Below are 95,718 nucleotides of genomic sequence, written 5' to 3'. Positions count from 1 at the left end.
CACATTGACGAGGACACACACCAATTCCAGCGCATAAACGCCAGAATAAAGAGTGTACCTCAATAGAAAAACGTGCACCGTATCAGTCGTGTCCGCAAATAACCCCTGAACCTAAATCCAAAGGCAACAACACAAACCGCAGCCCACGTTTCCCTTCCAAATAAACAACAATGTCAAAAAGCAAACGCCCCGGCGTTTCCTGCAGGCCCCCGGGAAAACGATGATGACCAACCGGAGCGATCCGGCAGAGCATCCCGCCTTGTCCCTGAGAACCACAACGTTAGGCGCTGAGGGCGCCACCGCGTCTGCAGTTCCGGCGTTATAGGTGCCGCCCCTTGCCCTGTCAACAAGGGTTTTGCCTAAAATGACTCTTTTTTGACAGTGCCCCGCAAACCTTGGGAAAAGCGCGGTCCGGTTTCCAAGTTTGGCCTCATTTACGCTCCATCACCGATACTCGGCAGCCGGCCCTTTCGCGGGACCCCGCTGATTGCTTGACACGACATGTTTGTGCGTCCATCCCTTTTTCAAACGCACGGACCGGAAAGACCGGACGGTCGGGGGATATGAGTTGAACGCAGCCCAGCGCAACCGTCATGCCGCCCTTTTGAGGGCGACGGGCTTTGAGGATTCGCCGGCCCTGACGGTGAAATCCTCCGAGGGTGCGTTGCCCCAGGGGCGCGAACTCAACTTCGCATGGCTGGCCGGTACGGTGCTGACCGGGGTGACCTCTTTTCTTCTCATGGCCGCCGCGCTGCAGGTCTCGTTCAAGGGTCAGGACACCTTTTCCACCCCCTTCGAAGCGCTCGCCATCGCCGCGCCAGAGCATATCTCGACCGCTTCGGCCGATTCGCTGCTTGCCAAGACCCGGCGCGCCAAACCGGTGACCCAGACCCTTTCGGACCGGCAGGTCATCGAAGCCTCGATCCGCGAGGAGGTCGATGGCGCCTCCCGCATCCGCAACCAGCCTTTCACCCGTATCGAGGCGACGCTGGCCACCGCGGCGACAGCCCTTTCCGACGACATCCCCGAATACGACCCGGTGGCCCTTCTCGCCCGCAACGAACCCTTGCGCGCCAGCGACACCGCCGATCTGGTCAGCACCGACATTTACGGCGCCGATGTCGAGGGTGAAGTGACGGTGCGCACCGCCTCGCTCGCGCTCGATCTCGCGCCGCCGCGCGCCGTCTCGGACATCAGCGCCGCCCAGTTCGTGCGCCTCTCGGTCGAGGGCGCCTACACCGAGGAAGACACCTCGCTCATGGCCTATGCCGGGTTCGGCGCGGGCAGCCTGCGCGAGTTGGCCGCCGGCCCCGCCGCCACGGCGCCGATCGTGGGCTTTGCCGAGAACGTCACCGTGCTGCCCAAGACGCGCGCCGCCGAGGACGCAAGCCAGTCGCGCACCGAGCGCGTGCTCATGATCCGCGAGGAAACCCCGCTGACCGATGCGCTGATTCGCAATGGTTTTACGCCCCAGATGGTGACGGCTGTCACCCGCGCCATGGGCAATGTCTATCCTGCCACGGTCCTGCCCGAAGGGGCGCGGCTGCGCATCCTGCTCGGGCCCGTCCGCGGCAGTACATCGCTCGTTCCCTATCGCATCAGCATCTATTCGGGCACCAGCCATCGGGTGACCGTGGCGCTGACCGACCGCGGCCAGTATGTGCTGGCGCTTGAACCGCCCACCATCGCCTTTACCGACGAGGACACCGAGGAGGTCAACCTCGCCAATCTGCCCTCGATCTACCGTTCTCTCTGGGAGACGGGCCGCAAACATGACCTGTCCGATACGGTCATCGATCGCATCGCGGCGATGTATGCCTACGATCTCGACCTCACACGCCGTATCGCGCCGGGCGATTCAATCGACATGCTGCTCTCGGGCTCGCCGGAGAGCGGAGATCAGGAATTGCTCTATGTCAGCCTCAAGCTGGGCAATACCGTGCGCGAACTGTTCCGCTTTCGCACCGACGACGGGGTGATCGACTTCTACAACCCCGACGGCGAGACCGGAAAGCAGTTCCTCCTGCGCCGGCCGCTCGAAGGCGGCGGCACGCTGCGCTCGCGCTACGGCTATCGCAAGCACCCGGTTTTCGGCGACTATCGTCTCCATACCGGGGCAGATCTCGCCGCCCGCACCGGCACGCCGATCTATGCCGGCGGGGACGGCGTCATCGAACGCGCGCAATGGTTCTCGGGCTATGGGCGCTACGTCGAGATCCGCCACGCCAATGGCTACAACACCGCCTATGGCCACATGTCGGCCATTGCCGACGGCATCACGCCGGGCACGCGGGTGAGTCAGGGACAGGTGATCGGCTATGTCGGCTCGACCGGCGTTTCCACCGGGCCGCACCTGCATTACGAAATCAAGATCAACGGCCACACGGTCGACCCCCTCGCGGTCAAGCTGCCCCGGGCCAACTCCCTGCCCCCCCAGTACCGCCCCACCTTCGACAACACCGTGGCCCAGATCCGCGCGCTCATGATCCATGACGCCGATCCCAACGTTACCGTGGCGTCGAACTGATGGCCTCACGGGCCGCACCGTGAAATCCATGACGGGCTAAGAGTGCCTAACAGAACCAGAGACGGCCACGACGCGCGCAATTTGTTCAGCCCGCAAGGCGCCGCGTGCAGCCGATACCGAGGTATCGGCAAGCGCGGGAACGCAGCGGATGGACAAATTCCGCGCGCCGCAGGTGGGGTTTGGACGGCCGGCTGCCGTGTCCAGCCGCTTGGCGATACCCCCGGTATCGCCCGCGCGCCTGTCCTTGCATCCGACTCGTCCAAACCCCATCGTGACCATCTCTGGTTTTGTTAGGCACTCTAAAGCCGCCCTATGGATTTCACTGGCCCTCCCGGCGGGCGCGCGCGAAACGTCACGCGGGGTCCTCGGCTTCGTCTCGTCCAATTTGTCTGCCTCTCAAACGATACATGCTGCGTCAGGCTTTCGCCTCGCTCCAGACCGCCAGTTCATTGCCGCCCGGTTCGCGGAAATGGAACCGCCGTCCGCCGGGGAAATCGAACTGCGCCCTGACGATCTCACCCCCCGCCGACCGCACCGCCGCCTCGGCGGCATCGAGATCGGGGGCGTAAAGCACCGCGAGCGGCGGCGTGCGCCCGTCCCCGGCCTGTTCGATCCCGCCATCGAGGCCCGCGTCCTCAAAACCGGCATAGCCCGGACCGTAATCGGTGAATCCCCAGCCGAAAGCCGAAGAGAAAAAAGCCTTGCTCGCGGCAATATCGTCGCTCGAAAGCTCGAGATAATTGATGGTGACCTGCATTCGCTTCCCTTTCATCTGTTCCGTATATGTTCTCATAAAAAACGAGATCCCGCAATCCTTCTTCGACGCCGGGCAAAGACGGGAAACGGGCGGAAGGGCCGGCTTTCGGCCCTTCCGCGGTCAAGCCCCCCGAACAAAAAAGGCCCCGTCTCCGGGGCCTTTTTCATTTAGGCATTGCAGGCAGCACTCACTGTGCCGCTGCGTCCACGGCCTCGCCTTCGAGCACCGGCGTGATGAGGAGCGAGCCATCGCCCGCGTCGACCTTGACGGTCGAACCATCGATGATCTCGCCCGCCAGCATTTTTTCGGCCATCTCGTCCTGGACCGAACGCTGGATGACGCGCTTGAGCGGCCGCGCCCCATAGACCGGATCGTAACCTTCATCGGCGAGCCAGTCGCGCGCCGCAGGGGTGACTTCGAGCGCGATCTCGCGGGTATCGAGCAGCTTTTGCAGGCGCTGGAGCTGGATGCCGACGATGGCGCCCATCTGGCCGCGTTCGAGCCGGTGGAACAGGAGTATCTCGTCCACGCGGTTCAAAAATTCGGGCCGGAACGCGGCCTTTACGGTATCGAGCACTTTGCCGCGCACCAGTTCCACCGATTCCCCGTCCGGCTGGGCCGCGAGATATTCGGACCCAAGGTTCGAGGTCATGATGATCAGCGTGTTGCGGAAGTCGACCGTATGGCCCTGCCCGTCCGTCAGCCGCCCGTCATCGAGCACCTGGAGCAGCACGTTGAAGACGTCCGGATGCGCCTTTTCGATCTCGTCGAACAACACCACCTGATAGGGCCTGCGGCGTACGGCTTCCGTGAGCACCCCGCCCTCCTCATAGCCGACATAGCCCGGAGGCGCCCCGATGAGGCGGGCGACCGCGTGCTTTTCCATGAATTCGGACATGTCGAGCCGGACCATCGCGGTTTCGTCGTCGAAAAGGAATTGCGCGAGCGCCTTGGTCAATTCGGTCTTGCCGACGCCCGTGGGGCCAAGGAACATGAACGAACCGATGGGCCGGTTGGGGTCCTGCAGCCCTGCGCGCGCGCGCCGCACGGCACGGGAAACCGCTTCGACGGCCTCGGCCTGCCCGATGACGCGCTTGCCCAGTTCGTCTTCCATGCGCAGCAGCTTGTCGCGCTCGCCCTCGAGCATCTTGTCGACCGGCACCCCGGTCCAGCGCGAGACGACCTGCGCGATATGATTGGGGGTGACGACCTCCTCGACCATATCGGAATCGGGCTGCGCCTCATGGGCTTCGGCATCCTTCAATCGCCGTTCCAGATCGGGGATGACGCCATAGGCAAGCTCGCCCGCCCGCGCCAGATCGCCCTTGCGCTGGGCCAGTTCGAGTTCGGTCCGTGCCTGGTCGAGTTGCTCCTTGAGCTTGGTGCCACCCGCCAGCCTTTCTTTCTCAGCCAGCCAGCGCTGGGTCATGGCGTCGGATTCTTCTTCCAGCCCGGCAAGTTCAGTTTCGAGCCGGAGAAGGCGGGTTTTGGAGGCTTCGTCCTCTTCCTTTTTGAGCGCCTCGCGCTCGATCTTGAGCTGAATGATGCGCCGGTCGAGTTCATCGAGCGCCTCGGGCTTGGAATCCACCGCCATGCGCAGCCGCGCCGATGCCTCATCCATCAAGTCGATGGCCTTGTCGGGCAGGAACCGGTCGGTGATGTAGCGGTTCGAGAGCGTCGCCGCCGACACCAGCGCCGAATCCGAGATGCGGACGCCATGGTGCAGTTCGTATTTCTCCTTCAACCCGCGCAGGATCGAGATAGTGTCCTCGACCGTGGGTTCGGACACGAATACCGGCTGGAAGCGCCGGGCGAGCGCGGCATCCTTTTCGACGTGCTTTTTATATTCATCGAGGGTGGTTGCGCCCACGCAGTGCAACTCGCCGCGCGCCAGGGCGGGCTTTAAAAGGTTGGACGCATCCATCGCACCATCGGCCTTGCCCGCGCCCACCAGCGTGTGCATCTCGTCGATGAACAGGATGATCTGGCCTTCGGCAGCCGTCACCTCGTTGAGGACCGCTTTCAGCCTCTCCTCGAACTCGCCGCGATATTTGGCGCCCGCGATCAGCGCGCCCATGTCGAGCGCGAGCAGGCTCTTGTTCTTCAATGATTCGGGCACGTCGCCATTGACGATCCTGAGCGCCAGGCCCTCCGCGATCGCGGTCTTGCCCACGCCCGGCTCGCCGATGAGGACGGGATTGTTCTTGGTGCGGCGCGAGAGCACCTGGATGGTGCGGCGGATTTCCTCGTCGCGCCCGATGACGGGGTCGAGCTTGCCTTCGCGCGCGTCTTCGGTGAGATCGCGGGCGTATTTCTTCAAGGCGTCATAGGTGTTTTCCGCAGAGGCGCTGTCGGCGGTGCGCCCCTTGCGGATCGCTTCGATGGCGGCGTTGAGCCCGTTGGGGGTAACGCCAGCGGACGCAAGCACCTTGCCCGCATCGGTGTCCTTTTCGATCACCAGTGCCAAAAGCAGGCGCTCGACGGTGACGAAACTGTCGCCCGCCTTTTTTGCCGCCTCTTCAGCCGTCGCGAAAACCCGCGCCAGCTCGCGGCTGAGATAGATCTGGCCGCCATCGCCCGAAACGGACGGGATCTTGTTCAACCCCTCCTCGACGCCGGCGCGCACCGCCTGCCCGTTGCCTCCAGCGCGCTCGATCAGCCCCGAGGCCATGCCTTCGGTGTCATCGACGAGCACCTTGAGGATGTGGAGCGGCACGAACTGCTGGTGGCCGCGCGATAGTGCGAGCTGCTGGGCGCTCTGGATGAACCCGCGTGCCCGCTCGGTATATTTTTCGATATTCATCGCTTCAACTCTCCTTTTGCTGGCACGTTGCGCTTCACCCGGCACCGGCATGAAAACGAACGCCCGAAGCGTTGGTCTGGATTACAAGACCAGCCCGCATCGCGGCACTGACCTCGTGTCAAAGGTTGATATAGGCGCGCTTGCAAAAAGAAAAAGGGCCGGACGCAACCGCCCGGCCCGAATTGATCTTGCTTGCAACCAGAACCATCCATTCCCCACGATCGCTGTCCCGGCGGAAGCCGGGATCCATTTCCATGCAACAGCCACAAGGCGTGTGGCATGGACTCCGGCTTTCGCCGGAGAAGCGAGGGGTCGGCAGGTAAACGCGCGGCTCTATTCCGCCGCCGCTTCCCGGCCCGCCGTCAGAAAGGCGGGCAATTCGGGCTGGGGCGCTTCGGCCGGGTCGGCGCCTTCGGCGGCGCGCGTCGTGCGGCGCGGACGCCGGGTGCGGCGCGGCTTTTCCTCGGCTTCGCCCGCGGCCTGCTCGGCCTCGGGCGCCGCCTCGCCGGTTTCGGCTTGGGCCTCGGTTTCGGCAGGCTCCTCACGGCGGACGCGGCGCTGGCGCGGCTGGCGGCGGGTTTCGCGCCCGCTTTCCGCCTCGTCATTTTCTGGTGCTGCCTGCTGGGGCGCCTCGCTGGCCTCCCCATTGGCGGCCTGGACCTCGCTCTCGTCCTCGTCACTCTCGTTGCCGGTTTCGGCGAACTGGTCCTGGCGCGGCTGATACTGGGCCTGCGCGGCAAGGATGATGCGGAAATAATGTTCGGCGTGCTGGAGATAGTTCTCCGCCATCACCGAATCGCCCGATGCGGTCGCGTCGCGCGCGAGCTGGACGTATTTTTCGGCGACATGGGCGGCATTGCCGCGGATTTTCACATCCGGACCGTTGCTCTCGTAATTGCGCGACAAGGGATTGCCGCCACCGCCGCGCCGCTGATTGCTGTTCCGGCCGCGCGAACGCTGCTTGTTGTTCTGCTGGTTTGGTCTCATCTGCTCGCTTCAACACACTTCGTGAAGGAATGCACTAACTTCAAAGGGTCCCCGATTGCATCCGGCCACCGGGCCGGACCATCGAGATCACGCGACAACGGGCCTTTTCGAAAGGCCGCACGCGCCGACATTCTGGAGTCCCCAAAAAGGCTGAAGCCCGGCCACTCCCGTCATCGTCCAGAACCCGCGTTGCATAACAATCCGCTCATGCGGCAGTTTGAACGACATAGATGTTCGGGTGGGGGCCATCGAGGCGTACGAAACACCTCATCAGCGGGAGCAACCTAACCTCATCGCCCCGATATTCCAAGAAGAATATTCCCAATCCCCCAAAATGCCGCACATCACGGTAAACCCGGCAACGCGGCCACCACCATTCTATCGTGTCCCGCAAGGTCCTTTTCAACCCCCACGCCGGATAAACCTGCATCTTCAAGCAAGCGTGAAACCCTCGCGCCCTGATCGAAACCGATCTCGACCGCCAGCACGCCGCCGGGATCGAGATGATCTGCCGCCCCCGCCGCGATCGCCCGATAGGGCTCCAATCCGTCCTGCCCGCCATCGAGCGCCAGCCCCGGATCATATAGCGCAACTTCGGGCGCAAGCTCCTTGACCGTATCGCTCGCGATATAGGGGGGATTGGCCACGATAAGATCGAAGCGCCCCTCGACCGGAGCAAACCAGCTTCCCTCCAGCGCCGCGAACCGGTTGTCCAGCCCCAACACCACGGCATTTTCCCGCGCCTGCGCCAGCGCCCGCACCGAAAGATCGACCCCCACCCCTTTTGCGTCAGGAAGATTTGCAAGCAGCGACAGCACGATGCACCCGGTGCCCGTACCCAGATCGAGGATGGTCGCTCCCTGGCGCCCCTTGAGCCGGGCGATACCGAAATCGACCAGCATTTCGGTCTCCGGGCGCGGGATGAGGGTGGCTTCGTTGAGAGAGAAATCGAGCCCGTAAAACTCCTGCCGCCCTACGATGCGGGCCACGGGCTCGCGAGCGAGTCGGCGGGCAACGAGCGCTTCATAGGCGGCGATATCCGCATCGCCCACCGGCTCGGCCTCCGATGCGATCAGTTGCGTACGGTCGAGCCCGAGGCCATGCGCCAGCAACACGCGCGCATCGAGCGCAGCGGTTTCGATTCCCACACTCGCGAGTTGGTCCCGCGCGGATCGCCAGAGCTGGCCGCGGGTCAGAGACATCGCTTGCCCTCACCCCTCGAAAGGCAGGCCATTTCGGCCTTCGCCGAATCCCCCCTCCCAGCCTCCCCCACAAGGGAGGAGGCGCTGGCCCTGCGCGTTTGGAAGCTACCAAGCAAAGGAAACACCCTCCCCTTGATGGGGAGGGCTGGGGAGGGGTGAAGCCACACGCCCCGATGCCTCACCCATTGCCCTCCATCGCCGCCAGCTGCGCCGCCTGGTTCTCGGTGATCAGCGCATCGATGATCTCGCCCAGCCCGTCCCCGGCCATCACCTGCGGAAGCTTGTAGAGAGTGAGGTTGATCCGGTGGTCGGTCACCCGCCCTTGCGGGAAATTATAGGTCCTGATGCGTTCGGAGCGGTCGCCGGAGCCCACCTGGCTCTTGCGGCTCTCGGCGCGTTCGGACGACGCTTTCTGGAGTTGTTCGTCATAGAGCCGGGCGCGCAGCACCTTCATGGCGTTGGCCCGGTTCTGGTGCTGGGATTTTTCCGCCGAGGTGACGACGATCCCCGAGGGGATATGGGTGATGCGCACCGCCGAATCGGTGGTGTTGACATGCTGCCCGCCCGCGCCCGAGGCGCGCATGGTGTCGATCCGGATGTCTTCGGGGCGGATATCGATATCGATGTCCTCGACTTCGGGAAGCACCGCGACCGTTGCCGCCGAGGTATGGATGCGGCCCGAACCTTCGGTATCGGGCACGCGCTGCACGCGGTGCACCCCGGATTCGTATTTGAGCTTGGCGAACACCCCCGCTCCCGAGATCGAAGCGACGATTTCCTTGTAGCCCCCCGCATCCCCGTCCGAGGTTTCCATGACGGTCACCCGCCAGCCCTCGTTTTCCGCGTAGCGCTGGTACATGCGGAAAAGATCGCCCGCGAAAAGCGCCGCCTCGTCGCCCCCCGTGCCGGCGCGCACCTCAAGGATTGCGCTTTTCTCGTCCGCCGCGTCCTTGGGCAAAAGCAGGATGCGGATATCCTGGGCCAGCGTTTCGAGGGTTTCTTCCAGCTCCCCGATCTCCGCCTCGGCAAGCTCGGCCATTTCGGCATCGCCCGATCCTGCCAACTCCCGCGCGCCCTCGAGGTCCGATAGGGCACCCTTATAGGCCCTGATCTTTTCGACCATCGGCGAAAGCTCGGAATATTCCTTGGAGAGCCTGACATAATTGTCCGGGTCGGGATTGGCCGACATGGCATGCTCGATCGAATCGAAGCGGCGTTCCAGGGCATCCAGCTTGTCGTGGGGCAATTGCGCCATCGGAAATTCCAGCAAAAATAAAAACTAAAGCGAAAGCCCCTGGCGCTCCGCCAGTTCGGCCAGAAGGTCGCGCGGCGTATCCTCGCACGCGCCATCATCGAGCAATTCGGCCATCGCCGCGCGCACCGGCGCGAGGTCCAGCCCCAGGATCATTTCCTTGATCGGACCCACCGAGGAGGCGCCCATCGAAAGCCGGTCCATGCCGATGGCCAATAGCGCCAGCGCCTCTACCGGCCGCCCGGCAAGCTCTCCGCACATGGTCAGGGGCTTGCCATGGTCCCGCGCTGCATCGACGATCATCTTGAGCGCCCTGAGGCGCGGGCGCGCAATGGGGTCGTAATTGGCCGCAACGCGCGGATTGGCGCGGTCGGTGGCCGTCAGGAACATGATGAGGTCGTTCGACCCGATGGAGACGAAATCGGTCTCGGGCAGCAGCCGATCGAGCTCGAAAAGCAGCGAAGGCACCTCGATCATCGCGCCGATCTCCAGCCTTTCGAGGGTGGGGAACCCCAGCCTGGGCAGCTTGTCGTGCTCTTTGAGGATGAACCGCTTGACCTTCAGGAATTCGACCGTCTCGGTGACCATGGGCACGAGAATCTTGAGCGTCCCACCCCGCGCCGCCTGCAAGAGCGCGCGCACCTGTGTCCTCAAAAGCGCCGGGCGGTCGAGCGCCAGCCTCAAACTCCGCCAGCCCATGGCCGGGTTTTCCTCGGCCATCGAGCGCATATAAGGCACCACCTTGTCCCCGCCGATATCGAGCAGGCGGAAGACGATGGACTTGTCGCCCACCTGCCGCATGGCTTCGGTATAGAGCTCGACCTGATCGGAAACGCGCGGCATTTTCGATGCGATCATGAACTGGAGTTCGGTGCGGAACAGCCCGATTCCCTCGGCACCGGACTCTTCGAGGGTGCCCATGTCGGCCAAAAGCCCCGAATTCTGCAACAGCGTGATCTCGATGCCGTCGCGGGTGACCGGGCGCTTGTCCTTGAGCGCGGCGTAATGGGCCCGGCGCTTGGCCGAAAGCCGTACCTTTTCGACATAGGCCGCCTCGACATCGGGCGAGGGCCGCAGATGCACCGCGCCCGTGAAGCCGTCGACGATGATGTCGTCGCCGTCCTCGCTCATCGAGACGACGCTTTCAGCCTGCCCCACCGCCACCAGCCCCACCGAGCGCGCGACGATCGCCACATGCGCGGTCGCCGCCCCGTCCTCGAGCACCACGGCGCGCAGTTTCGTGCGGTCGTATTCGAGCAGTTCGGCCGGGCCCATATTGCGCGCGACCAGCACCGCGTTTTCGGGGAGTTTCTTGCCCGCGCCCGCGCCATTGCCGGTCAGGATGCGCAGCAGCCTGTTGGCCAGATCGTCGAGATCGTGCAGACGGTCGCGGATATAGGGGTCCGTCTGGCGCAGCATGCGCGCCCGGGTGTCGTTCTGTACCCGCTCGACCGCCGCTTCCGCCGTCAGCCCGGAATCGATGGCTTCCTCGAGCCGGCGCACCCAGCCCCGGTCATGGGCGAAAAGCCGGTAGCTCTCGAGGATCTCGCGATGATCGGAGGGGATCTGCATGTCCCCCGAATTGAGCATGTCGTCGATCGAGACGCGCATGGTCCTTAACGCATCCTCGAGCCGGACCTTTTCGGCATCGGTGTCGTCGGCGACGAAATTGGTCACTTCGACGCGCGGATCGTGCAGGACAACCTCACCCAGCGCGATGCCTTCGGAAAAGCCCACCCCCCTGAACATACGCGTGCGCCTGACGTCGATGTCCGAGCCGGGCTTGACCAGCGAATCGAAATCCGAAGTGGAGATCATCTCGGCGAGCAGCGTTGCCGTGGTCAGGAGCGCTTCGGTTTCGTCCTCGCCATAGGCGCGCCGCTCCTGATTCTGGACGACCAGCACCCCCAGCGTCTGCCCGGCCCGCAGGACCGGCACGCCGAGAAACGAGAAATAGGGATCTTCCCCGGTTTCGGGGCGATAGGCAAAGGAAGGGTGCTCGGGCGCGTTCTGGAGTGAGAGCGGCTCGGCTTCCGCCGCGATCAGCCCCACGAGCCCCTCGCCCAGCCTGAGGGTCGTGACGTGCACCGCCTCGCGCTTGAGGCCGTGGGTCGCAAACAGTTCGAGCGCGCCATCGTCGCGCAGGACATAGAACGAGCACACATCGGCGCGCATGTTGGCGGCGATGAGATCGACGATCTTGTCGAGCCGTTCCTGGCTGGCCAGCGGCTCGGCCATGGTCTCGCGCAACTGACGTAACAGAACGCGCGGACCGCCAATTGCTGTAACCATTGCTCTTCCCCGCGGGACGGCCGCCCGCTTTCTTACGCCTTGTCCAGACCGTAATAGGTATGGAGGGCGCGGACTGCAAGCTCGGCATACTCCTCGTCGATCAGGACCGACGTCTTGATTTCCGAGGTGGTGATCAACTGGATGTTGATCCCTTTTTCCGCCAGCGCCTTGAACATGGAGGCCGCAACGCCGGCATGGGAACGCATGCCGACCCCGACCACCGAAATCTTGGCGCCGCCCTTGGACCCTGAAATCGATTCATATTCGATCTCGGGGGTATTTTTAAGGACGCCCATCGCCTTGTCGAATTCGCTGTCGGGAACCGTAAACGTGATGTCGGTGATCTGCCCGTCATCGGAAATGTTCTGGACGATCATGTCGACGACGATCCGCGCATCGGCCAGGGGCCCGAAGACCGAGGCGGCGATGCCCGGCTTGTCCTTGACCTTGCGCAGGGTGATCTTGGCTTCGGCCCGCGCCAGGGTGACGCCCGAAACGATCTGCTTTTCCATGATCTCATCCTCATCGCACACAAGCGTGCCCGCCTGACCCCATTCGCTGCCCGGCGCGTTGCCGGCCTCGGGGTCCTCGAAACTCGAACGCACGACCAGCCGCACGCCCTGCGCCATGGCCAGTTCCACCGAGCGGGTCTGCAAAACCTTGGCGCCCAGCGAGGCCATTTCGAGCATTTCCTCGAACGCCACCCGCTCGAGCCGCCCCGCCCGGGGGGCGATGCGCGGATCGGTGGTATAGACCCCGTCCACATCGGTATAGATATCGCACCGGTCGGCCTTGACGGCGGCCGCGATCGCCACCGCGCTCGTATCGGACCCCCCGCGCCCCAGCGTCGTGATCCGGTCGCGCTCGGAAATCCCCTGAAAGCCGGTGATGACCGGTACCCAGCCCGAGGACAGCCGTTCGTTGAGATTTGCCGGATCGATGTCCATGATCCGTGCCGATCCGTGGCTGTCGTCGGTCCTGACCGGCACCTGCCAGCCCGCATAGGAGCGCGACTGGACGCCCATCGACGAGAGCACGATGGCCATCAGCCCCGCCGTCACCTGCTCGCCCGAGGCGACCACCGCATCATATTCGCGCGCATCATGGATCTTGGAGGCTTCCGTGCACCAGCCCACGAGTTCATTGGTCTTGCCCGACATGGCCGAAACGACCACCGCCACCTCGTGGCCGGCATCCACCTCGCGCTTGACGTGCCGTGCCGCCTGCCGGATGCGCTCGACATCGGCAACCGAGGTGCCGCCAAACTTCATCACAATACGCGCCATGCTCAAGAAGTCCCGTTGAACCGGATTTGCCGGTGAGGTCGGCCCGGTCGCGTTCAATCGTTTCGCGGCGGTGAGTGCCACAAAGCCGGTGGCCTTGCAATATGCTTGAGGGTGCTGCGACCCTGCCGCGCTTGACTCGAGGCAGGCGAGCGGCCACCTGTTGACGCGGCGACACACATCAGGGCGGGACCCCGAACCATGGCGGACACCACGATCAATCCCGACGAGATCGGCAAATTCCACAAGATGGCCGAGGAGTGGTGGGACCCCAGCGGCAAGTTCAGGCCGCTGCACAAATTCAATCCCGTCCGCCTTGCCTATATCCGCGAAAAAGCCATCGCCCATTTTGCCCGCGACGAGAAATCATTGAGGCCCTTCGAGGGTCTGTCCATCCTCGACATCGGCTGCGGGGGCGGGCTTTTGTGCGAGCCCATGGCGCGGCTGGGGGCTGACGTCGTCGGCGCCGATGCGGGCGAAAAGAACATCGCGGTCGCCAAAATCCACGCCGGGCAGTCCGGGCTCGAGATCGACTACCGCGCCACCACAGCCGAAGCGCTGGCCGCAGCGGGCGAGCAGTTCGATATCGTGCTCAACATGGAAGTTGTCGAACACGTGGCCGATGTCCCGCTTTATCTTCAAAGCTGCGCCGCCCTCGTCAAGCCGGGCGGGCTGATGTTCCTTGCCACCATAAACCGCACCGCGCGCGCCTTTGCGTTGGCGATCGTTGGCGCCGAATACGTGCTGGGCTGGCTGCCCAAAGGCACCCACCAATACGAAAAATTTCTGACCCCCGACGAGATCATCTCGATCACGCGGCGGCACGGGCTGGAAAAGATCGACGAAACCGGCGTTACGTTCAATCCGCTGAAAAACGAGTGGGGCCCGAGCCAGGACATGGCGGTAAACTATATGCTGCTGTTTGCCAAGGCTGAAGCAACGACAGTGTAAGGCGTGGCAAGGCGGAGAGGGGGCAATGAGCCTTGCTTGTAATGAACGCACCGGATGGCCGGCCTGCCTTGCCGCGACACCGGCGGTTGCCTGTGTATGAATCAAACGGGAATGGGGCGGGTATCAGCCCTTTTCGGCCAGTTCGTCGGCAACGAACAGGTCGTCCCACAGGCCCGTTTCAAAGAGCGGCGTCTGGTTGAGCGCTTCAAGGGCTCTTTCGCGCTCAAGCGCGATGCGGATCTGCGCCTCTTTTACGGCCTCTTTTTCTGCGACCGACGCGGCCTGCCGGTCCTTTGCTTTTTTTGGTTCGCCCTCAACGAGCCCGAAGCGCGGATCGGAGCGTGATGGGGCCGCGCCGGGCTGGCCGGGCGCCTCCGATTTTTGTTCCGATGCGATGACCGTGGCGAGGAACTTTGCCGTGCCGCGCAAGGCATCGGTCGGCACAGCCCGCCCGGTGGCGGGCCTTGCATCCTCTGGGGGCGGCAGGGGGTTGGCCAGCCGGGCCTTGATGCGCTGGGCGACGCGCTTGTAGCTTTCCTGCGCGGCAAGCGCGGCCCGCTCGCGCTCGCGGCGGTCGAGCTGGGCGCCGGTGTTCTCATCGGATGGCTGGATGGCGGCGGAACCGGTCTGCTGGGCAAGACTGGCGCGCTGGCCGGCCGCAACGAGCGCCATGCGATCGCTGACGCGCGAGGCGATCCAGTCCGCAGCACTGATGGTAACCTGACCAATCGTCATATTGTGCCTCCTTTAAAGCACAATAATCACATCCCTCTGCCCGGCGCGGGGGCATGCCCTGCCACTGCCGAACCGCAGGGGTATAGCGCCTGCCTTAGTCAAACGGGAGAATATCACACACCAGCTTGAACCGGCGATTAGCGGGATGGGGGCAATTTAAGAAAAATTGTATTGGGGGTTAACGGGGGGTTAAGCCTGCCGGTCGGTCCGGCGAGGGAGGTGGCTGGCATCGCTGCCCCCCTCACCCCCAACCCCTCTCCCACGAGGGGAGAGGGGGGCTCAAAAACCGAAACATCCGCAGGATTACCCTTCTCCCCTCGTGGGAGAAGGTGGGCTTTCGCGCTAGCGAAAGGTCGGATGAGGGAGCCAGCGATGCTGCAGACCGGATCAGAATGCGCTCAATACGCCCCGTGGCAGTGCTTGAACTTTTTCCCCGAGCCGCAGGGACAGGGATCGTTGCGGCGGGTGCGGGCCATTTGCTCGGCGGAGAGCTGGCCCTGCGGCGCGGCGGATTCGGCGACTTCGTTCTCACCGGTCCGAGGGTCGATATGGGTGGCCTGCAACTGGGAGGAATCGGGCGCCTGGGGCTCGGGCGGGCGCGTCTGGATCTCGAAATGGCTCATCTGCGTCGTCACCAGTTCGCGCAGATTGGTGAGCAACTGGGCAAAGAGCTCGAAGGCTTCCTGCTTGTATTCGTTGAGCGGATCGCGCTGGGCAAGCCCGCGCCAGCCCACAACCTTGGAGAGATGATCGAGGGTGATGAGGTGCTCGCGCCACAGCCCGTCGATCGACTGCAACAGGATCGAACGCTCGATCTGGCGCATGGTCTCGACCCCGATGCGGGCGGTCTTGGCGGCGGCAAATTCGTCGGCCAGCCGGGTCAGCCGTTCGCGCAGGACCTCGACGTCCATGCCTTCTTCCTCGACCCATTCGGCGAGCGTGGGAGTGAGCCCCAGATAGGTCTTGAGCGCGGCACCAAGCTGCTCGATTTCCCATTGCTCGGGATAGGACCGGTCGGGACAGGATTTGGCGATCACCGAATCCACCACGTCGTGGCGCATGTCGGCGATGGTGTCGGTGACGGTTTCGGCATCCATCAGTTCAAGACGCTGCTCGAAGATCACCTTGCGCTGATCGTTCATCACGTCGTCATATTTGAGGATGTTCTTGCGGATATCGAAGTTGTGCGCCTCGACGCGGGTCTGGGCGCGCTCGATGGCCTTGGTGACGAGGCCGTCCTGGATGGATTCGCCGTCCTTCAAGCCCAGCGAGGTCAGGATCTTTTCCATGCGCTCGGGGAAAAAGCGGCGCATCAGATCGTCCTGAAGCGAGACGAAGAACTGCGAGTGCCCGGGGTCGCCCTGGCGGCCCGAGCGGCCGCGAAGCTGGTTATCGATGCGGCGGCTTTCGTGGCGCTCGGTGCCGATGACCATCAGCCCGCCCGCTTCGAGCGCTTCGGCCTTGAGTTCGGCGATCTCGGCCTTGATCTTTTCGATCTTCTTTTCCCGCGCCTCGCCTTCGAGCCCTTCGGTCTCGGCGGCGACGCGCATATCGAGATTGCCGCCGAGCTGGATATCGGTGCCGCGGCCCGCCATGTTGGTGGCGATGGTCACGGCGCCCGGCACGCCGGCAAGCCCGATGATCTGGGCTTCCTGCTCGTGGTGGCGGGCGTTGAGGATCTGGATGTTCTTGACCCCCTTTTTCTTCAGGTGCTCGGCGAGCATTTCGGAGCGCTCGATCGAGGTCGTACCCACAAGCACCGGCTGGCGGCGATTACGGCAATCGGCCACGAGATCGGTGATGGCGTCGAACTTTTCATCGATGGTGCGGTAGATCGCATCGTTCTCATCGACGCGGGCGATGGGGAGGTTGGTGGGGATGGTCACGACATCGAGGCCGTAGATGTCGGCAAATTCGGCCGCTTCGGTATCGGCGGTGCCGGTCATGCCCGCCAGCTTGCCGTAGAGACGGAAATAGTTCTGGAAGGTGATCGAGGCCAGCGTCTGGTTCTCGGGCTGGATCTTGGCGTTCTCCTTGGCTTCGAGTGCCTGGTGCAAGCCTTCCGAATAGCGCCTGCCGGGCATCATGCGCCCGGTGAACTCGTCGATGATCACCACCTCGTCATTGCGCACGATATAGTCCTTGTCGCGGGTGAAGATCTTGTGCGCCTTCAACGCCGAATTGAGATGGTGGACGACCGAGACGTTGTCGATGTCGTAAAGCGAGCCGGACTTGATAAGCCCATCGCGCGACAACAGTTCCTCGAGCTTTTCGATGCCCTCGTCGGTAAAGCTCGCGGCGCGGTGCTTTTCGTCGATGGTATAATCCTGCTCGTCGAGCAGGGGTATGTATTTGTCGATTGCCGTATAAAGCTCGGACCGGTCCTGGGAGGGGCCGGAAATGATGAGCGGGGTGCGCGCCTCGTCGATCAGGATGGAGTCCACCTCGTCGACGATGGCGTAGTTGTGCCCGCGCTGGACCATCTGGCTTCGCGAATATTTCATGTTGTCGCGCAGATAGTCGAAGCCGAACTCGTTGTTGGTGCCATAGGTGATGTCGGCGTCGTAAGCCGTCTTGCGCTCGACGTCGCTGAGCCCGTGGACGATATTGCCCACCTCGAGCCCCAGAAAGCGGTATATGGTGCCCATCCAGTCAGCGTCGCGGCGGGCCAGATAGTCGTTGACGGTGACCACATGAACGCCCTTGCCCGATAGGGCGTTGAGATAGGCGGCGAGCGTTGCCACCAGCGTCTTGCCCTCGCCGGTGCGCATCTCGGTGATGGCGCGCTCGTTGAGCACCATGCCGCCGATGAGCTGGACGTCGAAATGGCGCATACCCAGCGTGCGCTTGGACGCTTCGCGCACGGTGGCGAAAGCGGGAACGATCAGGTCTTCGAGCTTTTTACCGTTGGCCACTTCGGCCTTGAACTGGACGGTACGGGCGGCGAGTTCCTCGTCGGTGAGCTTTTCAAGCTCGGGTTCCAGAGCGTTTATCGCATCGACGAGGGGCTGGTATTTCCGGATGCGCCGGTCATTGGCCGAACCGAAAAACTTTCGCGCAAGCGCAGCAAGAGCCATGGCCTGATTGTCCTTTGGACCTGTTCTGGTTTCACGCCCCTTGAAGGAAGCACTTCCCGGCACGCAAAAGGAGAAAATGCGGCAGTCGTCGGGCGCGGGCCACAAGAGGCGCGGGAATTCGCGTCCGGGACATGTAAGAGTGCCGGATAGGGTTGTCAACGCTGGCAAAATCAGCCAAACCAGCCCGCGTTGGGGGACCGGAAGGTCTAAGGAGAAGGTTTTCATCATGTCATTTTCATTGGCCGCACGGCTCAGTGCGGCGGTTCGCGGATTTGCGGTCCCGCTGGTCCTAGTTGCCGGCCTTGGCGTCGCGCCCGCGATTGCGCAGGACGAAACCTCGCCCGACACGGTCGTTGCGACGGTCGGCGGCGAGCCCATCACCGAAGCCGATCTCATGTTCGCCGCCGAGGATCTGGCCGCCGAATTGCAGTCGATCCCGCCGACCGAGCACCGCGCCTTTTTGTTGACGGTAATGATCGACATGAAGGTGATGGCCAATGCCGCCCGCGAGGCGGAACTGGACCAGAGCGATATTTTCGCGCGCCGGCTCGACTATCTCGAGGAACGCTCGCTGCGCCGCGCCTTTTTCGCAGAGGTGGTCGAGGCGGGGGTGACCGACGAGGCGGTCGAGGCGGCCTATGAGGAGATGGTGGCCGGGTTCGAGGCGCAGCCCGAGGTGCGCGCGCGCCACATCCTCGTGCCGACCCTCGAGGAAGCCCAGTTGATCCGCGCCGAGATCGAGGGCGGAAAGTCCTTCGAGGACGCCGCTACCGAATACGGCACGGACGGCACCCGCGCCACCGGCGGGGATCTGGGTTATTTTTCCAGCGGCATGATGGTCGCGCCTTTCGAGGAAGCCGCCTTTGCGCTCGAAACGGGCCAATTGTCCGAGCCGGTCGAAAGCCAGTTCGGCTGGCACCTCATCAAGCTCGAAGACCGGCGCGTGACCACGGCTCCGACGCTCGACCAGGTGCGCCAGCAGGTGGCCCAGCAGGTGCTCTACGACAATTTCTCGCGCATCGTAGGCGATCTCAAGGCGGAAACCGAGATCGACATTCCCGACGCCGATCTGGCCGAAGCGGTCGAGGCGCAGGGCGGACTTTAAGCCCCTGCCTTGAGCAATTTGGCGCAAGGGGCGGTCCCCCTTGCGCCGGTTCCCGGTTTGAGGCACATCGGACGCCAGTTGAAGGCTTTCCGAAAGCAACAAAAATGGCCCATCCGGTCTCCCCCCTCGCGCCCAGATCCTTTCCCGACCTTGCCCCCGTCCCAGGTGTTCGCTTTGCGACCGCCGAGGCGGGGATACGCTACAAGGGGCGCACAGACGTGCTGCTGGCCGTGTTCGATGCCGGTACGGCGGTAGCGGGCGTCCTGACGCGTTCGCTTTGCCCTTCGGCGGCGGTCGACTGGTGCCGCGCCAATCTTCCAGGCGGCGAGGCGCGGGCGCTGGTGGTCAATTCGGGCAATGCCAACGCCTTTACGGGAACCAGAGGCCGAGAAGCCGTGCGCCTGACCGCCGAAATCGCGGCGCGGGCCGTGGGCTGCGCGGAAAACGAGGTGTTCCTTGCCTCGACCGGGGTGATCGGGGAGCCGCTGGATGCGGGAAAGTTCGAGGGCGTGCTCGATAAGCTCGCGGGGGAGTTGGCCGATGCACCGTGGATGGAGCCTGCAAAGGCGATCATGACCACCGATACGTTTCCCAAGCTCGCGGGGAAAACGGTGGCGATCGACGGCGTGGATATAACCATCGCGGGGATCGCCAAGGGCTCGGGGATGATCGCGCCCGACATGGCGACGATGCTCAGTTTCGTCTTTACCGACCTGCCCATCGCCGCCCCGGTCCTGCAGGCGCTCCTGGCGCGCCATACCCAAACGAGCTTTAACGCCATCACGGTCGATAGCGACACCTCGACCTCCGATACGCTGCTCGCTTTTGCCACGGGCAAGGCAGACATCGCGCCCATAACCTCGCTCGATGACCCGCGCGCCGAAATCTTCGGGGACGTGCTTCAGGCGGTGCTTTTCGATCTTGCCATGCAGGTGGTGCGGGACGGGGAAGGGGCGACCAAGTTCGTCACCGTCAACGTCACCGGCGCGGTGAGCGACGAGAGCGCCGGACGCATCGCCCGGGCGGTCGCCGATTCCCCCCTGGTCAAGACCGCGATCGCGGGGGAGGACGCGAACTGGGGGCGGATCGTGATGGCGGTGGGCAAGGCGGGCGAGCCCGCCGACCGCGACCTGTTGCAGATCGCCTTCGGCGACATCGTCGTGGCGCGGCAGGGCGAGCGGGCACCCGACTATTCCGAGAACGCCGCCAGCGCCTACATGAAGGGCGAGGAACTTGAGATCACCGCCGATATCGGGCTGGGGGGCGGCAAGGCCACGGTCTATACCTGCGATCTCACCCATGGCTATATCGACATCAACGGAAGCTATCGCTCGTGAAGATCGTCCTCGTCGTCGCCTGTGCGCTGGTCGACACCGACCGGCGCGTCCTGATCGCCCAGCGCCCCGAGGGCAAGCAGCTTGCCGGGCTGTGGGAATTTCCCGGCGGCAAGGTCGATCCGGGCGAGACGCCGGAAGCCGCGCTGATCCGCGAACTGTCCGAGGAGCTTGGCGTCGAAACGAAAGAGGCGTGTCTTGCGCCGCTGACCTTTGCCAGCCATGCCTACGAGGATTTCCACCTCCTGATGCCGCTTTATGTGTGCCGGAAATGGCAGGGCACGCCCGTGAGCCATGAGCACACCGCGCTCAAATGGGTGCGGCCGCAGAAATTGCGCGAGTACCCGATGCCGCCCGCCGACGAGCCGCTGATCGCGCCATTGTGCGATCTGCTTTGAGGAAAGTTTATCCGTTGAAAAGATTGATCTGGAGCTTGCGGTGGAGACCGCTCTGGACCCCGGTAATGAATACCGGGGTGACATTGTGTTTGGGATGGATTTAGGGCGCCTAACAGAACCAGAGATGGCCACGATGGGGCCACAAACGATTACCCATAAGGAGTGCCGGAGACTATCCCCTGCCCCCCAGCACATCCTTCAGACTCGCCTTGGCCGAACCGGGTTGCAGCGGCTTTTGCTGGCTTTCGTGAGGCGCCCAGCCCGAGAGCCAGAGGATTTCGAGGGTGGCGCGGGCGCGGCCATCGGGAGCGGAGAATTTTTCGGCGTAAATCTCTGCTGCGCGCATCAGGCGGCGAGGCGAGGTAAGGCGCGGGTCGCGGGCGGCCAAGGGGTTGGTGGCGCCCAGCTTGTGGAGGTCGTTCATCAGGGCGAGCGGGTCGGCATAGAGCACGTCATGGGTATCGACATCGGTGACCGGCAGGCCGAACCCGGCGCGCTGGAGAAGGTTCCCCGCGTCGCGCACATCGATCATGGGGGCAACGCGCGGCACGACCCCGCCGCTCATTTCCACGTCCGCCGCAAGCCAGGCATCGCGCAATTCAGTCAGCGAGCGGCCCCCGATGGCGGCAGCCATCATCAGCCCGTCGGGTGCAAGATGGCGGCGGAGCGCTTCGAGATATGAGGGAACGTTGTTGACCGCCTGAAGGTCGAGGACCGAGGCGATGAGCTGGTAGTCGCTGGCGGGAAGCTCGAGGTTTTCGGCGTCGACCGTTTCGGGCCCGGCAAGGGTTGCGAATGTCTCGAATGTGAACCTCCCATTGGCCGTCGCGCCCCGATCCGGCAGCAGCGTGGCGTCGGGGCCGAGGATGGCGGCCTTTTCGACATCGCGAGTGATGAGACTCAGGCGCTCGTGGAATTCATCGAGCACATGACGGGTGACCCAGTCATCGGCGGATGCGCGCCGGGTGAGCCGGCGGGCGAGGAGGGGGCGGTCGAAAATGGTGGGTGCCATCGAGGCTGGTCCGGCAGCGGGTTGCGGGTTAGGCTGTGCCCTTATGGAGAGCGAAGCCGGGCTTGTCAAAACACCGATTGGCCGGAGGGCCCTCGAAGGCGCGCGCGGGTTGGGCCGCCTCGTGCTCGATGGGCTCTTCCCGCCCGTCTGTCTTGCCTGCGCCCGCGCGGTGGGGACGCCGGACGGGCTGTGCCCGACCTGCTGGGGAAAGCTCGTGCCGATCAGCGCACCGCTCTGCCCGATTCTGGGATTGCCGTTCGAGACCGATATGGGCGCGGGCGCGGTTTCGCCCAAGGCGATCGCCGTTCCGCCCGCCTTTGACCGGGCGCGCTCGGCGGTGACCTATAACGAGGTGGCGCGGGCCATCATTGCCAAGCTCAAATATGGCGACCGGCCCGAACTGGCGCTGTTCTGCGCGCGGATGATGGCGGGTGCGGGTCATCAGATACTGGGCGAGGGCGCGGTACTCGTGCCGGTGCCGCTGCACCGGCGGCGGCAGTTTTCGCGGCGCTACAACCAGGCGGGGGAACTGGCGCGGGCGCTGGGCAGGGTTGCAAACCTGCCACTCGACACCGACATGATCGAAAGGCATCGCCCCACACGCCAGCAGGTCGGGCTCACCGCCCGGCAACGGGCCGGCAATGTCGATGGCGCGTTCCGGCTCAGGCCCGGCGCCGAACGCCGGCTGGCCGGTCGGCGGGTCGTCCTCGTCGACGATGTGCTGACCACCGGCGCAACGGTCGAGGCCATTGCACGGATGCTCAGGCGCAAGGGCGCCGGCGCCATCGATGTGATGACCTTTGCCCGCGTTGTGTTCGATGCCGATATGACAGTATAGCTAGTTTGTAACCGGAGCCTTTTTTACCCCCATGCCAAAGGTCGAGATCTATACGACGCCCACCTGCCCCTACTGCCACGCGGCCAAGGCGCTGCTGGACGAAAAGGGCGTACCGTACGAAGAAATCAGCGTTCTGGAACCTGAATTGCGCGCCGCGATGGTGCAGCGCGCGCATGGCCGCCGCACGGTGCCGCAGATCTTTGTCGGCGCGACCCATATCGGGGGGTATGACGACATGGCGGCGCTCGACCGGCGGGGCAAGCTCGATCCCCTGCTGGGCCAAGAGGCATGAGCGTTTCCGTTCGGGTCGCCCTCGCGCAGATGCGCACGGGGATCGAGCCTGCGCATAGCCTCGATACGATCGAGAAAATGGCGCTCGATGCCCGGGCCGGTGGCGCAAGCTATGTGCTGACACCGGAGATGAGCGTCTGTTTCGCCGAGAGCCGCGATATGCTTCGTGAGCGTACCGGGGGCTGGGAGGGCAATGCCGATATTGCCCGGCTTTCCCGAATTGCACGGGCAGCGGGGCTGTGGTTGCATGTCGGCTCGCTCGCCATCGCGCTCGATGACCAAAAATTCGCCAACCGCTCGGTGCTGTTCGCGCCCGATGGCGCGATCAGGGCGACATACGACAAGATACATCTGTTCGATGCTGACATTCCCGGGCTTAACGCTTACCGCGAAAGCGCGACCTACCGGGACGGCGAACGGGCGGTCGTTGCCGATACGGGCGATTTCCGGCTGGGTTTTTCGATCTGCTACGACATGCGGTTTGCATCCCTTTACCGGACGCTGGCGCAGGGCGGGGCGCAGGTGATCGCTGTCCCTGCGGCCTTTACGGTTCCGACGGGCGCGGCCCATTGGAACGTGCTCCTGCGGGCACGAGCCATCGAAACGGGATGCTTCATCCTTGCCGCGGCGCAAGGGGGCGCCCACGAGAATGGGCGGGCGACCTATGGTCATTCGCTGGTGGTCGCGCCCTGGGGCGAGGTGATCGCCTCGGCGGAAGACGATGCCGAAAAGCTCATCTTCGCCGACCTTGACCTTGACGCGGTGGACGTGGCGCGGCAAAGGGTGCCCGCCCTGTCGAACGGGCGGGATTTCACGCTCGAGACTTTATAGGGATTGAAGACACGTGATCCAGTATACGCTCAATTGCGAGGCCGGGCACCGGTTCGACGCATGGTTCAGGAACGCCGAGGCGTTCGACGAACAGTCGGCGCGCGGGATTCTGACCTGCCCCGTGTGCAATTCGCAAAAAATTGAAAAGGCGCTGATGGCGCCTGCCGTTGCAACGAAAAAGGAAACCGTCTCGCTTTCGACCGGCCACCCCGAGCACGCCAAATTCATCGCCGCGATGCGCGAGATCAAGCACCAGATGACGGCGAATGCCGATTACGTGGGCGACAAATTCGCCGAGGAAGCGCGCAAGATCCATTACGAGGAAGCCGAAGCGCGCGGCATCTACGGTGAGGCGACCGGGGACGAGGTCGCCGGTCTCGCCGAAGAGGGCATTACCTTCATGCCGCTGCCCAACCTGCCCGACGAGCAGAATTAGAGCAGATCAGTGTTTGACGGAAACGTCGAAGTTCCCGCGATTGCGGCGGGTTCGGTCCGGACCCCGGCAATGAATCCAGGGGGGACAAGCGGGAACGGGGCAGGTATCGGCCAAAATCACCGATGTCATTTCCGGGACTCGTTCCTGGAATCCGGCGCGATTCAACCCCAACCGCCGTGGCAGGCCGTTTCCATCAAGACCTGAAATGATCTAGGTGCCCGGCTCGGCCTCTGCCGTTTGCGTGCCGCCGCCGAAGGGAGAAAAGAGGGCGTTGAAGAACCCGTCGACCGCCTCGTTGATCGCCCGGCCGCGTTCGGCAGCTTCAACGGCGGCGCGCTCGCGCTGCTCGGCGGCGGCCACCCGCGCCTGTTCGGCGTTTGCCAGCCGGGTGATCTCGGTGGAAAGCGCCGTTGCGTCCGCATCCTGCTTTGCAAGGAACGCCGAAACGATGGTGGGATCGGCGCTCACCGCCGGACACGCCCCCGCCATCGAGCCCGCCGCATTGGCGGCGGTGGGCTGGTTGAACACGTAACGCCCGTTGCACACGTCCCAGCTCGGGGGATGATTGGCCACCTCGAAATAGTCGTGGCCTTCCTTGATGTTCTTCCAGAACTCGAGATGGGGGCTCGACTGATGTTTGGCGAGGTTCTGCGGCGTCATGCGGAAGGGAAAGATCTGCACCTCGAAAGACCGGTTCCCGCCCTTGAAGCTTTCGCGCGCCAGCGCGTAGATTTCCGCGATCTGGTCGTCTTCCATGGCATAGCACCCCGCCGACGAACACGCCCCGTGCACCATCAGATGGCTGCCGGTGCGCCCATAGGTGCGGTCGTATTTGTTGGGGAAGCCCAGATTGAAGGCGAGGTAATAGCTCGAATTGGGATTCAGCAGCGCCGGGGTGATCGTATAAAAGCCTTCGGGAGCCTGCCGGTCGCCTTCGCGCATCTTGGGACCCAATTCGCCCGACCAGGTGCAGATGTCGTAGGATTGAAAGAGCGCATAGGACCCGTCGCGCCGCTGCTTCCAGACCTCGAGCGTATCTTCTTCCTTGAAGATCCGCACCATCATCGCCGCTTCCGGCGTCGAGCCCATCATGGCCAGCCGCGATTTGGCCGCGCCCGACAGCGGCACGAGATGGCGCCCATCGCCCTCGAGCGGAGAGCATGCCGCCAACGTCACGACCACCAATAGGCTGGCCACAAGGCCCCACAGCTTGCCGATCATCTATGCCCTAGCCCTATACGCTGGATACAAACACGCTTCGTATCCGCTTACCCCCAGGAGGGTTAACGCCCGGTAAGACTTTTACACCCCGCCGATCACATTTCGCGCAATTTGCGCAAAATCCCACTCACTTTCAGGTGAGGCTGGACCCGATGGCAAGGAATTTCTCGCGCCGGTGCTCGCGGATTTCCAGCGGGCCGCGGCCATCGTCGAAATCGGCAAGGAAGGTTTTGATCGCGGCCCGCGTGTCGGCGATGACCTTTTCGGGGTGCCGGTGCGCGCCGCCCACGGGCTCCTCGATGATCCCGTCGATCACCCCGAGCGCCAGAAGGTCCTGCGCGGTAATCTTTTGGGCCGCCGCCATGTCCTGGGCGCGGCCTGCGTCCCTGAACAGGATCGAGGCGCCCGCCTCTGGCGAGATCACCGAATAGACGGCGTGCTCGAGCATCAGAACCCGGTTGGCCGTCGCAATGGCGATCGCCCCGCCCGAGCCGCCTTCCCCGATGATGACGGCGAGGTTGGGCACTCCGATTTCGAGGCACTTTTCCGTCGAGCGCGCGATCGCCTCGGCCTGGCCCCGCTCCTCGGCCCCGATCCCCGGATAGGCCCCGGCGGTATCGACGAACGAGATCACCGGCAGTCCGAACCGGTCGGCCATCTCCATGATGCGCACCGCCTTGCGGTAGCCCTCGGGCCGCGCCATGCCGAAATTGTGTTTCAGCCGGCTTTCGGTATCGTTGCCCTTTTCCTGGCCCATAATGGCGACGGGCACCCCGTCGATACGCCCGAACCCGGCCTGGATCGCGGGGTCCTCGGCAAATTTGCGGTCGCCCGCCAGCGGTGTCCACTCGCTGACCAGCGCGCGGATATAGTTGGAAAAATGCGGGCGCTGCGGGTGGCGCGCGACCTGCGTCTTCTGCCAGGGCGAAAGCCTTTTATAGACGTCGCGCAGCGCCTCTTCGGCGCGCTGCTGGAGCCGGACCACCTCGTCGCCGATGGAAACGGCCTCGTCGGTCTGGGCGAGGGATTTGAGCTCGGCGATCTTGCCCTCAAGCTCGGCAACCGGCTTTTCAAAGTCGAGATATGACTGCATTCACTCCGCCCGTTTTGGGCAACCTTCTCATGTTCAGCATACCCTGCCAAGGGCCGGGCGGCTTTGCGCTATGGTCTCAAAGTGGCGCGAAAGTGTCGATTGCCCGCTCCGATGTCAAGGACCCTCGCTCAAGGGATGGCTGGTTTCCAATAGCGCGCGCAGATGCTCGTCGAGCACATGGGTATAGATCTGCGTCGTCGAGATGTCGGAATGGCCCAGCAGCATCTGCACGACCCGCAGGTCGGCCCCGTTCTGGAGCAGATGGCTGGCAAAGGCATGGCGCAGGACGTGCGGGGAAACCTTGTCGGACGAAAGGCCCGCCCGCCCCGCCAGCTCCTTGAGGTCGCGGGCAAAGACCTGCCGGCTCAAATGGCCCTGGGCGCCCTTGGCCGGAAAAAGGTATTTCTGCTTTCCGGTTTCCTTCGCCCATTTCCTCACCGCATCGCGTGCCCGGTCGTTGAGCGGCACCACGCGTTCCCTGCCGCCCTTGCCGGATATGGTGAGATACCCCGCATCCCCGGTCACCGCCTTGCGTTCGAGCGCCACCAGTTCGGACACCCGCAAGCCGGTGGCATAGAGCAATTCGACCAGCACATAGAGCCGGACCGCCTTTTCCTCTCCGCTCGCCGCCTCCTTGTCGGCCAGCGCCAAAAGCCGGTCGACCTCATCGACGCTCATCACTTTTGGCAGGCCGCGCCGGGCCTTTGGGGTCGCAAGGATGCGCGTGGGGTCGTCCCCCTTGATGGCATCGGCAACGAGAAACCGGTGAAATTGCCGCACCGCGCTCAGCCGCCGCGCGACCGAGCTTGCCGCCAGCCCCTCGGCCTGGAGCCCCCCGATATAGGCGGCAACCTCGTCCTTTCCCGCCTCTGCAACACGCATTTTCTTGCGCGCGAGAAACCCCAGGTAATCGGCGAGGTCGCGCCCATAGGCCGCAATGGTATTGGCCGCCGCCCCGCGTTCGGCGCTCATCATTTCGAGAAACGCTTCGAGCAGATGCCCGTCCCGCCCGCTCACTGGGCCCCCGAGAGCAGGACCCGCGCCGGCACCCTGACCGTCACCTCGCGCTCGCGCGGCTCGACCATGGCCACGAGCGCATACATCGCCCCATAGACGAGGCCCACCAGGATCGCAGCGACAGTCAGGAGGCGGAAAAGGGTGGGCATCGGCAAACAACATTTATGGGAATAGGCAATTTTCCCAGATTTGCCCCCTGCCCGCAAGGCGCGCCTTGACATCCGGACAAGGGAAGGCTTGATGCGCGAACGAACACTGCAGGACCCCTTCGCGCCCATGGCCAGTGCGCCGGACCAGAGCTCCATTTCCCTCCCGGACAGCGACATCGTTGCGCGGCTGGCCGGGCGTCCGATCGTCATCGTGGGGATGATGGGCTCGGGCAAGACCACGGTGGGCCGCCGCCTTGCCGCCCGACTCGGGCTCGGTTTCGTCGACAGCGACGCCGAGATCGAGACCGCCGCCGCCATGTCGATCCCCGAAATCTTTGCCGCACGCGGCGAGGATGAATTCCGCGCCGGGGAGGCCCGCGTCATCGCCCGGCTCCTGCGCGAGCATCCCGGGGTCATCGCCACGGGGGGCGGCGCGTTCATGAGCGCGGAAACCCGCGAGGTGATCGGCAGGAGCGCGGTATCGGTCTGGCTCAAGGCCGATTTCGAGATCCTGTTCGCCCGCGTCTCCAAACGCTCCAACCGTCCCCTGCTCCATACCCCCGATCCGCGCGGGACGCTGCAAAGGCTGATCGAGGCGCGCTACCCCACCTACGCGCTCGCCGACATCACCGTCACCTCCAGCGACGTGCCCCACGAAATGGTGGTGGAACAGATCACAAGGGCCCTTTCGGCCCACCTTTCCAGCGAGATGAAAAATGCCGACGTCCGATAGCACCGCCAGCACCGTCCATGTGCCGCTGGGCGCGCGCGCCTACGACATCGTCATCGCCCCCGACGCCATCGACAAGGCGGGCGCGTTCCTCGACACCCTCTTTCCCGGCGCCCGCTTCGGCATCGTGACCGACGAAAACGTCGCCACCGCCCAACTGCCGCGGCTTGCCGCGAGCCTTGACGCCCACGGCCTCGACCATGCCCTCCTGACGCTGCCTGCGGGCGAAGCGACCAAGTCCTGGCCCCATCTCAAGGAAACGGTCGATTTCCTTTTGCGCGCGCGCCTCGAGCGCGGCGATATCCTCATTGCGCTGGGCGGCGGGGTGATCGGCGATCTGGCGGGATTTGCCGCCGCCATCGCCCGGCGCGGCATGGGCTTTGTCCAGATCCCCACATCGCTGCTCGCCCAGGTCGATTCCTCGGTCGGGGGCAAGACCGGCATCAATTCCGGGTTCGGGAAAAACCTCGTGGGCGCCTTCCACCAGCCCGGTCTCGTCCTGGCCGACCTTGCCGCCCTCGATACGCTGCCCCTGCGCCAGTTCCGCGCCGGCTATGCCGAGATCGCCAAATACGGGTTGATCGACAATGCGGCGTTCTTTTTCTGGCTCGAAGCCAACCACCGCGAGATCTTTTCAGGCGGCCCGGCCCGCGCCGAAGCCATCGCACGATCCTGCGCGGCCAAGGCGCGCGTCGTCGTCGAGGACGAGACCGAGCAGGGTGTCCGCGCGCTTTTGAACCTCGGGCACACCTTTGGCCATGCGCTCGAAAAGGCCACCGGGTTTTCCGGCCGGCTCCTGCATGGCGAGGGCGTCGCCATCGGCATGGCTCTCGCGCACAAATTCTCGGCGCGTCTGGGGCTGTGCCCCTCCCAGGACGCGGGCCGCGTCGAGGCGCATCTAAAGGCCGTGGGCCTGCCCACCGCGCTCTCCGACATTCCCGGCGAACGGCTTTCAACCGAGGTGCTGATGGACGCCATAGTCCAGGACAAGAAGGTCTCGCGCGGCAGCCTCACCTTCATCCTTACCCGGGGCATCGGGCAGTCCTTTATCGAAAAGAACATCGACCCCGCCGCCGTCAGCACCTTTCTTGAGGACATGCGATGATGGACACCCTCTTCTGGCTTTCGACTCTCGCCATATTCGCGCTTCTGGGTGTGAGTTTTTTCTTTTCCGGCTCGGAAACGGCCCTGACCGCCGCTTCGCGCGCGCGCATGCATCAGCTGGCGCGGAACGGGAACGCGCGCGCCGGTCTCGTGGAAAGGCTCACCGCCGAACGCGAGCGCCTGATCGGCGCGCTTCTGCTCGGCAACAACATTGTCAACATTCTCGCCTCGACGCTGGCCGCCAGCGTCTTGATCCGCATTTTCGGGGAAGCCGGCATCGCCTATGCCACCCTTGTGATGACCGCGCTGGTCGTGGTTTTCTCCGAGGTTCTGCCCAAAACGCTGGCGCTCATCCGGCCCGATGGTTTTGCCATGACCGTTTCACCCGCCGTACGGCTCGTGGTCGCGGTTTTCGCCCCCATCACCCGCATGATCCAGCTTCTCGTCAACCTGATCCTGAAGCTCTTCGGGTTCGATGCCGACAAGGCTTCGGCCATATCGGGCCATGAGGAATTGCGCGGCACCGTGGATTTCCTTCATTCCGAGGGGGAAGTGGTCAAGGGCGACCGCGACATGCTGGGCGGGGTACTCGATCTTTCCGAACTCGAGGTTTCCGACGTCATGGTCCACCGCACGCGCATGCTCGCGCTGGACGCCGCCATGCCGCCCGAGGAGTTGATCGGCGCCATTCTCGACAGCCCCTATACCCGCGTGCCGCTCTATAAGGACAAGCAGGATAATATCGTGGGCGTCGTCCACGCCAAGGATTTATTGCGCGCCATCCAGAAGGCCGATGGCGAGCTTGCAAGGGTCGCTCCCGCAAAGATCGCCTACAAACCCTGGTTCGTGCCCGACACCACCTCGGTTCAGGACCAGCTCAACGCGTTTCTGAAGCGCAAGAGCCATTTCGCGCTGGTCGTTGACGAATATGGCGAGGTGCAGGGCCTCGTCACTCTTGAGGATATTCTGGAAGAGATCGTCGGCGACATCGTCGATGAACACGATTCAGGGGTGCAGGGCCTTACCAAGCAGGCCGACGGCTCCTATATTGTCGACGGCACATTGCCGATCCGCGATCTCAACCGCGCGCTGGACTGGAGGCTACCCGACGAGGAGGCCACGACCATTGCCGGGCTCGTCATCCACGAAGCCAAGCTGATTCCCGAACAGGGCCAGCTCTTCACCTTCCACAATCTGAGGTTCAAGATCCTGCGTAGGGCGCACAACCGGATCACACGCCTGCGGGTTTCGCCGGTGGAAACGAAGGCGGGTTAGGGTGTTTTACGGAATCCTCAAGGCTCTCGCGATTGCTGCGGGGCCGGTCTGGAACCCGGGGTAGCAAGCGGGAATGGGGCAGGTATCGGCCAAAGCCGCCAATATCATTTCCGGGACTCGTGCCCGGGATCCAGCACGATCTTTCAAAACGCGCCGCTCTTTTTCACCTCGATGGCCAGCGCGTGCAGGCCGGCGTCGAACTGGGGTTTTAGCACAGCGTTGATCGCCCGGTGCTGCTCGACCCGGCTCATCGCATCGAGGGCGGGTGCGGAAATCCTGATGCGGAAATGGGTGTTGCCACCTTCCCGCCATCCCGCATGCCCACGATGGCGCTCGGATTCGTCGATGACCTCGATATGGCCTGGAGCAAATTCTTGCATGAGAACGGCTTCGATTTCCCTGGCGACGCTCATCGTGTCAACACCCCTTTCTGCACCGTGTGCGGATTTGTTGCGGGCCATCATGCCCGAAAACCTCTATGATGCCCGGTTCTTAAACGAGCTCTCACTGCCACCTTATATGGATCGATGACGATAAACACCAAGTCCAGCATTTTTGATTCCATCCGCATCAAGCCTCGCCGCGCCTCTGAAGCCGAAGCGCCGGCCCGTACGGCTTGTGATTGGGAGGGGTGCGAGGGCACCGGTCTCTACAAGGCCCCCAAGGGCGCACGTGCCGATGGCCAGTTCCATAATTTCTGCCTCGAACACGTCCGCCATTACAACAAGGCCTATAATTATTTTTCCGGCATGAACGACGAGGAAATCGCCGAGCACGCAACCAAGATGAACGCGCCGGGCTCGCGTGAGACCTGGGCGTTCGGCTCGAACCGGTTCGGGCGCTCCAACCCCGAACCCAGGAAGTTCAAGACCCGAGACTTTTCGGCCCGCCAGTTCAACGACCCCAACAATCTGTTCGCCCGCGTCCGCCGCAACCAGGCGCGCCAGACCGGCACCCCCGGCCGCTCCCAGCGCGACGTGACGCTCACCGGACAGGACCGGATGGCGCTCGAAACCCTCGGCCTTGAAGGCCGCAAGCCCGCCACCGAGATCAAGTCGGCCTATAAGGCGCTGGTCAAGCTCCACCACCCCGACGCCAATGGCGGCGACAGAAGCTCGGAAGACCGGCTGCGGGCGATCATCGTGGCGTATAACCATTTGAAGAGCCGGGGGCTGGTTTGACATTCGAGGGCTTGGCAAGCATCGCAGTACCCCTCATCCGACCTTTCGCTTCAAGCGAAAGCCCACCTTCTCCCTCAAGGGGAGAAGGGTAACCCTCCGGATGTCTCAGCTTTTGAGCCCCCCTCTCCCCTTGCGGGAGAGGGGCTGGGGGTGAGGGGTGCGCGATGCTTCGCCGGGCTCCGGGTTGCGGATTGATCCCGGTTCCCCCTTGCGGCAGCCGCCCATATGGGCATATGGCAATATCGCTGTTATAAGCGCACCCGCAATTTCCCGACGCGACGCGAAACCCTCCCCGCGCCTGCAACGCATTCCAGTGGCTCTCACGCGCCACAACGAGGCAAATTATGACTGAGTATTCCAACCTGCCAGACACCGACTACAAGGTCCGCGACCTGTTCGGCATCGACAGTGACATGGTGGTCAAGGGCTATGGCGCGCGCACCGATCACGTGCCCGAGATCGATCCCGATTACCTGTTCGACCGCAACACCACCCTCGCCATTCTCGCCGGCTTCGCCTTCAATCGCCGCGTCATGGTGCAGGGCTATCACGGCACCGGAAAATCGACCCATATCGAGCAGGTGGCCGCACGGCTCAACTGGCCGCTGGTGCGCGTCAACCTCGACAGCCACGTCAGCCGTATCGACCTTGTCGGCAAGGACGCGATCGTCTTGAAGGACGGCAAGCAGGTGACCGAGTTCCGCGACGGCATCCTGCCATGGGCGGTACAGAACAACGTGGCGCTGGTTTTCGACGAATACGACGCGGGCCGCCCGGACGTGATGTTCGTCATCCAGCGCGTGCTCGAGGTCTCGGGGCGCCTGACGCTGCTCGACCAGAACCGCGTCATCCGTCCGCACCCGGCCTTCCGGCTCTTTTCGACCACCAATACCATCGGGCTGGGCGATACCTCGGGGCTTTATCACGGCACCCAGCAGATCAACCAGGGTCAGATGGACCGCTGGTCGATCGTCGTGACGCTCAACTATCTGCCCCACGAAAAGGAAGTCGGCATCGTTCTGGCCAAGAACAAGACCTACGCCGCGACCGAAGAGGGCAGAAAGCTCGTCTCCAACATGGTCCGCGTCGCCGATCTCACACGCTCGGCCTTCATCAATGGCGATCTTTCCACCGTCATGAGCCCGCGCGCGGTCATCACCTGGGCCGAGAACGCCGAGATCTTCGGCGATGTCGGCTTTGCCTTCCGGCTGACCTTCCTCAACAAATGCGACGAACTCGAACGCCCCGTCGTCGCCGAATTCTACCAGCGCGTCTTTGGCGAGGACCTGCCGGAATCGGCGGCAAACCTGGCGATTTCGGCTTAGGGCATGCAAGCCCGGTGACCATGGCTTCACCCCTCCCCAGCCCTCCCCATCAAGGGGAGGGTGCTACGGAGCGAAAGGGACTGCCAGTGGCACGATCCAGCATCTCCCCCCTTGTGGGGGAGGCTGGGAGGGGGGAGCAAAGCGAACCGCCGGCGCCGCAGACTGATTGAGAACTCCAATGGCCCAGCCACCACGCAACAGCAAAGCCAACAATCCCGACCCCACGACGGTGTTCAAATCCGCCGTGGGCGCGGTGGTGCGCACGGTTGCGGGCAAGGCCGAGCTCGAGGTGTCCTTTACCGCCGACCGGCCCATCCTTACCGCCGACAAGGCGCGTCTGGCCGCGTTGCCGCGCCTGCCCACCTCGCGCGACATCGCCATCGCCCGCGGGCAGGGCGATGCGATCGCCATGCGCATGGCCAGCCACGACCCCGATACCCATCGGCGCATGACGCCCAAAGATCCCGATGCCCGCGCCGCCTTCGATGCGCTCGAACAGGCCCGCGTCGAGGCTCTGGGTGCAACCCGCATGGCCGGGATGGGTGGCAATATCGGGGAAATGCTTGAGGACCGGCTGTTCCGCGCCAATTACGCCAATGTAAGCGACATCGCCGATGCTCCGCTGGCCGAGGCGTTGGGACTGATCCTGCGCGAAAAAGCCGCCGGCATTCCCGTGCCCCCTTCGGGCGCGCCCCTCGTCAACCTCTGGCGCGAAAGGATCGAGGCGCGCAGCGGCACCTCGATCGCGGCGCTGTCCGGGCTGCTCGACGACCAGGCGGCCTTTTCCAAGGCCACCCGCACCATCCTGCGCGATCTCGACCTCATTGCCGACACCGAGCCGGACCCCACCGATAACGGCCAGTCCGACGGCGCGGACGATGCCCAGAACAATCAGGCGGTCAACGGAGACGAGGACGAGCAGCAGGGCGACAGCGAAGGCGCGGACGCCGAAGGCACCGACGAGGCGCCTGGCGATCATGAGGAAGCCGGCGACGTCGATGGGCTAGACGCCGACACCGCCGACAGCGATGAGGAAGCGACCAGCGAGGTTGGTGAGGATTCCCCCGCCCCGCCCCCGCAGGGCGAAGGCGAGCACCGGCTTTCCAACCAGCCTGCCTACCGCATCTTCACCGAAAAGTTCGACGAGGTGATCTCGGCCGCCGATCTCTGTCCCACCGAAGAACTCGACCAACTCCGCATGCTGCTCGACAAGCAGCTCGAAAACCTTGCGGGCGCCGTCGCCCGGCTGGCCAACAAGCTCCAGCGCCGCCTGATGGCGCAGCAGAACCGGGGCTGGGATTTCGACCTCGAGGAAGGCGTGCTCGATACCGCGCGCCTCACCCGCGTCGTGACCGATCCCTTGCAGGCACTGAGCTTCAAGGAAGAGCGCGACACCGAATTCCGCGACACGGTGGTGACGCTCCTGATCGACAATTCGGGCTCCATGCGCGGCCGCCCGATCACCATCGCGGCGATCTGCGGCGACATCCTTGCCCGCACGCTCGAGCGCTGCGGGGTAAAGGTCGAAATTTTGGGCTTCACCACCCGTGCCTGGAAGGGCGGCAAATCGCGCGAAGCCTGGCTCGATGCGGGACGTCCACCCAATCCGGGCCGCGTCAACGACATCCGCCACATCATCTACAAGAGCGCCGACGAACCCTGGCGGCACGCCAAGCGCAATCTGGGGCTGATGATGCGCGAGGGGCTGCTCAAGGAAAATATCGATGGCGAAGCGCTGCAATGGGCCCACAAGCGCCTGCTTGCCCGGCCCGAGAACCGGCGCATCCTGATGGTCATTTCCGACGGCGCGCCGGTCGATGATTCGACCCAAAGCGTCAACCCCGGCAACTATCTCGAAGCGCATCTGCGCGCCGTGATCGAGGACATAGAAACCCGCTCGCCCGTGCAACTGGTCGCCATCGGCATCGGCCACGACGTCACCCGCTATTACCGCCGCGCAGTCACCATCCTCGACGCGGACGAGCTGGCTGGCGCCATGACGGATAATCTCGCCGCACTGTTCGACGAGGAACCACCCTCCGCGGCGCGGAAGCGGCGGTGAGCAGCCCGGGCAGTCCGGTGGCCTTGGCGCACCCCTCACCCCCAACCCCTCTCCCTCAAGGGGAGAGGGGGGCTCGAGAGCCGAGGCATACACGGGATACCCTTCTCCCCTTGAGGGAGAAGGTGGGCTTTCGCGAAGCGAAAGGTCGGATGAGGGGTGCGCGATATATCGGCCTTCTGATAGGTTTGCTTTGGGGGGCCAGTACCCTAGCCGCCGAACCCGTCTCCATCACCTCCACCCCCATCGCGACCTTCAAGGGCGCCGCCATCGGCCAGCCGGTCGATGGCCTCGTCTTTCGCGGCGGTTTCGTCATGACCGGCGACCGCCCCGAGTTCGGCGGGCTTTCAAGCCTTGCCTTTCTCGACGCCGCCCGCTTCGTGATGGTCACCGACGAGGGCCGGTTCGTCTCCGGTGAACTGACCCCGGCGGGGCTTGAGAACGTCGAGATCGACGTGATCCGCAATTCGGCGGGCAATCCGCTGCCCAGCAAGTTCTCGTCCGATTCCGAGGCGATCGAGGTGGTGTTCCGCGATGGCGCGCCCGCCACCGTCCGCGTCGGCTTCGAGCACCTTGCCCGCCTTGCCGATTTCGAGCTTGCCAATGGCCGTCCCCACGGCGCGGCGCGGCCCGTTGCCATTCCCGACTGGATGACCGCGCTGCGCGACAACGGATCCATTGAATCGGTCTGCATCGCCCCGCCCGCCTCCCCGATCGCCGGCTCGACCCTTATCATCGCCGAGGGCCATTCGCGCGCGCCCGGCACCTGGGCCGCGACCCTTTTGGGTGTACACGACAAGGGCGATCTGCACCTCGTCCAGTCCCCCGGCCTCAACCCCACCGATTGCGCATTCCTGCCCGATGGCGACCTTCTGGTGCTCGAACGCGGCCTATCCTTTCTTACCTTTTCCATGCAGATCCGCCGCATCCCCGCCCAAACCGTGCGCCCCGGCGCAACCCTCGACGGCGAAATCATCCTTGTCGCCTCTGGCGCGCAGATCGATAATATGGAAGGTCTGGGGGTGCGCACCCTGCCGGATGGCGAGGTGCGCATCGCCATCGTCTCGGACGACAATTTCAATCGCTTCCAGCGCAATATTCTGCTCGATTTCGCCCTGCCCTGATTTCCCCGGAGTTCCCCATGAATATCGATCTTCTCCGCGACCTTTGCGAAACCCCCGGCGCGCCCGGCCGCGAACAGCGCGTGCGCGCGCTTATCGAAAAAGAGAGCGAGGGCCTGTTCGACGAGACCCGCACCGATCCCATGGGCTCACTCCTTTGCGTGCGTAAATCGCGCTCGGGCGCAAAGAACCCGCTCAAGGTCATGCTGCTGTGCCACATGGACGAGATCGCCTTCCTCGTCACCCATGTGAGCGAAAAGGGCTGGATCCATATCGATCCGGTCGGCGGGTTCGACCCGCGAAACCTGTTTTCCCGCCGCGTCCTCGTTTGCACGCGCGACGGCGACTACAAGGGCGTGATGAACCCCGGCGGCCGCCCGGTCCATATTTCCGGCCCCGAAGAGCGCAAGAAAGTGCCCGAGACCAAGGAGTTCTTCGTCGATATCGGGCTGGGTGCGGAGACCCGGAACAAGGTCAAGGTCGGCGACTACATCGTCATGGACGAACCGCTGATCGAGATGGGCGACAAGATCGTCTCAAAGGCGCTCGACAACCGCATCGCCTGCTGGCTGGGCATCGAGGCCGTCCGCGCCCTCGACAAATCCGGCATCAAGCACGATTGCGAAATCCACGTCGTCTTCACCGCCCAGGAAGAGGTTGGCCTGCGCGGTGCCCGCACCGCCTCCTACGCCATCAAGCCCGATATCGGGCTGGGGATCGATACGACCCTTGCCTGCGATACCCCGGGCGTACCCGAAAACGAGACCGTCACCGTCCAGGGCAAGGGGTTTGGCCTGCACATCAAGGATTCCTCGTTCATCGCCGACATCGGCCTTGTCGAGGAAATCGAGGCGCTGGCCGAAAAAAGGAAAATCCCCCTCCAGCGCACCATCCTCGCTTCGGGTGGCCAGGACGGCGCCGCCGCCCAGCAGGCCGCTGCCGGCGCAAAGGCCGTGGGGATCGTGGTGGGCACCCGCTACATCCACACCGTTACCGAAATGATCGACAAGACCGACCTCAAGGCGGCGCTCGATATTCTGGTGGCGTATCTGGGCGAGAAGTAAAAGCCGCCCCATTCTGCGCTCCCGGAGGCATCGCGCACCCCTCATCCGACCTCCGCTTCGCTCCGGCCACCTTCTCCCTCAAGGGGAGAAGGGTAATCCTGCGGATATATCGGCTTACGAGCCCCCCTCTCCCCTTGCGGGAGAGGGGTTGGGGGTGAGGGGTGTGCGGTGCTTGTCCAAAAGCTCCGGATATCGAGGCGGAAAACCCTAAACCGACCGCGCCAGCGGCACGATCTCGACTGGCCGCCCGGCCAGCGCGTCGGCGACCTTTTCGACCAGTTGCGCGAGCGAGAAGGGCTTGTTGAGCACGTCATAGACCAGCGCATCGAGCCCGTGCGCGCGTTCGCGCTGGTCGGCAAAGCCGGTCATGAGCATGATCTTGAGGTCCGGATAGGCCGAACTGACCGAAAGCGCCAGACCGATGCCGTCCATCACCGGCATCTTGATGTCGGAGAGCAGGAGATCGAACGCGCCATCGGCCTCGGCCACCGCCTCGAGCGCCAGCCCGCCATCTTCGGCAAAGCTCACGACGTGCCCGGACATTTCGAGCGCGCGCACCACGAACGCGCGGACATTGTCATCGTCTTCGGCCACCAGTATGCGTGCCATCTTCCCACCCCTGTCTGGTTTGCGTGTCCGGGCACGCGGTTCGTTATTGACGTTCATTTACGGCGCCGACCCTTCGACAAAGCTCAGTCGCACCGTTTCCACCCCCGCCGGTGGCGAGGTCAGTTGCGTATCGATCGAAAGCACGTCCCCCGGCAGGATGCTGCGCACCGAGGGCGTGACGCTCCATTCGTAGATCACCTGCCGGTCCATACCCAGCAGGCTCACCAGCACGTTGGGCACAGGGACAAGGCCCGCGGTCGTATTTGATACCTCCGCATGGACCAAGATCACCGGGTTTCCATCGCGGGTGGTTCGCAAAATGTTAAGATCGCCGATCTGGAGCCCGATGACATTGGTGCCCAGGCCCAGGAGCCGGTAAAACGCATCCATTTCCGGGTAATTGCGCACGATATCGGTGCGCAGCCAGATCCCCGCGGCAACGCTTATCACCATTATCAGCACCAGCACGACCCGGGCCGCCCGGCGAAAGCGCGCCATGGGCAGTTTGCGGATTGCCGCATTGCGCCGCCTGGCCAGTTCATCCATACGCGCCCGTACCAAAACGCCATCGCCCTCCCCGCTGCGCTTTCGGACGATGGGAGGGTCCCCGGGCGGTTCCGGCGGGCCGTTTTCGCGTTCTTCTTCCGCGATGAACGCGGCATCGAGCATCGTTTCATCCGCCTCGCCGAACAGCGTATCGTCATCGGCGCGGAAGCCAAGCTCGTCGTCATCGGGATCGGGATCGTCGAACGGGTCCGGCGGCGGGGGGAAGCTGGGCGTCGCCATCCACATCTGCGCACAGGTCGCGCACTGCACCTGCCGTCCCGCCGCGCTCAGCGCATCGGACGCAACCCTGTAACGGGTCTGACAATTGGGGCAGGTGATGATCACGCGGCGGACCCGGCGCAAAGGTTGATGGGGTGCATGCCGCACCCTAGGGCGCTTTGGGTTAAAACTCTTAAAACACCGCCCCAATACGGCCACTGGAGCGCGATGACTGATATTATCGCGCCCATAGAGGTGATTCGGGAACAAGAGGCACCGGTTGATCGCATTTGAAAATGTAGGGCTGCGTTACGGCCATGGCCCGGAAATCCTCAAGGACCTGTCCTTTTCCATCGATCCCGGCTCGTTCCATTTCCTGACCGGGCCATCGGGCTCGGGCAAGACCTCGCTGCTGCGCCTCCTGCTGCTTTCGCTCAAACCGACGCGCGGCCGGGTCACCATGTTCGGCGAGGACGTCATCAAGCTCGACCGCGACCGGCTGTTGCAGATGCGCCGTCATATCGGCATCGTCTTCCAGGAGTTTCGCCTGCTCGATCACCTGACGACCTTCGAGAACGTCGCACTTCCCTTGCGCGTGCGCGGCCAGTCGGAAACGAGCTACCGCGCCAATGTCGAGGAACTGCTCGACTGGGTCGGACTGGGCGACCGCATGGACGCCTATCCTTCGCTTTTGTCGGGTGGGGAAAAGCAGCGCGCGGCCATCGCCCGCGCGGTGATCGCCAAGCCCGACATCCTTCTTGCCGACGAGCCCACCGGCAATGTCGACCCCGAATTGTCCGAGCGCCTGCTGCATCTTTTCGAGGAGCTCAACCGCATGGGGACGACGATCATCCTCGCCACCCACGAGCTGGCGCTGCTCGACAAGTTCGGCTATCCGCGCATGCTCTTGAACGAGGGGGAACTGGTCATCCATGAGTGAGGGTCTCAAGATCGGCTTTTACCGCCCCGGTCCCATCGTGCCCGCCCAGTCGGTGGCCGGGCGCACGCTGATGCTGCTCATCGGGATCATGACCTTCCTGTCCTGCGTCACCTTCGGGGGGGTGCTGCTCGTCCAGAAATCGGCGGTGGGCTGGTCGGCCGATGTGGGGCGCGAACTCACCATCCAGATCCGCCCCGTCGATGGCGAGGTGCTCGAAAGCAATATAAGGCTGGCCATTTCGCTTGCCGAAGCCATTCCCGGCGTCGCCGAGGCGCGCGCGCTCTCGCTCGAGGAAAGCGAGGCTCTGCTCGAACCCTGGCTGGGGGCCGGGCTCGATCTTTCCGATCTTTCCATCCCCCGCCTCGTGATCGTGAGGCTTTCCGACCCCAACGCCGCCGACATCACCCGGCTCGAAAGCGAGATCGCGGGGATCGCAGGGGCGGGGCTCGAAACCCACGCCGCCTGGCGCGTCCAGCTCAATACCATGGCCGGCACCATCGTCGTCTCGGGCATATTGGTCCTCTCGCTCATCCTGGTCGCCACCGCGCTCGCCATCGTTTTTGCCACGCGCGGCACCATGTCCACCAACCGCGAGATCGTCGACGTGCTCCATTTCATCGGCGCCTCGAACCGGTTCATCGCCGGAGAGTTCCAGGGCCGGTTCCTGATGATCGGGCTGAAGGGCGGCGCGGCGGGCGGGCTGGCGGCCATCGTCTTTTTCATCGCCGTGGGGATGGCGATAAACGCGGTGATGCCCGAACCCTCTTCGGCCCAGCTCGGCTTTTTCTTCGGTCGGTTCGCTCTGGGGCTCAACGGGCTTTTGGGCATTGCCGGGGTCGTGATGGTGATCGCGGGGCTCACCGCCATCACCTCGCGGCTGACCGTCCGGCGGTTCCTGCTGCAGATTTCGTGAGCCCGCTTCCGCCGTGAAGACAGGGCCCTTCGCATTTCATATCCGCGCTTGTGGCTTCACCCCTCCCCAGCCCTCCCCATCAAGGGGAGGGTGCATTCTTTTCTTGGGCGCTCCCATACGCACAAGGCCAGCACCTCCCCCCTTGTGGGGGAGGCTGGGAGGGGGGATCGGCGTAAGCCGAAGCAACTATGTTGGTGCTGCCTCCTGAGGACGAAGTCTCCACCTTGCCTCCTCCGACGTTTGCCGCTTGCCCCCCCGCGCGCGGAACGCTAAGCGATGTGGCGCTGAAATTTTGAGGATGAAGGCCGCCCGGATGATCATTCAGGCCATGCGCTCGATCGTTTTCTATCTCGTGTTCTTCATACACACCATTCCGCTCGCCATCGTCGTGGGCCTGATGAGCAGGCTCACTCCCGGGGCGCGGGATCAGGGCAAGGCCATCGCCATGTATTGGGGCCGCGCCAATCTTTTTTTCCTGCGCTGGATCGTGGGCATCCGCACAAAGGTGAGCGGTGCCGAAAACATCCCCGGGGGCGGCTGCATCATCGGCGCCAAGCACCAGTCCGACTGGGACATCTTCGCCATCCTCCCCCATACCGAAGAGCCTGCATTCATTGCCAAGAAGGAACTGCTCGATATTCCCCTCTTTGGCTGGGCGGCGCGCTGGATCAACACCATCTCGGTCGACCGCAAGAAGGGCAAGGACGCCCTGCCCCTGATGATGGAAGAGGCGCGGGCCGCGCTGGCGCGGGGTTACCGCGTCGTCATCTTCCCCGAGGGCACCCGCCGTGCCCCGCTCGACGAGCCCGCCTACCGCTCGGGCATCGTCAAGATGTATCGGGCGCTCGATGTGCCGGTGGTGCCGGTGGCGCTGACCTCGGGCCTCTACTGGGGGCGCAACAGCCTCGTTCTCTGGCCCGGCACGGCGCGCGCCAAATTCCTGCCTCCCATCATGCCCGGCCTTGCCGCCGACGAATTTCTGGCAACGCTGACCAATGCCATCGAAACCGAGACCAACCGCATGGTGCTCGAAGACGCCCGCGAAGGCCTGGCCCGCCCCATTTCGCCGCGGCTGCGCGAGGCTCTGGCGCGCTTGGAGACCCAGATCGGCGACAAGCTCTGAGCGCCCGTCATCGAGTCATTTTGACGCACAGATTGTGCCCCGCCATACCATGAACACAATATATTGACTTTTTCTCCCTATCGTCGCCTAATCGTCGGATTGCAATATTGACGATCGATCGCATTTGTTCTAATTTTGTTCTTCTTTGCCCCGTTTATCCCCGGTTCACCCGGTGGGGCGTAGTGTGGAACGGGTCGGAAGCGCTGGCGTTCAACGCACCACGCGCAACCGGATGTTCCAAACCCCGATTTGGTCCCTGGAGGGGCGGCCATGACTCATGAAGCTGCAATTGCGCCAGAGAGCGGCATCAAGGCCCTGCGAGTGCTGTGGACCGGACGGTCGGGGCGGCGCTACGTTCTGACCGCCGTCGAGGCGGAAGGGTTTGCGTTGCGCGAGGGCCAGCTCTACGTTTTGTGCGATCACGGCACGATCCGCTGGGCCGGAATTTCCGAGGATCTGGTCATCGACCACGCCAGCCGCGCGCGCTTTCGCACAGCGCTCGCCGCAGGTGCCTCCATCCTCACCCTGCCCGCGCCGGGCGACGACCTGGCCCGCATGACGCTGGTGTGGGACCTTGAAGGCACCCATGCCGCCATCGGGCGCAGCGCCGCCTGAAATTTTCAAGTGAACGAATTGAACGGTTTTCGTTCGATTCGTTCAGTTTAGAGCATCCCGGGCCTCAAGCGCCCTGTCTGCCGTTTTTGAGCATGGCGCTCAGCGCCAGCACCTGCCGGTCTTTGATCCCCAGCACCGCCAGATGTTCGGCGGTGTTGATGACATAGTCCTCATTGGCCCCCGAAGACCCCCGCGCGCCGTGCACATAGGCAAGCTGCTCATCGAGCGACAGCCGTCCCGCATATTGCGCGTGACCGGGATCGGCGAGAAACACAAGCGCCGTGACGGTCTCCCCGCCCGCGAGCCTTACCGTACGCAGGGCCTCGCGATAGACCGCCGTCACCTGCTCGCGCTCGCGCAGATAGTCGCGCACCGCCGGCCAGGCATCGGGCGCGACCCTGAACGCCCGCCCCACGCAGGCACCCCCGCGTTCGAGCCCGAACACCAGTCCCGGCCGCTCGGGCGTTCCGCGATGGTGGTGGGACAGGACGCACAGCCGCCTGTGCGCCCCGCGCAGCAGCGCGCGCTCGGCGGCCTCATAGGCAAAGCCCGGCGACCAGATCAGCGATCCATACCCGAATATCCAGGGAACGGGAGCGTCGATAGAATGGGACATGCCTCTTCGATGCCACGACTCGGCCCCGCCCGCAAGCGGGCCGCCCGCCGATATCAGGGCCATCGCATATGAATCTGCGCTTGTGGCTTCACCCCTCCCCAACCCTCCCCATCAAGGGGAGGGTGTTTCCTTTTCTTGGGAACTTCCCTACGCACAAGGCCAGCACCTCCCCCCTTGTGGGGGACTTTCAAGCGGTTCCGGCAGCGCCGGAACGCAAGGGTCCAGTGGACCCTTGCGAGCGCCGAAAGGGGAGGGGGGATTCGGCGTCAGCCGAACCATATGCGATTGCCCTGCCACCAATATTGCCCGATGACGGCCACGTTCCCGCGCGATAGAAGATGGAGCCATGAAGCGATTCCTTATTCTCATCGTCCTTGTTCTCGGCGCCACGGCCCTTTGGGCCGGCGGCTGGTATTACATCGCCAACCGGATCGGCGCGGAAGCCGAGCGGCTGGCCGCGGCCGACGGGACCACCTCCCCCCGCATCGCCTGCGGGACGTTTGCCGTTTCGGGCTTTCCCTTCCATTTCTCGCCCGTCTGCACCAACGCCGAAATCACCTCGGGCGACCTGACCCTGACGATCCCGGAGCTCAGCGCCACCGCGCTTTTCTACCGCCCCACCCACCTCCAGCTCTTTGCCCACAGCCCCGCGCGCCTTTCCGATGCCTTCACCGGCAGCACCCATGAATTGCGCTGGGACAATCTGCGCGCCAGCCTGCGTCTCGGCGGCGACCGCCTCGCCCGCTTCTCGATGATCGGCGACAATCTGGTCCACGCCGATGCCCTGTTCGGATCGGTGGAACTTGCCCGCGCCAGCCACCTCGAATTCCACCTCATCGATGCCACATCGGCCCACCCCCCCGAGGCCCAGGGCACGAGCCTCGACATCTATGCCCGCCTCGATGGGCTTGCAGTCGAGGATTTTGCGATCGCCGATGGCGAGGCGAGCATGGACGGGCGATTGACCGGCCTGCCGCCATTCGATCTCCTCGCCCGCCCCGACGCCCTGCGCCTCTGGCAGATGGCGGGCGGTACGGCGACCCTCAGGCAATTGGAGGCCCACGCCCAGGACATGGCGTTCAGCGCCAGTGGCGATGCCACCCTTGATGACGCGGGCCGGCTCAATGCAACGCTCGCCGTCTCCTCGCAGGGGCTGGTCGAACGTTTCCCCGGCCTTGTCCAGGACCCGCTCGCCGCCATGCTCCTTGGTGAGCCCGACGCCGAGGGCACCTATAGCCAGAACCTGTCGGCGCGCGGGGGCATGCTCTTTGTGGGCATCCTGCCGGTCATGGCCATCGCCCCGCTTTTTTGAAAAAGACGGGGAATTTCGCAATTTGACTAAAAACCCCGCCCCGCGCGTAATCCACCGGCAACGAAACGCACGGCAAAACCGGATGCGTTAAAAGCTTGGCAATCTCCGCCGTGGCTTGCTTGGCTTATCGCGCATGATCCGCCCGCCGCAGGGCGCGTCATCCAACCGGAAAACGGATCGCGGACCCCATGGTCACACGCCTCAAGGCCGACATTCCTGCGTCCGTTCGCGGCCTCGTCGCGGGATACGGCGTCGAGACGATCTCCCGGCTCGTCGAAGGCATTGCGGCAAGCCCCGTCCCTCTGGCCCTGTTCGATCCCGATGACCGGCTGGTCTATTGCAGTTCCAGCTTTGCCTCGCTCTATGCCGTCGCGGACGGCCCCCAGACCTTTTCGAGCGTCATCCGCCGCTGTCACGGAACCGGGCAGGGCCCGCTGATCCGGACTGACGACATCGAATTCTGGCTCAGGGCCGCCCGCCGCCGGCGACGCTCGGTGCCCTATCGGCGGTTCGAGATCGATTTCCGCGACGGGCGCTGGTTCCAGGCGCACGAAACCAGCTATGGCGACGGCTGGGTACTTCTGGTCCTTGTCGATCTTACGGCCTTCAAGGCCAAGGAGACCGATCTCACCATCGCCCGCGACGCCGCCCAGGAAGAAGCACGGACCGACGAGTTGACGGGCACTGCCAGTCGCCGCGCCATCATGCGCTATCTCGATACGGCGGCCCGCACGGCCAGCCCGCTCACCATCGCGCTCATCGATCTGGATCACTTCAAGCAGATCAACGACACGCTCGGCCACGACGCGGGCGACGAGGTATTGCGCCATCTGGGCCGCGAACTGGCCGGCGCTTTCCGCAATATCAATCGCGCCGGACGGGTGGGGGCGAGGAATTCCTGCTCATCATGCCCGGCACCCATATCGAGGCGGGCTGGCGGGCCGTGCAGCGGTTCCGCCGCGACTGGCTGCGCGCCAGCCAGCCCCTGCCGCTCCCACAGCCGGTGACCTTTTCGGTGGGCATAGCCGAACTCTCCCAGGGCCATTCGGCCCGCGACCTTTACCGCGCCGCCGACCGGGCGCTCTACCGCGCCAAATCGGACGGCCGCGACCGCGTGGTCTGCGCCAATGGCGCCATGCCGGGGCTGTCCGGCCCCCTGGCCGACGAAACGTTGCGCTCCACGGGCACCTAGAGTGCGGTCATTATTTTTTGGGCGATGCCCCGTGCCGCCCGAAGTCGGGCGCATCGGTCTCCTGGCCCGCCTCGATGATCGAGCGGCGGATGGCGCGGGTGCGGGTGAACAGATCCTCGAGCGCCGGACCGTCTCCGATCCTGACCGCGCGCTGAAGCACCGAAAGGTCCTCGAGGAACCGCCCCAGCATTTCGAGCACCGCGTCGCGATTGGTGAGGAACACGTCGCGCCACATCACGGGATCGGAAGCCGCGATACGGGTGAAATCGCGGAACCCGGAGGCGGAAAACTTGATGACTTCCGATTGCGTATGCGCCTCCAGATCGGCCACCGTGCCCACGATATTATAGGCCACAAGGTGCGGCACGTGGCTGGTGATGGCCAGCACCAGATCGTGATGCGTGGGGTCCATCGTCTCGACATTGGCCCCCAGCCCCTGCCAGAAGGCGGTGAGCTTTTCGACCGCCTGCGGATCGGCGTCCGCATCGGGCGTCAGGACGCACCAGCGGTTCTCGAAAAGCTCGGCAAACCCTGCCGCCGGCCCGGAATGCTCGGTGCCCGCCAGCGGGTGGCCGGGAATGAAATGCACCCCTTGCGGAATTTTGGGCTTGAGCGCCTGATGGACGTGGCCCTTGACCGAGCCGACATCGGACAGGATGGCCCCCGGCGCCAGCGCCGGGGCGATCTGGTCCATGACCGCCTCATAGGCGCCAACGGGCGTGCAAAGGATCACGAGATCGGCGTTCCTGACCGCCTCGGCCGCATCGAGCGTATAGATATCGCCCAGCCCCAGCGCTTCGGCCTCGGCAAGCGTATCCTTCTTGCGCGTCGAAATCGCGATGGTCCGGGCCAGCCCCCTGGCCCTCACGCCGCGTGCGATCGAGGAGCCGATAAGCCCGATGCCGATAAGGGCAAGTTTTTCGATCATCTAACTATCCATGAAACTCTTGAGGCAAGCGGCGACGGCGCGCATCGCCTCCTCGTTGCCGATCGAGATGCGCAAGCCGTTGGCAATGCCATAACCGCCCATCTCGCGCACGATCAATCCCGCTTCGAGCAGCGCGCGGTTGGCATCGGCCGCCGTCTTGCCCGGCGTGTCGGGGAAGATGACCAGAACGAAATTGCCCTGACTGGGGAGAACCCGCATCCGGTTGCTCGAAAGCTCGTCTGTCAGCCAGTCCCGCCACCTGGCGTTGTGGTCGCGCAGCCTGGCGGTAAAGGCCAGATCACGCGCCGCCGCCGCCGCCGCCACCTGACCGGGCGCCGAGACGTTGAACGGCCCCCTGATGCGGTTGACCGCATCGACAATGTGGGCGGGCCCGTAAAACCACCCCACCCGCGCCGCAGCCAGTCCCACTTTCGAGAAGGTGCGGACCATCACGACGTTCTCGCTGCGCTCGACCAGCGAGATGCCGACGCCATAATCCTCTGCCGTCACATATTCCGCGTAAGCCGAATCGATCACCAGCAGCACGTTGGCGGGCAGCCCCGCGTGCAGCCGGTCGAGCTCTTCGGCTCCCAGATAGGTTCCCGTCGGGTTGTTCGGATTGGCCAGAAAGACGATTCTGGTTTTCGCCGTTACCGCAGCAAGGATCGCATCCACATCGGCGCGGTAGTCCGTTTCTGGGGCGACCACCGGCACCCCGCCAGCGGCTTGCGTGATGATGGGATAGACCATGAAGCCATATTGGCTCATCACCGCCTCGTCACCGGCCCCGATATAGGTCTGGGCGAGAAGGTGCAGCACCTCGTCCGAGCCCGCCCCCACGACGATGCGGTCCGGATCGATCCCGTTGACCTCCCCGAGCGCGGCGCGCAACTCGCGCGAGGAGCCCTCGGGATAGATTTCGAGCGTTTCGGCAATGTCCCGATAGGCCGCGATCGCCCTGGGGCTGGCGCCCAGCGGGGATTCATTGGCCGAAAGCTTGATCTCGGCGCCCTTGCCCAGCCCGCTCGAGCGCCCCGGCACATAGGGCGCGATCTCCAGGATACCGGGCTGCGGAACGGGCTTGTCGGAAAGGACGCTCACTTCATCGTCTCTTTTATTGAAAAACGGAGAGGAAAACCGCGGCGGACCATAGAGCAGTTGCGCAGCACATGAAACCCGGTTTTGCGCCGGGTGTTGCCACAATGCCCCGCTCCCCTGCCCTTTCCCCGTCGTCACCCGGTTTATCCGGGTGACCCAGCGGCAATAGAGGCTGGATTGCCCGGACAAGCCGGGCAAAGACGAGAGAAAAATTGGAGGGAAAGAGGGCAGCGCCCTTAAACCTTCATCCGCGCCGTCTGCGGGGCAAGCGCCGGTTCCTCCTGGGCCCTTTCGGCCTTCTTGCGCCGGGCGACAGCAGGAAACTGTTCCTTTTTCGCCTTGACGCACATCACCGAGGACAGCGTGGGGCCGAACAGGCGCCCCGTCCGCTCGATGAGCCGGGCCGAACGCAGGATCGGACCGGATTTCACCGGAGGAAAGAAGATGCAGTCGCGCCACGCCTCGGGCGTGAACGAATGGGCGCGCAGCAACTGGTCCATCTGCCCGCGCGAATAGGGATATCCGAACCCGAGAGGGGTATTGTCGATGCCGGCCCACAGCCCCCGCCGTTTGGGCACGGCGATCACCAGCCGGGCGTTGGGAGCGCAGACCCGCCAGAGCTCGCGCATCATGTCCTCGGCATCGGGCACGTGCTCGAGCCCGTGGATGATGATGACCAGATCGACCGCCGCATCGGTCAGCGGCAATTCCAGCGGGTCGCAAAGTACCGTGTGCGAAGGCCCCTCGCGCGGCCAGGCCGAAGCGCCCTGCCGTGCGGGCATGAAGGCCAGAACCCGCTCGGCGCCCTTGAGCGCCCCGCGCAGATAGGGGGTGGCAAAGCCCAGCCCCAGGATGCGCAGCCCCGTCACGTCGCCGGCGAGCGCGCTCACCTGCTCGCGGATGTAATGGCGCGTCAGCCACCCCAGCGGGGATTTGTAAAACCTGATCAGCCCCTCGACGTCGGGTGTCATCTGCCCTCCGTATTCTGAGCCTGCCCAATTTGAGGCCAGCGCGCATAAAGGTCAAACCCTTGCCCTTGGCGCTCCCGCTTTCTATGTTTGGGGTTACCCAAGGAAGGACCGTCCATGCCCGTTGAAATCGAACTTTTCCCAGCCCTTGAAACCAATTTCGGCGTTCTTTTGCGCGATACCGCCACCGGCAAGGTCGCAGCGATCGACGCGCCGGAAACCGCGGCGGTTGTCGCCGCGCTCGAAAGGCGGAGCTGGACGCTCGATTACCTGTTCATCACCCATCACCATTCCGACCACACCGACGCCATCCTGCCCTTAAAGGAAAAATACGGCGCAACGGCTTATGGCCCGCGCGGCGAAGCCGACAAGATCGAGGGGCTCGATCATCTGGTTGCGGGCGGCGATACGGTTACGTTGGGCGACACCCGCTTCGAGATCATCGACACCCCCGGCCACACGCTGGGCCATATCTCCTGGCACGCGCCGGGCGAAAAGCTCCTTTTTGCCGCCGATGCGCTCTTTTCGCTCGGGGTGGGCCGCATGTTCGAGGGCACGCCCGAGGTGATGTGGGCCGGGCTTGAGCGCCTGCGCGCGCTGGACCCCCAGACGCAGCTTTACTGTGGGCACGAATATACCCTCTCGAACGCCGCCTTCGCGCTTTCGGTCGATCCCGGCAACGCCGTCCTCAAGGCCCGCGCCGAGGAGGTCCAGCGTCAGATCGACGAGGGCAAGCCCACCATCCCGGCACTGCTTGCCGACGAGATCGCCGCCAACCCGTTTCTGCGGGCCGACGATCCGGGGCTGGCGCGAGCCATGAAGCTCGAAGGCGCTCCCGCCGCCGAGGTTTTCGGCGCACTGCGCAAGGCAAAAGACGATTTCTGAGCGAAGTTTGGGGTTCACCAATCGCGCCAATCCGGTGTATCAGGTCCGCAGTGGTCCCGTAGCTCAGCAGGATAGAGCATCAGATTCCTAATCTGAGGGTCACTGGTTCGAATCCAGTCGGGATCACCACATTCCCCTGATAGCCGGAGCCCCGCCCATGTCCGTTGCCGCACTGACCAGGCTCAAGCGGGCCATCGCCGAGCTTCAGACGGCGCTGGCCGGGGCATCAAAACTCCCCCAACTCGAACGCCTCGCGCTGAAATCCGAGCTTGAGATCATGATCCAGCGCATAGACGAATTGCGGCAAAAGCTCTGATTTGCCCTTCATGCCCGGCAGTATCGGGGGTGTTCTTTCGCTGGCCGAGCGGCAGGAGGCGCCATGCGACAATATAGATGATTTTTGCCGCAATTGGGTGCAGACTGGGACCAGGATCGAATCCGCGTGCGCGTGGGGGCACGGGGGTTTCCCGCAGGTTCCGTCCGGACAGGACCTGCCCGATGCAACCAGATTGGGCGAAGCGCGGCGCGAGCCGCACGGCGCAAGAGTGATGCGGATAGAGGCCTGTCTTTGTTCAGACCCTTGTTTGTGACCGTTTTCGGACTGGCCGCGGCCTTCTCGGCGCCGGCCCTCGCCCAGTTTTGCGACGCACTCACCCCCGGCCCGACCGGCACTGTGGTATCGATTTCCGACGGCGATACGTTCGATCTGGATACCGGGCTCACGGTGCGCCTTGTCGGCATTCAGGCGCCCAAGCTGCCTCTGGGGCGGCCCGATTTCGAGTCCTGGCCGCTCGGCGACGAGGCCAGGACGAAAATCACCGGGCTCGCCCTGGGCGAAACCGCAACGCTCTTTTATGGCGGGGAAAGCCGCGACCGCCACGGCCGGGCGCTCGCCCACGTGGTCATCGCGGGCGAGGAGGGGCCGGTCTGGGTGCAGGGCGAAATGCTCAGATCGGGGCTGGCGCGCGTCTATTCCTTCCCCGACAACCGCGCCTGCCTTTCCGAACTTTACGCCGCCGAGCGCGCGGGGCGCGCCGATCGCCGGGGGATATGGCGCGATCCCTTCTATGCCATCCGCGATGGCGCCAACCCGCAAGATCTGCTCGAGCGCATCGGCCAGTACGAACTGGTTGAAGGCCGCGTCCTCAATGCCGATCTTGTAGGCGGACGCGCCTATCTCAATTTCGGGCGCTACTGGAAAGAGGATTTCACGGTCGTGATAGAGGGCGCCGGATTGCGGCTGTTCGAGCGCGAGGGTTTTGACATTCTGGGGTTGGAAAACCGCGTCATCCGGGTGCGCGGCTGGATCGATTCCCACGATGGTCCCCGCGTCCTCGTCACCCACCCCGAACAGATCGAGATATTGGGCTGACCATGACGCGATCGGACCTTTCAAGGCGGAGTTTTCTGGCCGGAACCGGGCTGTTTCTGGTTGCCGGCGTTGCCGGGTGCACAACCCTTCTGGGCGGCCGGTCGGGTATCACGACACGCCGCACGGGCGAGCACACCCCCGCCGTTCCCGCCGGCACCCACCCCGAGGATACCGTCATCGGCCTGCGCGAGCATCCGCGCATCATTTCCGCCTATGGCGGGGTCTATGAGCACAGAAAGACCGAGGTGTTGCTGGCGCGCATGGTCTCGAACCTGCTGGCCGCCGCCGAACAGCCCAACACCCAGTTCACCATCACCATCCTCGATTCCTCCGAGGTCAACGCCTTTGCCCTGCCCGGCGGCTTCATCTATGTGACGCGCGGCATCCTTGCGCTGGCCAACGACATGAGCGAACTGGCCGCCGTCATCGCCCACGAGATCGCCCACGTCACCCTGCGCCACGCCCGCGCGCGCTCCAACCGGGTGCGGACCTCGGAAATCGTCGACCGCGTCATCACCGGCGTTCTGGGCGGGGTGATCGATGCCAGCCAGACCGCCGAACGCACCGCGCAATCGCTTGCCGCCTTTTCGCAAGGCCAGGAACTCGAAGCCGACCGCGAGGGCATCAAGATCGCCTCGCGCGCCGGATACGACCCGCACGCGGCGGCCCGCTTCCTCACCGCCATGGGCCGATTCGCCCAGTTCGCCTCCGCCGATACGGGCGAGGATTTCCTTTCCTCGCACCCCTCGACCCCCGACCGCATCCAGCGCGCCGCCGAGGTTGCCCGCTCCTATGGCCCGCCGGGCACCGGGGTCGCCGGACGCAGCGAATATCTCCAGGCGATCGATGGCATGGATTTCGGCGATTCCACCAAGCAGGGCGCCATCGTCGGCCAGCGCTACATCAACCCCGCCCAGCGCCTGACCTTTACCGCACCGCGCGGCTATGCGCTCCAGATGTCCAACCAGGCGGTGGTGGCGGTGGCCGACGACGGCGCGGCCCTGCGCTTTGACAGTGCGGCGGTCCCCGCCAATACCGGGCTGGCCGATTACCTGCGCTCGGGCTGGATCGCGGGGCTGTTGCCCGAAACCGTCACCACCAGCACGGTCAACGGCATCGAGATGGCCTCGGGCCGCGCGCGGACCGACCAGTGGTTCTTCCACGTCGCAGTGGCGCGGATCGAGGGCAATGTCCACCGCTTCATCTTCGCCAACAAAAACGATTCGGACGCCTTTCATACCGCCGCGCGGCAGACCACCGACAGCCTGCGCCGCACCCAGGCCTCCGACCTGGCCGCCATCCGCTCGGTAAAGCTCCGCCTCGTCCGCGCCGGCGGCAACGACAACGCCGATACGCTGGCCACCCGTATGGGCGCGCTCAACCGCGGGCGAGAACTGTTCCTCGTCGTCAACAACCTCCTGCCCGGCGACCCGGTGGAATCGGGCGCGCCTTACAAGATCGTACGGGTGGAGTAAGACGTGCCACACCCTCCGTTCGCTACCCCGGCGAAAGTCGGGGTCCATGCTGCGACATCCGCGAAAGTGGAGATCACGCTCTGGGTCCCGGCTTTCGCCGGGACAGCGAAGGCAGCGGAAACAAAAAAGGCCGGTCGCTGGACCGGCCTTTTTCATTCCAAACGGAAATCAGCTTACGCCGCTTCCTCCGCCGCCTCGTCGGACTTGGCCGGGCGGCGCGGGCTCTTGGCGAGGTTCTTGGTGATGAGCTTGACCGCTTCGGTCAGCGTCACCTTGTTCACCGCCGCGATCTCGCGGCTCATGCGGTCCATGGCCTGCTCGAAAAGCTGGCGCTCGGAATAGGACTGCTCGGGCTGGTCTTCGGAGCGATAGAGATCGCGCACGACTTCCGCGATCGCGATCAGATCGCCCGAATTGATCTTGGCCTCATATTCCTGCGCGCGGCGACTCCACATGGTGCGCTTGACGCGCGCGCGGCCGGTGACGGTTTCGAGCGCCTTGTCGATGGTCTGGGGCTCGGCGAGCTTGCGCATGCCCACGGAATTGATCTTGGCAACGGGGACGCGCAGCGTGAGCTTGTCCTGCTCAAAGCCGATGACGAACAGCTCGAGGCTCAGCCCCGCCACTTCCTGTTCCTCGATTGCATTGATAAGGCCGACACCATGAGCGGGGTATACGATATACTCGCCCGTCTTGAACCCCGCGCGCTGCGTGGTCTTTTTGGTTGCCATGAGGCTACTCCTGTTGACGCCTTTTGTGGGCGCGCTCGATTAAGGCCGACGCGTCCTTAAAAGTTCGGGTTCGGACAGTCCGGGATGGGCCGTCGCGCCAGTCGCATTCTTCCTCCCCGTCCGGTACGATGCCCGGCCGGTTCTGCATCCGTTTGACGTCTGTCACAAAAAAATGCCCGGAGGGCATGGGATCGGAGCGAGGCGTTCAACAACTGGTTGTGGGAACAATACCACAGTTTTGCGACAAAATCAAAAGTTACGAATCAGCACGGGTTCACACGCCCCGCGCAACCGCAAGGCAAAAGAACGGCGCATGACCGGCCCGTCCCCCGTTCAGTCGCCCTCGCCCGGCGCTTCGGAGAAATACTTCTCGAACTTGCCCTCGACGCCATCCATTTCTTCGGCCTCGGGGAGCTGGTCGCGCTTTTCGGTGAGGTTGGGCCAGACCGCGGCGTATTTCGCGTTGACCTCGAGCCATTTGTCGAGCTCCGATTCGGTGTCGGGCTTGATGGCCTCGGCGGGGCATTCGGGCTCGCACACCCCGCAGTCGATGCACTCGTCGGGATGGATGACGAGCATGTTCTCGCCCTCATAGAAACAGTCGACCGGACACACCTCCACGCAATCGGTGTATTTGCACTTTATGCAGTTGTCGGTCACCACATAGGTCATGGAAATCCAGTCCGATCAGGCGCGAATGTGAGGTGGGCCGGCGCCTGTACCGGCCGCGACTGGTTGCTAAACGGTTTTGGGGCGGGTTTCAAGACCGCTTTGTGCCACACCTTGCGCCCCCACCGGATCAACTTTCCGTCCGGGGCAGCACCGGCGAAATATCCTCGTAAAGTGTCGCCGCAACCGCTGGCGCGCCCCGTCTTTCGGCCAGCGCAAGGATCTTGAGAACCCTCAGCCGGCCATGGATCTGGATGGTGAGCCCATCCCCCGGCCCCACCCGTATATCGGGCCCGGTCACCCGCCGCCCGTTGACCCGCACCGCCCCGCTCTCCACCAGCTTTTGCGCCAGCGTCCGGCTTTTGGTCTCCCGCGCGTGCCAGAGCCATTTGTCGAGGCGCTGGCGGATAGCCTTATCGGGTGAAGACATCGCGCCCCCTCATCCGACCTTTCGCTTCGCGAAAGCCCACCTTCTCCCACGAGGGGAGAAGGGGAAGCGTGGGGCAGCCACACGAGCCCCCCTCTCCCCTCGTGGGAGAGGGGTTGGGGGTGAGGGGGCGCGATCTGGCCGCCCGCGTCACTGCCGCGACTTGAGCGCGGCGAGCGCCGCAAAGGGGGAATCGGGGTCGATGGGCTTTTCGCGCCGCTCGGGACGCGGGCGCTGCTCGCCCCTTTTGTCCTCGCGCGGGCCCTTACCCGGCTTGCCCTTGCCCCGGAAGGGCTTGCCCTCACCATTGGAACGCTGGTCGCCATCCGCGCGGCGCCCCTGCGAACGCTGGCGGTTTGGCCGGTCGGGCCGCTTGCCGCCGGGGAACCACACCTCGTCAAATTGCGGCTCGGCGGGAGCCGCCTCCGCGTCGGCCGCCACGTCTTCGGATGGCGCAGTCTCCACGGCTTCGGCGGCAACCGGTTCTGCTTCAGTCTCGCTCTCCGCAGGCGCTGCTTCCGTTTCGACCGGCGCAGCTTCTTGGCTCGTTACTGGCGCCACCTCTTCGGCCACCGGCCTGGGCGTGCGCCGCACGCGATAGCCCAGCGATTTGAGCACGGACGAAAAGTCCTCGCCCGCGCAGCCCAGAAGCGAAGTCATCTCGACCGTCACGCGGAACCCGTTGGCCTCTGCCGCGCCATCGGGCGGCGGGGTATCGACGGGCCGGCTCGCGTCATAGGCAATCAGCGGGCGGATGATGTCGGCAAGGCGTTCGAGGATGTCGACGCGGACGATCCGGCCCCCCGCCACCTTGAAGCCGCCGACCTCGTAGACGCGCGGATCGAACCCGGGATCGATGGGAAACGAGGTGCGGCCCGAAAGGATGATATGGGGCAATTCGGCAATGCCCGGCTGGCGCACGCCGCCATTCTTGAGGCCCCAGAGGATCAGCGCCAATTCGCGCGGCGCGGGCTTGAGGCTCAACGGCACATAGATGTGATAGGCTCCGAACTTGACCCCCAGCTTGCGCAATTTCGCCCGCGTGTCCTGATCGAGCCCCTTGACCTCCTCGGCGATCTCGGCGCGCGGGATGATCCCGAGGTTTTCCGCCAGCCGGAACGCCACGCCGCGCGCCGCGCCTTCGAGTTCGACCGGCTCCTTGAGCGCAACGACCTGTTCGAGCTGGGTGTTGATATGGTGCCGGAGCCAGAGCGAAAGCCGCTCCTCGACCTTTTCGAGATCGGGCCCCGAAAGGCTCTCATCGGCCAGGATAATGATGCGGGGCGTAAAGATATCCGCCCCTTCCGTCAGTTCGGCCACCACCTCGCCACGCCAGCGGATGACCCCATCGGTGGTCAGCACGAACTCCTCGTTGGGGGCGCCCGCCAGCCTGTCGGCGCGTTTGGCGATCTCGGGTGCGATCACCGACCCGGCGGTCGAGCGCAGGGTCTTGGAATCGGTCTCCCCCTCGATTTTCGAGAGCGTGAACCTGAAGCCCTCGAGGGTGCCGATGGTGTGACCCTCGATGGTCACTTCGCCGGTTTCGGTGATTTGCGGTGATACCATATGCTTGTCTCTTAAATGGCGCATCAGGACCGAGGTCCGGCGATCGACGAAACGCTGTATCAGCCTCTCATGCAATGCGTCGGACAGTGCGTCCTCTATTTGCCGGGTTTTTTCGCGCCAGTAATCGGGATCTTCCAGCCAGTGCCTGCGATTGGATATGAACGTCCAGGTCCGAATCTGGCGGATACGGTTGGACAGGGTGTCGATGTCACCTTCCGTATTCTCGCAGAAGCGGACCTGCTCGGCAATCCAGTCCGCATCGATCTTTCCACCCCTTGAAAGGTCTGAAAAGACCCTCGTGACGATTTCGCCGTGCGCGGCGGGGGAAATGTCGCGATAGTCCGGAATCTGGCAGCACTCCCAGGCCAGTTCCACCCTTTCCCGGCCCCTTGCGCCCCCGCTTTCTTCCTGCCGCATCAGGAATTCGAGCGCCCGCTGGTCGGTGGCGACCGGCACGCGGGTCAGAACCGGATGGTCGGGGGTGCGCTCGAGGCTGTCGTGGAGCGCTGCAAGCGAAGCGAAATCGAGCTCGCGGTTGCGCCATTGCAACACCTTTACCGGCTCGAAATCATGGGCTTCGAGCCGCGCGATGGTTTCCTCCTCGAACGGGTCGCACCCCCCGGTCACCCCGAATGTGCCGTCGCGCATATGCCGGCCCGCCCGCCCCGCGATCTGGCCGATCTCGGCAGGAGTGAGGGGCCGGAACTGGTGGCCGTCATATTTGGAATCGGAAGCGAAGGCGACGTGATTGACGTCGAGGTTAAGCCCCATGCCGATGGCATCGGTCGCAACGAGGAAATCGACATCCCCGTTCTGGAACAGTTCGACCTGCGCGTTGCGCGTGCGCGGCGAAAGTGCCCCCATCACCACCGCCGCCCCGCCGCGCTCGCGCCTGAGCAATTCGGCGATGGCATAGACTTCGCTGGCCGAAAACGCCACGACGGCGGACCGGCGCGGCAGGCGCGATATGCGCCTGGAGCCGGCCCATTCGAGCTTTGAAAAACGTGGACGGAACTGCACCTCGGCATGGGGCAGCAGCTTGCGGATCACCGGCTCCATGGTCTGGGCGCCCAGCAGCAGGGTTTCCGATCGTCCCCGCGCATGAAGGATGCGGTCGGTGAAGACGTGCCCACGGTCGAAATCGGTGGCGGTCTGGATTTCGTCGATGGCAACGAATTCGGCGGCAAGATCGGAGGGCATGGCCTCGACCGTCGCCACCCAGTACCGCGCCGCCTTGGGGACGATACGCTCCTCCCCCGTCACCAGCGCCACCGCGCTTTCCCCGACGCGCTCGACGACCCGCCCATAGACCTCGCGCGCCAGGAGCCGCAACGGCAGCCCGATCACCCCCGAGCGATGCGCCAGCATGCGCTCGATGGCATAGTGGGTCTTGCCGGTATTGGTCGGTCCAAGCACCGCTTTGACCGCTTGGGAAACTGTCGGAACCATGGCTGGGGAGAATCGGGGCAAAGGGCGGAATGGGTGGCCCCAACGTGGTGTACCGAAACGGGAAACGCAATGGCGCAAATGCCGGTGGCGTTAATGTTCCGAACGAAAACGGAACAAACTCGGTCCGAATCGGGCCGGAATCACAAATCCCGCTTTGTTCCCTACGATATCTAGTGGCTACTTGCAGGGCCGGCCACAAGGCGGAGCAACATCTTGAAAAACACGGGCAATTTGAGCCGCTTGGCGTTCAGCCTGGTTACGTTTGGGTTAACGGGGCCGGATTCGGGCCAAGTGTTAAGCACGGGTTGACATGTTTTTTGCCACCGCGCACCCCTCGTAAACGCAGAAGCGCCCGCTTTCCGGGCCGCGATCTCCGGTTTGTTGGCAAAAAAGATTTTGACCGTACCGGAATGGGACAGCGGGGGTTGCCCTTGCACCATTGTCATCCCGGTATTTATTCCCGGGGACCAGCGCGGATTTCTCCCACCCGCCGGAGCGTGTTGAGATGTCGTTCTGGATTTCGGCAATGGATGCCTGAATGACATAAGGGATTGGGTAAAACCGCAGGGCGGCCTACTGCATCGATGTCAGAACCATCGACAAATCACCGAAGCTCGTGCCGATCAGCACGCGATAGGGGATGAAAAAGCCCGTTTCCCCGAGCGGGGCGAACCAGGCCATCATGCGCTGGTTGTCGCGCAGATAGGCGGTGATTTCCGAAGAATTGAAATGCCCCGAGATGGGGTGATAGCGCATGGCGCAGGCGACCACCGGCCCCTGATAGCCCGTGCGGTTCGAGGTGGCGCTGTCCATCTGGGCGAAGGAAAGCTGGAGGTCGAACCGCTCGATACCGGTAAAGATGGCCATGGTGCGGTTGCAAAGACTCTGGTCGAGCCCCGAACCGCGCAGGATGAAGGCGGCCACCGGATCGTTGACCCCGCGCCGGTGGCTTGTACTTACCGCGACGCGGTCGGGGTTTTCGGGCAAGGGCGGGCTGACGGTAAAGTCATTGGCCGTGCCGCCCGCATAGCGCGTCTGGACCGAAAACCGGTCCGAACTGGTGCGGGTTTCAAGATGGAACCGGTTCGAGGCCAGCCCCGTCCCGGTCACCCTGCCGCCCGAATTGACCGCACCCGAGCCTTGCGCGACGATCTGGGCAAGGCCCGTCACATCGGCGGTCAGGTCGAGCTGGTACGTCTCGCCTTCCGTATGGAGCCTTACATTGAGATAGGCGACATTGATGCCGTTGAGCGCCACCACATATTGCGCCAGCGCGCCGGGCTGCTGGGCACAGGCCGCAGCCGCGCCGAAGGCGGAAAGGGCGAAGACGGCCAGCGACCGGGCAAGGGTTTTCAGCACACGCAAAGCTCACATCGTCATAGCGCCCCCATCCGCGGGACAAAGCCGCAAACGAATCAGAGCATTGTTTACCGTGCCTTCCCTATTTCCATCTGTCCAGCATCGGGCGCATCACAAAACCCGCTATATGCTTGACGAAACCGGCGCCTTTGTCTATTTAGCCGCGACCTTCTAACAAACCCGGACCGTCCGGCTGGGGGCTTGCCCCGGCGCCGGTTCTTGATTGACAGGATTTACGATTATGGCTCGGCGCTGTGAACTGACCGGCAAGGGCGTTATGACCGGCAACAATGTGAGCCACGCGCTCAACCGGACCCGCCGCCGCTTTCTGCCCAACCTTTGCGATGTGACGCTGATTTCCGAGGCGCTCGACCGTCAGGTCAAGCTCCGCGTTTCGGCCGCCGCCCTGCGCACCGTCGAGCACCGTGGCGGTCTCGATGCGTTTCTCTTGAAGGCCAAGGACGAGGAGCTTTCCGATCGCGCCCGCGGCATCAAGAAGGAAATCCGCGCCGCCGTCGCCAGCTAAGGCACAGGCGAAACAAGAGATTTGGAGCGCCGCGTCCGGCATACCGGGTGCGGCGCTTGGCTTTTTGTGTCCAGAGCTGTAAAGCGAGGGACACGCAGCATCGGTCATCTGCCGGTTCGCTGCATCGCAAAAAAGTCCGGCGGTCCCTTGCCGCTTTGTTTTTGAAAGGACATGCCCTGATGGGTTTGCGCTTTGCCCTGGCGATCCTCGCCATGGCGGTGGTCGTCACCGCCTCCAATTTCCTCGTCCAGTTCCCGGTCGATGCGCAGATCGGCGCTCTCGACCTTGCTGAAATCCTCACCTGGGGCGCCTTTACCTATCCCGTCGCCTTCATGGTCAACGACCTCACCAACCGCCATTTCGGGCCAGTCACCGCGCGAAAGGTCGTTCTGGTCGGCTTTGCCATCGCCGTTGCGATGAGCGTCCTGCTCGCCTCCCCGCGCATCGCGATAGCCTCGGGCACGGCGTTCCTCGTTGCGCAACTGCTCGATACGCAAATTTTCCACCGCCTGCGCGCCGCAAGCTGGTGGAAGGCCCCACTGATCTCCTCGACCGCCGGATCGGTGATCGACACGATCCTCTTTTTCGGGCTGGCCTTTGCCGCAAGCTTTGCGTTTCTCGACACCGCGTTCGGCATGGAAGAGTCTTCGCTCGCCTTCCCCGTGCCATTCCTGTCGGTTTTCGGGTTCGAGACCCCGCTCTGGGTTTCGCTGGCCGTAGGTGACTTCCTCGTCAAGCTGGTTGTCGCGCTGGCCCTGCTCGCGCCTTACAAGATACTCCGCAAGATCATTCCGGATCGGGTGCTGGCGAAGGCCTAAGCTCTGCCCCCATCGCTTCCCCGGCTAAAGCCAGTCCGGCACGCTATCGAGCCCGATAAGATCGTCCAGCGTCTGGCGCGGGCGGATGGCGTGCCAGCGGCCGCCCTCGACCAGCACTTCGGGCACGAGGGGGCGCGTGTTGTAGGTGCTGGCCATCACCGCGCCATAGGCGCCTGCCGTCATCACCGCGATGAGGTCCCCTTCGCCCACATCGCCGATCTCCCGGTCGAGCGCCAGATAGTCGCCGGTTTCGCAGACCGGCCCCACGATATCGGCGCGCACCGTTCCTGCATCCGGCCCGGCCTCGTTAACCGGCAACACATCGTGATGGGCCTCGTAGAGCGTCGGGCGCAGCAGATCGTTCATCCCCGCATCGACGATGACGAAACGCCGCGTGGCGGTATTTTTTACGTATTCGACACGGCAGACCATGATCCCCGCATTGCCCGCGATCACCCGTCCGGGCTCGAGGATCAGCTTGCACCCGAGCGGGTCGACATGGCGACGCACCAGCCGCGCATATTCCACCGGATCGGGCGGCGGGGTGTTGCTCTGGTCGTAGGGGATGCCCAGCCCGCCCCCCACATCGACATGCTCGATCCCGTGCCCCGCCGCGCGCAACTGCCCCACGAGGTCCGCCAGGAGCGCAAAGGCGTTGTCGAACGGCTCAAGCTCGGTGATCTGGCTCCCGATATGCATGTCGACGCCGACCGCCTTGAGATTGGGGCTCCCGGCGATCCGTGCATAAACGTCCAGCGCGCGGGCATAGGGGATGCCGAACTTGTTTTCGGATTTTCCCGTCGAAATCTTGGCATGGGTCCTGGCATCGACGTCCGGATTGATCCGCACGGAAACCGGCGCGATCTTTCCCATCTCTCCCGCCACGCGGTCGAGCCGCTCAAGCTCGGGCTCGCTCTCGACGTTAAAGCACAAAATGCCCACCTCTAGCCCCCGCGCCATCTCCTCCCGGGTCTTGGCGACGCCTGAAAAGACGATTCTGTCCGGCGCGATCCCGGCACGCAGCGCGCGTTCGAGCTCGCCCAGCGACACCACATCCGCCCCGCCGCCTTCGCTGGCGATCAGCTTCAAAATTGCCTGGTTGGAATTGGCCTTCATTGCGTAGGCAAGGACCGTATCGCGCCCGGCAAACGCCTCGCGCATCACCCGCACATGGCGCCGGAAGGTCGCCGAGGAGTAGCAATAAAAGGGCGTGCCGATTTCCTCGGCCAGCGCGGAAAGGTCAACGTCCTCGGCGTGGAGACGGCCGTTCTGGTAGTGGAAGTGGTGGACCATCAGCGCCAAGCCTCAACCGTTGCGCAGACTGAAGATCCGCTTACCCCCCTCCCCTTGCTGCACTCGCAGGGCTCCACCGGAGCCCCGCGTTCCGGCGTTACCGGAAACGCTTGCAAGTCCCCCACAAGGGGGGAGGTGCTGGTCTTGTGCGCAGGAAGCATCCGAGCAAAGGAAACACCCTCCCCTTGATGGGGAGGGCTGGGGAGGGGTGAGGCGATGCCCGCAACAAGCTTTTCCATCGCGATCATGCACCCAACCGCTCGCGCCAGAGCGCAACCTGCTTTCGCACATTGTCCGGCGCCGTTCCCCCGTAGCTCGTCCGGGACTTGACGGAATTGTCCACCCCCAGCACCTTGTGCACGGCGCTCGTGATGCGCTCGTCGATGGCCTTCAGGTCCTCGATAGTCAGCCCTTCGAGCCCGCAACCCTTGGCTTCGGCTGCCGCAACGGCCCGGCCCGTGATGTGGTGGGCGTCGCGGAACGGCACATTGGCCGCCCTGACCAGCCAGTCGGCCAGATCGGTGGCAGTCGAGAATCCCGCGCCCGCCGCCGCCGCCATCTTTTCGCGGTTGACAGCGAGGTCGGACACCATTCCCGTCATCGCGGCAAGAGACAGGGAAAGCGTATCGAGCGCGTCGAACGCCACTTCCTTGTCTTCCTGCATGTCCTTGGAATAGGCGAGCGGCAGGCCCTTCATCACCATCAAAAGCGAGGTGAACGCCCCGAAGATGCGTCCGACCTTGGCGCGGATCAACTCGGCGGCATCGGGGTTGCGCTTTTGCGGCATGATCGAGGAGCCGGTCGAGAACTTGTCGGAAAGCGAGATGAACGCGAACTGGGCCGAAGACCAGATGACCAGTTCCTCGGAAAACCGCGAAAGGTGCATGGCGCAGATCGAGGCGGCGGCCAGCGTTTCGAGAATGAAATCGCGGTCCGAGACCGCATCGAGCGAATTGGCCGTGGGCCGGTCGAACCCGAGCTCTTTGGCGGTCATCTCCCGGTCGATGGGGAACGAGGTGCCGGCCAGCGCCGCCGAGCCCAGCGGGCTTTCGTTGAGCCGGGCCCGCGCATCGAGAAGCCGTCCCCTGTCGCGCGAAAACATCTCGACATAGGCCAGAAGATGGTGCCCGAAGGTCACCGGCTGGGCGCTCTGGAGATGGGTGAAGCCGGGCATGACGGTCGCCGCCTCGGTCTCGGCGCGGTCGACCAGCACGCCTTGCAGCGTTTCGACCTGGGCGACCAGCATGTCGATGCACTCGCGCACATAGAGCCGGAAATCGGTGGCCACCTGATCGTTGCGCGACCGTGCCGTGTGCAGGCGCCCCGCCGGCTCCCCGATCAATTCCTTGAGGCGACTCTCGACATTCATATGGATGTCTTCAAGCGCTCGCGAAAAGGTGAAGCCCCCCTGCGCGATCTCGTCGCGGACCGTCTCCAACCCCTTGATAATAGCGTCTTTATCCTCAACTGTGAGGATACCGGCGGCGGCAAGCATGTTCGCGTGGGCGATCGAGCCGGCGATATCGTGCTTGTAGAGCCGCTGGTCGAAGCCTATCGAGGCGTTGATTTCTTCCATGATGGCGTCGGGACCGGACGCGAACCGTCCCCCCCACATGCGATTGCTCATCGGCGCCCCGTCAGACCTTGAAATGAACCGGTAAAAAATGACCCAGATGCAGACCAAATCCCACCGCCCGCTGATCATCGGGCTCGGACTTCTCGCTGCGGCGACAGGTATAGCGGCGGCGATCTGGCTTAGCAATGCCGGGACGAGCGTGGCCAATGAATGTCCCGCCCGGGCCGATGCGGCGGCCAGCATCGATGCGGTGGCGATCGGGGAGCTGGCCGCGCTGATGCCTTCGAGCCAGTGGCGCGATTTCGCGGACCTGGCCTTTATCGATGCCGATGGCAACGACCGGACGCTTGCCGATTTTGCGGGCAAGAAGCTGCTGGTCAATTTCTGGGCGACGTGGTGCGCGCCCTGCCGCGAGGAAATGCCCGATCTCGACGCCCTGCAATCGCGCTATGGGGGCGATGATTTCGAGGTGGTCGCCATCAGCCTCGACATGGGTTCGGACGGCCCGACCGCCGCACGGCTTTTCCTTGACGAGATCGGCGCGGACAATCTCGCCCTTTACGCCGACCCTTCCTACAAGGTCTTCGAGCGCCTGCGCAACGAAGCGGTGACGCTGGGCCTTCCGGCAACGGTGCTGCTCGACGGCGCGGCGTGCGAAATCTCGGTGTTGCAAGGCCCCGCCCATTGGGACAGCGAGGATGGCAACCGGGTGATCGAGGCGCTTCTGGAAATCTAGGGCAGGTCCGTCTTCACACGGTTTATCCGGGTGATCCAGTACAAGATCAGGCCGTCTTATCGACGCGCGTTCCGGTGCCGTCCGGGGCTGGCGCGTTCTCGACGGCCTGGGTCAGCATGTTGATGAGGTTCATCTCCATCTCATGCTGCTTCCTGACCATGGCAATCTGCATCAGGTGCCGGGTCTGCCCCTGTTTTGCAGCCACCATGCCCAGCGCCAGATCACTCAACGGTCTGCTCCCACGAAAAACAACGGGACCAAGCCTAGACCCGCGGGCCTAACAATTTCTTACCCTTCGATCGAGGGGCCCGGAGCGAGCCTGCGGAACAGGAAAACCAGCGCCGCGCCGGCGGCCACGCCCCCGATATGTGCCCACCAGGCAACCGCGCCATCGGACCCCAGTACCGCATAGAACAACTGGCTGAAAATCCAGATGCCGAGCACCGCCCATGCGGGCAGCGCAAGCGGGAAGAAGATGACGAGCCTGTTGAGCACGAACACCCGGACGCGCGGATAAAGGACGAGATAGGCCCCCATAACCCCGGCCACCGCCCCGGACGCGCCCACCAGTGGGCCATAGCTGTCGGGATAGATGAAAAGATGGACCACCCCCGCCAGCACCCCGCACAGCAAATAGAACGCCAAATATTTGACGTGCCCCAGCGCGTCTTCGACATTGTCCCCGAAAACCCAGAGGAACAGCATGTTCGAGAGCAGGTGAAAAAGATCGGCGTGCAGGAACATGTAGGAAAAAAGCGTTGCCTGATCGGGAAGCCACGGCGCCGGCCCCTCGACCACATCGCGCACCACAACAGGGATCATTCCGTACTCTATATGAGCCTGTTCGAGCCCCGCCGTGCCACCCGCAAACTGGACGGTGAACACCAGTATCGTAACGATGAGCAACCCGTAATTGACGTAAGGAAACGCGATATGGGCGATCTTGTTGCTGTCATAAAGCGGCAGGAACATTGCGCACCCCCTTTACGCCTTTCCGGTCCCCGATCCGCTCACCCCGATTTGGTCTCGCCCGTATGGCGTCCCGGCTCCCAGAGAACGTCCTTGCTTCCGTTGCCATTGGCAACCCGCGAAAGAACGAACAAGAGGTCCGAGAGCCGGTTGAGATAGCGCAGGACTTCCGGATTGACCTCGGGCTCGGCGCGCTTGAGCGCCACCGCGATCCGCTCGGCCCGCCGCGTCACCGTGCGCGCCAGATGCAGCGCGGCGGACAGCGGGGTGCCGCCGGGCAGGATAAAACTCCTCAGCGGTTCGAGCGCCTCGTTATAGATATCGATCTGGTTTTCGAGCCATTCGACCTGTTTGGCCGTGGTCCTCAGCGCCTTGTATTTCCGCCCCTCATCGGGGCCCGGCGTTGCAAGGTCCGAGCCCAGATCGAACAGGTCGTTCTGGATGCGCGCCAGCGTGTGATCGGCCCGCGCCATGTCCCTGGAATGGAGCCGGGCCAGCCCCACCGTGGCGTTGGCCTCCTCGACGGTGCCATAGGCCTCGATCCGCAGATCGTCCTTTTGCCGCCGCGGCCCGTCGACCAGCCCCGTCGTGCCGCCATCTCCGGTTTTGGTATAGATCTTGTTGATCTTGATCATCTTTTGATCCTAGCGGTGCGGGCCGAAGAAATAGAGCGCCGCCATCAGGAGCGCCACGGCGATCGCCTGCATGATGACGCGGGCGCGCATCAGCTTCTGGCTGGTATTGGCCGAGCCCCCCTTGAACATGTTGTAAAGCCCCATCCCGAGGATAACGGCCACCGCGCCGACGGCGAGAATGAGAACGATGTTGACGAGCAATTCCATGATGCAACGACTTTCGGCTGGGTCGGGACGTAATGCGTTTCCTGCCGTGATTCACAAAAGACAGGCAAGGCGCCGGCACCACTTATAAGGGGTGCCCGTCCCGTTGCGATACCATTTTTCCATCCAGCCAGTCTCCGGGCATCTCGCCCGGCCGGTCAAAAACCCAGTTCCTTGCGCACCCGCACCGCGGTCCATCCCGCGGCCCGCAAGGCCCTGAGGCTCTCCGAGCCTTTCGACTTCGCAAGTTTTTCGCGGGCCTCGTCCAGCACCAGTTCGTGGTGGCAATAGACCGGTGAGGGCAGGCCCAGCAGCGCCTGCAGCAGCACGTGGATGTCGGTTGACGCATGAAGGTCCATGCCGCGCGTCACGTGGGTGATCCCCTGCAAGGCATCGTCCACCACCACCGAAAGATGATAGCTGGCCGGGGTGTCCTTGCGCACGATCACCACGTCCCCCCAGCGCGCCGGATCGGCTGGCCGGACCGTCAGGGGCGCGGACGGGTCGGGTTGCGTTTCGCGGATCAAAAGCGGCCCCGCCGCCGCGATCGCCCTTTCCATATCGAGCCGCCACTGCACCGGCGCGCCGCTCGCCAGCCTTTCGGCGCGTCCGGTAGGGCCAAGTCCCCTGCACGTTCCGGGATAGAGCGGCGCCCCCTCCGGATCGGTGCTCTCTCCCGCCGCCGCGCGGATTTCGGCCCGCGAGCAAAAGCACGGATAGAGCAGGCCTTGCTCGCGCAAGGTCTTCGCTGCCCGCGCGTAGTCATCGAAATGTTCCGATTGCCGGCGCACTGGCTCGGGCCACGAAAGCCCCAGCCAGGCCAGATCCTCGAGCAGTGCATCGACAAATTCGGGTCGGCAGCGCGCGGTATCTATGTCTTCGATCCTGAGCAGCATCACCCCCCCGAGCGCGTCTGCCCAGTGATGGGTGAAAAGCGCCGAAAAGGCGTGCCCGATATGCAGATACCCGTTCGGGCTTGGCGCGAAGCGGAAAATCGGTTGAGATGGCCCTGACATGCCCCGCCCACTCGCAAGATCCAGACCCAAAGGCTCCTAGCATGACAGCGCCCGACGCTCCAGCGCGCCTCCACACCCCCGAGGCGCTGGCCTTTCATCTCGAGCGCCTCGCCGCCCTTGACGAGCGCCTCGCTCTCGCCATCGCGCGCGCCGGAGAAGTCGCCGTGCGCCAGACTCCGCGCGGGTTCGAGGGGATCGCCCGGATCGTCTGCGGCCAGCAGCTTTCGGTCGCATCGGCCCGCGCCATCTGGAACCGTATCGAAGCGCTGGGCGCAACGACGCCGCAAATCTATCTCGGGCTCGACGAACCCACCCTGCGCGCCACCGGCCTTTCGCGCGGCAAATACGAGACGATCCGGGGGGTGGCGCTCGCCGCCATCGAAAAGGATCTCGATTTCGACGCCATCGAGGAAATGGCGGCGGAAAAGGCCATCGCCACGCTGACCAGGCTCAAGGGCGTCGGTCCATGGACGGCGGAGATATATCTTCTGTTCTGCGCCGGACACCCGGACGTCTTTCCTGCCGGCGACCTCGCGCTGCAAAAGGCGGTCGAACACGCCTTTTCGCTCTCCGCCCGCCCCGCCGCAAAGGAACTGATCGCGCTGGCCGAACCCTGGTCGCCCCATCGCGGGGCGGCAGCAGTCATGTTCTGGCGCTATTTCGCGGCCATGAAAAACGCAAACAACTGGGAAGCCCTTTGATGAACGACCCCGTAAAACTCTCCGGCCCCATGCTCCCGCCCGCCTCGGGGACCGCCCGCCAACTGGTCGTGCTGCTGCACGGCTATGGCTCGGACGGGCGCGATCTCATCGCGCTCGGGCAGTATTGGCGCGACAGCTTTCCCGATACCCTGTTCGTCGCCCCCAACGCTCATGAGACCTGCGGCGGCAACCCTTATGGTTATCAGTGGTTCCCGCTCGATCCCGAGCGCGAAAGCTCCCGGCTGGTGGGCGCCGATACCGCCCGCCCGGTCATAAACGGATTCCTTGCCGATCTCTGGGTCCAGACGGGGCTGGGCCCCGAAGATACCGTGCTCATCGGCTTTTCGCAGGGCGCGATGATGGCTCTCGACACCGGCCTGCGGCTCCAATCACCCCTCAAGGGCATCGTCGCCTTTTCGGGGATGGTCATCGCGCCCGAAAAGCTGCGTGAGGACATCGCCTCAAAGCCCCCTGTTCTCCTCATTCACGGCGATGCCGACGAGGTGGTGCCGGTGATGGGCAGCCAGGGCGCCCTGCCGCTGCTGCTCGATCTGGGCGTTCCCGCCGCGCTCCATATCAGCGAAGGATCGGGCCATACGATCGCCCAGGATGGGCTCGATGCGGCCACCGCATTTCTCAGGGCCCGAATCGTGTCCGACTAACAAAAATCTTCACAGCACTGTCACTTGGGGCGTAGAATATCGGCCAATGGATTCGTTTGGCTCTTCCGGGCCACCCCGGTCCGGAAGCGTCGGGCGCCTCCCGAATTTGAGAGTGCGCGCCAGAGGCTTTTGACTGCCGTTTCGGGTGCACCCATACCCGGAGACGAACGTGACCGTTCACGTATCACCGCAAGTCTGCCCTGCCCTGGTTCTCAACGCCGATTTCAGGCCGTTGAGCTATTATCCGCTGTCGCTCTGGAGCTGGCAGGACGCCATCAAGGCCGTCTGCCTCGAACGCGTCCAGATCGTTTCGGAATATGACAGGGTGGTGCGAAGTCCAAGCTTCGAGATGCGGCTTCCCTCCGTCATCTCATTGAAGGACTACGTACAGCCCGCCCGCTACCCCGCCTTTACCCGTTTCAACGTCTTCCTGCGCGATCGCTTCCAGTGCCAGTATTGTGGCGCGCGGCATGAGTTGACCTTCGATCACGTCATCCCCCGCTCGCGTGGCGGACGCACCACGTGGGACAATGTCGTCGCCGCCTGTTCGCCCTGCAATTTGCGGAAAGGCAACCGGATGCCGCGCGACATCAACATGATCCCGGTACAAAAGCCCTTCCGCCCGAGCGTCCACGACCTCCACAACAATGGCCGCGCCTTCCCGCCCAACTATCTGCACGAAAGCTGGCTCGATTATCTTTATTGGGATATCGAGCTCGAGCCGTAGGGCTACTGGCCGAGCTGCCGCTTGAAGCTCTGCCCGAGCAGGGCGACGATCGCCGCAGAGATCAGCGCGTTGAAGCCGGCAAGCGATATGCCCAGCAGTTCCCACTGCACCGCGTTGCAGGCCACGACCTGCGAATCGGATAGATCGCCCAGCATATCGAGGCTCAGCATCGCATCGCCCGTGCCCGAGCACGACGTCGGCCCCTCGAAAATGCCCCATTCGACGCCGGTATGATAGATTCCCAGCCCCGTGCCCCAGACGAAAAGCCCGGCCACGACAAGCGTCAACGCCAGCCGCACGGGCTTGGGCAGACGGGTCCAGAAAACAACGAGAACGGCAAGAAGCGGCAGCCCGATATAATAGGGCAGGCGCTGGGTAAGGCACAATTCGCACGGATAGAGCCCACCGATGAACTGGAAGGCCAGCGCGCCCAGGATCGCCGCCAGCCCCAGAACAAAACCGGCAATGGCCAGCCCCCGGTCTCCGGTCATGGCATTCAGCATCGGCCAGGCTCCTATCTTAAATATCGCAGGGCGATGAACCCGCCCACCAGCAGCGCCGCACCGATGACCGTCATAAGGCCAAGGCGCTTTTCGATGAAGGCGCGGATCGGTTCGCCATAAAGATAAAGCAGGCCCGCAACCAGAAAGAACCTGCCCCCGCGCGAGAGAATTGACCCGATGACGAAAATTGGCAAGTTGAGTCCCACTACCCCTGACGCGATCGTGAACACCTTGTAGGGAATGGGCGTGAACCCGGCGATGAACACCAGCAGCACCCCGCCCTGGGCAAACCACACCTGCAGCGTCTCGAACGCCTCTCCGTAATGGTAAAATTCAATAATGGGACGCGCTACCGCCTCGAACAATACCGCGCCGATCAGATAGCCGAACAATCCGCCCAGCACCGACGCGACTGTGGCGATCGAGGCAAAGAGCCACGCCTTGGCGCGTTTGGCCACGACCATGGGAATGAGCATGACGTCCGGGGGAACGGGGAAAAAGGAACTTTCGGCAAAGCTGATGAGGCCCAGCGCATATGGCGCCTGCTTGCCAGCGGCAAGAGCCATCACCCAGTCATAGAGCCGACGCAGCATGATGACCCTCGAAACCGTTCACAAATATCTCGATGAGATGGATGGTGCCCTCCGCCGGAATCGAACCGGCACTCCCAAGGGAAACGGATTTTGAATCCGTCGCGTCTACCAGTTCCGCCAGGAGGGCCATGGGTAAGCGCGCTTACCTAACACCGTGTCCACGTCACCTCAAGAGCCAATCGGCGGCAGCGTTTCACTCCGCTGCCGCGCTGTCATAACGCTCGCGGGCGTGTGCCACGTCCTCGCCATGGGTATCCGCCCATTCCCAGAGCGCGTTGATCGGTTCGAGCAGCGTCTGGCCGAGCCCGGTCAGCTCATATTCGACCCGCGGCGGTACCTCGGCATAAATCGTGCGGCTGACCAGCCCGTCGCGTTCGAGATTGCGCAGCGTCAGGGTCAGCATGCGCTGGGAAATGCCTTCCACCGCGCGCCGCAACTGGGAGAACCGCAAGGTTCCGGTGTTGCCGAGCCGGGCCACCACCATCACGCTCCATTTGTCGCCAATGCGGTTGAGAATGTCGCTCATCGCCGTGCAGGTCGTGCCCGGCTCGCGCGTTACCGCTTCGGCAGGTGGCCGGATCAGGGATATGGACATGGTTCAAGGCCCATCGGTTGAGACTGGCTGTCCCAATCTAGACCAACTTCCCTTTTGTTACCAGCATGACCCGTGACGAGCCGGGCAAGCCCATGACGCCGGCATTGTTCTGCCATATTGGGCCTGTTAAGACTTCGCCAACCTTTTCCCAAGCCCCGCCTCGACCAGGGAGACTTCAGCGGTGACGTTTTTACCGGATGCCGTCAGGAATGCGGCTTTATCGCTCACCCTGGCCTTCGGCCTTGTCCTCGCGTCGCTTTCCGGCGCGTTTGCGATTCCCCAGTTGCTGATCGACATGCGGACCGGCGAGGTTCTTTACGAAGAGGACGCCGGCGTCCCCTGGCATCCGGCCTCGCTGACCAAGCTGATGACGGCGCTGCTGGCTTTCGAGGCCATCGAGCGCGGCGAGGTGCGGCTTTCGACCCCGGTTGTAACCACGGCCAATGCACTCAGCGTCGCGCCCTCCAAGATGGGTTTTCCGGTCGATACCGCGATCACGCTTGAAGACGCCCTTTATAGTCTGATCGTTAAATCCGCCAACGATATCGCGGTCGCCATCGGGGAAACCATCGCGGGCAGCGAGGTGGCGTTTGTCGATCTCATGAACCGGCGCGCCGCCGAGATGGGCCTCGCCGCCACCCATTTCGCCAACCCCCACGGCCTGCACGACCCGGCCCAGACCGCAAGCGCGCGCGATATCGCGATCATCGCACTCACCATCCGCGCCCGCTATCCGCAATACAATCCCATGTTCGAGACACGGACGGTCGAACACGGCCAGACCCGCTCGCACGCCAATAACGAGCTTTTGACCCGCTTTGCGGGCACCGACGGGATGAAGACCGGTTACATCTGCGCTTCCGGGCTCAATATCGTTGCCACCGCCACCCGCAACGGGCGCCACCTGATGGCGATAACGCTGGGCGCCAGTTCGTCGCGCGAGCGGGGCGAGTTGACGGCCCGCATGCTCTATTCCGGCTTTGCAGGCGGCTATCGCGGCACCGGGCAGAACGTGGTTTCGCTTCCCAACCAGCCAGGGATTGCGCCGGTCGACATGCGCGCGGTGATCTGCGGGGCGGGCTCCACCGAATACACCCAGGCCCGCATGGAAGCGTTCCCCGCCGGGCTCGACGGGCAGGTGAGCTATCTCACCGACACCATCGAACGGCCCGCTCACCGCGTGACCGTTCTGGGCAGGTTGCGCGACGTGCCCCTGCCCCGCCCCCGGCCCGGCGACTTCCTGTTCGAGCCCCGGATCGCCGGGACCGGTGCGCCGGGCCTTGTAACGCTCGACTACGGCGATGGCGCCCCGGCCGTGCCGGAGACCACACCGGTTCCCCTGCCGCGCCCGCGTCCTGATTTCTAAAGCGTTTTTCGGAGCTTGGCGGGATCATCGGCGTAGCAGAGGCTTTGCACTGGACCCCGGTATTTATTACCGGGGTCCAGTGCGATCCAAACCCAACAATCCGGGCATATCGTTTCCATCAAGAACTGAAACGATCTAGGAATCCTCGCCGCCCCCGCAGGTGATCTCGAACCGCATCGCCCCTTCGGTTTCATCCACCGCGACCTCGTGCCCGTTCTGGCGGCAATAGAGCGCGATATCGATCCGCGCCACGGGGTCGGTGGCGAGAACCACCAGCCGATCGCCCTTGGAAAGCCGGGCCACGGCCTTTTCGGTCCTGAGCACGGGAAGCGGGCATTTTTCGCCACGCGAGTCGATGGTGACGGGGGCTGGCTGGGGCAATAGGGGAAGTCCTTCAATATCCGTCCGTCAGTCGAGCGGAACGACAAAACCAATAAAATTCCACCGTTTGCAATAAGCAATGGTAATGTCTGTTGCCACGTTCCAAGCGGCGGTTTTCTGGAAAGAAGCTTTTCTTTACCACGTAATGCTACGGACGGCCTTTGTACATAAGAGGGGGATGTACAAGACATGGCCGCACTGGGGAATGCAGCGCCAATGGCCGGATCGGAACCGATCCTCGATGACAGGTTGCGCCATCTCGCCAACCTGCCCGGCCACTACTATCTCGAAAAATGGCGGACCGCCGATGACAGGCCGGTTTCGAGTTTTGCCTGCCGCATTCAGCGTATCTCCCCCCGGATGCTGTCCCTTTCCGCGCCGGTCGGAGGCACGGTCGGAGACTGGGTCACCACCCATTTCGATGAGTTCGGGGTCCTGCGCGGGCCAATCGCCCGCGCGCTCGGTTTCGGTTTTGTCATTTCGCTCAGGATGCCCGAAGCCGATCGGGCAAAGCTTGCCTCCAAGGTGCTGTGGTTCGAACGGCGGCGCAATTACGAGGTGGCCGAACTGCGTCGCCACCGGCGTATCGTGCCGCGCAATCCCCAGTCCCTGATCATCCTTGCCGACGGCGTGACGCTGCCCTGCTTTGTCATCGACATGTCGGTATCAGGCGCCGCCGTCTCGGCCGACATCGATCCGCCCATCGGCATGCCCTTGGCGCTTGGCAGCGTCGTGGGCCGCGTCATCCGCATCCTCGACCCCGGCTTTGCCATCGAGTTCATCGACCCTCTCGATATGGGCGACCTCGAACGCCGCCTGATCCGCCCCGCCATGCCTGTTTAGAGCTCTTACCGCGCCAGCACCATCACCCAATGGGCGCCATAGGCCGAATTGGGATTGTAGACCACCGCGAACCCGGCGCGGCGCGCGCCGGCCGAGGCGAGCACGTCCGCATCGGCGGGAGAATTGCGCCAGCCCGAGAACGTCTCGGCAAAATTGGTATAGCCCGCGCTCAGCCGCATGGCCGATACCCCCGAGGGCATCGAGGGCGGCGTGCCGCTGGCCGCGTACTGGCTGGCAAGCGCCTGGGCCTGGCTGTCGAGCGCGCCATCGGCGCTGAGCGCCGAAACCCCGCGGACCGCGCGATACTGGTTGACGATCCCCAGAGCCGCGGCGCGATCCATTTGCGCATTGGGCGTGTTGACGGCCTGGGTCAGCCCCGGCGCCAGCCCGCCCGAGGGGCCGCCCACGCATCCGGCAAGCGTTGCGGCAAGAAGGAGCCCAGCCGCGAGCGGAAGGCCGATGGAACGTCTTGCGGAGATGGCGTGCATGGAGGCAAAAATCCGTTTGCGGTTGGCTGTGGGGGTCTTCATGGCCCGACAGTTGTGCGAAATTGCGGCGGCTTTCCTAATGGGTGGTTAACCCCGCCCCTTCCGCCTTAACCATGAAACGCTTCCCCGGGGCAAAACGTTAACAAATCGTTGCCAACTGGCACGGCCGCTGCAACGATATTGGCAGCAAAGGGCACGATCCGTTTCAAATCGGGACAGATGCCCGGAAATGACACAGGGAAGCGTCAGATTGAGTGCGGAGCGTGACAGGGACCGGCCCATTTCGGCACAAAGACTGCCCATCGCCCTTGCGGTGCCGCGTCCGCGCGCCCTGCCCGGCGCCGCCCGCCCCGGCGCGGCCTTTCTGACCCAGCTGCTGACCGGACGGCCCAACCTTTCGTCCTCTTCGGGCAACGAGGCCGATTGCACCTATCGCCGCGTCGAATCCAGCGACGTCAAGCGCCTGCCCCCCGGCTACCGCAAAAATCTCAGCGCCTGAACGCCCGCCGGGCCCGGCGGCCTATTTTTTGCCCGGCAACGGCCCAACCATCTGTTCGGGCCTGACTTCGGCGTCGAATTCCTCGCCGGTCAAAAGCCTCAGCGCGATGGCTTCCTCACGCAGCGTCGTGCCGTTCCTGTGCGCGGTCTTGGCGATCTTGGCGGCGTTGTCATAGCCGATCTTGCGGTTGAGCGCGGTCACCAGCATCAGCGAGTTGTTGAGGTGCTCATTGATCTTCTTGCGATCCGGCTCGATCCCCACCGCGCAATTGTCGTTGAACGATTTGGCCGCATCGGCCAGGAGCCGCGCCGACTGAATGAAATTGTAGGCGATCACGGGCTTGAAGACGTTGAGCTCGAAATTGCCCTGGCTGGCCGCGAACCCGATGGCCGTATCGTTCCCCATCACCTGCGCCACCACCATGGTCATGGCTTCCGACTGGGTGGGGTTGACCTTGCCCGGCATGATCGAGGAGCCCGGCTCGTTCTCGGGGATGGTGATTTCCCCCAGCCCCGAACGCGGACCCGAAGCAAGCCAGCGCACGTCGTTGGCCACCTTCATCAACGCCGCCGCCAACTGCTTGAGCGCCCCCGAGGACCCGACGAACGCATCGTGCCCAGCAAGGACGGCAAACTTGTTGGGCGCCGTCACGAACTCATGCCCGGACAGTCTGGAAATTTCCTCGGCAACGCTCACCGCGTAATCGGGATGGGTGTTGAGGCCCGTTCCCACCGCCGTGCCGCCCAGCGCCAGTTCGCGAAGCTGGGGCAGCGTTGCCTCGATGGCCTTCAATCCCTGATCGATCTGGGCCACCCAGCCCGAGATCTCTTGCCCCAGGGTCAGGGGGGTCGCATCCTGAAGGTGCGTGCGCCCGATCTTGACCACCTCCATGAATTCCCCGGACTTGGCAGCCAGCGTATCGCGCAAGAGCTTTACCTTGGGAAACAGCACGTCCTCGAGGATCGTCACCGCCGCGATGTGCATGGCGGTCGGATAGGTGTCGTTGGACGACTGGCTCATATTGACGTGGTCGTTGGGATGGACGGGTGTCTTGCTCCCCATCTCGCCCCCCGCCATTTCGATAGCCCGGTTCGAGATCACCTCGTTGACGTTCATGTTGGACTGCGTGCCCGAGCCGGTCTGCCAGACGACCAGCGGGAAATGATCGTCGAGCTTGCCCGCGATCACCTCGTCGGCCGCCGCGATGATGAGGTCGCGGGTGGCTTCCTCCATCAGTCCGAGTTTCGTGTTGGTGATGGCCGCCGCCTTCTTCAACGTCCCGAAGGCGTGCACGATCTCGATGGGCATCCTTTCGCCACCGATATCGAAATTCTGGAGCGATCGCGCCGTCTGCGCACCGTAATACTTGTCGTTCGGAACCTCGATCGGGCCCATCGTATCGGTTTCGGTGCGCGTCGTCATCGCTATCTCCGGAATGTGTTGCAGGCAAGCAAACGGCCAGCCCCGTTTCAAGGACTGGCCGTAATCTTGATGGGCTTTTCCGTCAATCGCGCTTTTGGTCTAAAGCGGCGACTGCGTTATGAAATCAGTTGCCCTTGGGCGCGAGGATCTGGCGGCCGCGATACATGCCGGACTTGAGATCGACGTGATGCGGGCGGCGCAGCTCGCCGCTGTCCTTGTCCTCGACGTAAGCCGCTGCCTTGAGTGCGTCGGCCGAGCGGCGGAAACCGCGCTTCATGGGCGTCGTCTTCCTCTTGGGTACTGCCATTGTCCTTACTCCATCCTGTCTTGCTGCAACCGTCGGCCAAAAGGCTTCAACCGCGCCGGTCGCGCCAATATCTTTTTCCGTGTGTCGGATCGTGGCGCTCTATACAGGAGCCGAAGGGGTTTGGCTAGTATCTGTGTCGATGAAAAACATAATGCTCAAAGCTGGGCGGGCCTGTCAAAGACGCACGCGGCATGGCCAGAAAACTGTTGCGCCCGCGCCGCGATGATCGCCGCGGTGCGCCGCAGCCCCGCCGTGGGCTTTGCCGGATTGCGTACATGGGGGTTGGGAAGCGTCACGGCGAGCAGGCTCGCCCGCTCCCAGGAAAAATTCTCCGCCGTCGCCCCGAACGCCCGCTGCGCGCCCGCCTCGATCCCGAACGTTCCCTCCGGTCCCCATTCGGCGATATTGAGATAGATCTCGAAAATCCGCTGCTTGGACAACACCAGATCGATATAGATGGCCAGCGGCACCTCGACCGCCTTGCGGACAACCGAGCGGTCATTCCACAAAAAGAGGTTCTTGGCGACCTGCATGGTGATGGTCGAGGCCCCTCGCGCACCCTCCCCGGCCCGCCAGTTGGCGATCTCGTTCCTCAGCGCCCCCCAGTCCACCCCGTCATGGCGGCAGAACTGCCCGTCCTCGGACAGGATGACCGCCGTCTTGAGCCGGTCCGAAATGGTGTCGAGGTCACGCCATTGGCGCTCCACCGGCTGGAAGGTGAGGTAGCGCGAGACCATCAGGGTGGAGAAGGGATTGAGAACGCCATAGACCGGCACCAGCACGAGCGGCAGCGCAACAAGGATTGCCGCCAGCACAAGGACGAACCGCATGGCCCGCCACGCAATGCCGCGCTTGCGCTTGTCCTTTTGTGCCAAACTCTTTGTTTCCCGGGCCTTTGTTTGCATGCTTGTAGAATGAAGCGCGACCCGTTAGCAAATCCCCCATGACGACCCCCGACCTCAATAGCCGCATCGCCGCCTGTTCCGCCGACATCGACGGCTTCCTCGACCATCATCTGGGCGCCGCCAACCGCCCGCCCCGGCTTCTCGCCGCCATGCGCCACGGCGCGCTGGGGGGCGGCAAGCGCCTGCGCCCCTTGCTCCTGCGCGAAAGCGCCGCCCTTTTCGGCATCACGCCCCAACAGAGCCTTGCCGCGGGCGCAGCCATCGAGATGGTCCATTGTTATTCGCTGGTCCATGACGACCTGCCCGACATGGACAACGACCAATTGCGCCGGGGCAAGCCAACGGTCTGGAAGGCCTTCGATCCCGCGCTCGCCATCCTTGCCGGCGATGCGCTTTTGACCGAAGCCTTTGCGCTTTTATCGAGCCCAAAAACCCATCCCGACCCTGCCATCCGCGCCGAACTGATCGCGGCCCTTTCGCTGGGCGCGGGCCAGATGGTCGAGGGACAGGTGCTCGATATCGAGGGCGAAACCGTCCCGCTCGATGAAGACGGCGTCTTCAGGATGCAGGCGCTGAAGACCGGCGCGCTGATCCGCACCGCATCGGAGATGGGCGCGATCCTGGGCAACGCCGGCCTCGACGCCCGCGCCGAACTCGTCCGCTTCGGCATCTCCGCCGGCCTCGTCTTTCAGATCGCCGACGACATCCTGGACGTCACCGCCACCTCCGACGCGCTCGGCAAGACGGCCGGCAAGGATATCGAACAGAACAAATCCACCATCGTTGCCCTGCGCGGGCTGGATGGCGCCCGGAAAATCCTTGACCACTCCGTTTCAGGCGGGCTGGACGCACTCAAGGGTTTTGGTACGCAGGCCGATCCCCTGCGCGAGCTGATCCGCCACTTCGCCGCGCGAGAGAACTGACGGAGCGTTACCTTGAAATCACGCAACTCCTGGGCTACATTGTAGCTACAAAAGGAGTTTTCCCATGGCCGCCAATGCCGTTGTCCGTGCCCGGATCGATGAAGACGTGAAAGATGAAGCCACCGCCGTTCTCGCGGAAATGGGGCTCACGGTTTCCGACATTCTGCGCATGACCCTCATTCGCGTCGCTCGCGACAAGGCCGTTCCCTTTGAACTGAAGGTCCCCAACGCCGAGACCCGCGCGGCGATGGAAGAGGCTGATCAGATCATAAAAGAGCGCCGCTTGCGCTTTAAGTCCGCAGAAGAAATATTCGATGCGCTCGAAAAAGAAACCGACGAGTAAGCGCACCAATCCCCCAAGAACGACCGGCTACGCCAAAGCCTTCCGCAAGGATTGGGATAGGCTGTCGCGAACCGGACGCTTTGACATGGGCAAACTCAAGCACGTGATGATGCTCCTGATCGGGAACGACGCGCCGCTCGGACCCGAATGGCTGGATCATCCGCTGAAAGGAAACTGGGTGGGGCACCGGGAATGCCACATTGGCGGCGATTTCCTGCTCGTTTATCGTGTTGAGGATGACGATATCGTCTTCACCCGCATCGGCACCCATTCCGAACTTTTCGAGTAAACCTACTCCGCCGCGTTTGCCCTGCCTGTGCCGAACCGGTTCTCGATATAGTCCGCGACCATCTTCTTGAACTGGTCGGCGACGTCCGCCCCCTTGAGCGTTGCCACCTTCCGGCCCTCGATGAAGACCGGCGCGGACGGGGTTTCGCCGGTTCCGGGGAGCGAGATGCCGATGTCGGCGTGCTTGGATTCCCCCGGCCCGTTGACGATGCAGCCCATCACCGCAACGCTCAGGGCCTCGACACCGGGATATTTTTCGCGCCATTCGGGCATCGAGCCTGAAAGGTGGTCCTGGATATCCTTGGCGAGTGTCTGGAATGTCGTCGAGGTCGTCCGCCCGCAGCCCGGACACGCGGCAACCACCGGCACGAACTGCCGAAACCCCATGGTCTGGAGCAGTTCCTGGGCGACCTTGACCTCGAGCGTCCGGTCCCCGCCCGGCTCGGGGGTCAGCGAAATGCGGATCGTATCGCCGATCCCCTGTTGCAAGAGGATGCCCATCGCCGCCGAAGAGGCAACGATCCCCTTGGAGCCCATCCCCGCCTCGGTCAGCCCCAGATGCAGCGCGTAATCGCAGCGCTGGGCAAGGTCCTGATAAACGGCGATCAGTTGCTGGACGTCGGACACCTTGGTGGAAAGGATGATCTTGTCGCGCCCCATCCCCAGGTCCTCGGCGCGTTCGGCTGAAAGAATGGCGGACCGGATAATCGCCTCGCGCTGCACATGCGCCGCGCTCCAGGGTTCGGCGCGTGCCGCATTCTCGTCCATCAGGGCGGTCAGCAATTCCTGATCGAGCGAACCCCAGTTGACCCCGATGCGCACCGGCTTGTCGTGGGTGTTGGCGATCTCGATCATCTGAGAGAACTGCTTGTCGCGCTTGTCGCGGAAGCCCACATTGCCCGGGTTGATCCGGTATTTGGCCAGCGCCTCTGCACAGGCGGGATGGTCCGAAAGCAGCTTGTGGCCGATGTAATGAAAATCACCCACCAGCGGCACGTCGACCCCAAAAACCATCAGCCGGTCGCGGATATGGGGCACGGCGGCGGCGGCCTCGTCGCGGTCGACCGTGATGCGCACGATCTCGGAGCCGGCCCGCGCCAGCGCCATCACCTGGCGCACGGTTGCATCGATATCGGCGGTATCGGTGTTGGTCATCGACTGGACGACGATGGGGCGTTCGCCACCCACCATCACCCCGCCCACATCGACCCCGACCGCCTTCCTGCGTGTCAGTGGACCCGCCATCTGGTGTTCCGAAGGTTTCTTAAAGACTGTGCCACACATACGCTCTCGACCATCAAGGTGCAATGTCACAAGCATGTGACGCGCCGCCACCTCTTGAAACGGGGATGGCCGATGACGATTTACGGCCCATGATCCAGAAACTATTCTCGTTGGCCCTGCCCCGCTTCCTGCGTTTCCGCAAGGAGGTCGTCCTGCTCTGGCGTGCGCTGTGGGCGCCCACGACCCCGCTCTATCTCAAGGCGGCAACGCTCTTTGCGGTGCTTTATCTCGTCACGCCCACCGATCTTCTGCCCGATGTCATCCCCGTCATCGGCTGGATCGACGACATCATCCTCGTGCCGCTGATGGTAAGCTGGATCGTCTCGCGCCTGCCGGTTCCCGCCCCCGCCACCGCGCGTCGGGAGGGCCCCGTCATCGACGGCACGGCCCGGGAGCGTTTCCAGGACCCGTCCTGAACCGGTTCTGCCCAAAAATCGACGTTATCGGAACAAAATGCACGCTCCATGACTTTACCGCTCACACGAATTGACGTGCGAGGAGTATTGAAATGGGCCTTTCCACCATCCTGCTGATTATTCTGGTCTTGCTGCTGATCGGCGCGCTGCCGTCCTGGGGCTATTCGCGATCATGGGGCTATGGCCCGACCGGAATCCTCGGCGTCATCCTGGTCGTCGTCGTGATCCTGATGCTGATGGGACGAATCTGACCTGCATCCATTTTAAAGGCGGAGCCGCCCCCCGGGCGGCCCCGTCTTTTTTCATTCCAGCCGGATCAGAAGATCCTTGGCATCGATCTGGTCGCCGGGTCTGACCAGAACCTCGGCAACCACGCCGCCCGTTTCGGCGTGGATGGCGGTTTCCATCTTCATGGCTTCGATCGAGACCAGCACGTCCCCCGCCTCGACGCGCTGGCCCACCGCAACCGCCAGTGTTGAAACCACCCCCGGCATCGGCGCGCCGACCTGTTTGGGATCGTCCTGCACCGCCTTGGGCCGCACGGCGATATCCCCCGATTTCAGCCGATCCGGCACGACGATGGTGCGCGGCTGGCCGTTGAGGTCGAAAAACACCTTCACCCGCCCCTTCTCATCGGTTTCCGAGCGCCCCAGATACTGCACCACCATGGTCTTGCCCTTTTCGAGATCGACCATGATCTCGTCGGTGGGAGCGAGCCCGTAAAAATAGACCGGCGTGGGCAGCACTTCGGTCGGCCCGTAGGTGTCTTGCGCCTTGGCGAACTCGGTAAAGACCTTGGGATACATGAGGTAGGACGCCAGCCGGAAGTCATCGAGTTCGCCCCCGGCGGCCTCCTCGGCCTTTTCTCTTTCCGCAGCCAGATCGGCGGGCTTGAGATAGGCTCCGGGCCGCTTGGTCATGGCAATCTTGCCCTTGAGAACCTTTTTCTGCAGCTTCTCGGGAAAGCCTCCCGGCGGCTGGCCGAGATCGCCGGCAAAGAACCCCACCACCGAATCGGGAAAGGCGATTTCCTTGTCGGGGTTTTCGACATCGGCCCGGGTGAGGCTGGACGAGACCATGGCCAGCGCCATGTCGCCCACCACTTTCGATGACGGGGTGACCTTGACGATGTCCCCGAACATCTTGTTCACGTCCGCATAGGTCTGCGCCACCTCGTGCCAGCGGGTTTCGAGCCCCATCGAACGGGCCTGCTCCTTCAAATTGGTGAACTGGCCGCCCGGCATCTCATGGAGATAGACTTCCGAGGCCCCACCCTTGAGATCGGATTCGAAGGCCCGGTACTGCATCCGTACCGCTTCCCAGTAAAACGAGATTTCGCGGATGGCTTTGGCATCGAGCCCGGCGTCGCGCTCGGTGCCGGCCAGGGCCGCAACGAGCGAGCCCAGTGTCGGCTGGCTGGTCGTGCCCGAAAAGGCGTCCATCGCCGCATCGACCGCGTCGACCCCCGCCTCGCACGCCGCCAATACCGTGGCCGCCGCCGCCCCGGAGGTGTCGTGGGTATGGAAATGGATCGGCAGGCCGATTTCCTGCTTGAGCGTTGCAAAGAGTTTTCGGGCGGCAGCGGGCTTCATCAGCCCGGCCATGTCCTTGACGCCCAGCACGTGCGCACCCGCCGCCTCAAGCTCTTTGGCCAGCGAGACGTAATATTTGAGGTCATATTTGGCCCGGTCGGGATCGAGCATGTCGCCGGTGTAGCAGAGCGTTCCCTCGCAGACCTTGCCCGCTGCGTTGACCGCGTCCATCGCCACGCGCATGTTCTCGACCCAGTTGAGGCTGTCGAACACGCGGAAGATATCGACCCCGCCCTCGGCGGCCTTTTCAACGAAGAACTGCACGACATTGTCGGGATAGGAAGTGTAGCCCACTCCGTTGGCGCCGCGCAAAAGCATTTGCATGAGGATATTGGGCGCGCCCTCGCGCACCTTTTGAAGCCGTTCCCACGGGTCTTCGTTCAAGAACCGCATGGCGACGTCGAACGTCGCCCCGCCCCAGCATTCGAGCGAGAAAAGATTCGGCAGGCCCCGGCTGTAGGCGCCCGCGATCCGCGCGATATCATAAGTGCGCATCCGGGTCGCCAGCAGGGACTGGTGCCCGTCGCGCATGGTGGTGTCGGTAAAGAGCACCCGCTTCTGGCGCGTCATCCAGTCCGCAAGCCCCGTGGGGCCGTCGCGCTCGAGGATCTGGCGCGAGCCCTCGATCACCGGCAGCGGGGGATAGTCGGGAATGACCGGCACCGTGGCGTGGGCCGGCGGGCGCGGCCTGTCGCGCACCTCCGGGTGCCCGTTGACCGTCACGTCCGCCATATAGGTCAAAAGCTTGGTCGCCCGGTCCTTGCGCTTTTCCATATGGAACAGCTCGGGCGTCTCGTCGATGAAGCGCGTGGCATAGGTGTTGTCGCGGAATTTGGGGTGGGTGATGATGTTTTCGAGGAACGCCAGATTGGTCGAGACGCCCCGGATGCGGAATTCGCGCAAGGCCCGGTGCATGCGCGCGATGGTTTCCTCGGCCGTCGGCGCCCAGGTGGTGACCTTTTCGAGCAGCGGATCGTAATAGCGGGTGATGATGGCGCCCGCATAGGCCGTGCCGCCATCGAGCCGCACGCCGAACCCCGTCGCTCCGCGATAGGCGGTGATGCGGCCATAATCGGGGATGAAGTTTTCCTCCGGGTCCTCGGTCGTCACCCGGCATTGCAGCGCGTGACCGTTGAGCCTGATCTTGTCCTGCGGCGGCACACCGGACTCGGGCGTGCCGATCGCCGCCCCGTCCATCACCCGGATTTGCGCCTTGACGATATCGATCCCGGTCACCTCCTCGGTCACCGTGTGTTCGACCTGGATGCGCGGGTTGACCTCGATGAAGTAGAATTGGTCGCTGTCGGCATCCATCAGGAACTCGACCGTCCCCGCGCAGCGATAATTCGCCGCCCGCCCGAGCTTCAGCGCCGCCTCGGTCAGCGCCTCGCGCGTTTCCGGCGAGAGATAGGGTGCAGGCGCGCGCTCGACCACCTTCTGGTTGCGCCGCTGCACCGAGCAGTCGCGCTCGTAAAGGTGGACCAGATTGCCGTGATCGTCCCCGAGCAGTTGCACCTCGACGTGCCGGGCCCGCTCGACGAGCTTTTCGAGATACATCTCGTCCTTGCCGAACGCGGCCTTGGCCTCGCGCTTGCCTTCGGAGACCTCGTGGCGCAATTCCTTGGCGGACGTGATGCGGCGCATGCCGCGTCCGCCCCCGCCCCAGCTTGCCTTGAGCATCAGCGGATAGCCGATCGCTTCGGCCATTTTCGCCACTTCATCGAGATCGTCGGGCAGGGGTTCGGTCGCCGGCACCACCGGCACCCCGGCCCTCAGCGCCATATTGCGCGCCGCGACCTTGTTGCCCAGATCGCGCATGGTCTTGGCGTCGGGTCCGATAAAGACAATGCCCGCATCGGCGCACGCATCGGCAAATTCGGGGCTTTCCGCCAGCAATCCATAGCCGGGATGGATCGCATCGGCCCCCGAAATCCGCGCCACGCGGATATATTCATCGATCTGGAGATAGGCTTCGACCGGCCCCAGCCCCTGGCCGATCAGATACGCCTCGTCAGCCTTGAACCTGTGCAGCGCCAGCTTGTCTTCTTCGGCGAACACAGCAACCGTCCTGAGCCCCAATTCGTTGGCCGCCCGGAACACGCGGATGGCGATTTCGCTACGGTTGGCGACAAGGATTTTCTTGATCGTCATTCAGGCTGGTCCCCTTTTTTTCCTGATGTTCCAGAGCCGGACTGGCCGGCAAGGGCGCGGCCCGCATCCCTCGGCGACTGGAAACTGACTATGAGCGCCGCAGGGGCGGCACGAGCGGCGGCCAGGAAAGCCCGGTACGCGTTCCCGACAGGCGCAAGCCTATGATAGCGGCTTGTCGAGATGCCCGGCCAGATGGCTTATGTCATACCCGGCATGCGCCGCCGCGGAGACGATCTCCCCACTGTCGCGTTCTCCCGCCTGGCTCAGCGCCCACAGTGTCGTCGAGCGCGTGCCCGAGCGGCAAAAGCAAAAGATCGGCCCGTCATGGCTTGCAAAGACGTCGCGGGTCGCTGCGACCATCTCGGGGGTCACACCTTCCCGGCCCATGGGAATCTCGACATAGTCGATCCCCGCCTCCCGCGCGGCAGCGGCAAGCTCGCCCCCTGCGGGCTGGTCGGGAGCCTCGCCGTCGGGACGATTGTTGACGATGGCGACGAACCCGGCCGCCTTGATGGCGGCGACGTCCTCTGGCTGGATCTGTCCCGCAACGCTCACTCGATCGTTGATCTTTTTGATGTCCAAGATCGCTACTCCCGCTTGCCAGTCTGACGCCGAATGGCCCTTTCGGGGGCCGCCGGCGCGCTATCAACGACACTCGATACCACTTTTGAGGTGCGATAACACGACAAAACAGCGCCCAGCCCTTTATGGGGCATCTCCCCTCCGGGGACGCGCCTCGCTCCCCTCATCCACCCCCGTCCAGTCCTGCCAGATTTCGGGTCGGGTGACGATGAAATGGGTGGCCGCCTCGTCGGCGCTGGCTTCGTTCTCGGCCTGCCAGTTCAGCAGCCGGTTCATCTCGGCCAGCGGCATCTGCGCCCGGCCCAGATAGGCGGCGATCCGGGGAGCATCGGTAAACACCCATTCGGCTGCCGCGATCACCACCGTATCGGGGGCATAGCTCGAAGGCCCGAACGGCACACAATCGGCAAGCGCCATGCACTGGGCGTTGCCCAGATCGAACGGGCCCATGTCGAGCGGCACGAGATCGAGCCGGTCGATGAGCCCGTTGGGCTGCCAGTAATAGGCGAGCGCCGGTTCGCGCCGGGTCACCCTGTCGCTCAATGTCCTGTCGAGCGTGAACCTGTCGAACGGCTCGGTTGCGGCGAACCGCTCCCCCAGCCCATAGGCATCGATCATCTTGGGCGTCGTCAGGGCGCAGGCCCATTCGGAGGGGCAGGACAGCAGTTCGCCCTTTTCCGCCCCGCTGGCGGCAAAGACCCGCCAATAATCGCCCAGCCCGCTGGCCGTGGTCAGCCCCGGATGGTTTTCGCGCACATAGCGGGGCACGAACCAGGCTTCCAGCGGCCCGCCGGTAAAGGTATCGCCCGCCGCGCGCACGCTTTGCGCCCCCAGCGCCCCGTTCCACAGATCGGCGTGGCGCGAGGCCCAGATCTCGGGCGCGAGCGCGGGCTGGCGGGTCGTGGTCATCGAGGAGATAGTGGCTTCCGGATCGCCCGCCACCAGCCGGACGGGGCACTGGAACTGCGCGGCAATGACCTTGGCGTGGATGTGGGCAAGAATCGCCGCCGACGGCCAGCCCATCTCGGCGATGGTGAAGGCTCCCGACGCACACGGATCGGCAGGCGCGGCCTCGCGCGGCGCGCTCATGGCGCCCAGGACGCGGGTCTCAAGGGTCTGCACCTGCGCCGATCCGGCCACCGGGGCGAGCGCGGCTGCAAGGATCGCAACGATCTGCAAGAATTTGCGGCCCATCACCTTCCCGGCGGTCCTTTACCTGTTTCCGAACGGCTGAAATTGACAAAAGCGGCGCCGTTAAGCAACTGACACAACGGACGAAATAGAGCACAAATTCTGGTGACTCCATGGCCATGAATGTGCAATCCTTCGCGCCGGAGGGAGTCAACGAGTGGCCCCCGGCCCTGCCGCAGCGCACAGTCAGAACGACGGGTCGCGGCGTAAACGTGGACTGCGGTAACGAACATTGAGGGAATATTCATGCATAAGTTCAAGAAAGCTCTGACCCTTGCGGTCGCCACCGGCGTGCTGGGTGCTGCCGTTCCCGCCCTTGGGCAGGACGTAAAGCTGGGCATCCTGATGGACATGACGGGTCCGATCGAATCCATGGCTCCCGGCATCGTTGCCGGCGGCGAACTGGCGATCGCTCACGTCAACGAACAGGGCGGCATTCTCGATGGCCAGACCCTGACGCACGTTCTGGCCGACACGGCCTGCGATGCGACCACCGCCGGCACGGCGGCCGACCGTCTGGTCAACAGCGAAAACGTGGTTGCCATCGTCGGTTCGGGCTGCACGGGCGCCACCATCGGCGCGGCCAACACCGCCGCCATTCCGGGCAATGTCGTCATGATCTCGCCGGCCTCCACCGCCGGTGCGCTGACCACGCTCGACGACAACGACCTCATCTTCCGCACTACGCCCTCGGACTCCTTCCAGGGTGTCAAGCTGGCCGACCTGCTGCTCTCCAAGGGCATCAACGAGGTCGCCGTGACCTACGTCAACAACGACTATGGCGCGGGCCTGGCCAACGACTTCACCGCCCAGTACGAAGCCAATGGCGGCTCGGTGCTGGCCAGCCTCGCCCATGAAGAAGGCAAGGCCGACTATCGCGCCGAGCTTGGCAACCTCGCCTCCTCGGGCGCGATGGATCTGGTGATCCTCGCCTATGCCTCGGGCTCGGGGCAGACCATCCTGCGCCAGGCCACCGAAAGCGGCGAGTTTACCCGCTTCATCGGTGCCGACGGCATGGTGGGCGACGGCATCTTCAACGGCATCGATCCTTCCTCGGTCGAGGGCATGATCATCACCCGCGCGGGCACGTATGAAGGTGAGGGCGCCTCGATCTATACCCAGCTTGCCACCGATGCCGGGCTGGTTCCGGACGCCGTTTATTCGACCCAGACCTATGACGCCGCTTTCATGCTGGCGCTGGCCATCGAGAAGAACGGCTCGGCCGACCGTGAGGGCGTTTCCGCCGCACTGCGCGAAATCGCCAGCGGCCCGGGCGAAGTGATCCTGCCGGGCGAATGGGAAAAGGCCAAGCAACTCATCGCCGATGGCGCCGACATCAACTACGAAGGCGCTTCGGGCACCCATGAATTCGACGAGGCGGGCGACGTCGCCGGCGTGATCGTCGAATACACCATCGAGAACGGCGAATTCGTCGCCGTCGGCCCGGTCGAATAAGACCTGGAACGTCCAGGATGACAAAGGCCCGGATCGAACGATCCGGGCCTTTTTCTTGTCCCCACCCTGTTCCCTTCCGCTTATCCTGCCAAGTTGGCCCAGTGCCACCCGCACCCTCGCATGTCACCCCGGGATTTATTCCCGGGGGCCAGAAGATGCCTACCCAAGACGCCGGACCATGTGGATGGTTCCGCGCTGGATTCCGGCAAGAAATGCCGGAATGACATCGAAGGAGACGGCAATCAGCGCATTGAAGCCCGAAAAATAACTGAACGGATTGAACGGATTTCGTTCAATCCGTTCAGTTATAGCCTCAATCGTGACGGCGCACGAATTCGGGCAGCAGGCCCTTTGGGGCGAACCGCAGCGCGATGGTGATGACCAGCCCGAGCACGAACACCCGCATCTGGATCGCGCGCGCCGATATGTCGGGGATCTCGCCCCATCCCATGCCCTGGGAAAAATCCGAGAGATTCAAGAACAGCGCCTGCGCCATAGGCTCGGACAGCACCCACACGATATAGATGAACAGCCCGCCGATCAGCGCGCCGAAATTATTCCCCGACCCGCCCACGATCAGCATCACCCAGATAATGAAGGTGTGGTTGATCGGCTGGTAGCTCGAGGGGTCGTAGATACCCACGAAGGATGTGAGGATGGCCCCGCCGATACCCATCAGGGCCGAACCGAAGACGAACAGCTCGAGCTGGCGTTTCGTCACGTCCTTGCCCATCGAACCGGCCGCGATATGATTGTCGCGGATGGCGCGCATCATGCGCCCCCACGGCCCGTTATAGGCACGGTGGATGAGGAACAGCGCAATCGCCACCACCGCCACCACCAGAACCAGAAATCCCGAGCGGGCGAGAACGAAACTCATGCTCGGGTCGTGTCCCATGGCCTGGAAAGCCTGCGGGTTGGGGACCGGCCAGGGGATCGGCGAGACCGTCAGCGTTCCGCGCGTCAGCCAGTCGACGTTCTTGATCACCGCGCGCAGGATTTCGGCGATGCCGATGGTGGCGATGGCCAGATAATCGGTCCTGAGCCCGAGACTGATCTTGCCCACGAAAAACCCGATCGCGGCGGCCAGAACGCCACCGAATGCCCAGCCGAGCAGCACGGGCAGGCCCAGCCCGCCGATCCAGCCCGCCTCGCTGGTGATATAGGAGGCCGCCGGGTCCATCTGCGAGCGGAAGATGACATAGGCGACGAACCACGCCAGAACGATCACCGCCCCGCGCCATTTGCCGATGATCCCGATGCGCTGGACGTTATGGGCCAGAACGATCAGCACCGCGCCGATCGCGGCGGCGAAAAGCGTCATGCCCAGCATGGCCGGGCCGTCCGAGGCCCAGAAGGCTTCATTGACCGGAAAGGCGATGAACACCATCGCGAACCCGCCCACCATCAGCATCCCCAATATACCGAAGTTGAACAGGCCCCCGAAACCCCACTGGATGTTGAGCCCCATGGCGATCAGCGCAAAGGCGAAGGCCTCGACCATCAGCCGCACGGTGAACGGGGCGCCCATGAAAAGGCCCACCACGACGATGAGGACGAACAGCCCCGAAAAGAGGCCGACATAGCGCATGGTCATGTCGAAGCTCCCTTGAAGATTCCCGTGGGCCGCACAAGGAGCACGACGACGAGGATGATGAAGGCGACGGTGAGCTTGTATTCGGACTGCACCAGCGCCAGCGAACTGGGAATCTCGAACCACTCGGGCAGCGCGTCACGGAAGGGCCGGAGCAGCACCGCCCAGTTGAAGACCGCCATGGTTTCGGCGAACCCGAGCAGGAATCCCCCGGCGATCGCGCCATAGGCATGCCCCAACCCGCCCACGATCGCGGCGGCAAAGATCGGCAGGACGATGTTGAACGCAAGGTCGGGCTTGAGCGACACATCGAGCGCCAGCATGGTGCCCGCAAGGCACGCCAGCGCCCCCGCGATCACCCAGGTGACGCGCACGACGAGCTTTGTGTTGATGCCCGAAACCCGCGCCAGATCGGCATTGTCGGCCATCGCCCGCATGCCCTTGCCCAGCCGCGAGCGGGTGAGGAACAGATGGAGCGCGATCACCGCGACGGCGGTGAGGATCACCAACAGCAATTGCGGTTCGGTAAACGAGATGGGGCGCGTCACGCCCTCGAAGGGCAGGTCGATGCGGTAAAGCTTTTTGGACCCGCCTTCAAAGAACGAATAGCTCGACGAGCCGAAAAACAGCCGGATCACGCCCTGGATCATCATGGTAACGCCGATCGAGGCGATCAGCAGGGTCACCGGCCGCGCGCCGCGCGCCCGCAACGGGGCATAGAACCCCTTGTCGATCCCCAACGCCAGCACCGCCGCGATCACCATGGCGAAGGGCAGCACCACGAACCCGGTGGGCAGGGGAAAGGCGATGCCCGTTGCCGCAACGATCCCAGCGAGCAGGAACGCAACGAACCCGCCCATCGTCATCATGTCGCCATGAGCGAAATGGGCGAACCGCAGAATGCCGAAAATGAGCGTGATGCCCACCGCGCCCAGCGCATAGATCGAGCCGAGCACCGCCCCGCCGATCACCACCTGATTGAAAAAGAAAATGAAATCGTTCATCTGGTGGTCAACCCCCGAGGAAACTCTTGGCCACTTCCGGATCGTCGAGCAGTTCGCGGCCCGTGCCCGTATAGCGGTTCTGCCCCGAGGCGAGGACGAACCCCTTGGTGGCGAACGCCAGCGCCTGGCGCGCGTTCTGCTCCACCATCAGGATTCCCACCCCGGCGGCGTTGATTTTGACCACCTGCTCGAAGATCTCCATCATGTAGCGCGGGGAAAGCCCCGCCGAGGGCTCATCGAGCATCAGGAGGCGCGGCTGGCTCATCAGCGCCCGCCCCATCGCCACCATCTGGCGCTGCCCGCCCGACAATTCGCCCGCGTTCTGGTTGCGCTTGGCCTTCAAATCGGGGAACATCTCATAGACCATCTCGAGAGAGGCCGAGAGATCGTCGCGGCGCACGAACGCGCCCATCTCGAAATTCTCGTGCACGGTCATCGAGGTGAAGACGTTGTGCTCCTGGGGCACAAACGACAGCCCCAGCGGCACCAGCCGGTCGGGCTCGGAATTTGTTATGTCGCGCCCCTCGAACTCGACCTCGCCTTCAGTCACCGTCAAGAGCCCGAAGATCGCCTTGAGCGTGGTCGATTTCCCCGCCCCGTTCGGCCCCACGATCACCCCGATATCGGAGGCCTCGATGGCGATATTGACCCCGTTGAGGATCGGCGCGCCGCCATATCCTGCAACGACGTTCTTGAGTTCGACCACATTCATTTGACGACCTCCACGGCCGCACCGAAATAGGCCTCGACAATCTGCGGGTTGGAGCGCAACTCCTCCATCGTGCCCTTGGCGATGACCTCGCCCTGCGCCATCACATAGACCGGGTCGCACAGCCGCGCGATCAGATCCATGTCGTGCTCGATGACAAAGAAGGTGTAGCCCAGTTCGCGGTTCATGCGCTCGATATTGGCGGCAAGGTCGTTGAGCAGCGTCTTGTTGACCCCTGCCGCGACCTCGTCGAGCAGCACGGCCTTGGCGTCCACCATCATGGTGCGGCCAAGCTCCAGGAGCTTTTTCTGCCCGCCCGAAAGATTGCCGGCCAGCTCGTTCCTGACATGGCCGAGCTTTAGAAAGTCGATGACGTCGAGCGCCTTCTGGCGCACCTCCGCCTCGTGACGGGCAACGAGGCCGGGCTTGAACCACAGATTGGAAAGATGCTCGCCGGGCTGGTCGCCGGGCACCATCATCAGGTTTTCGAGCGCCGTCATGTGGGAAAATTCATGAGCGATCTGGAAGGTACGCAGCATGCCGCGCTTGAACAATTCGTGAGGGCGCAGCCCGGTGACGTCCTGCCCGTCAAAGACGATCTCGCCGCTGGTGGGCGGGAAATTGCCCGCCACCATGTTGAAAAGCGTCGATTTTCCGGCCCCGTTGGGCCCGATCAGCCCCGTGATCGAGCCGCGTTCGACCGCGAGCGAACATTTGTTGACCGCCAGGAGCCCGCCGAAACGCTTCGAGACGTTGCGAACCTCGATTACTGCATCAGATACCAATATCGACCAGCCCCTACCCTGTTTTATCTGCTCGCCGGACTATACTGCCCGTTTTTTGCGGCATGTGCACATAACCGGACCGTGCGGTCAACCACCGGAATGCTTGGAGTGCTTCACAAATCCGGAGAGCTCAAAGCGCGGCGAGCACGGCGCTTGCCGTCGAGCGGTTGCAGGCGAGCGGAATGTCATAGACCATCGCCAGCCGGATCAGCGATTTGATGTCCACATCGTGCGGCATGGCCGAAAGCGGATCGATGAAGAAAATGAGCGCATCGAGCCGTCCCTCCGCGATCATCGCCCCAAGCTGGGCATCTCCGCCCAGCGGGCCGCTCTTGAGCAATGTGATCTCAAGCCCCGTGCCCTCGGTGACGCGGGCCCCCGTCGTCCCCGTGCCGTAAAGCTCGAACCCGGCCAGCCGCTCGCGATTGGCGCGCGCAAAGGCGACCATATCGTCCTTCTTGTCGTCATGGGCCACAAGCCCGATCCGCTGCGCCATGAAACTCCCCCTTCCCTCGGCGGCATCGCCCTCTTTTTTGTTAAGATCACAAGGGCACGGCGTTGCCAAGCTCAACCGGGGGGATCGACGCAAAATCCTCGCACTGCCGATCGCGCGGGATCTTGCCGCCCGCGTCCAGCACATCGGGATGCCGATCCATGGCGCGGGCGATGACGGGAGAAAAAGGTTGGGAACCGACTGGGTCCCTCTCCGCCATCATCCGGCTACCCGGGTGATCTGTTGAACCGGGACCAGGGTGAGCGGGCGCTTGCCGGGTCGTTTCAGGTTTTGATGGAAACGGCTTGCCGCGGCGGTTGAGGTTGGATTGCGCCGGATTCCGGGAACGAGCCCCGGAATGACATTGGTGATTTTGGCCGATACCCGCCCAATGCCGCTTGCCACCCCGGGATTCATTGCCGGGCCCAGACCGAACCCGCCGCAATCGCGGGAACCTCGACGATTCCGTCAACACTGATCTGCGCTAGGACAGCGCGCCGATCACCGCCTCGATGCGTTTTTTCATGGTCGCGGCATCGAAGGGCTTGATGATGTAGTTGTTGACCCCGCACTCGATGGCTTCCTTGACCTGCTCCTTGTCCGAGCGGCCCGTCGCCATGATGAAGGGCATCGATTGCGTGCGTGGGTGCTTGCGCACGACCTTGAGCAGCGTAAGCCCGTCGACATCATCCATGTTCCAGTCGGAAATGATGAGATCGACATTGGTCTTTTCGAGCTTGGTCAGGGCATCGCGGCCCGATTTGGCTTCGATGATGTCCTTGAACCCCAACTGGGTCAGGATGTATTTACAGATGCCCCGCATGGACTGCTGGTCATCGACGATGAGAACGCTGACAGCGCTGGCCTTTGGCATGGCTTCCCCGGTCAAGTTACGCCCCGATGCGCCGAACCCCGTTCCGCACCGGCAGGCGTTCGGTATCACTCCTGCGGCCGCCCCGATTGCTCCCGGACTGGCCCGTTATAAAAAACTCTAGGCAACAAGCGTTACGAATCCCTCAACCGGACACCGCAATTTACGCAACCGCCTTGAGTTTCAAAAGCGCTGCCACGAGCCGGCCGGCAATTTTCTCGATCGCGGCTTCTTCGACCACCGCGCCGATTTCGGCGGCCACCTTGGGCATGCCATAGATCAGTGCCGAACCCCTGGCCTGCCCGATGGTAAAGGCGCCCGCCTCGCGCATCAGCTTGAGTCCCTGGGCGCCATCGCGCCCCATTCCGGTAAGGATAGCGCCCACCGCCATCGGCCCCACGACCTTTGCGACCGAGCCGAACAGCACATCGACGCTCGGCCGGTGCCCCGATGTCGCCTCGTCATGGGTGACACGGCATTTGAGCTGGCCGGAGCTTTTCTCAACACGCAGGTGATTGTCTCCCGGCGCGATATAGGCCGTACCCGCCTCGAGCGGCATGCGGTCGGTCGCCTCGACCACCCGTATCGGCAACAGATCGTTGAGCCGGTGGGCGAACCGGGCGGTAAAGCCCTTGGGCATGTGCTGGGCGATGACGATGGGCGGACAATCGGCGGGAATGGCCGAAAGGACCTGCCGGATCGCCTCGACGCCCCCCGTCGATGCTCCGATGGCGACGAGCGCCCCCTTGGGGGCGGCGGCGGTCTTTAAAGGCAGGTCGGGTGCGGCGGCGCGCATGGCGCGGCCCTTGACGTCCGAGGCTGCCGCAAAACGCACCTTTTCGCGCAAGGTCGCCCCGAACGCATCGAGCCCGCCGGAAAGATCGCGTCCGGGCTTGGCGACGAAATCGACCGCGCCCAGTTCGAGCGCCAGCATCGTCTCGCTGGCCCCCCGTGTCGTCAGCGTTGAAACCATCACCACGGGCATGGGGCGCAGGCGCATGATCTTTTGCAGGAACGCCAGCCCGTTCATGTTGGGCATTTCGATATCGAGGGTCACGACCTCGGGGTTGAGGGCCTTGATCTTTTCGCGCGCATCGAGCGGGTCGTGGGCGGTGCCCACCACCTCGATGTCGCCATCCTGGGCCAGCGTCCTGCTCAGAACCTCCCTTATGAGCGCGCTGTCATCGACCACCAGCACCTTTATCATGCCGCATCCCTTGCGTCTGAAACCGCCTTGCGTTGATAGACCGTCTTGCCCACTAGCCTGAATCCCGAGGACACCGCCTGCAGGTTCTCGGAGTGCCCAATATAAAGAAAGCCGCCCGGCGCCAGCACTTGTCCCAGCCGGTTGAACAGCACCCCTTGCGTTGGCTTGTCGAAATAGATCGCCACGTTCCGGCAAAAGATCGCATCGAACGGTCCCTTGACCGGCCATGGCCCGATGAGGTTGAGCAGCTTGAACGCGATCGTCTGGCGCGCCGCCGCCGGGATGCGGATCGTATCGGGCCCCGCCTTTTCAAACAGCGCCACGCGCTCGCGCGACAGCCCGTTAAGCTCGCTCACCGGATAGACCCCGGTGGCCGCCTTGGCGACGACATTGGAATCGATGTCGGTGGCAAGGATGCGGAAATCCCAGCGTTTAAGCTCGGGAAACGCATCGAGGAGGCACAGCGCGATCGTATAGGGTTCCTGCCCCGTCGAGCACCCCGCAGACCATATCCGCAGCCGCGGACGCCCGCCGCGCACGCGGGGCCGGTTTTCCATCAGTTCGCCGACATGGGCGACCAGATGGTCGAAATGGTGATCCTCGCGGAAAAACCGCGTGAGGTTGGTTGTGAGCGCATTGACGAAATTCTGGTCGTCATCGGCGTTTCCCCGCGCCTCGAGATAGTCGACATAGGCGCTGAACCCGGTAAGGCCGAGTGCGCGCACAAGCTTGGAGAGGCGGGAAATGACGAGGGTGCGCTTGGCGTCCGACAGCGAAATCCCCGCGATCCTGTAAACGCGCTCGCGGATGCGCGAAAACTCCTTGTCGCTGAGTGGAAATTCCCCGTACTCCATCGCCCCCGCCTTTCTTTTCACCGGCGGCGGGCGATGCCCCCCTCCAGCATGTCATTACCGGATCCATTGTCCGAGAGCGCATCGTTCTGGCGTCTGGCGCGGTCCATCAGCGTTTCAAGCTCGGTTCCTGCCCGCTCGAGCGCCGTACCGCCCTCGCCGAGCGCGCCATCCATCCTTGCCGTTTCATCTCTTAAAATCAGTAAATGGGCATCGATATCGCCCAGCGCCGAGATGAGCGCATCGGCCTCGGCCGCCCCAACTTCCGCTTCGCCCATGCTTTTGGTGACAAGTTGGCGGATGGTCTTTGAGGATTTGGCCGAGGCTTGCGCCAGTTCGCGCACCTCGGCGGCGACCACCGCGAACCCTGCGCCCTTGTCCCCGGCCCGCGCCGCCTCGACCGCAGCGTTAAGCGCCAAAAGGTTGGTGCGGAACGATACATCCTCGATCCCCGCCATCAACTGGTCGATCTCGCGCGCCAGGGTCTCGACCGCCACGGCGCTTTGGCCGGCGCGTCGGGCCGCTTCGCCCGCCGCCTCCGCGTACCCCGTCATGCCGTCCCTTGTTTCCCCGATCCGCCGGGCGCTCCGGCGCCCGCCCGCGAAAGCCTCCTGGGCGGTATCGGAGGAAAGCCGCGCCGCTTCCGCACCCGCGACCAGTTCGCGCGCGCTCGTACGGCACATCTCGACCAGGCTGCCGATCCGTTCGAGCCGGGCCCGCGCCCTAAGGTTGGCCTCCGCCGCATCGTCGCGCGCCGCCGCCAGCCCCATGATGGTCCGCGCCAGCGCCGTCACCTGCGGGGCAAGCCCGCCATTGGCGGGGATGATCTCGGCCTCCCCGCCATCGCGGGCCAGCGCATCCATCGCAAGAACGCTCCGGTCGAGCGCCTCGAACCCGGCATTGACCGCCTCGAGCTCGGGATTGCCCGCAACCGCCACAGGCGGGAACCGGAACCCGGTCGCCCCGCCCGCCAGAGCCTCGGTCATTTCATGCCAATGGCCGTCCCCGATGACGACACCCGGACGCTCGAGCCCGATCAGCCAGCGCTCGCTACCCAACGGCACTGAAACCGCCCGCCAGTCATGGCCCGCGAACCGCACCGTGGCGCTGGCCGGGCCGTCGAGCCGGGGCACCTCGCCACCCAGGAGGGCGGCAACGGTTTGCATTTCGGCGCATTCGGGCGCGCGCGCCGCAACCCCTGCGCTCATCTTGACGATGGTGCCATCCTTTTGCCCGATGATGGCGGGCTGGCCGGCCTGCTCGAACGCCGTCTGATAGACATGGGCGCGCTCGAGCCGAGCGCACAGATTTGCGATGATCTCGCCCACATAGGCGATCTCGCTGCCCGTCCCCATGGACGCAATGCCCGCCGCCTCGCCCAGCGCCGACAATTGCGCGCGCTGGTTCCGATCGGCCCGCAACGCCACAACCCACGCCCCCAGCGCGATCACCAGCGCTCCGGCAATGAGAGCGCCGATCAGGCCCACGGAAGGCGGCAAAAAGATAAGCGCGTACCCGCCCAGCCCGCAAAAGCCCAGCCAGGAGGGAAGGAGCAGCAAAACCAGCCGCGTGCGGCGCATAGGCAAGGCCCTGGATCGAGGGAGCCGGAATCAGTTTCCCCGATCCTATGGCGGCATGGTTAACGCTTTGTGAGCGCCCACGCCGCCCGATAAGGACTTGATAACCTTTGCTGCGGTCAGAAAAGCTCGATCTCTGCGGCGGCCGGCTTGATGATCTGGCGCTTGGCGATGG

At 63.8% G+C, this 95,718-nt stretch carries 96 protein-coding genes, 2 tRNA genes and 1 pseudogene (1 of these 99 cut by a window edge); 43 read left to right on the top strand and 56 right to left on the bottom strand.

The window, feature by feature from the left end:
• The first annotated feature begins 568 nt into the window (after window positions 1-568).
• The gene (locus DQG18_RS03185) at window positions 569-2,527 is read left to right on the top strand and encodes a M23 family metallopeptidase (RefSeq protein WP_157969978.1); all 1,959 of its coding nucleotides are present in this window, start codon (window positions 569-571) and stop codon (window positions 2,525-2,527) included.
• 415 nt (window positions 2,528-2,942) lie between these two features.
• Here DQG18_RS03185 and DQG18_RS03180 read toward each other — a convergent pair whose 3' ends face one another.
• The 7 genes from DQG18_RS03180 to DQG18_RS03150 form a co-directional block, all read right to left on the bottom strand.
• Entirely contained in the window at window positions 2,943-3,299 is a 357-nt protein-coding gene (locus DQG18_RS03180) for a VOC family protein (RefSeq protein WP_425454207.1), read from the bottom strand.
• 172 nt (window positions 3,300-3,471) lie between these two features.
• On the bottom strand, window positions 3,472-6,087 hold the full coding sequence (gene clpB, locus DQG18_RS03175) for an ATP-dependent chaperone ClpB (RefSeq protein ID WP_116652747.1): 2,616 nt from the start codon (window positions 6,085-6,087) through the stop codon (window positions 3,472-3,474).
• Between the two features lie 333 nt (window positions 6,088-6,420).
• The gene (locus tag DQG18_RS03170; RefSeq protein WP_116652746.1) at window positions 6,421-7,074 is read right to left on the bottom strand and encodes a DUF4167 domain-containing protein; all 654 of its coding nucleotides are present in this window, start codon (window positions 7,072-7,074) and stop codon (window positions 6,421-6,423) included.
• Between the two features lie 344 nt (window positions 7,075-7,418).
• Complete coding sequence (gene prmC / locus DQG18_RS03165) at window positions 7,419-8,276, bottom strand: peptide chain release factor N(5)-glutamine methyltransferase (RefSeq protein WP_116652745.1); 858 nt, start codon at window positions 8,274-8,276, stop codon at window positions 7,419-7,421.
• Window positions 8,277-8,454: 178 nt separating this feature from the next.
• The gene (gene prfA, locus DQG18_RS03160) at window positions 8,455-9,531 is read right to left on the bottom strand and encodes a peptide chain release factor 1 (RefSeq protein ID WP_116652744.1); all 1,077 of its coding nucleotides are present in this window, start codon (window positions 9,529-9,531) and stop codon (window positions 8,455-8,457) included.
• A 24-nt stretch (window positions 9,532-9,555) separates the two neighbouring features.
• The gene (ptsP, locus tag DQG18_RS03155) at window positions 9,556-11,820 is read right to left on the bottom strand and encodes a phosphoenolpyruvate--protein phosphotransferase (protein ID WP_116652743.1); all 2,265 of its coding nucleotides are present in this window, start codon (window positions 11,818-11,820) and stop codon (window positions 9,556-9,558) included.
• Between the two features lie 32 nt (window positions 11,821-11,852).
• A complete protein-coding gene (locus DQG18_RS03150; protein WP_116652742.1) occupies window positions 11,853-13,106 on the bottom strand; it encodes an aspartate kinase in 1,254 nt (417 codons plus the stop codon).
• A gap of 198 nt (window positions 13,107-13,304) precedes the next feature.
• On the opposite strand from DQG18_RS03150, the gene ubiG reads away from it, so the two are divergent.
• Complete coding sequence (ubiG, locus tag DQG18_RS03145; RefSeq protein ID WP_116652741.1) at window positions 13,305-14,054, top strand: bifunctional 2-polyprenyl-6-hydroxyphenol methylase/3-demethylubiquinol 3-O-methyltransferase UbiG; 750 nt, start codon at window positions 13,305-13,307, stop codon at window positions 14,052-14,054.
• A gap of 123 nt (window positions 14,055-14,177) precedes the next feature.
• Here the strand turns inward: ubiG and DQG18_RS03140 are convergent, their stop codons facing one another.
• Together DQG18_RS03140 and secA are read right to left on the bottom strand one after the other, a co-directional pair.
• On the bottom strand, window positions 14,178-14,789 hold the full coding sequence (locus tag DQG18_RS03140; protein ID WP_116652740.1) for a hypothetical protein: 612 nt from the start codon (window positions 14,787-14,789) through the stop codon (window positions 14,178-14,180).
• Between the two features lie 398 nt (window positions 14,790-15,187).
• The gene (secA, locus tag DQG18_RS03135; protein WP_116652739.1) at window positions 15,188-17,866 is read right to left on the bottom strand and encodes a preprotein translocase subunit SecA; all 2,679 of its coding nucleotides are present in this window, start codon (window positions 17,864-17,866) and stop codon (window positions 15,188-15,190) included.
• 226 nt (window positions 17,867-18,092) lie between these two features.
• Between secA and DQG18_RS03130 the strand changes: the two genes are divergently transcribed.
• The 3 genes from DQG18_RS03130 (at window position 18,093) to DQG18_RS03120 (ending at window position 20,703) form a co-directional block, all read left to right on the top strand.
• Window positions 18,093-18,971, top strand: coding sequence for a peptidylprolyl isomerase (locus tag DQG18_RS03130; RefSeq protein ID WP_157969977.1), 879 nt, complete (start codon window positions 18,093-18,095; stop codon window positions 18,969-18,971).
• Between the two features lie 104 nt (window positions 18,972-19,075).
• Window positions 19,076-20,308, top strand: coding sequence for a bifunctional glutamate N-acetyltransferase/amino-acid acetyltransferase ArgJ (gene argJ, locus DQG18_RS03125; RefSeq protein WP_116652737.1), 1,233 nt, complete (start codon window positions 19,076-19,078; stop codon window positions 20,306-20,308).
• Window positions 20,305-20,703, top strand: coding sequence for a (deoxy)nucleoside triphosphate pyrophosphohydrolase (locus tag DQG18_RS03120; protein ID WP_116652736.1), 399 nt, complete (start codon window positions 20,305-20,307; stop codon window positions 20,701-20,703). Before argJ ends, DQG18_RS03120 begins: the two co-directional genes overlap by 4 nt.
• 172 nt (window positions 20,704-20,875) lie before the next feature.
• Here DQG18_RS03120 and DQG18_RS03115 read toward each other — a convergent pair whose 3' ends face one another.
• Window positions 20,876-21,715, bottom strand: a complete 840-nt coding sequence (locus DQG18_RS03115; protein ID WP_116652735.1) for a malonyl-ACP O-methyltransferase BioC — start codon at window positions 21,713-21,715, stop codon at window positions 20,876-20,878.
• On the opposite strand from DQG18_RS03115, the gene DQG18_RS03110 reads away from it, so the two are divergent.
• The 4 genes from DQG18_RS03110 to DQG18_RS03095 are packed head-to-tail and all read left to right on the top strand — an operon-like array spanning window position 21,702 to window position 24,111.
• Window positions 21,702-22,553 carry a ComF family protein gene (locus DQG18_RS03110; RefSeq protein WP_245958342.1) on the top strand — a complete coding sequence of 284 codons (852 nt, stop codon included), beginning with the start codon at window positions 21,702-21,704 and terminating at the stop codon, window positions 22,551-22,553. The genes DQG18_RS03115 and DQG18_RS03110 overlap by 14 nt on opposite strands.
• 31 nt (window positions 22,554-22,584) lie before the next feature.
• Window positions 22,585-22,845 carry a glutaredoxin 3 gene (gene grxC / locus DQG18_RS03105; protein ID WP_116652733.1) on the top strand — a complete coding sequence of 87 codons (261 nt, stop codon included), beginning with the start codon at window positions 22,585-22,587 and terminating at the stop codon, window positions 22,843-22,845.
• Window positions 22,842-23,675 (top strand): carbon-nitrogen hydrolase family protein, encoded by an 834-nt coding sequence (locus DQG18_RS03100; protein ID WP_116652732.1) that lies wholly within the window; start codon window positions 22,842-22,844, stop codon window positions 23,673-23,675. Before grxC ends, DQG18_RS03100 begins: the two co-directional genes overlap by 4 nt.
• 13 nt (window positions 23,676-23,688) lie before the next feature.
• The gene (locus tag DQG18_RS03095) at window positions 23,689-24,111 is read left to right on the top strand and encodes a DUF1178 family protein (RefSeq protein ID WP_116652731.1); all 423 of its coding nucleotides are present in this window, start codon (window positions 23,689-23,691) and stop codon (window positions 24,109-24,111) included.
• Between the two features lie 210 nt (window positions 24,112-24,321).
• On the opposite strand, the gene DQG18_RS03090 is transcribed toward DQG18_RS03095, so the two are convergent.
• The 4 genes from DQG18_RS03090 to DQG18_RS16450 all read right to left on the bottom strand — a co-directional run bounded on the left by DQG18_RS03090 (window position 24,322) and on the right by DQG18_RS16450 (window position 27,591).
• Window positions 24,322-25,332, bottom strand: a complete 1,011-nt coding sequence (locus DQG18_RS03090; protein WP_116652730.1) for a L,D-transpeptidase family protein — start codon at window positions 25,330-25,332, stop codon at window positions 24,322-24,324.
• Between the two features lie 133 nt (window positions 25,333-25,465).
• Window positions 25,466-26,425, bottom strand: a complete 960-nt coding sequence (locus DQG18_RS03085) for an acetyl-CoA carboxylase carboxyltransferase subunit alpha (RefSeq protein ID WP_116652729.1) — start codon at window positions 26,423-26,425, stop codon at window positions 25,466-25,468.
• 114 nt (window positions 26,426-26,539) lie between these two features.
• Entirely contained in the window at window positions 26,540-27,442 is a 903-nt protein-coding gene (locus DQG18_RS03080; RefSeq protein ID WP_281270375.1) for a site-specific tyrosine recombinase XerD, read from the bottom strand.
• Window positions 27,439-27,591, bottom strand: a complete 153-nt coding sequence (locus DQG18_RS16450) for a histidine kinase (RefSeq protein WP_245958341.1) — start codon at window positions 27,589-27,591, stop codon at window positions 27,439-27,441. Before DQG18_RS16450 ends, DQG18_RS03080 begins: the two co-directional genes overlap by 4 nt.
• Window positions 27,592-27,682: 91 nt before the next feature.
• Between DQG18_RS16450 and DQG18_RS03075 the strand changes: the two genes are divergently transcribed.
• Genes DQG18_RS03075 through DQG18_RS03065 form a run of 3 tightly spaced genes read left to right on the top strand, consistent with a single transcriptional unit; the run spans window position 27,683 to window position 30,700 of the window.
• Complete coding sequence (locus DQG18_RS03075) at window positions 27,683-28,324, top strand: shikimate kinase (protein WP_245958340.1); 642 nt, start codon at window positions 27,683-27,685, stop codon at window positions 28,322-28,324.
• Window positions 28,308-29,426, top strand: coding sequence for a 3-dehydroquinate synthase (gene aroB / locus DQG18_RS03070; protein ID WP_116652727.1), 1,119 nt, complete (start codon window positions 28,308-28,310; stop codon window positions 29,424-29,426). The genes DQG18_RS03075 and aroB overlap by 17 nt, the downstream gene beginning before the upstream one ends.
• Window positions 29,423-30,700 (top strand): HlyC/CorC family transporter, encoded by a 1,278-nt coding sequence (locus DQG18_RS03065; RefSeq protein WP_116652726.1) that lies wholly within the window; start codon window positions 29,423-29,425, stop codon window positions 30,698-30,700. Before aroB ends, DQG18_RS03065 begins: the two co-directional genes overlap by 4 nt.
• A gap of 143 nt (window positions 30,701-30,843) precedes the next feature.
• Here the strand turns inward: DQG18_RS03065 and DQG18_RS03060 are convergent, their stop codons facing one another.
• Entirely contained in the window at window positions 30,844-31,113 is a 270-nt protein-coding gene (locus DQG18_RS03060; protein WP_116652812.1) for a BolA family protein, read from the bottom strand.
• A gap of 114 nt (window positions 31,114-31,227) precedes the next feature.
• Here DQG18_RS03060 and DQG18_RS03055 point away from each other — a divergent pair, with 114 nt between their 5' ends.
• From DQG18_RS03055 to DQG18_RS03035, 5 genes are all read left to right on the top strand, one after another.
• Complete coding sequence (locus DQG18_RS03055) at window positions 31,228-31,881, top strand: J domain-containing protein (RefSeq protein WP_116652725.1); 654 nt, start codon at window positions 31,228-31,230, stop codon at window positions 31,879-31,881.
• Between the two features lie 344 nt (window positions 31,882-32,225).
• Window positions 32,226-33,206, top strand: coding sequence for a cobaltochelatase subunit CobS (cobS, locus tag DQG18_RS03050; protein WP_116652724.1), 981 nt, complete (start codon window positions 32,226-32,228; stop codon window positions 33,204-33,206).
• 178 nt (window positions 33,207-33,384) lie between these two features.
• Complete coding sequence (gene cobT / locus DQG18_RS03045; protein WP_116652723.1) at window positions 33,385-35,268, top strand: cobaltochelatase subunit CobT; 1,884 nt, start codon at window positions 33,385-33,387, stop codon at window positions 35,266-35,268.
• A 149-nt stretch (window positions 35,269-35,417) separates the two neighbouring features.
• Window positions 35,418-36,389: an esterase-like activity of phytase family protein gene (locus tag DQG18_RS03040; RefSeq protein ID WP_116652722.1), complete on the top strand. Its 972-nt coding sequence runs from the start codon at window positions 35,418-35,420 to the stop codon at window positions 36,387-36,389.
• A 17-nt stretch (window positions 36,390-36,406) separates the two neighbouring features.
• Window positions 36,407-37,450 carry a M42 family metallopeptidase gene (locus DQG18_RS03035; protein ID WP_116652721.1) on the top strand — a complete coding sequence of 348 codons (1,044 nt, stop codon included), beginning with the start codon at window positions 36,407-36,409 and terminating at the stop codon, window positions 37,448-37,450.
• A 207-nt stretch (window positions 37,451-37,657) separates the two neighbouring features.
• On the opposite strand, the gene DQG18_RS03030 is transcribed toward DQG18_RS03035, so the two are convergent.
• Entirely contained in the window at window positions 37,658-38,059 is a 402-nt protein-coding gene (locus tag DQG18_RS03030) for a response regulator (protein WP_116652811.1), read from the bottom strand.
• Window positions 38,060-38,116: 57 nt separating this feature from the next.
• Window positions 38,117-38,950 carry an MJ0042-type zinc finger domain-containing protein gene (locus DQG18_RS03025; RefSeq protein WP_157969976.1) on the bottom strand — a complete coding sequence of 278 codons (834 nt, stop codon included), beginning with the start codon at window positions 38,948-38,950 and terminating at the stop codon, window positions 38,117-38,119.
• Window positions 38,951-39,104: 154 nt separating this feature from the next.
• On the opposite strand from DQG18_RS03025, the gene ftsE reads away from it, so the two are divergent.
• The 4 genes from ftsE (at window position 39,105) to DQG18_RS03005 (ending at window position 42,415) form a co-directional block, all read left to right on the top strand.
• Window positions 39,105-39,764: a cell division ATP-binding protein FtsE gene (gene ftsE / locus DQG18_RS03020; protein ID WP_116652719.1), complete on the top strand. Its 660-nt coding sequence runs from the start codon at window positions 39,105-39,107 to the stop codon at window positions 39,762-39,764.
• Window positions 39,757-40,677, top strand: a complete 921-nt coding sequence (locus DQG18_RS03015; RefSeq protein WP_116652718.1) for a cell division protein FtsX — start codon at window positions 39,757-39,759, stop codon at window positions 40,675-40,677. Before ftsE ends, DQG18_RS03015 begins: the two co-directional genes overlap by 8 nt.
• A gap of 313 nt (window positions 40,678-40,990) precedes the next feature.
• Window positions 40,991-41,800, top strand: coding sequence for a lysophospholipid acyltransferase family protein (locus tag DQG18_RS03010; RefSeq protein WP_157969975.1), 810 nt, complete (start codon window positions 40,991-40,993; stop codon window positions 41,798-41,800).
• Window positions 41,801-42,070: 270 nt separating this feature from the next.
• Window positions 42,071-42,415 (top strand): hypothetical protein, encoded by a 345-nt coding sequence (locus DQG18_RS03005; RefSeq protein WP_116652716.1) that lies wholly within the window; start codon window positions 42,071-42,073, stop codon window positions 42,413-42,415.
• Between the two features lie 64 nt (window positions 42,416-42,479).
• Here the strand turns inward: DQG18_RS03005 and DQG18_RS03000 are convergent, their stop codons facing one another.
• Window positions 42,480-43,031 (bottom strand): gamma-glutamylcyclotransferase, encoded by a 552-nt coding sequence (locus DQG18_RS03000; protein WP_198669633.1) that lies wholly within the window; start codon window positions 43,029-43,031, stop codon window positions 42,480-42,482.
• Window positions 43,032-43,377: 346 nt separating this feature from the next.
• Between DQG18_RS03000 and DQG18_RS02995 the strand changes: the two genes are divergently transcribed.
• Entirely contained in the window at window positions 43,378-44,343 is a 966-nt protein-coding gene (locus DQG18_RS02995; protein WP_116652714.1) for a DUF2125 domain-containing protein, read from the top strand.
• 188 nt (window positions 44,344-44,531) lie between these two features.
• A pseudogene (locus DQG18_RS02990) lies at window positions 44,532-45,535 on the top strand (GGDEF domain-containing protein).
• 10 nt (window positions 45,536-45,545) lie between these two features.
• On the opposite strand, the gene DQG18_RS02980 reads toward DQG18_RS02990, so the two are convergent.
• The 3 genes from DQG18_RS02980 to DQG18_RS02970 all read right to left on the bottom strand — a co-directional run bounded on the left by DQG18_RS02980 (window position 45,546) and on the right by DQG18_RS02970 (window position 48,532).
• Window positions 45,546-46,463 carry a prephenate/arogenate dehydrogenase family protein gene (locus DQG18_RS02980; protein WP_116652711.1) on the bottom strand — a complete coding sequence of 306 codons (918 nt, stop codon included), beginning with the start codon at window positions 46,461-46,463 and terminating at the stop codon, window positions 45,546-45,548.
• Window positions 46,464-47,564 (bottom strand): pyridoxal phosphate-dependent aminotransferase, encoded by a 1,101-nt coding sequence (locus tag DQG18_RS02975; RefSeq protein WP_116652710.1) that lies wholly within the window; start codon window positions 47,562-47,564, stop codon window positions 46,464-46,466.
• A gap of 233 nt (window positions 47,565-47,797) precedes the next feature.
• Window positions 47,798-48,532, bottom strand: coding sequence for a class I SAM-dependent methyltransferase (locus DQG18_RS02970; RefSeq protein ID WP_116652709.1), 735 nt, complete (start codon window positions 48,530-48,532; stop codon window positions 47,798-47,800).
• Between the two features lie 114 nt (window positions 48,533-48,646).
• On the opposite strand from DQG18_RS02970, the gene gloB reads away from it, so the two are divergent.
• From gloB to DQG18_RS02950, 5 genes are all read left to right on the top strand, one after another.
• Window positions 48,647-49,414 (top strand): hydroxyacylglutathione hydrolase, encoded by a 768-nt coding sequence (gene gloB / locus DQG18_RS02965; protein WP_116652708.1) that lies wholly within the window; start codon window positions 48,647-48,649, stop codon window positions 49,412-49,414.
• A 52-nt stretch (window positions 49,415-49,466) separates the two neighbouring features.
• A tRNA-Arg gene (locus DQG18_RS02960) sits at window positions 49,467-49,543 on the top strand.
• A gap of 28 nt (window positions 49,544-49,571) precedes the next feature.
• Window positions 49,572-49,730: a hypothetical protein gene (locus DQG18_RS15955; protein ID WP_157969974.1), complete on the top strand. Its 159-nt coding sequence runs from the start codon at window positions 49,572-49,574 to the stop codon at window positions 49,728-49,730.
• 270 nt (window positions 49,731-50,000) lie between these two features.
• A complete protein-coding gene (locus DQG18_RS02955; RefSeq protein WP_245958339.1) occupies window positions 50,001-50,786 on the top strand; it encodes a thermonuclease family protein in 786 nt (261 codons plus the stop codon).
• Window positions 50,787-50,788: 2 nt separating this feature from the next.
• A complete protein-coding gene (locus tag DQG18_RS02950; RefSeq protein ID WP_116652707.1) occupies window positions 50,789-52,261 on the top strand; it encodes a M48 family metalloprotease in 1,473 nt (490 codons plus the stop codon).
• Between the two features lie 173 nt (window positions 52,262-52,434).
• Here DQG18_RS02950 and DQG18_RS02945 read toward each other — a convergent pair whose 3' ends face one another.
• From DQG18_RS02945 to DQG18_RS02925, 5 genes are all read right to left on the bottom strand, one after another.
• A complete protein-coding gene (locus DQG18_RS02945) occupies window positions 52,435-52,992 on the bottom strand; it encodes a CarD family transcriptional regulator (protein ID WP_116652706.1) in 558 nt (185 codons plus the stop codon).
• 333 nt (window positions 52,993-53,325) lie between these two features.
• Window positions 53,326-53,664: a ferredoxin FdxA gene (gene fdxA, locus DQG18_RS02940; RefSeq protein ID WP_116652705.1), complete on the bottom strand. Its 339-nt coding sequence runs from the start codon at window positions 53,662-53,664 to the stop codon at window positions 53,326-53,328.
• Between the two features lie 127 nt (window positions 53,665-53,791).
• A complete protein-coding gene (locus tag DQG18_RS02935; RefSeq protein ID WP_116652704.1) occupies window positions 53,792-54,091 on the bottom strand; it encodes an RNA-binding S4 domain-containing protein in 300 nt (99 codons plus the stop codon).
• 147 nt (window positions 54,092-54,238) lie between these two features.
• The gene (locus DQG18_RS02930; RefSeq protein ID WP_116652703.1) at window positions 54,239-57,103 is read right to left on the bottom strand and encodes a helicase-related protein; all 2,865 of its coding nucleotides are present in this window, start codon (window positions 57,101-57,103) and stop codon (window positions 54,239-54,241) included.
• Window positions 57,104-57,676: 573 nt separating this feature from the next.
• Window positions 57,677-58,462, bottom strand: a complete 786-nt coding sequence (locus tag DQG18_RS02925) for a DUF3108 domain-containing protein (protein ID WP_157969973.1) — start codon at window positions 58,460-58,462, stop codon at window positions 57,677-57,679.
• Window positions 58,463-58,703: 241 nt separating this feature from the next.
• On the opposite strand from DQG18_RS02925, the gene rpmB reads away from it, so the two are divergent.
• Together rpmB and DQG18_RS02915 are read left to right on the top strand one after the other, a co-directional pair.
• Entirely contained in the window at window positions 58,704-58,988 is a 285-nt protein-coding gene (gene rpmB / locus DQG18_RS02920) for a 50S ribosomal protein L28 (protein WP_116652701.1), read from the top strand.
• Between the two features lie 179 nt (window positions 58,989-59,167).
• Window positions 59,168-59,806 (top strand): VUT family protein, encoded by a 639-nt coding sequence (locus DQG18_RS02915; RefSeq protein WP_116652700.1) that lies wholly within the window; start codon window positions 59,168-59,170, stop codon window positions 59,804-59,806.
• A 24-nt stretch (window positions 59,807-59,830) separates the two neighbouring features.
• Here DQG18_RS02915 and lysA read toward each other — a convergent pair whose 3' ends face one another.
• Together lysA and argH are read right to left on the bottom strand one after the other, a co-directional pair.
• Window positions 59,831-61,099 (bottom strand): diaminopimelate decarboxylase, encoded by a 1,269-nt coding sequence (gene lysA, locus DQG18_RS02910; protein ID WP_116652809.1) that lies wholly within the window; start codon window positions 61,097-61,099, stop codon window positions 59,831-59,833.
• Window positions 61,100-61,343: 244 nt separating this feature from the next.
• Window positions 61,344-62,726 carry an argininosuccinate lyase gene (argH, locus tag DQG18_RS02905; RefSeq protein ID WP_116652699.1) on the bottom strand — a complete coding sequence of 461 codons (1,383 nt, stop codon included), beginning with the start codon at window positions 62,724-62,726 and terminating at the stop codon, window positions 61,344-61,346.
• Window positions 62,727-62,772: 46 nt separating this feature from the next.
• Here argH and DQG18_RS02900 point away from each other — a divergent pair, with 46 nt between their 5' ends.
• Window positions 62,773-63,411: a TlpA family protein disulfide reductase gene (locus tag DQG18_RS02900; RefSeq protein ID WP_245958338.1), complete on the top strand. Its 639-nt coding sequence runs from the start codon at window positions 62,773-62,775 to the stop codon at window positions 63,409-63,411.
• A gap of 46 nt (window positions 63,412-63,457) precedes the next feature.
• Here the strand turns inward: DQG18_RS02900 and DQG18_RS02895 are convergent, their stop codons facing one another.
• The 5 genes from DQG18_RS02895 to gluQRS all read right to left on the bottom strand — a co-directional run bounded on the left by DQG18_RS02895 (window position 63,458) and on the right by gluQRS (window position 66,235).
• Window positions 63,458-63,640 (bottom strand): hypothetical protein, encoded by a 183-nt coding sequence (locus tag DQG18_RS02895; RefSeq protein WP_116652697.1) that lies wholly within the window; start codon window positions 63,638-63,640, stop codon window positions 63,458-63,460.
• A gap of 59 nt (window positions 63,641-63,699) precedes the next feature.
• Window positions 63,700-64,383 (bottom strand): rhomboid family intramembrane serine protease, encoded by a 684-nt coding sequence (locus tag DQG18_RS02890; RefSeq protein WP_116652696.1) that lies wholly within the window; start codon window positions 64,381-64,383, stop codon window positions 63,700-63,702.
• A gap of 38 nt (window positions 64,384-64,421) precedes the next feature.
• Window positions 64,422-65,015 (bottom strand): cob(I)yrinic acid a,c-diamide adenosyltransferase, encoded by a 594-nt coding sequence (locus DQG18_RS02885; RefSeq protein WP_116652695.1) that lies wholly within the window; start codon window positions 65,013-65,015, stop codon window positions 64,422-64,424.
• A 9-nt stretch (window positions 65,016-65,024) separates the two neighbouring features.
• Window positions 65,025-65,222 carry a twin transmembrane helix small protein gene (locus DQG18_RS02880; RefSeq protein WP_116652694.1) on the bottom strand — a complete coding sequence of 66 codons (198 nt, stop codon included), beginning with the start codon at window positions 65,220-65,222 and terminating at the stop codon, window positions 65,025-65,027.
• Window positions 65,223-65,377: 155 nt separating this feature from the next.
• Window positions 65,378-66,235 carry a tRNA glutamyl-Q(34) synthetase GluQRS gene (gluQRS, locus tag DQG18_RS02875; RefSeq protein WP_116652693.1) on the bottom strand — a complete coding sequence of 286 codons (858 nt, stop codon included), beginning with the start codon at window positions 66,233-66,235 and terminating at the stop codon, window positions 65,378-65,380.
• Window positions 66,236-66,276: 41 nt separating this feature from the next.
• Here gluQRS and DQG18_RS02870 point away from each other — a divergent pair, with 41 nt between their 5' ends.
• From DQG18_RS02870 to DQG18_RS02860, 3 genes are all read left to right on the top strand, one after another.
• A complete protein-coding gene (locus tag DQG18_RS02870; RefSeq protein WP_116652692.1) occupies window positions 66,277-66,936 on the top strand; it encodes a DNA-3-methyladenine glycosylase family protein in 660 nt (219 codons plus the stop codon).
• Complete coding sequence (locus DQG18_RS02865) at window positions 66,936-67,598, top strand: alpha/beta hydrolase (protein ID WP_116652691.1); 663 nt, start codon at window positions 66,936-66,938, stop codon at window positions 67,596-67,598. Before DQG18_RS02870 ends, DQG18_RS02865 begins: the two co-directional genes overlap by 1 nt.
• 169 nt (window positions 67,599-67,767) lie before the next feature.
• The gene (locus tag DQG18_RS02860; RefSeq protein WP_116652690.1) at window positions 67,768-68,325 is read left to right on the top strand and encodes an HNH endonuclease; all 558 of its coding nucleotides are present in this window, start codon (window positions 67,768-67,770) and stop codon (window positions 68,323-68,325) included.
• Window positions 68,326-68,327: 2 nt separating this feature from the next.
• Here DQG18_RS02860 and DQG18_RS02855 read toward each other — a convergent pair whose 3' ends face one another.
• From DQG18_RS02855 to DQG18_RS02840, 4 genes are all read right to left on the bottom strand, one after another.
• Entirely contained in the window at window positions 68,328-68,828 is a 501-nt protein-coding gene (locus DQG18_RS02855) for a disulfide bond formation protein B (protein WP_116652689.1), read from the bottom strand.
• An 11-nt stretch (window positions 68,829-68,839) separates the two neighbouring features.
• A complete protein-coding gene (locus DQG18_RS02850) occupies window positions 68,840-69,421 on the bottom strand; it encodes a YqaA family protein (protein ID WP_116652688.1) in 582 nt (193 codons plus the stop codon).
• Between the two features lie 42 nt (window positions 69,422-69,463).
• Window positions 69,464-69,548 (bottom strand) — tRNA-Leu (locus DQG18_RS02845).
• Between the two features lie 66 nt (window positions 69,549-69,614).
• On the bottom strand, window positions 69,615-70,016 hold the full coding sequence (locus tag DQG18_RS02840; protein WP_116652687.1) for a winged helix-turn-helix transcriptional regulator: 402 nt from the start codon (window positions 70,014-70,016) through the stop codon (window positions 69,615-69,617).
• A 181-nt stretch (window positions 70,017-70,197) separates the two neighbouring features.
• Here DQG18_RS02840 and DQG18_RS02835 point away from each other — a divergent pair, with 181 nt between their 5' ends.
• Window positions 70,198-71,382: a D-alanyl-D-alanine carboxypeptidase family protein gene (locus tag DQG18_RS02835; protein WP_116652686.1), complete on the top strand. Its 1,185-nt coding sequence runs from the start codon at window positions 70,198-70,200 to the stop codon at window positions 71,380-71,382.
• A 135-nt stretch (window positions 71,383-71,517) separates the two neighbouring features.
• Here DQG18_RS02835 and DQG18_RS02830 read toward each other — a convergent pair whose 3' ends face one another.
• Window positions 71,518-71,763, bottom strand: a complete 246-nt coding sequence (locus tag DQG18_RS02830) for a sulfurtransferase TusA family protein (protein ID WP_116652685.1) — start codon at window positions 71,761-71,763, stop codon at window positions 71,518-71,520.
• 189 nt (window positions 71,764-71,952) lie between these two features.
• Here DQG18_RS02830 and DQG18_RS02825 point away from each other — a divergent pair, with 189 nt between their 5' ends.
• A complete protein-coding gene (locus DQG18_RS02825) occupies window positions 71,953-72,606 on the top strand; it encodes a PilZ domain-containing protein (protein ID WP_116652684.1) in 654 nt (217 codons plus the stop codon).
• Between the two features lie 5 nt (window positions 72,607-72,611).
• On the opposite strand, the gene DQG18_RS02820 is transcribed toward DQG18_RS02825, so the two are convergent.
• Window positions 72,612-73,094, bottom strand: a complete 483-nt coding sequence (locus DQG18_RS02820; protein ID WP_157969971.1) for a CAP domain-containing protein — start codon at window positions 73,092-73,094, stop codon at window positions 72,612-72,614.
• 229 nt (window positions 73,095-73,323) lie between these two features.
• On the opposite strand from DQG18_RS02820, the gene DQG18_RS02815 reads away from it, so the two are divergent.
• Window positions 73,324-73,593 carry a hypothetical protein gene (locus DQG18_RS02815; protein ID WP_116652682.1) on the top strand — a complete coding sequence of 90 codons (270 nt, stop codon included), beginning with the start codon at window positions 73,324-73,326 and terminating at the stop codon, window positions 73,591-73,593.
• A 21-nt stretch (window positions 73,594-73,614) separates the two neighbouring features.
• Here the strand turns inward: DQG18_RS02815 and fumC are convergent, their stop codons facing one another.
• The 3 genes from fumC to mtgA form a co-directional block, all read right to left on the bottom strand.
• A complete protein-coding gene (fumC, locus tag DQG18_RS02810; RefSeq protein WP_116652681.1) occupies window positions 73,615-75,015 on the bottom strand; it encodes a class II fumarate hydratase in 1,401 nt (466 codons plus the stop codon).
• Between the two features lie 124 nt (window positions 75,016-75,139).
• Window positions 75,140-75,322 carry a 50S ribosomal protein L32 gene (gene rpmF / locus DQG18_RS02805; protein WP_116652680.1) on the bottom strand — a complete coding sequence of 61 codons (183 nt, stop codon included), beginning with the start codon at window positions 75,320-75,322 and terminating at the stop codon, window positions 75,140-75,142.
• Between the two features lie 155 nt (window positions 75,323-75,477).
• Complete coding sequence (gene mtgA, locus DQG18_RS02800) at window positions 75,478-76,152, bottom strand: monofunctional biosynthetic peptidoglycan transglycosylase (protein WP_211199058.1); 675 nt, start codon at window positions 76,150-76,152, stop codon at window positions 75,478-75,480.
• 113 nt (window positions 76,153-76,265) lie between these two features.
• Between mtgA and DQG18_RS02795 the strand changes: the two genes are divergently transcribed.
• From DQG18_RS02795 to DQG18_RS02785, 3 genes are all read left to right on the top strand, one after another.
• Entirely contained in the window at window positions 76,266-77,150 is an 885-nt protein-coding gene (locus tag DQG18_RS02795; protein WP_116652678.1) for a polyprenyl synthetase family protein, read from the top strand.
• A gap of 64 nt (window positions 77,151-77,214) precedes the next feature.
• Window positions 77,215-77,493, top strand: coding sequence for a type II toxin-antitoxin system RelB/DinJ family antitoxin (locus DQG18_RS02790; RefSeq protein WP_116652677.1), 279 nt, complete (start codon window positions 77,215-77,217; stop codon window positions 77,491-77,493).
• A complete protein-coding gene (locus tag DQG18_RS02785; protein WP_116652676.1) occupies window positions 77,465-77,782 on the top strand; it encodes a type II toxin-antitoxin system YafQ family toxin in 318 nt (105 codons plus the stop codon). Before DQG18_RS02790 ends, DQG18_RS02785 begins: the two co-directional genes overlap by 29 nt.
• Window positions 77,783-77,784: 2 nt before the next feature.
• On the opposite strand, the gene ispG is transcribed toward DQG18_RS02785, so the two are convergent.
• Window positions 77,785-79,026, bottom strand: coding sequence for a flavodoxin-dependent (E)-4-hydroxy-3-methylbut-2-enyl-diphosphate synthase (gene ispG / locus DQG18_RS02780; RefSeq protein WP_116652675.1), 1,242 nt, complete (start codon window positions 79,024-79,026; stop codon window positions 77,785-77,787).
• A 128-nt stretch (window positions 79,027-79,154) separates the two neighbouring features.
• Between ispG and DQG18_RS02775 the strand changes: the two genes are divergently transcribed.
• Window positions 79,155-79,481: a YkvA family protein gene (locus tag DQG18_RS02775; RefSeq protein ID WP_116652808.1), complete on the top strand. Its 327-nt coding sequence runs from the start codon at window positions 79,155-79,157 to the stop codon at window positions 79,479-79,481.
• 92 nt (window positions 79,482-79,573) lie between these two features.
• A complete protein-coding gene (locus tag DQG18_RS02770; protein ID WP_116652674.1) occupies window positions 79,574-79,732 on the top strand; it encodes a DUF3309 family protein in 159 nt (52 codons plus the stop codon).
• A 51-nt stretch (window positions 79,733-79,783) separates the two neighbouring features.
• On the opposite strand, the gene pyc is transcribed toward DQG18_RS02770, so the two are convergent.
• The 3 genes from pyc to DQG18_RS02755 form a co-directional block, all read right to left on the bottom strand.
• A complete protein-coding gene (pyc, locus tag DQG18_RS02765; protein WP_116652673.1) occupies window positions 79,784-83,224 on the bottom strand; it encodes a pyruvate carboxylase in 3,441 nt (1,146 codons plus the stop codon).
• A 159-nt stretch (window positions 83,225-83,383) separates the two neighbouring features.
• A complete protein-coding gene (locus DQG18_RS02760; protein WP_198669632.1) occupies window positions 83,384-83,806 on the bottom strand; it encodes a protein tyrosine phosphatase family protein in 423 nt (140 codons plus the stop codon).
• Between the two features lie 123 nt (window positions 83,807-83,929).
• The gene (locus DQG18_RS02755; RefSeq protein WP_116652671.1) at window positions 83,930-85,000 is read right to left on the bottom strand and encodes a glycine betaine ABC transporter substrate-binding protein; all 1,071 of its coding nucleotides are present in this window, start codon (window positions 84,998-85,000) and stop codon (window positions 83,930-83,932) included.
• Window positions 85,001-85,243: 243 nt separating this feature from the next.
• Here DQG18_RS02755 and DQG18_RS02750 point away from each other — a divergent pair, with 243 nt between their 5' ends.
• Entirely contained in the window at window positions 85,244-86,452 is a 1,209-nt protein-coding gene (locus tag DQG18_RS02750; protein WP_116652670.1) for an ABC transporter substrate-binding protein, read from the top strand.
• A 313-nt stretch (window positions 86,453-86,765) separates the two neighbouring features.
• Here the strand turns inward: DQG18_RS02750 and DQG18_RS02745 are convergent, their stop codons facing one another.
• The 10 genes from DQG18_RS02745 to DQG18_RS02695 all read right to left on the bottom strand — a co-directional run.
• On the bottom strand, window positions 86,766-88,049 hold the full coding sequence (locus DQG18_RS02745) for a branched-chain amino acid ABC transporter permease (RefSeq protein ID WP_116652669.1): 1,284 nt from the start codon (window positions 88,047-88,049) through the stop codon (window positions 86,766-86,768).
• On the bottom strand, window positions 88,046-89,050 hold the full coding sequence (locus DQG18_RS02740) for a branched-chain amino acid ABC transporter permease (RefSeq protein ID WP_116652668.1): 1,005 nt from the start codon (window positions 89,048-89,050) through the stop codon (window positions 88,046-88,048). Before DQG18_RS02740 ends, DQG18_RS02745 begins: the two co-directional genes overlap by 4 nt.
• Window positions 89,051-89,057: 7 nt before the next feature.
• A complete protein-coding gene (locus tag DQG18_RS02735) occupies window positions 89,058-89,762 on the bottom strand; it encodes an ABC transporter ATP-binding protein (protein WP_116652667.1) in 705 nt (234 codons plus the stop codon).
• Entirely contained in the window at window positions 89,759-90,544 is a 786-nt protein-coding gene (locus DQG18_RS02730) for an ABC transporter ATP-binding protein (protein ID WP_116652666.1), read from the bottom strand. The genes DQG18_RS02735 and DQG18_RS02730 overlap by 4 nt, the downstream gene beginning before the upstream one ends.
• Before the next feature lie 130 nt (window positions 90,545-90,674).
• Entirely contained in the window at window positions 90,675-91,040 is a 366-nt protein-coding gene (locus DQG18_RS02725) for a methylglyoxal synthase (protein ID WP_116652665.1), read from the bottom strand.
• Window positions 91,041-91,521: 481 nt separating this feature from the next.
• Entirely contained in the window at window positions 91,522-91,911 is a 390-nt protein-coding gene (locus tag DQG18_RS02715; protein WP_116652663.1) for a response regulator, read from the bottom strand.
• Window positions 91,912-92,071: 160 nt separating this feature from the next.
• Window positions 92,072-93,115, bottom strand: a complete 1,044-nt coding sequence (locus DQG18_RS02710; protein ID WP_116652662.1) for a protein-glutamate methylesterase/protein-glutamine glutaminase — start codon at window positions 93,113-93,115, stop codon at window positions 92,072-92,074.
• Window positions 93,112-93,969, bottom strand: a complete 858-nt coding sequence (locus tag DQG18_RS02705; RefSeq protein WP_116652661.1) for a CheR family methyltransferase — start codon at window positions 93,967-93,969, stop codon at window positions 93,112-93,114. Before DQG18_RS02705 ends, DQG18_RS02710 begins: the two co-directional genes overlap by 4 nt.
• A 17-nt stretch (window positions 93,970-93,986) precedes the next feature.
• Entirely contained in the window at window positions 93,987-95,546 is a 1,560-nt protein-coding gene (locus tag DQG18_RS02700) for a methyl-accepting chemotaxis protein (RefSeq protein ID WP_116652660.1), read from the bottom strand.
• 116 nt (window positions 95,547-95,662) lie between these two features.
• Window positions 95,663-95,718: the final stretch of a chemotaxis protein CheD gene (locus DQG18_RS02695; protein ID WP_116652659.1), read on the bottom strand. It continues 529 nt past the right edge of the window; the window shows 56 of its 585 coding nt (coding positions 530-585); its start codon lies beyond the right edge, outside the window; the stop codon is at window positions 95,663-95,665.

This window comes from Pelagibacterium sediminicola (assembly GCF_003390885.1).
GTDB lineage: Bacteria > Pseudomonadota > Alphaproteobacteria > Rhizobiales > Devosiaceae > Pelagibacterium > Pelagibacterium sediminicola.
Note: the sequence above shows the minus strand (reverse complement) of the source record. Positions and strands in the feature narration are given on the sequence as shown.

What these genes read in the sequence shown, in the direction of transcription:
- DQG18_RS03180 (WP_425454207.1), bottom strand. Translation starts at nt 3,299, where the DNA reads ATGAAAGGGAAGCGAATGCAGGTCACCATCAATTATCTCGAGCTTTCG.
- clpB (WP_116652747.1), bottom strand. Translation starts at nt 6,087, where the DNA reads ATGAATATCGAAAAATATACCGAGCGGGCACGCGGGTTCATCCAGAGC.
- DQG18_RS03170 (WP_116652746.1), bottom strand. Translation starts at nt 7,074, where the DNA reads ATGAGACCAAACCAGCAGAACAACAAGCAGCGTTCGCGCGGCCGGAAC.
- prmC (WP_116652745.1), bottom strand. Translation starts at nt 8,276, where the DNA reads ATGTCTCTGACCCGCGGCCAGCTCTGGCGATCCGCGCGGGACCAACTC.
- prfA (WP_116652744.1), bottom strand. Translation starts at nt 9,531, where the DNA reads ATGGCGCAATTGCCCCACGACAAGCTGGATGCCCTGGAACGCCGCTTC.
- ptsP (WP_116652743.1), bottom strand. Translation starts at nt 11,820, where the DNA reads ATGGTTACAGCAATTGGCGGTCCGCGCGTTCTGTTACGTCAGTTGCGC.
- DQG18_RS03150 (WP_116652742.1), bottom strand. Translation starts at nt 13,106, where the DNA reads ATGGCGCGTATTGTGATGAAGTTTGGCGGCACCTCGGTTGCCGATGTC.
- ubiG (WP_116652741.1), top strand. Translation starts at nt 13,305, where the DNA reads ATGGCGGACACCACGATCAATCCCGACGAGATCGGCAAATTCCACAAG.
- DQG18_RS03140 (WP_116652740.1), bottom strand. Translation starts at nt 14,789, where the DNA reads ATGACGATTGGTCAGGTTACCATCAGTGCTGCGGACTGGATCGCCTCG.
- secA (WP_116652739.1), bottom strand. Translation starts at nt 17,866, where the DNA reads ATGGCTCTTGCTGCGCTTGCGCGAAAGTTTTTCGGTTCGGCCAATGAC.
- DQG18_RS03130 (WP_157969977.1), top strand. Translation starts at nt 18,093, where the DNA reads ATGTCATTTTCATTGGCCGCACGGCTCAGTGCGGCGGTTCGCGGATTT.
- argJ (WP_116652737.1), top strand. Translation starts at nt 19,076, where the DNA reads ATGGCCCATCCGGTCTCCCCCCTCGCGCCCAGATCCTTTCCCGACCTT.
- DQG18_RS03110 (WP_245958342.1), top strand. Translation starts at nt 21,702, where the DNA reads ATGGTGGGTGCCATCGAGGCTGGTCCGGCAGCGGGTTGCGGGTTAGGC.
- DQG18_RS03115 (WP_116652735.1), bottom strand. Translation starts at nt 21,715, where the DNA reads ATGGCACCCACCATTTTCGACCGCCCCCTCCTCGCCCGCCGGCTCACC.
- grxC (WP_116652733.1), top strand. Translation starts at nt 22,585, where the DNA reads ATGCCAAAGGTCGAGATCTATACGACGCCCACCTGCCCCTACTGCCAC.
- DQG18_RS03100 (WP_116652732.1), top strand. Translation starts at nt 22,842, where the DNA reads ATGAGCGTTTCCGTTCGGGTCGCCCTCGCGCAGATGCGCACGGGGATC.
- DQG18_RS03090 (WP_116652730.1), bottom strand. Translation starts at nt 25,332, where the DNA reads ATGATCGGCAAGCTGTGGGGCCTTGTGGCCAGCCTATTGGTGGTCGTG.
- DQG18_RS03085 (WP_116652729.1), bottom strand. Translation starts at nt 26,425, where the DNA reads ATGCAGTCATATCTCGACTTTGAAAAGCCGGTTGCCGAGCTTGAGGGC.
- DQG18_RS16450 (WP_245958341.1), bottom strand. Translation starts at nt 27,591, where the DNA reads ATGCCCACCCTTTTCCGCCTCCTGACTGTCGCTGCGATCCTGGTGGGC.
- DQG18_RS03075 (WP_245958340.1), top strand. Translation starts at nt 27,683, where the DNA reads ATGCGCGAACGAACACTGCAGGACCCCTTCGCGCCCATGGCCAGTGCG.
- aroB (WP_116652727.1), top strand. Translation starts at nt 28,308, where the DNA reads ATGCCGACGTCCGATAGCACCGCCAGCACCGTCCATGTGCCGCTGGGC.
- DQG18_RS03065 (WP_116652726.1), top strand. Translation starts at nt 29,423, where the DNA reads ATGATGGACACCCTCTTCTGGCTTTCGACTCTCGCCATATTCGCGCTT.
- DQG18_RS03060 (WP_116652812.1), bottom strand. Translation starts at nt 31,113, where the DNA reads ATGAGCGTCGCCAGGGAAATCGAAGCCGTTCTCATGCAAGAATTTGCT.
- DQG18_RS03055 (WP_116652725.1), top strand. Translation starts at nt 31,228, where the DNA reads ATGACGATAAACACCAAGTCCAGCATTTTTGATTCCATCCGCATCAAG.
- cobS (WP_116652724.1), top strand. Translation starts at nt 32,226, where the DNA reads ATGACTGAGTATTCCAACCTGCCAGACACCGACTACAAGGTCCGCGAC.
- cobT (WP_116652723.1), top strand. Translation starts at nt 33,385, where the DNA reads ATGGCCCAGCCACCACGCAACAGCAAAGCCAACAATCCCGACCCCACG.
- DQG18_RS03040 (WP_116652722.1), top strand. Translation starts at nt 35,418, where the DNA reads ATGAGGGGTGCGCGATATATCGGCCTTCTGATAGGTTTGCTTTGGGGG.
- DQG18_RS03035 (WP_116652721.1), top strand. Translation starts at nt 36,407, where the DNA reads ATGAATATCGATCTTCTCCGCGACCTTTGCGAAACCCCCGGCGCGCCC.
- DQG18_RS03030 (WP_116652811.1), bottom strand. Translation starts at nt 38,059, where the DNA reads ATGGCACGCATACTGGTGGCCGAAGACGATGACAATGTCCGCGCGTTC.
- DQG18_RS03015 (WP_116652718.1), top strand. Translation starts at nt 39,757, where the DNA reads ATGAGTGAGGGTCTCAAGATCGGCTTTTACCGCCCCGGTCCCATCGTG.
- DQG18_RS03010 (WP_157969975.1), top strand. Translation starts at nt 40,991, where the DNA reads ATGATCATTCAGGCCATGCGCTCGATCGTTTTCTATCTCGTGTTCTTC.
- DQG18_RS03005 (WP_116652716.1), top strand. Translation starts at nt 42,071, where the DNA reads ATGACTCATGAAGCTGCAATTGCGCCAGAGAGCGGCATCAAGGCCCTG.
- DQG18_RS03000 (WP_198669633.1), bottom strand. Translation starts at nt 43,031, where the DNA reads ATGTCCCATTCTATCGACGCTCCCGTTCCCTGGATATTCGGGTATGGA.
- DQG18_RS02995 (WP_116652714.1), top strand. Translation starts at nt 43,378, where the DNA reads ATGAAGCGATTCCTTATTCTCATCGTCCTTGTTCTCGGCGCCACGGCC.
- DQG18_RS02980 (WP_116652711.1), bottom strand. Translation starts at nt 46,463, where the DNA reads ATGATCGAAAAACTTGCCCTTATCGGCATCGGGCTTATCGGCTCCTCG.
- DQG18_RS02970 (WP_116652709.1), bottom strand. Translation starts at nt 48,532, where the DNA reads ATGACACCCGACGTCGAGGGGCTGATCAGGTTTTACAAATCCCCGCTG.
- gloB (WP_116652708.1), top strand. Translation starts at nt 48,647, where the DNA reads ATGCCCGTTGAAATCGAACTTTTCCCAGCCCTTGAAACCAATTTCGGC.
- DQG18_RS15955 (WP_157969974.1), top strand. Translation starts at nt 49,572, where the DNA reads ATGTCCGTTGCCGCACTGACCAGGCTCAAGCGGGCCATCGCCGAGCTT.
- DQG18_RS02950 (WP_116652707.1), top strand. Translation starts at nt 50,789, where the DNA reads ATGACGCGATCGGACCTTTCAAGGCGGAGTTTTCTGGCCGGAACCGGG.
- DQG18_RS02945 (WP_116652706.1), bottom strand. Translation starts at nt 52,992, where the DNA reads ATGGCAACCAAAAAGACCACGCAGCGCGCGGGGTTCAAGACGGGCGAG.
- fdxA (WP_116652705.1), bottom strand. Translation starts at nt 53,664, where the DNA reads ATGACCTATGTGGTGACCGACAACTGCATAAAGTGCAAATACACCGAT.
- DQG18_RS02935 (WP_116652704.1), bottom strand. Translation starts at nt 54,091, where the DNA reads ATGTCTTCACCCGATAAGGCTATCCGCCAGCGCCTCGACAAATGGCTC.
- DQG18_RS02930 (WP_116652703.1), bottom strand. Translation starts at nt 57,103, where the DNA reads ATGGTTCCGACAGTTTCCCAAGCGGTCAAAGCGGTGCTTGGACCGACC.
- rpmB (WP_116652701.1), top strand. Translation starts at nt 58,704, where the DNA reads ATGGCTCGGCGCTGTGAACTGACCGGCAAGGGCGTTATGACCGGCAAC.
- DQG18_RS02915 (WP_116652700.1), top strand. Translation starts at nt 59,168, where the DNA reads ATGGGTTTGCGCTTTGCCCTGGCGATCCTCGCCATGGCGGTGGTCGTC.
- lysA (WP_116652809.1), bottom strand. Translation starts at nt 61,099, where the DNA reads ATGGTCCACCACTTCCACTACCAGAACGGCCGTCTCCACGCCGAGGAC.
- argH (WP_116652699.1), bottom strand. Translation starts at nt 62,726, where the DNA reads ATGAGCAATCGCATGTGGGGGGGACGGTTCGCGTCCGGTCCCGACGCC.
- DQG18_RS02900 (WP_245958338.1), top strand. Translation starts at nt 62,773, where the DNA reads ATGCAGACCAAATCCCACCGCCCGCTGATCATCGGGCTCGGACTTCTC.
- DQG18_RS02890 (WP_116652696.1), bottom strand. Translation starts at nt 64,383, where the DNA reads ATGTTCCTGCCGCTTTATGACAGCAACAAGATCGCCCATATCGCGTTT.
- DQG18_RS02885 (WP_116652695.1), bottom strand. Translation starts at nt 65,015, where the DNA reads ATGATCAAGATCAACAAGATCTATACCAAAACCGGAGATGGCGGCACG.
- DQG18_RS02880 (WP_116652694.1), bottom strand. Translation starts at nt 65,222, where the DNA reads ATGGAATTGCTCGTCAACATCGTTCTCATTCTCGCCGTCGGCGCGGTG.
- gluQRS (WP_116652693.1), bottom strand. Translation starts at nt 66,235, where the DNA reads ATGTCAGGGCCATCTCAACCGATTTTCCGCTTCGCGCCAAGCCCGAAC.
- DQG18_RS02870 (WP_116652692.1), top strand. Translation starts at nt 66,277, where the DNA reads ATGACAGCGCCCGACGCTCCAGCGCGCCTCCACACCCCCGAGGCGCTG.
- DQG18_RS02865 (WP_116652691.1), top strand. Translation starts at nt 66,936, where the DNA reads ATGAACGACCCCGTAAAACTCTCCGGCCCCATGCTCCCGCCCGCCTCG.
- DQG18_RS02855 (WP_116652689.1), bottom strand. Translation starts at nt 68,828, where the DNA reads ATGCTGAATGCCATGACCGGAGACCGGGGGCTGGCCATTGCCGGTTTT.
- DQG18_RS02850 (WP_116652688.1), bottom strand. Translation starts at nt 69,421, where the DNA reads ATGCTGCGTCGGCTCTATGACTGGGTGATGGCTCTTGCCGCTGGCAAG.
- DQG18_RS02840 (WP_116652687.1), bottom strand. Translation starts at nt 70,016, where the DNA reads ATGTCCATATCCCTGATCCGGCCACCTGCCGAAGCGGTAACGCGCGAG.
- DQG18_RS02825 (WP_116652684.1), top strand. Translation starts at nt 71,953, where the DNA reads ATGGCCGCACTGGGGAATGCAGCGCCAATGGCCGGATCGGAACCGATC.
- DQG18_RS02820 (WP_157969971.1), bottom strand. Translation starts at nt 73,094, where the DNA reads ATGCACGCCATCTCCGCAAGACGTTCCATCGGCCTTCCGCTCGCGGCT.
- DQG18_RS02815 (WP_116652682.1), top strand. Translation starts at nt 73,324, where the DNA reads ATGACACAGGGAAGCGTCAGATTGAGTGCGGAGCGTGACAGGGACCGG.
- fumC (WP_116652681.1), bottom strand. Translation starts at nt 75,015, where the DNA reads ATGACGACGCGCACCGAAACCGATACGATGGGCCCGATCGAGGTTCCG.
- rpmF (WP_116652680.1), bottom strand. Translation starts at nt 75,322, where the DNA reads ATGGCAGTACCCAAGAGGAAGACGACGCCCATGAAGCGCGGTTTCCGC.
- mtgA (WP_211199058.1), bottom strand. Translation starts at nt 76,152, where the DNA reads ATGCGGTTCGTCCTTGTGCTGGCGGCAATCCTTGTTGCGCTGCCGCTC.
- DQG18_RS02795 (WP_116652678.1), top strand. Translation starts at nt 76,266, where the DNA reads ATGACGACCCCCGACCTCAATAGCCGCATCGCCGCCTGTTCCGCCGAC.
- DQG18_RS02790 (WP_116652677.1), top strand. Translation starts at nt 77,215, where the DNA reads ATGGCCGCCAATGCCGTTGTCCGTGCCCGGATCGATGAAGACGTGAAA.
- DQG18_RS02785 (WP_116652676.1), top strand. Translation starts at nt 77,465, where the DNA reads ATGCGCTCGAAAAAGAAACCGACGAGTAAGCGCACCAATCCCCCAAGA.
- ispG (WP_116652675.1), bottom strand. Translation starts at nt 79,026, where the DNA reads ATGGCGGGTCCACTGACACGCAGGAAGGCGGTCGGGGTCGATGTGGGC.
- DQG18_RS02775 (WP_116652808.1), top strand. Translation starts at nt 79,155, where the DNA reads ATGATCCAGAAACTATTCTCGTTGGCCCTGCCCCGCTTCCTGCGTTTC.
- DQG18_RS02770 (WP_116652674.1), top strand. Translation starts at nt 79,574, where the DNA reads ATGGGCCTTTCCACCATCCTGCTGATTATTCTGGTCTTGCTGCTGATC.
- pyc (WP_116652673.1), bottom strand. Translation starts at nt 83,224, where the DNA reads ATGACGATCAAGAAAATCCTTGTCGCCAACCGTAGCGAAATCGCCATC.
- DQG18_RS02755 (WP_116652671.1), bottom strand. Translation starts at nt 85,000, where the DNA reads ATGGGCCGCAAATTCTTGCAGATCGTTGCGATCCTTGCAGCCGCGCTC.
- DQG18_RS02750 (WP_116652670.1), top strand. Translation starts at nt 85,244, where the DNA reads ATGCATAAGTTCAAGAAAGCTCTGACCCTTGCGGTCGCCACCGGCGTG.
- DQG18_RS02745 (WP_116652669.1), bottom strand. Translation starts at nt 88,049, where the DNA reads ATGACCATGCGCTATGTCGGCCTCTTTTCGGGGCTGTTCGTCCTCATC.
- DQG18_RS02740 (WP_116652668.1), bottom strand. Translation starts at nt 89,050, where the DNA reads ATGAACGATTTCATTTTCTTTTTCAATCAGGTGGTGATCGGCGGGGCG.
- DQG18_RS02735 (WP_116652667.1), bottom strand. Translation starts at nt 89,762, where the DNA reads ATGAATGTGGTCGAACTCAAGAACGTCGTTGCAGGATATGGCGGCGCG.
- DQG18_RS02725 (WP_116652665.1), bottom strand. Translation starts at nt 91,040, where the DNA reads ATGGCGCAGCGGATCGGGCTTGTGGCCCATGACGACAAGAAGGACGAT.
- DQG18_RS02715 (WP_116652663.1), bottom strand. Translation starts at nt 91,911, where the DNA reads ATGCCAAAGGCCAGCGCTGTCAGCGTTCTCATCGTCGATGACCAGCAG.
- DQG18_RS02710 (WP_116652662.1), bottom strand. Translation starts at nt 93,115, where the DNA reads ATGATAAAGGTGCTGGTGGTCGATGACAGCGCGCTCATAAGGGAGGTT.
- DQG18_RS02705 (WP_116652661.1), bottom strand. Translation starts at nt 93,969, where the DNA reads ATGGAGTACGGGGAATTTCCACTCAGCGACAAGGAGTTTTCGCGCATC.
- DQG18_RS02700 (WP_116652660.1), bottom strand. Translation starts at nt 95,546, where the DNA reads ATGCGCCGCACGCGGCTGGTTTTGCTGCTCCTTCCCTCCTGGCTGGGC.